Genomic DNA, 115,343 nt, shown 5'->3' with positions numbered 1-115,343 from the left:
GTTGCCGAATACTGATTACTTTGGGTGTCATCATTGTTTTTTACCGGGGATGTTGCAAAAGTGTAGGACTAAAATCCCCCTGAGTCCACTCGGAATTAGAAACTATTTATCGAAGCTACTGCGTGACTTTGGTATACTCCCGAAATCGAAGCCGGTTTCGCCACAAATTCTTTTGTCCTTCATATCATCATGTCGTCTTCTTCTACTCATTCACAATTTATTATGGTCGGTCTTTCCGGCGGCGTAGATTCGTCAGTTTCTGCCTTGCTATTAAAACAACAAGGCTACCAAGTGGCCGGTTTGTTCATGAAGAATTGGGTTGACCTTGAAGGAGACGGCCAGTGTCCTATTGAGGAGGATCTCAAAGACGCGGGACATATCGCAGAGCGCCTGGAAATTGACTTTTATACGGAAAATTTCGCACCGGAATACTGGGACAGGGTATTCGCGCACTTTCTCGATGAATATAAAGCGGGACGTACCCCGAATCCCGATGTCTTGTGCAATAAGGAAATAAAATTTGATCTCTTTCTTCACCGGGCAATGGAGCTTGGTGCCGACAAGATTGCAACAGGACATTATGCGCGACTGGAAGAACAGGACGGACTCCAGGTTTTAAAAAAAGCCGTTGATCTGAACAAAGATCAGACATACTTCCTTCACGCACTTAATCAATATCAGTTGTCGCGAAGTGTTTTTCCTCTGGGCGAGATGCATAAACCGGAAGTACGAGACATCGCAACACAATACCATTTCCAGAATTCCGGCAAAAAAGACAGCACCGGTATTTGTTTTATTGGTGAGAAAAACTTTGGCGAGTTTCTAAGTCAATATCTCCCGGCACAACCCGGATTAATGCAGACACCGGATGGTAAAACTGTCTCAGAACATATGGGGTTGATGTATTACACCCTCGGACAGCGCAAAGGAATTGGCATAGGTGGGCGACAGGACAGCGGTGAAGATCCCTGGTTCGTGGTTGGCAAACGTATACAGGACAATATTCTGGTAATTGCTCAGGGGCATGATCACCCCCTCCTCTACAGCCGGGAGTTAAAAGCAATCGATGTGAACTGGATATCCGGTGAAGAACTTCAGTTACCACTTCGTTGTAGTGCTAAAACCCGCTATCGTCAGGACGACCAGGCATGTACTATCGTGGAAAAACAAGGTGAACATTATATTGTTCAGTTTGACGAACCGCAGCGGGCAATGACGCCTGGTCAATCGGCGGTATTCTATCTGGACGATGTATGTCTTGGTGGTGGCGTAATCGATTTCGTAAAAGACATCATTTATCAATAGACGGAGAACATCAAAAAAAGATGGCTAGTCGTGACAGCTTGATCGCCCTCGCAGGCATGTTTCAGGCAGGATATTTAGTTAGACAAATCGCACGCACGGGGATGGCCGATGCATCTCAGTTTGAAACAGCGGTCAAAAGTGTTCTGAATTCAGATGCAAAGACAACTGAAGACGTTTATGGTGGTGTCCAAAGTATACGTCAAGGAATGATGGTTCTATCGACCTTGTTTGATTCGCTTAATAAAGAACGCGACATGGAAATTGCGAGATATGTCCTGGGCATCGCTCATCTTGAAAGAAAGCTAGCCAAGGATCGCAACTTACTCGATAAACTCTCGGCAGGGATAGAACGCGTGCAACGTCAGGCGGAAAGCTTCGGTCCTATGCACGAAAATATCGTATCCAACCTCGCCAGTGTTTATACGGAAACCATCAGTACTATGCAGCCACGCATCGTGGTTGCAGGTGAACAGGGTTATCTCACCAATCCCCATAATGCCGAAAAAGTTCGCACACTGCTCCTGGCGCTGATGCGCTCAGCAGTATTGTGGCGACAAAAAGGTGGACGCCGCTGGCAATTGATTTTTAGCCGTGGAAAAATCCTGAAACAGGCGAAGGGGTTTTTACAGACGATGTAGAAAACATCTTTCCCGCGCCACGATCTGACGCGGGAAACTGTTTCGTTCTAGGCCTGAGCGATCGGAATCACCTTATCGGCAATCGATTTATACTCGGCTATTTCATGAAAATTCATATAGCGATAGATATTGTCAGACATGGCGGCGATGCTACCAACATATTGCATATATTCCGCTGCTGTAGGTATCTTGCCCAGTCTCGCAGCAACTGCTGATAACTCTGCTGATGCAAGATAAACATCCGCATTCTTGCCCAGTCGGTTCGGGAAATTACGCGTCGATGTCGACACCACTTTAGCATTGTCTGCAACACGCGCCTGATTACCCATACACAAGGAACAACCCGGCATTTCCGTACGAGCACCTGCCTTGCCAAAGATAGCGTAATAGCCTTCCTCTGTCAGTTGGTGTTGATCCATACGTGTAGGTGGTGCAATCCACATGCGAGTCGGTACATTAGTAACGTCTTCCAGCACCTTGCCCGCTGCGCGATAATGGCCAATATTAGTCATACAAGAACCGATAAATACTTCGTCGATTTTTTCACCCGCCACATCGGACAATGTCTTCGCGTCATCGGGGTCATTTGGACAACACAGGATCGGTTCCTTGATCTCATCCATGTTGATTTCAATCACCGCCGCATATTCTGCATCTTTGTCTGCTTCGAGCAATGCCGGCTTTTCAAGCCAGGCCTGCATCGCTTCTATGCGACGTTCAAGAGTACGTACATCACCATATCCCTCGGCAATCATCCACTTCAATAAGGTAATGTTGGAATTCAGATATTCGATGATCGGTTCTTTGTCTAACTTAACTGTACAACCGTTGGCAGAACGTTCTGCCGACGCATCGGCCAGTTCGAAGGCCTGTTCTACTTTCAGTGTCTCAAGCCCTTCTATCTCCAATACACGACCGGAGAAGATGTTTTTCTTACCCGCTTTTTCCACCGTGAGTAAGCCTTGCTTGATGGCAAAATAGGGGATGGCGTGTACCAGGTCGCGCAAGGTAATACCCGCCTGCAATTTACCTGTGAAACGGACTAAAACCGACTCGGGCATATCCAGCGGCATTACGCCCAATGCGGCGGCGAAAGCAACCAGACCTGAACCTGCCGGAAAACTAATCCCCATTGGAAATCGTGTATGCGAATCTCCACCGGTACCAACCGTATCGGGCAATATCATGCGATTCAACCAGGAATGAATAATACCGTCGCCAGGGCGCAGAGCAACACCGCCACGGGTTTGGATAAAATCGGGTAAGGAATGCTGTAATTGTATGTCCACAGGCTTGGGATAAGCCGCCGTATGACAGAAACTCTGCATTACCAGATCGGCAGAGAAACCTAAACAAGCGAGTTCTTTGAGTTCGTCACGCGTCATCGCACCGGTGGTATCCTGAGAACCTACGGTAGTGATGCGTGGTTCGCAATATGTCCCGGGGCGTATGCCTTTCACGCCACAGGCGCGACCAACCATTTTCTGTGCGAGAGTAAAACCTTTTTTGCTTTCCACGGGAGCAACAGGACGACGAAAGATATCAGATGCAGGAAGCCCAAGTGCTTCACGGGTCTTATCCGTAAGTGAACGTCCAATGATTAACGGAATCCGACCACCTGCGCGCACCTCGTCAGGCAAAGTCGTCGGGCGAATTTCAAAAGTGGAAACGGTTTCGCCTTTTTCATTAGTGATCTTGCCATTGTATGGGTGAATCGTAATGACATCGCCCATGTTCAGTTTTGACACATCACATTCAATGGGCAAAGCGCCGGAATCTTCAGCCGTGTTGAAAAATATGGGTGCAATCTTGCCGCCTAATACCACGCCACCCTGCCGTTTATTGGGTACGTAAGGTATGTCGTCGCCCATATGCCACAAAACGGAATTGATGGCCGATTTACGTGAAGAGCCGGTACCGACCACGTCGCCTACGAAGGCCAATGGATGTCCCTTGGCTTTGAGTTTTTCAATCGTGGACAGACCATCCGGCATTTTGCTTACCAGCATCGCCTTGGCATGTAGCGGAATATCCGGACGACTCCAGGCCTCAGAGGCAGGAGAAAGGTCGTCAGTATTGGTTTCGCCGGGCACTTTGAACACGGTAACCGTGATGTCCTCAGGTAGCTCTGGACGATTGGTAAACCATTGCGCATTGGCCCAGGCATCAACCACTTCCTTGGCTACAGGGTTCGATTTGGCCTTCTCAAGGACATCGTGATAGGCATCGAACATTAACAGTGTTTTTGACAGACCTTTGGCGACTATAGGCGCCAGCGTTTTATCGTCAAGCAAATCGATCATCGGTTGGATGTTGTAACCACCGAGCATGGTACCGAGTAATTCCGCTGCCTTGGCTGGATCGATCAGAGGTGATTTGACCTCGCCCTTGGCGATGGCGGTAAGAAAGCCTGCTTTGACATAGGCTGCCTGGTCCACCCCCGGTGGAACCCGATGAATGAATAATTCCAGTAATGTGTCTTCTTCCCCTTTTGGCGGATTCTTCAATAATTCCACCAATGCAGCGGTTTGTTCCGCATCCAGGGGACGCGGTGGCAGTGCATCTACTGCTCTTTCTTCAACATGCTTGCGATAGGCTTCTAACACATCTACACCTCTTTCCGTATACTTTTAACGTTTATTCAATAGCTTGGATAACCGCGCATTGTACCTGTTTTAGCGGCGCTTGCCATGGCGATTTTAAGTGGCACCAGCTATGGAATATCGCTCAACATGTCTATATCGGTGGAATTCTGGTTAAATTCAGGCGCTATCTGCGATAGAATTCGCCCTTTTCCTGACCAAGCAACGACATAGCGAGCCCATGGAACTGTCCAGACTAACTGCAATATCACCGATTGATGGCCGTTACGGCAATAAAACCAACCAGTTACAGCCTATTTTTAGTGAATATGGTCTGATCTACCATCGAGTACTGGTTGAGGTACGCTGGCTACAGGCCTTGTCGGAAAACCCGGCTATCGCCGAAGTCCCGGACCTAAGCGAGTCTGCCCATGCCGCACTCGACAACATCGTTACGGCTTTCAGCGAAGCAGATGCACAACGCGTAAAAGACATCGAGAGAACGACCAACCACGACGTTAAGGCAGTGGAATATTTCCTCAAGGAAAAAATTAAAGGCAACGCTGAACTGGAAGCAATTAATGAATTTTTCCACTTCGCCTGTACCTCAGAGGACATCAATAATATTTCCTACGGTCTGATGCTCAAACGCGGAATGGATGAAGTCATCAAACCGCTGTGCAAAAAGGTGATCGATGCCATAAGCGATATGGCTGTGCAATATGCGGATATTCCGATGTTGTCTCGCACTCATGGCCAACCCGCCTCTCCGACAACAGTGGGCAAAGAGATGGCCAATGTTGCCTATCGCCTGATGCGTCAGCAGCGACAACTGGAAGATTTACAAATCCTGGGTAAGATCAACGGCGCTGTAGGTAACTACAACGCTCACCTTTCTGCCTATCCCGAAGTCGATTGGCAGGGTTTCGCGGAGGCTTTTGTTACCAATCTGGGACTGGACTGGAACCCCTACACGATACAAATCGAGCCACACGACTACGTTGCCGAGTATTTTCATGCATTAGCGCGTTTTAACACTATTGTCCTCGATTTCGATCGTGACATCTGGTCGTATATCTCCATGGGATTCTTCAAACAAAAAACCGTGAAAGGCGAAGTGGGTTCGTCAACGATGCCGCACAAAGTAAACCCCATCGATTTCGAAAACTCTGAGGGTAATCTGGGACTGGCCAATGCCATCTTCGAACACCTGGCGGCCAAACTGCCAGTTTCTCGCTGGCAGCGTGATCTGACCGATTCGACAGTGTTGCGCAACCTGGGCGTAGGTCTTGCCCACTCGGTAATTGCTTATGAGTCTACGCTCAAAGGCATAGGTAAGCTGGAGGTCAACGCGCAACGTATTGCCCAGGATCTGGATGAAAACTGGGAGGTACTCGCAGAACCGATTCAGACCGTTATGCGCCGTTACGGCATTGCCAACCCCTATGAGAAACTGAAGGAACTCACTCGCGGTCAGCGTTTAGATAAGGCGCAAATGCAGGCCTTTATCGCCACATTGGATATCCCGGAAGAAGCCAGGGCGCGCCTGATGGAGATGAGCCCTGCGAGCTATATCGGAAACGCGGTATACCAGGCCCAGTCGATTAAGGACTATGAAAGCTAAATCGCCAATACTGGCGGCGGTATTGTTATAAATAGCAGAAACTCGTCCGGTCCAGAACCCGAAAAACAGGGCCAGACCGCAGATCCGGCCCACGCACCAGGGAATAAACCTGAACTGTACGTGGCAAAGGGGGAGAAAGCACATGAAAAAGATGCTGTGGATATTTCTATTACAAAGTTTTCTTTTGTCCGGTACCGCAACCGCAGACAAGTTACTGCTGGAAGGCATAAACACTGAGCCACCCAATACTCTGGATGGTATTCCTCGCCCCAATGCCGGCATGACGGCTGAACGCGTCGAACAGGTTTTTGGTAAACCCCGCGCCAAGAGCGATCCTGTCGGCAAACCCGCTATCTCGCGCTGGGTCTATGACAGCTTTATCGTGGTATTCGAGAACGATCGCGTCATTCATTCGGTCGTGAAAAAAGCCGCCTATTCCGATCTCACTAATTAGGCTGGTTCAACCAGTCCAGACAGGTCGGTTTATACTTTTATCCGTCCGACTAGCCCTGCTATTATCGCGCTCCTAAATTCCTTTTGAGACGCACACATGCAGCAACGCTTTTTTCCCCCTGAGTGGCACCCCCAAAGCGGCGTACTTTTGACCTGGCCACATTCGCATTCTGACTGGGCAGACATCCTGGATCGCGTTGAACCGGTGTTTGTTGAGATCGGTCGTGAGATCGCCAAACGACAAAACCTGCTCATCGTCGCCTACAATGACGAACATCGTGCGCACATACAGCGATTGCTGGAAAAGGCTGACGTCAATCTTCAACAAGTAAGTCTGCACTGTGTTCCCTCGGATGATACCTGGGCGCGAGACTTTGGTCCTATAACCGTTTACGAAGGCGAACAGGCTCGTCTTCTTGATTTTGTTTTTAATGGTTGGGGAAACAAGTTCTCCGCCAAAAAAGACACCGCTATTACACAAGCGCTTTACAAACAGGATTGCTTTCCCCTGGCCACACATTGGCCACTTGATTTTGTACTTGAGGGCGGTTCAATTGAATCCGATGGTATGGGCACAGTATTGACCACTGCGCATTGTCTGATGTCGCCTCAACGTAATCCGCAATACAGTCGCGATGATGTAACCGAATACCTTAAAAAAGAACTTGGTCTGGAAAGACTGTTGTGGCTGGAGCACGGACATCTCGAAGGTGATGACACTGATAGCCATATCGACACACTGGCGCGTTACACTGATGCAAACACTATTTGTTATGTGCAATGTGACGATACACAGGACAGCCACTATCAGGATCTGAAGGCTATGGAAGATGAGCTAAAACAGCTTGTGGATTTTGCAGGCAAACCCTATCGTCTCATTCCCCTGCCCTGGCCCTCAGCCAAATACAGTCCCGATGACGGCCACCGCTTACCTGCAACCTACGCCAATTTTCTTATCATCAATGGCGCGGTATTGGTACCGACATACGATGATGCAAATGACGATCTCGCCTTGCAACAAGTACAAAAATGTTTTCCCGAATATGAAATCGTCGGTATCAACTGCTTGCCTATCATCGAACAACATGGCAGCCTGCACTGCCTGACCATGCAACTACCAGAAGGTGTACTCGCATGAGCAACAACACGCTCAAAGTCGCATTATTGCAGCACACTTGTGTTGCAGATAAATCTGCAAATCTCGATAAGACGCTCTCCTTGCTGACTGAGGCCGCCAGGCAAGGAGCACAGCTAGTCGTGTTCCAGGAACTGCACAGCAGCCTGTATTTTTGTCAGACAGAGGACGTCGATCATTTCGATTTGGCCGAGCCGATTCCAGGCCCGGGTAGTGAACGTATCGCGGCAGCGGCCAAGCAACACAATGTTGTGGTAGTAAGCTCACTATTTGAAAAACGCGCGGCAGGTTTGTATCACAATACGGCTGTGGTTTTTGAACGTGATGGCAGTATTGCTGGCACCTATCGCAAAATGCACATCCCAGACGATCCCGGGTTTTATGAAAAGTTTTATTTCACTCCCGGCGATCTTGGCTTCACGCCGATCAAGACCTCAGTAGGCAAACTCGGCGTGTTAGTGTGCTGGGATCAGTGGTATCCCGAGGCAGCACGCTTAATGGCCATGTCAGGGGCCGAGCTACTTATTTACCCCACCGCTATCGGCTGGGATCCACGTGATACCAATGATGAAAAACAACGCCAGCTCGAAGCGTGGGTGACTGTACAACGTGGACATGCGATTGCCAACGGCGTACCTGTACTATCTTGTAATCGTACAGGCCATGAGAATGACCCCAGTGGCCAGAGCAATGGTATTCAATTCTGGGGGAATAGTTTTATTGCCGGCCCACAGGGTGAGTTTGTTACCCATGCAAGTGAAGACAAGGAAGAGATTCTATACGCCGACATCGATATGCAGCGTACTGAGGATGTCAGACGAATCTGGCCTTTCTTACGTGATCGACGTATAGATAATTACTTCGATCTGGTTAGACGATACATCGACTAGCAAAAAATTTTGACAAAAAAAACGGCTGTATCAGCCGTTTTTTATCACAGATTCTCATCCTAGTTGACAGGAACAACACGTACCGTGCGTTCTCCATGTAGACAATCTACCGATTCATATCGAACAGTCTGTCCGAATTCGAGTGTTTGGTGTCCGTCTGTTTCGATGGTGGGATAAAACACAAATACGTCTTTACCACCATCTCTGGGACTGATCAGACCGTAACCTTTAGTCCGATTAAACCATTTTACAGTTCCAATGTTCATCTTCACCTCCATGGATAAAGGTCTTGGGTCTAGCGCATGGCTAATGGGCTTATTCAAGTGGCTTATGCCGCCGAGAAGGCACATACCCTACCGTAAAGCTCAATCTATCTCAAGTCTTGCCGATGCAATTTGACGGCGGAACTATTCGCTGCGATGATCATCTAGTAATATTTTACAAATCAAACAGTTGCGAAGGGATTAGGAATGATTCTCATTCTCCAGCCGAACACCGATCAAAATGGTAGCGAATTCAAAAGCCTGATGAGTTATTTGAAGGCAATACCTGATATAGACGCCCGCATTCATATGGTTAAAGGCGTCCAGCAGACCCTCACCGAAATCTATCTGGTGGGTAATACTTCGCCCTTGACGATTGAGGAAATGACCTCGCTGCCCACGGTAGAACGCGTTATTCGCGTGTCCGAAGAATATCGCGTGCTGGGTCGACATCGTGATGAACGCCGCGCCACCTCATTCGAATATAACGGGGTGACTTTTAGCCAGGATAATCTAAATATTTTTGCCGGGCTGTGTGCCGTGGATAATCGCGAAAATGTCGAAACCATGATGAAGGCCTTGCAGGAAAATGGACAGGTATGTACGCGTATGGGTGCGTATAAACCGCGTACCAATCCCTACTCGTTTCAGGGCCACGGTAAGGAATGCTTACCCTGGGTATTCGAGCTTGCCGGAAAATATGGTATCAAGGTCGTTGCCATGGAGATCACCTCCGACGAACACCTGGAAGAAATAAATCAGGCCCTGGCGAGAAGTGGGCGCCCCACTGGCGTCTTGCTGCAGATTGGCACCCGTAACACCCAGAATTTTGAATTATTGAAGGCGGTAGGCCGCCAGACTGAATATCCCGTGCTGTTGAAACGTGGCTTTGGCATCACCCTGGAGGAGTCACTCAACGCCGCCGAGTATCTTGCCAGTGAGGGAAATAGCAAAGTGATCTTTGCCCTGCGGGGAATGAAGACCAATATGGGCGACCCCCATCGGAATCTGGTCGATTTTAGCCATGTACCGGTCATAAAACGCCTTACACGCATGCCCGTGTGCATCGACCCATCCCATTCGGTTGGCACCAGAGCGTCTTCCCCGGATGGCATTCTGGATGTATTCCATGCCACCGCCCAAGGCATCATCGCTGGCGCCAATATGGTGTTGGTGGATTTCCACCCCCATCCTGACAAGGCACTGGTAGACGGCCCACAGGCCTTACATATGCGGGAGTTACCTTACTTTCTGGAAGATGTCGCGATCGTGCGCCAAGCTTATGAAAGGAGAGTCAGCCTGACCGAGCGTTTCCACAAGGAATGGGAAAATTAAATTTCACAAAAAAATATAAATATGCCCTAAAGAATTTTGAATACGGACCGAAACAGGTGGTTGAGCTTTTACTGGATGTGCCCTATGTCTATCAAGAATGTCTCCAAATCTTTCCTCCTGATACTTCTTTTTGCGAGCTTTGGTGTGAATGCCGCTGTAAAGAACGAATCTTCTTTTTTCATGGAAACGTCTTTTACTGATCAGGGCCAGAATCTACTGAATTACTCCACGCAACCGGAATTTGCCGAAAATGACTATTATTCCGATAGCGAGCTGGCGCCACAAAATTCTATTCAGCGTTCTATCCTGGGTGAAAGTGCCGATGAAGTGGTGTTGCACGTAATTGATGCCGTTAAAAATGCCAATATGGTGGAAATGAACGATGTATCCGCGCTGAAGCAAGATCCACGTTTGCAGCAGATGATAGACTCGCCGGAGTTTCAGGCGTTGATGCAACGGTTTAAATAAGCGCGCGAAAAAGATTTCAAAAAGAGCGGGGCAAGCAAGCCCCGCTTTTTTTTCCAATTTTCATCGCATCCTCTACTAGGATTTCAAGTCGGCCAGCAATTCTTCAACTTTTGCTAATTCCTCAGCAGTGGCCTTTGCGATACCTTCCAACACTTCGGCATTTTCCAGTTGCAACGCACGTTCTTCAGAATCGGCATCCAGACCAGAACGATAGTCCTGTTCTATTTTTTCCAGACGCTCACGTAATTCCTGGCGCTTACTTTCCAGTGCTTCGATACTCTGTTCAGTCATAAAACGACTCCTTTTTCAAATCACCAATGAAACACCAGTGGAAGATGCGGGCGAAAATCCATTTCTTTTCCCGCTTTGCCTTCGTCAAAAAACAATTCGAGCAAAGCCGTATCACCGCGATCCAGTTTCAGTAAATTCTCGCCCATGACGGTTTGCGCAGTTGACGAAAATGCGTCGTCTGACTCGGTTGTGATCCTTACCTGAGTGACTTCTTTAAAACCACATGCATGTTGCATGTTAGGTGGTGTCGCTGCCTGATCAGGGCGATGGGAAAACCCGAGATAAAACCACAAGGGTTCAACATACGGCATGTCTTTGGCGATTTCCACTGACAAATGCGCTGGCAGATAGCGGGGACGATATTGCCAGCTCGGAAATGAAACTGCCGTTTCCGTTGGCGACGGTCTGAAACAGACGCCAAACGGTGATGTCCCTGGATCGCGCAAACCTGCCCGATGGAACAGCTGCGTTGGCGCTGTCAGTGGGCTACTTGACTCCTCTTCGTCCTCAAGCCACAACAACTCCAACATCAGGTTGTGAAAATAAAAACGTCGACATGCCGTTCCCTGTCCGGGATGGGTGTTGGGTAGTCCTTCGGTGAGTCCAAAATCAACCAGATGTTTGGCCTCAGGCGCACCTTTGCTTGTGCAGATAAACAGGTGATCAATTTCCATGTGGTTCTTCCCGTCGCTTTTCCCAAATAAGGAAGGTGAGTTATTCCTTGGTAAAGGAACAGCAGTAGTCGGTGACGCAATTGACTTTGATGTCAAATGCAGACCTGGCAGGCACTTCAAATTCTTCGCCTGATGCATAAGCCACCCATTCGTCGCTATCACTTAGGCGAACCAACACATCACCACCCTGAATTTCCATCAATTCTTTGTCATCAGTATTAAATCGATATTCACCTGGCAACATAATACCCAGGGTTTTTACTTCACCGTTTGCAAAACGTATGGTTCTACTGGTTACACGGCCATCGAAATAAACGTTAGCCGCTCTATCGATACTGATATTTTCAAAACTGCTCATTCTGACTCCAGATAAGAATATAGAAACAAGTTTCCGATATTACCCGATATTGTACACGCGACATAATGAAAAACGGCGCCTGGTAGCGCCGCTTTCCCGGTGTAATCAATTCGTGGTCTTTAGCCGCGCTCTGCCGCAGCTTTGCCTTCTAACTCAGGCTTTTTCATCACGCTCAAAGTCAGATTGAAAAAGAAAGCGCCATAACCAACCGTCATTATCGTCGCACAAGTGGCGATGACCGGTGAGTAGTAGCTGTGTACGACTTCCTGCATCGGCGACCCTTCCAGCATCAACATCCCCTCGACTATCCCGAACGTCATTAAGGAAAGATAAAAGCTGACAATTCCGATGGTCACCCACCAGTAGGTGTGTTCAACCAGTCGATTGGAATAAAGCGGTTTTCCGCTCATACGCGGAAAGTGGTAATAAACCATACCAATAAGAAATAGCACCACGCCACCGATAAGATTGATATGGGCATGTGCGAGTGGATCGATTAAATGTCCGGGATTGGTATTTGGGGTTCCGATGGAAACCAGCCAGCTCCGGATAGGTTCCATAACTTGCACCGCGCCCTGAACAGTACCGACAAACAGACAGGCTGCCGAGGTTATCAGAAACTTTACCAGATTAGGTGCTAATAATTCGTTATTTTTCATCACGATCGACCCCACACTTGAAGTTAGACAGGATTTTGATACGACGAAACAGCGCCCTATTTATACGTGAAAACAACGACGAATCCAACCCACTAGAGAAAAATACTGCCATTCCATCTTCACAACTGAGTCTTCTAATAACGAAACCATTGACGTTCACCAGCTCGTCACCCAGTTCACCGACAATGATTGATTTGACTGCATTAATTACAGCATCTTTTTCATAGGATATCCGACGGTACCAAAGCAATTAGTCCTTGTGCCGGTAAACACCATGCCGTGGTTTTGGTAAAACTGCTTCGCTGTGGCTGTGCTTGTTAACGAGAGTTCGGAAATATTCTGAGCGACTGACCACGCTTCAAGGTGCTTGAATAATTGATGACCTATACCTTTGCCTATCCATTCGGGGGCGACGTAGCAAAGATGGATAAAGCCGGAGTTTTCGATAGAAGCAACGCCTGCCAATTGATTTTGCGTATAGGCGACCACTGTATGAATCTGGCGCTTAGCTATCCAGGCGACCATATTTTCCTTAGTCTTTCCCGCCAGCCAGGTGTTGAGAATTTCAGCATTATGGTGATGGTCCTCAGCACATAATTGTGTGATGGATCGTATCAATAGCTGGCACATGAACTCCGCATCTTCTATCCCGGCTGCACGAATACTAATCTCATTCATCACTCAATCCTTGCCTTCTCAAGTATATTACTCGCCACTCCGTCGATACTGGTCTGGTTTTTCTCCTCCCAGTACGTATGTATGCCCTGCTCGCCTTTTTTCTCGGCCCAATTCCAAAGTAAATCCCTGTCTTCAACATAGTCGAACAAAGGAACCGCCATTCCACATGAGGTCTGTACCAGTGAAATCTGTACATCAAATATCTGTCTCGCACCGGGTATGGATGGAAAATGTTGAGCTAGCTCTTTCCACCCCATTTCACCAACGTGGATTACCCTGGATTCTCCATACAGGCGCAATATCGATGGCGTCCCTTCAAAAGCGCAAAACATCAAGGTCATGCGCGGACTATGTTGCACATGAGTCGCCGTCTCATTACCACTACCGGTCACATTCAACCAAACCACGCGATTTGGACCCAGCACGCGCAAACTGTCCATACCTTTCGGTGACACATTGATGTGTCCCGTTTCCATTGCCGTGGCAACAAAAAATACTTTCTGCTTTTCGATAAATTGGCGTATTAGATCACTGATATAAGAATATTGTTGTGCCATGATTTATCTCGTTTCTTCGGCTAACGCATTTCTGGGAATGCGTTTAAATGAAGGGATATCGGTCGAAGGTTCATGCCAATTTGCTTTAGATCCCACAAAGGCATGCGCAACAGGTTTTCCGTGAAACTCACTGTCAATATTGGATAAGGCTAAGCTGAGATATTGTTTATCCGGCGTGTAATTCATCAAACGTGAGCCGCACTTGGAACAAAACACACGCACCCCACCGTGACCACTGTATTCCGAAATCAGCTCTTCCCCCTTTAAAAACTTGAGAGTTTCTCCCTTGGCAAAAGCCTGCGTGGCGAACGCTGCGCCATGAGACTTTCGACATTGAGAACAGTGGCAATTAAAGATTTTTTCGGGGATGATTTCCGCTTCAAAGACAATAGCGCCACACAAACAACTTCCGTTTACTTTGTTTTCTTCCAATTTTCTTCTCCGTTCATTGTTGGACTCGATGCGTCAATTCGAGCATCGTACAGATTCCTTTAACTAGATATATCTCAATCAGATTTGTATGGCTATACTAAAGCCTACTGCACAATATCAAATACCAAAACCTGCCAGACCGAATAATTACAGTGACATACATGCAGTCATCAATATACTAACGAAGCTGACGAATAGCGCGCTATTCAAACGATGCATACGGGCAACTCGTACGATACCAACAGTTGCAATGATAATCAGCAAAGTGGATATCAATTCCGCCTGGGTAAAGGCGAGATTAAACAGGCGATACTCAGTGTTTATGCGGATCTGTTCAATCAAAAGACGCTCAAATCCACTCAGTAATAGATAGAGGAAAAACATCATACCCAAAGGCATAAAACGCTTGCGCACGTTCCAGAGTATGGCAAAGATAAGCAAGCCCATCAGGACTTCATAAAGCGGTGTTGGATAGACACCGGGGCTCTGTATGACTACTCCAATGACATTATTTTCATAGGTCTGCGCCCAAAACCATTGAGGTAACCAATCCGGTTTCGAGCCGAGATCCGCTGCGATACCCCAATCGCCATCACCAGAAATCTGACAGCCTACACGCCCGATGGCATAACCCAAAATCAGCGACGGTGACAATGCATCGAGCATGGGCCACAAGGGTATTTCACGTTTGCGGAGAAAGACTATGCCGGCGACAAAGCCAAATACCAGGCCTCCATAAATGGAAAAACCACCCTGAGTGAATATCATACTCATAGGGTCACCGAGAAAGTCAGACGGATATTCAAGAATATGAAAAACTCTCGCGCCAACTATCCCGGCAATCGCGCATACCAGAGCAAGATCGCTTATGACGCCATGAACAGGAATCCATTGTGTTTCGCCCGTTTTCGAAACGATCACCCGAGCGCTGCCTAACAGCGAGAGCCCCTGGTAACGTTCTACTTCTTTACGGGCAACATAAGTAGCGAGAACTATCGCAGTTGCGACAAACAGACCAAACATCGGTATAGGAAGATTCCAGTCGAGACCGAAAAAATGATTGAACACATCACCTAGAAATGGAAATGCCATACACAACTCCCGTTAACAATAGCTATGCGCTAATTGCTGATCCGCTATAACGTCTGTAGGAACAGTTTCGTGGGAAAGCATGGGTATTGAGAAAATTCAACGGACGCATTCCCTCGCGAGGCTTATGCTTCTATCTTCCTTGGCGAGGATTATGATGTCAATTATTTGAAGCACGCTACTTGTGTTGCTTATGGATCCTTACGCAAGGCAGCGGAACCTGACACAGTGTTTGCGGCGCCATTTGATGTAGCGGTCATTTCATAACTAATCCCTGCACCGCTAGGCACCGTGCTACTATCACCGCCGACGAAGAAACCACTGATATGGCCGAGTCCTGGATTTCCCGCAGAGGTGTCCGAGGTAACATTGACTTGCATAAGACCCGAGAACGTCGCGGTATCAGCTTGTATCGGCATTGTGGACGCTTCACCCTTCCAGTTTTGGTTATCGATGGTGAGTTCAACTGTCGCATTGCTCACCATTGCAGGCGCATTGAAGTCTGCGGTTAAGGTCACGCTGCCCAGTTGGCCGACATTGCCCGCGCTGTCTGTGGGTGCCGTGCCACCATAGAGACTGTATGTCGCCGTTCCACTAATCGGTAGACTACGCATCATGCTGTTTTCGTCTCCGGCGACCCAATGCATCTGATCCTTGATACGAGTGTAATAAGGGTCGGCTGTTTCGCCTTCAAACGTAACGGTTCCACTTGCCCACCGCCCCCAGCGTAATCCAGTGGTGGCATCGTAACCCAGATCCAGTTGCGTGCCGTCAAACAGGTACTGCGTCTGTGTAAACAAATAGGCATCATTGGTGGTATTAGCCAATACGCCATCGACCTGATTGTCGCGATATCCTGTGACGCGAGCCTCGCTATGATTAATCACCTGCCTGCCTATCCGTCCACCGACAGAGCCGGTCGCCATAGAAAAAGCCTGGTTTTGATTGGTCGACACGCCTGGAATAGTGTTCAAAGGATCATCAAGATTGTTGGCGCTATCACTGGACATTGCCTGCTCTAACATTCCAAGAAGACCTTCCCCAACTGTCTCTCTCTCTGCGGTCGATGAAACTGTTTCATTTTCCGTAGACGGTAGCAGCACATTTCCATCAGAACCGAAGCGACTTTCCATCATGTCTCCAAACAGTGCATAACTACTGTCGGCGGCACCGAGTGATGGCGAAGTTAAGGCCGCTTGTTTGCGTACATCTTCGGCAATGGATTCGATGACTGCACTTGGTTCGGGTGAAAATGTTGTCGTCTGGGTTGACGATTCGTTTTTCCCTTCATTGGCTTCCTTACCGACGGGTGGATTTTCTCGGGTGCGCCGTGATTCTGGTTCCTGAATTTTTCTAACGTCTCGCTGAGTCCGATCAAACATTAAAAAGCTAGGTGCCTGTCGTAAGGTCTTGGGTAAATCACCCAGCGCATTTACAAAGCCGTATTCATTGGCGCCGATGTTAATGTTTCCCAGTTCATTCTGGAGCGTAACTCCACCACTGATTACGCCAACATACAATCCGTTTTGCGCGCTTGTATCACCTCGCTCACCTTCGCCACAATCGGATCGGCAATACATTACGGTAAAATCGGTACCGCGTATGCCGAGAGTAGCCACTGGAGTTTTTAGTTTAAAAGCCTGCTTATTCATCTTCCCGATTTGTCCAGTAATTGCGCGAAAACCTCCCTTGACCAGATTCAAGTGTTGTTTATTTTCTTCGGTATCATTAAAGCTATATGCGTCAATAGTAAAGCTGCTATTTGGGCGTACCGAAATGAAGGCGTTGTCCTTAAAGCGAATCTGCACCTGGCTCTTTTGATTGGTATGAATCGTGTCCAGTGCATAGACAGGTGCCTTGCGAGTAAGTTTTCTACCCGTACCCTCGATGCCACGAGCCAACGCATCACCGAGTACAAATACCACGGTACCAACAGGATGTTTTTCTTCGGCGGCGATGGCCACATTTAACACGAGAATAGACATAAGACCGATAGCAAACATCAGCTTGACAGACTTCATTAGAATTCCCTCCGCAAACCGATGTTGTAATCCAGTTTGTCATAGGCATAGATAGCTTGGGTGCTGCTGTTGTAAATGTACGAAACACCGGCTTTGATTAGAGTACGTTTCGTGGCTTTCCATTCGACGCCAACCATCGCGTCAAGCCTCCTTTCTTCGCGGGGCACTCCCTGGAACAGATTGAGATACCGGGTCCAGATAGCGCCACCCGCACCGACCAAACGCCACTTTGCAGTCAGGTGCTTTGTACCACTTGCGCGTAATCCTCGCGTTTCGTTGTCATACTCTGAAGAATCTCGATGGCGGGCGTATGACCGACCATAAATCCACATCAAATTGGTTTTTGGCAATATGCCGATATCCTGAACTGTCGACAAACCAACACCGGCCAGGCCATTAAAATTGTCCTGTGTGCTCAATTCTTCGAAAAATTCGGAACCTCCGGCTCGCCCCATAAACGTGGCTTTTAGTAGACGACTCAAGGAAAACTGTAACCGCCCCGTGGCCATGCCGGTATAGCTTTCGTATTCACCGATGCGTGAATAGAATCCCTTTGCCCCTACATTCATACTGAAATATCGATCGAAATAATTGACGCTCATATTGCCGCTGGCAATCGTGTTATTCACAAATGGCGCACTGACGTTGTATCGATAATGAATATCTGCGCCCATGTAAAAGGTCGAGCGCGCCCCGGCCTGAAAGGCGAGATTCGCGGTAAGTCCACCGAGTCCATATGCCGAAGGTGACTTACGCGCTTGTTCGGATAATGCGAAATCTTTATAAGTCGTAAGATCGGTAGCACTATTGGCATTGCTGTCACTACCGAACGCCGCGTCCAATGCATAAGACACTCGGTAGCGTGGGCCTTTCTGTCGCTGAAAGATCTCGTCCAGATAAAACACCACCAATTCTCTGACCTTATTTGGCGGGTTGTACTGCATGATGGCCTCGAACTCTTCCCTCGCTGTAGAAAACTCACCGAGATAATAATAAGAACGGGCGAGATCAACACGCGCGCCGACAAATGCAGGCTCCATTGCCAATACCCGCTGGAGTGCAATAACCGCATAATTTGGAACATCTGCGTCCAACGCAGAAATACCTAAAAGATAATCAAATTCAGGATTTCCGGCATACTCACTCTCAAGTGGAAGTAATAAACGATAGGCCCCCTTTGCCTGCCCGTTGTCTAACAATGCCTTGGCCTGAAAAATGGTCGCCTTATCATCCGCCTGGGCAATCGTCTCCCATGGCCCGATGAAAACCAGTCCGATTAGTATTGAAGCAAAAAGTGAGCTTCCCGCCTTAAAAATCGAATTTCCTGACATATTTCCCTATGCGCCTCTTGTCTAGCCTTGTGCAGAACCAGGCAAAAATGCCTTCTCTATCTGTATGTATCGGTATTCTCGAAAGAAAGTTCACCTTTGGCGACAGGTAATAGAAGGGGTATAAATCAGGCTTTTTATGGCTTAGTTACATTTGGCGAGTGGCTGGAAATTCAGCGGGCTGCAAATATGGAAAATAGGATTCGTAAAAAGGTTCGCAAGAATAGATACACAGTCCCCGATCCTTGTTCCTTGTTCCTTGTTCCTTGTTCCTTGTTCCTTGTTCCTTGTTCCTTGTTCCTTGTTCCTTGTTCCTTGTTCCTTGTTCCTTGTTCCTTGTTCCTTGTTCCTTGTTTTGCGAGGGTAGGCTCAGTTTTGACTTCTGTATATAGGGTTTCTCAGCGCTATACACGAAAATATATGCTCGGTATCAGATACCGTTTTGTCGAGTAGATTTAAGACTCAGTAGAGTTTCCATGACAGAGGGCGCAGTTATTTTGCTCGTAGGGCGAGTATGCCGCCGATGATTACCAGTAGACTACCGCCCCAGGTAAACACATCAAATAACTCACCCCAAAATACGGCCCCCATGACCGCAGCGAATACCACCGTGGTGTAGGTAAACGGGCCGGCTGTCGCGACGGGAGCCAGACTATATCCTCGGGTTATCGCCATTTGGCCAACAGTGGCGAGAATTCCGATAGCGATTAATAGCAGCAACTGCTCCAATAACGGTGTCTGCCAGCTAATGGCAGCCAAAACTGCCGACGCGAGTAAGCTGATGAAGGTATGGTAGAAAACAATACGAGTAGTGGCTTCTGTATCCGACATGCGCCGGATAGTGGTCAGGGCGACAGCAGCTAATAACCCGGACGACAAGGCAATCAAGCCCCCGACAGTCAGCAGTTCTGTACCTGATTTTGGATGCAGTAGAAACACCACGCCCAAAAATCCGGTCAGGATAGCGCCCCACACTTTAAGCCCCATGCCCTCTCGCAACCACAGCCAGGCTATCACTGGCGCAAACAAGGGGGTTGTGTAACTCAATAATACTGCCTGGGATAAAGGGATCAGGCTGATGGAATAGAAAAAGGTATACATGGCGCCGAAGCCGACCACACCGCGCAGTAAGTGTAGATGGGGAACGCCGGTACGCATGCTAACTTTTTGGCGCAATAGCAGCGGAACTACCACCACGATCCCAATCAGACTACGAAAAAAAACAATGACTTCACTCGGTAGCGATGGGGAAAGATACTTGATTAGTGCCCCCATGAAGGCGAATGCGAACCCGGACAAAACCACGAACCCCGGCCCTAACCATCGCTTATTTGTGTGAGGTAGCAGCTGCATGCCCGGTTTTTGCCCTTTTCCCTTAAACTGATGGCCTGTTTGTGGGACAATACGCGGCCGAATTTTTTGGCTGAAACAAGATTCCAGGTACAAATTGCGTACCAAATTCAAGACGTTCCAGGTTTCCCATGAATGATGCAACTACCCTATTGACAAACATCTTAGAACCTGTCTTGCGTGTTTCACGTGGCACAACCGCCCGTTTTGGACGCCTGTATGGGGCCTCACGTGGGTTGCTAATCGCAAGATTAGCCGAAAAACACTCTTCAGCACCGGTCGTCGTGGTAGTTGAGGACATGAGCGCGGCCCTTGAGCTTGACGCCGAGCTGCGTTTTTTCCTGGATAAAACAGCTGCTTCTGGCATCATGGCATTTCCCGACTGGGAAATCCTCCCGTACGATGTCTTTTCTCCTCATCAGGACATTATTTCTCAGCGCCTGGAAACCCTTTACCAGCTACCGAATACCCATAGCGGCATACTGATTGTGCCGGCCGCAATGCTCTGCCAGCAGCTCGCGCCTCGCCAGTTTGTGCAATCCAGCATCCTGTTGCTCAAACAGGGCCAGACCCTGGATATAGACCAATTCCGCCTCGATCTTGAAGCTGCCGGTTACAACTACGTTTCCCAAGTTCTCGAGCATGGCGATTTCACTGTAAGAGGTTCTCTCATCGACCTCTACGCGATGGGTAGCGAGCTGCCGATCCGCATAGACTTGTTCGACAACGAAGTCGAAAGCATACGTACCTTCGATCCTGAAACCCAGCGCACCGTAGACAAAGCCGATAACATCCGCATGCTGCCTGCACGGGAATTTCCTTTCACCGAACAGGCGCGCAAGCGCTTTCGCCAAAACTGGCGCGAACGTTTTGAAGGTGACCCGAATAAGGCCCAGGTATACCGAGATGTGACCAATGGCATTTTGCCCGGCGGTATCGAATATTACCTTCCCCTGTTCTTCGAGGAGACCGGGACGCTTTTCGATTATCTGCCCGATGACACCTTATTCCTGCTATCCGACTCCAGTGAAAGTGCAATTGCGAAATTTTGGGAAGAAGTCAGCAACCGATATGAGCAACGATGTCATGACGTAGAAAGACCCATCTTGCCGCCTGAGATGTTATTTCTCTCGCCACAACAGGCCTCGCAAGCCCTGGCCAGTTATTCCAAAGTCGTCTACCAGGTATACGAAATCGACACCGCACTTGACGATGCCAATCCACTACACCAAAACTTTTCCACCCATCGTCCGCCGGTTGTACAACTCAACGCTCGCGTTTCCGATCCTTCGCAAGCGCTGAAGCTCTTTTTAAATCAGCACAAAGGCAAGACCTTATTCACGGCGGAAACCGATGGACGCCGCGAAGCGCTGGTTAAATTATTACGCGACAATGGGCTCACGCCGAAAGTCGTGAAAAGCTGGCGCGCTTTTATCGAGGGCGAAGAAAGGCTCGCAATCGGTATTGCACCCCTTGATCAGGGACTGCTACTCAGTGACCCGGACATCGCGCTCATCACCGAGGCGCAGTTATTTGGCGAAAAGATTCAGCAACGCCGACGCCGCACCCGCGCCACGAAAGATAACGAGGCGATCGTCCAAAGCCTCTCCGAACTCACCATGGGTTCGCCCGTCGTACACGAAGACCATGGTGTCGGTCGCTACCTGGGTTTACAACGACTCAATATTGGCGGAAGTGAGAACGAGTTTCTTGCGCTGGAATATGCCGCCGGGGACAAACTGTATGTTCCGGTTTCGTCTCTGCATCTCATCAGCCGCTATACCGGCGCAAGCCCCGAGTCTGCTCCTTTGCATCGACTCGGTTCCGATCAATGGGATAAAGCGAAAAAACGCGCCGCAGAAAAAGTACGCGACGTGGCAGCGGAATTACTCGATATCTATGCTCGGCGTGAGGCGGCCAAAGGCCATCACTTTCGCGTCAACCAGCATGACTATGATAGCTTTGCCGCGGCCTTTCCTTTTGAGGAAACCCCGGACCAGCAACAAACCATCGACGCGATTATCGCAGACATGCGCTCCGACAAACCGATGGACAGACTGGTGTGCGGCGATGTGGGATTCGGTAAAACCGAAGTCGCCATGCGTGCCGCCTTTGTCGCTGCTAATGATGGTAAGCAGGTAGCGGTACTTGTCCCCACTACCCTGCTCGCGCAACAACACTTTGATAATTTCCGTGACCGTTTTGCGGATTGGCCGTTTCGCATCGAAGGCATGTCACGCTTCAAAACCAAAAAGGAACAGGATGACACGCTCAAGGCGTTGGCCGAGGGTAAAGTGGATATCGTAATCGGCACACACAAGCTGATCCAGGACAATGTGCGCTTCAAGAATCTTGGCTTGCTCATTGTCGATGAGGAGCATCGTTTTGGTGTGCGTCAAAAAGAAAAGGTCAAAGCGATCGCTGCCAATATCGACCTGTTATCTCTAACCGCCACGCCGATTCCGCGTACATTGAATATGGCCCTGGCGAGCCTGCGCGACCTGTCTATTATCGCGACACCGCCAACGACGCGCATCGCGGTGAAAACATTTGTTGGTGAGTGGAACAAGCAAAGCATACGGGAGGCCTGCCTACGTGAGATCAAACGCGGCGGCCAGGTCTATTTCCTACACAATGAAGTCGAGAGCATCCACCGCATAGCCCGCGATTTAGGTGAAATTGTTCCTGAAGCCAAGATTGAAGTGGCCCACGGACAAATGCGCGAACGCGAATTGGAACAGGTAATGTCGGACTTTTATCACCGACGCTTCAATATGCTGGTATGCACCACGATAATTGAGAGCGGCATTGATATCCCTACTGCCAACACCATCCTTATACATCGCGCCGACAAACTTGGGCTGGCGCAGTTGCATCAGCTTCGTGGACGTGTTGGTCGTTCTCATCATCGCGCCTACGCTTATCTGATCGTGCCACCTAGAAACGCCTTGACCAAGGACGCCGAGAAACGTCTTGAGGCGATAGAATCGCTTGAGGATTTGGGTGCCGGATTCATGCTTGCTTCTCATGATCTGGAGATTCGCGGCGCTGGAGAATTATTGGGTGAAGAACAAAGCGGGCAAATGCATGAGATCGGTTTCAGTCTCTATACCGAATTGCTTGAACGTGCGGTCAAGGCACTCAAGGAAGGTAAACAGCCAGAACTCGACCGTCCTTTGGAACACGGTGCCGAAGTGGAACTCGGTGCTCCCGCACTGATTCCAGACGATTATTTACCTGATGTACACACACGTCTGACCATGTATAAACGTATTGCCAGTGCAACTGACGCTGATTCCTTACGCGAATTGCAAGTCGAGATGATTGATCGTTTCGGTCTAATACCGGATCAGACCAAAAAACTGTTTGCGATTACCGAAATCAAACTCAAGCTCAATCCGCTCGGAGTCAAAAAGCTGGAACTACATGCCCGTGGTGGACGCATTATCTTCAATCAGCAACCCAATATTGATCCCATGAAAATTATCGCGCTGATTCAAAAACGGCCGATGATTTATAGTCTCGATGGGCAGGACAAGTTACGTATTAGCAAAGTGATGCAGAGCTTTGACGAACGTGCACAGTTTATAGATGAGCTGATTGATAAATTGCAGGCCTGAGTCTAGTTTTTCTGTTTTTTAGTAAAAAATAATATTTCGACTATTTCATTTGCACGGATGCGAACACAAACAACATGAGTCACGCCAATTTTATATACGAACTGAATAGTAATCAGACCGATACCCTGGTAGCGCTATACCAGAATGAATTCTGGTGTCATACGCGTACACGTCCTGACGTGGACAAAATGCTGAAGAATACCGATATCGTGATTGGCGCGATAGATGAGAATAGTAAATTAATCGGCTTCGTATGCATACTCACCGACTTTGTATACAAGGCGACGATTTATGATTTGATCGTGCATCCCCATTGGCGAAACCAGAAGCTGGGGCAACAGTTAATGGAAGCCGTGATGAACCATCCCAAACTGCATGGCGTAGAACATTTTGACTTGCACTGTCTGCCAGAAATGATTCCGTTTTACGAAAAATGGGGATTTACTGCCGAATTGGGAGAGCTCGGTTTTATGCGCAGATTTCAACCCGCTTAGCATCGTGTCTGCAATTTGTGTTGTTTATTTGAAGATATAGACCGCGCCACTATTACTTCTTAAGTCATTGTCTGTCGCCGGCTGCGGATTAGAGACCGATACATGATCCGCATCTTCCAGAGGGGCCGCAATACCAACCGTATCACCATCGATTGCGACCGCAGCGCCAAACTTATCTGTCTGTCCGGTGTTATATGCCTTGATATAGGCAGTTTGCGTCCATGTTGTGCCGCTGCGTATAAATATGTTTGCGGCACCGTGCTCCGCGGTTGAACTCGGGTTATTGATATCGTCATTAGTGTTTGGCATTCCACTAATTCCCATCGCATTGCTGTCTTCCATTGGCGCACCGACTACCAAGGTATCTCCTGCGAGACTGACATCTTTACCGAAGTGGTCACCGGCATCCGCAACACTGGATTTAATATTAGCCTGCCATGCCCAGGTTGTGCCCGTACGCAAATAAGCCATAACTGCACCGGAATCTGCCGCCGTAGTATCTTCCAGCGGAGCGCCAACGACGATGGTATTCGCATTGATATCGACAGACCAGCCAAACAAATCATTTGAGGATGGCGCGGGGGCCGTCAGTATACCGCCTTGTTGCGTCCAGGTCGCAGTAAGCGAATCACGCACAAATACTGCCACCGCACCGGTGCCTCCGTTATTCAAAATGCTGCTTACAGCAAGCGTATTTCCGTCCATCGCAATATCATGTCCCCAGCGATCACCACCAACACCGCTGGATACTTTTATGTGCGCCTCATAGGCCCAGGTCGTTCCAGTACGCAAGAACGCATAGACAGCGCCGGATTCAGCAGCGAGTTTGTCTATTGGCGCTGCGCTGACATTCATATCCGTTATGACGGTACTGCTACTCTCCTCCAGTGGCACGCCGACCGTGACTACATTGCCAGATACTGCCACTGAGGATCCAAATTCATTGAACTTGATATTGATGTTGCCGTCGGGTTCTTTCAATTTGGCCTGATGTATCCAGGTCGTTCCGCTACGCTGGAATACATAAACAGCGCCGGCCGCATAACTTGCAGGATTACTGTTATTGTCTGGCGCGTTTATACCGCCTATGCCGCCACGTTCTTTTGGTGCGCCGATAGCAATCGTATCGCCATCAATCGCAACGGCGGCGCCGAAATGATCGCCTGCCTCTGTGTTATTGCCAAGCAAGGTGGCCTGCTGACTCCAGTTATTGGTTGTCGGGTCACGATAATACACGTATGCAATACCCTGATCGCCATAGGCCGCGCGATTACCGACCACCATGTAGTTTCCTGAGATGGCTACCTTCATAGCGGCCAACGGCATGCTCGAACCTGCTGACAGCGCTTCATAGGTGGCCGAAGTGGCGCCAGGATTGGCCGATGCAGCATCATTCGCCTTGGCGTAGGCCTGCTGCGCAAACGTACTCACATCATCACGTGCGACGTCGATGGTATAGGTTTTCGTCGTACCATCCTGTGCAGTAACCATCAGGCTAACGGCGCCGGTATTCGCACCGACTGCGAGACTAACCAGATTCGAAGACACAACGCCGTCACTCAAGGCCACGCTATTCATCGTCATCGATGACACGCCGGTGTCTTCGACAGTTGCCGTCACCTGTAGAGAGTTGACGAGATAGCCAACAGTGACGGTATACGATGTTAACGCTGGATCAAAAGTCTGATCGATGGCCCCACCTGTAACACTAAGCGACGCCAGATTCGCATTATTGCTTAGACGCGTAACCGCAACCGTATAAGTCCTGGTGCTGGAATCCGATGCGGTCACTACAAAGTTGATATTGTTCACGCCAACATTTAGCGCAACCGCTAGAATTTCCCCTGATGCCTTGGCAATACTATTTATCGTCATGGTCGCGCCGCTATCGCTGATAGTTGCTGAGGCATTGAGACTCGTCGTTGCATTGGAAACGGTGGCTGTATAGCTGGTCGTCGCACTACTAAATGATGGACTCAATGTGCCCGCCGTTATTGTCAGGCTGCTTAGGTCTGCATTATTACTCGCATTACGTGTAATGATAACAGTATAAGTCTTGGTCGAATTATCAGCGGCAGTAACGATGACTGAAATGATATTATCACCTACCGCAAGACCGATATTGCCACTCGCCGTACCTGAAACCACGCCAACATCATTCACCTTGACAGTCGCATTTGCATCAGTGGTCGTTGGCGTAATCGTTGTACCGGTTACACCAAAGGTTACTGTCTTGGTGTACACCGTCACCGCCGGATCAAATGTCTGACCGAAGGCGCCAAGCGATGCAGTCAACCCAGACAAGGTAGCGTCACCACTTCCATTGCGGAAAATTATCACAACATAGGTTTTAACGCTTCCATCCTGAGCCGTGACAACCGTATTGATGATATTGGTCCCGATACTCAGATTAATAGATGGACTTGCCGTGCCCGAAATCACGCTCGTACCGTTCACAGCAACAGTTGCGTTGATATCGCTGACAGTAGGCGTCAAGCTTACATTCGTCGTTGTCTCAGCTACGGTCTGTGTATACGTTGTAGTACCTGAACTAAATGCCTGTAGGAACACGCCGGTAGAAGCGACAAGATTAGACAGCGTTGCGTTACTGCTGCCAGAACGGGTCATGATGACCGTATAAGTCTTTAAGGTTCCGTCCTGCGCGGTGACGGAAACACTAAAGATATTGTCCCCGAGACTCAGCGACATCGGCGCGCTTGCCGTGCCAGATGTTACTGACACGGCGTTTACTTTAACTGTTGCATTCAAATCATTAACCGTTGGTGTGACCGTCGCACTCGTCGTAGTGAACGGCACGGTAGTGGTATAAGTTGTTACTGCCGGATCGAACGTCTGATCGAAAGCACCGCTGGATGCAGTGAGACTTGCTAATGTCGCGTCATTGCTACCCAGGCGACGCACAACTAGCGAATAACTTTTGAGCGTATTGTCCTGAGCACGAACGGCAATAGTAATTACGTTTTCCCCAATATTCAGACCGATTGCGCCGCTTGCCGAGCCGGAGCTTACCGGTACGCCATTGACCTCAATTGTGGCATTTGAGTCAGTCGCCGTCGGTGTGACAGTAGTCGTTGTAATGCCATTGGCGACGGTTTGCGTATAGGCTAGCGTAACTGAACTAAAGACAGGACTGATTGCGCCACTTGAAGTACTAAGACCTGAAAGCGTTGCAACATTCGACGCCCGGGTAACGGTGATACTATATGTTTTGGTGTTGCCATCCTGTGCCGTTACCACAACAGTGATAACATTATCACCTAATCCCAGCCCGATCGCCCCGCTTGCTGTCCCAGAAGAGACGCCAATACTATTTACGGTGAGTGTAGCGTTTGTATCATCGACCGTTGGCGTCACTGTCAGGCTAGTCGTAGCAAAACCCACTGTGCGTGTGTAGGCTGTGGTATTCGCGTCAAATGCCTGATCCATGCCGCCTACTGACAATACCAGATTGCGTAGATCCGCATTCGTACTCTTACGCGTGATATTAACGGTATAGGTCTTGGTATTTCCTTGTTGCGCGGTAGCCACCACACTAAAGGCGGTCGTACCGATATTCAATGTCTGAGTGCTCGCTGTTCCCGATGTTACCGGCGCGCCATTTATGCTAACAAATGCATTGGCATCGTTAACTGTTGGCGTGATATCTGTCGATGTCGTCGCGTTGCTCACCAGTTGGGTATATGCTGTCGTAGCAGGATCAAAAACCGGTGTAAGAGCGCCCGTAGAGAAACTCATGCTCGCTAAATCTGCATCCAGACTACCCTGACGACTAATCTCGACAGTATAGACTTTGTTACTGCCATTCTGCGCGGTTACAGCAACTGGAATGACATTATCGCCTATTCCCAGCGCGATAGCCGTGCTGGCAGAGCCTGATGTCACCGTTATTCCGTTGACCGTCACTGTGGCATTGGCATCGTTTACTGTAGGCGTAATGGAAACGTTATTCACAGCATTAGAAACCGTTTGGGTATAGAGCAATGTTGCTGCATCAAACACTTGATCAAAAACACCGGTAGAAGCGCTCAGTGCGGACAAGGTATTGTCTGTACTTCCGGTGCGGGTGATAGTTGTACGATAGAGCTGTTTGCTTCCGTCCTGCGCACTCACCAAAACATAAATCGTATTTTCGCCGATTTTCAAATTTATTGGCGCGCTGGCAGTGCCCGATGTCACATCAACACCATTGACGCTGACCGTTGATGTTGGAGCGCTGACTGTCGGCGTAACAGTGACACTAGTCGTTGCGCTACTGACGGTTTGATCATAAACAAACGTTGTATTACTGAAGACGGGTGTATATGCGCCACTATCAAGTAAGAGATCCGACAGTTGCGCATTATTACTACCCAGCCTGTCGATGACAATGACATCTTTGTGTAACGAACCATCCTGCGCAATCATGTCGACATCGATTACATTGCTGCCGACACTCAGTGATATTGGATCGCTTGCGGTTCCGGAAAGTACTGGCAAGCTATTGACCGTGATTGACGCAGCACTATTCATTGCTGTGGGAGTAATCGTTACGTTCGTTACGGTATTGGCAACTGTTTGTGTAAACGTATGAACACTGAGATCGTAAGCCTGATCAAATGGACCGGTTGAGGCGGTCAAATTAGATAAATCACCAACATTACTCAACCGTGTAACAGTAAGCATATATGCTTTTGTAGTCGTACCATCTTGTGCTGTGACGTCAAACGTCACGACGTTGTCACCAACCACCAAACTAATGGATTTCGCCTGTCCTGACGCAACACTCACGCCGTTTATCTTTATCGAGGCCGAACCATCTTCCAAGATGGCTACTGCGGAAATCGTGCTCTGTATATTTGAAACGGTGTGAGTATATGTTGTTGTAGCGCTCGAAAACACCTGGTCCAATGCGCCGCTGGACAAGGTAATATTCGACAAGTTTGCATTATTACTTTGTGCGCGAGTAATCGTTACCTGGTATACCTTGACCGTAGAGCCATCCTCGGCGGTTACCGTTACGTCAATGATATTTGCGCCGACGAGCAAGGGGACGCTGACGGTTGTCCCGGAGCTTGGCGCGTAACTCTCCACCGTCATAGTTGCATTGGTATCCGCCAAGGTCGCTATAACATCAACATTAGTGACCGCGTTTGATACCGATTGCGTATAAGCCAAGGTTGCAGAATCAAATGCCGGACTAATAGCGCCAGTACTCAGGACTAATGCACTGAGGTCCGCATTGTTATTTCCTGCTCGGGTAATGGTCATGGTATACGTCTTTAACGTACCATCTTGAGCCTTGGCAATCACATTAATAACATTTACACCTACGGCAAGCACAACAGTCTTTGTGCCACCTGAGGTCACCGCAAATCCATTTACTGTCACCGACGCATTGGCATCCGCAAGCGTTGGCGTAATATCCACACTTGTTGTTGCAAACGCGACCGACTGCGTATATGAAGTTGTGGCAGAGTCAAACGACGGACTAAATCCGCCGGTTGACGCAAGCAATGAACTCAAATCCGCATTACTACTACCCTGGCGAGAAACGACAATTGTGTATGTACTGGTCGAGTTATCCTGTGCAATCACCAATACGGTTACGATGTTTTCTCCGACGTTCAAGGCGATTGGCGCACTGGTGCTGCCGGAAGTCAGCGAAATGTCATTCACTCTGACTTTGGCGTTCGCATCGTTGACTGTTGGTGTTACAGTCAGCGATGTTGTGGCATTGCTAACCACATGTGTATACGAGAGCGTCGAGCTGTTGAATATTGGCGTTAAGCCTCCAGTGCTGAACGTCAGCGTTGACAGGCTCGAGTCGCTACTGCCAAGACGATTTACCACAATAGTATATGTTTTGATATTTCCCGCCTGGGCTTTTACTGGCACGGAAATGACATTTGAACCGATACTTAAGGGAATGCTGGTACTCGAAGTCCCCGAAGTTACGCCACTGCCGTTAACCTCCACAACGGCATTGGAATCACTGGCTGTCGGCGTTACTGTTAATGATGATGTCGCATTGGTGACTGTCTGTGTATAGTTGAGACTCAGCGGCGCAAAGGAAGTATCCAGTGAACCGGAAGATAAGCTGAGATCCGCAAGCGTGGCATCGCTACTTTGAGATGCCAAATCTCGATTGATCACGATAAAGTAATTTTTTATTGATCCATTCTGCGCTACCACGGTGACATTAACGGTATTCTGTCCTTCTGCAAGGCTGATTGGCGTACTGGCAGCGCCAGAAGGAACGCTAACATTATTGACCTTCAATGCTGCTGCACTATCAGCGACGCTGGCGGTTACTGTTGTCGAATTGACCGCGTTCAATACCGTTTGGGTATAGGCTAGCGTGCCTGGATCAAACGCCTGATCGAATGCGCCAGAAGACAGACTCAGCGCGGAAAGATCGGCATTGCTACTTCCTTCTCTCGTGACAACAATACTATACGTTTTAACGGTTTTGTCCTGAGCCAATACTTGTACATTGAAAATGTTATCACCCACATTTAACGCCAGGGAAGTGCTTGCCACACCTGAGGAAATGCTGCTGCCATTTATTGATAGAGTCGCGTCCGCATGTGCAGAAATCGCTGTAATCGCTACACTTGCTTCGCTATTGCTAACAGTCTGTGTGTATGTCGTCGTGGCGGAACTGAAAATCGGTGAAATTGCCCCAGTAGAAAGGTTTAGGTCTGACAGATCCGCATTTGCGCTGGCCAATCGCTTAATAACTAATACATAGTTTAAGGTATCGTTACCACTTGCGCTGACGGATATTGTAAAAAGGTTGTCACCAACTGCCAGATTCTGTGCTGTACTGGCTACCCCAGATAATATCGTCGCACCATTAAGACTTATGAACGCATTGCTGTTCATCGCAGTTGCGGTAATGCTGGTACTGCTTACACTATTGGCCACAGTACTGGAGTAATACGTCAGGTTGGAGCTGAAAGTTTGATCTAAACTTCCGGCTGAATGCGACAGGCTCATCAGATAGGCCGAGTTGGCAGGATCCTTCGCTCGGACTACCACGATACGATAGATTTTTTGTTGCACCCTATCGCTAGCGGTCACCGCAACATTGATAATATTGCTGCCTTCTATCAATGATACCGGCGCGCTTTCAACTCCACTCTGAGACACTACCCCGTTGATGGTCAATGATGCTTCCGGGTCTTCCGTGTTTGCCGTCAACATCATCTCCATAACATCCGACGTAACGCTTGCGCTGTATTCGGTTGTTGCGGTGTTAAATGAGGGAGACAACTCTCCAGTGCTCAGTGACAGAGAGGTCAAATTGACATTGGCCACTGTTTCACGAGTTATCGTCAGGTTATAACTACGTAACACGGCATTTTTCTTTTTCAGCGTTATGCTGACTACATTATCGCCTTCAGCCAGCGATACCGTATTGCCGTTTTCCAAATCAGCAGCATTCCCGTTTATGTGCACATCAATAACGGCGCCCGACGGTAGAAAAGGTGTAATCGAAATACTGTCCGCGCTGTTTGGCAATGTGGATTTGTAGGAGAATACGAGTGAATTAAATTCCGGCGACAACTCACCACGAGATAGTTGTATTCCCGCCAGAGTGGGAATAACGTCAGGCTTTAGCTGAGGAATTTCAGTAGCAGTAAATGTGTCGCCGTCGCAACCGGCTATTACAACCGTCACAATCGACACAAACAAGAACTGTTTTAAAAACCTTATCAAAGTCATTTTCTCGGACGAATACTACTTATGTGCACTGACTATCCATCGTCCATTTCTTTGTGTGTTTTTAGACGTTAAGGGTCGTTTCCCGACAGCAATTTCGCCCTCTTTTCACACAACAATACAAATTTACATTTTGATTTACTTTTCATAGTTCGTTTGTAGTAACCAATACCACTTATGAGTTAGTTACTTTTTACAATGCGATACAAATACAAGACCCTCTTATTGAACTTTTTTTTTTCAACTGACGTTAAAAGTCTAGGAAAACTCTTATATGTTCTATGTGATCATCGAGAAGTGAAATGATCAGATATCGTGAAAGGCCGAATTAGTTATTTTAGGAAAAGCAATAATAGAATTGTGTTATGTATTGTATAGGTCGCACTAATAAAAATACGCGATGGAGATTGCTGTCATCAATCTGCCTGTGGATCGCGCTCGCGCCTTGTACCTTGGTTTTGGCGGCGGATGAAGACGTAACGCAAAACCCGACTGAAATCCAAACTAGTTCTAAATCTAATGCTGACACAGATAGTAAAACGTCGGAAACGACCGCAGTAAAAAAGAAAGAAATAGATCCATTCTTAAAAAAGGTAATGAAGAGTTGTCAGGGTGTAGCTATCGGTGAGCAGGTAGAGATTGACGGCATGGCGGTAACCTGCGAGAAGAAACATCAGTCCGTCGAATTTGTGGATTTTTCCAAGGCTGAACAGATGGACGGTAATGAGCTGGTCGGGTTTGCCTTGTTTAACGAGCGCTATCTACAGGGGCTGTACTTCTCACTCGCTGCCGGCTATAGCAATTATGCGTCTATGACCAGCTACGCTGATCAGGCTCGCCTTGAAGACAACTATTTGGCGAATGGGCTCAGTGGTGAAATTACACCCCATCCCCACGGCTATGGTCTGCATTTCAATTTGGGTTTGATGGCTCATCCACTATTTATGCTAGAGGCGGGTTACACATTGCTTGGTTCTGTGGGATTTAGCGCTGCACTGTCAGACGGAAATGTGAACTATAGCGATGAGATTATCGGCAACATGCATTCCCTGGATGTAAATTTTCTGGGGCGTTTCCCGCTGGCCAATTTCATGAACTTTCCCAGTGCGTCAAAAATGCACGCGTTGACAATACTTGGCGTACATCAGTGGTCTCGTACCATGACCAGCACCTTTACAACGCCTGCCGAAGTCACTTCCAAGGTAACAGCAAGTAGTGGCTTTGGAGCGTGTCTCGGTCTCGGTGTTCAATACAAACACAACGATCAATTCTCCGCACGTGGACTGTGGCAGTACAAGTTAATCGGCAATGAAGGGGTGGGATCACTGATGTTGACACTCATCATGCACAACCATAGCCGTTATGGCATGGCCATACAAAACAAAATCGTTGAACCTATTGCCGGCATGTTCAAGTAGGGACAGCAGAAACTTTCTTATTTTCCGCCTTTTTTCTCTTTTTTGTATTTTACCTGATCTCCTGGAAAGATCAGATTTGGGTTGCTTATTTTATTCCAATGCACAAGATCAGGGTAGCGATAAGGATTATTGAGATACCGACCAGCGAGTGCCCATAGGGTATCACCATCGCTTATCGTATGTATGCCCCATACAGGAGAAGGTTGTGGTTGCAAGGGCTCCAGAGGTGTTGGCGAACTGCTTAACACTGGTGTGCTCGCAACTTCTATTGCCTCATCCTGCATAGCGACTTCGACATCGGCTTCTATCGCTGGAGGTTCGCTTTCCTCGGTGGCTTCAATTGCGGCAACTTCTTCTACTTCAACAGAAGCAGTGCTTTCTTTCGCCTCAACAACGTCTTCTACAGGCGCCATTGAATCTCCGTCACCGGCATTCGCTAGCGTTTCCGATGATTCTTCTACTGGTGTAAGCGGTTGCAGATCTTCATCTATAGCTGGTTCTTCTACGCTTTCCTGAATTGCGACAGGCGCAACATGTGTAACATCTTCAGCACTTTCGTTACTAAAAATGACGTAACCGGCAATCGCTGCTACCAGCACCAGTGCTGAGGCACTGGCAACAAAACGTACCGGTGGGAATATTGACCTTGGTACAGCAACTCTGTCGTGAGCTTCACTATCAGTGGTCCTTACGGGATCTGGCGCGTATGCTGGCGCACGTATATGATCCTCATCGAGCACGGAATTCTTTGCCGAAACCGGCGATTTAAAATCGAAGGTTTCGCGTTCCAGTGAAAATGTGACATCGCTTTTTGCTTCAGTCCCAATATCGGTATCAAACTCAGCTTCGGTTTCGTTTTCAACTCGCGTTTCAACTGAGACAGGCGTCTGATTGAAATCCTTGCTCGCCGTTTGAGACTCAGAAAATGACGAAGACGCTAGCAGTGAGTCTTCATCAGCGACGTCTTCCTGCGTCGCAACAAATAACGCAGATTCACCAGAATCTTGCGCGGCGTATTCTTCTTCGTGTTCGAAGTCCTCATCTTGCGCGGCTTGAGATATCGCAGAAATAGAAAATTCAGACACTTCTTCTACAGATTCGTCGAACGACATGGGCTCTGTCTGACCGTCCAGGGCATCTAAAGCCTCATGGAACTGCGTGTCAGTAATGGCTGAGGTATTCAGGCCAGTTACTGGGGCATGCAAAGCCGTTGTGTGCGGAATCGCCGCATTGTTTTGATCAGTCTCGTCCGTGGCCACCTGGTCGACTACGGTAGTAGCAGCCTCGGTGACCGACGCTTGTGCCTCAACTGTTTCACTAAGGTTCTCACGCTCTGGATCTGGATGCGCGTTCTGTATGTCGTCAATCGGAATTGCTTGTACGGAAGGATCAACAGTAGCAGCCTCAGTAGTTGACACCATTTCAGCGACACTGCTATCCACGTGTACTTCTTCTGCATCGGTCTCAGTAAAGGTACGTTCCGACAATGCAACGATGTCAGCACTTTGATGGGCCTGTTCTTCCCCAGCGTTTTCGTCAAGCCAGGCAGATAATGGACGTGCATCTTTCATCGCATACAAGGCGTCAAAATCGGTATGCAAAACGATATGCTCGTTCCAGATCAGCGTTTTATCAAATACATTGCCATCACTATACATTGGCGGCGCAGCGAGATTGTCTTCATAACCTGAGGTAATCTCTTCAATTTCATCGGCCCAGAACCCGGTCAAACCGTGCCGGGTATATGCCATGATAATTCGGCCGCTTTCTTCATTATCATGGTCGGGCAAGCCAAACTTGGCCCGCAGCTTTACGACCGAGACGGTATGTGTACGGTATTTGAAAACGCCGGCGATATCCTCTGATTGACCAGGGAAATAAGTGAATTTTTGAGGGACAACGATAGAATCCACGTCGTGCACGCGTGCGCAACAAAGCACGGGGCCAACACGGAAAATTAGCAATGGTTCCTGTTCTGCAATAGCTCTCATCGTTTTACATAGTTATAGTTTTGGGTTTCTCAACACCACTATCGGCTATATCTGCCAATAATTAATGGAGAATAGATGGTTAGAATTGAATCTTAAGACGTAACTCACAGATTTTCGGCGTCTAGTTGCGAGGATTGTGATATTTGATGATGTCATGAGCCCATTCAAGCACTGTACGCACCCGGGGTGAGATCAACTGTTTGGCCTGTTCAAAGCTAACCCAGCGAAATTCTTCGTGTTCTGCGTGTCCAAGGGCCGGGTTAATGGGTAAATCCACTTTGTCAGTCAGTGTTTCAGCGATATAGTAGCGAGCGACCTTCCCCCTACCATAGGGGCCTGTTTCTTTGTACTGCTCCGTCCAATGAAATTGCAATTCCTGGAGTGTGGTTTCCTCCCACACCTCCCGTATTGCGGCCTCAATTGGAGACTCTCCTGCCTCGACCATACCCTTGGGAAAATCCCAGTGTTGAAAGGCGCGCAGCAACAGATAACGGTACTCACCGTCAACATTGTGAACCACAACAACGCCCGCCGATAAAATATGCATTACCTATACGCCTGTTTGCCCTTTAATTCACATCGGCGCCAGACAACACAACTTAATCAACGTCCTTCGCAAGGTTAAGTGCTGCCTGGCTGAATCCGATATCTGTTTGCTGATAGTCAACTGATATATATCCTTACAATGGCGAGAGAAAAAACTGAATTTAAATTGCATCGCGCGCTACTCATTGCCGCCTTGAGTATTGCTTTTACGCTCGCGAGCTACTATTCAGGCCTACTCAATCTGCCTGAAGGCTGGAGTTATGATTTGCGCATGACATATACGCAAAAAGGAACTCAACTTGATGACAGAGTCGCTGTTGTGCTCATAGACGATGCATCATTGAATGCGCTCGATGATGTCGCTGGTCGTTGGCCATGGCCACGATCGATACATGCCGATTTAATCGATTTCCTGTCATTGGGTAATCCACGTGCGGTCCTATTTGATATTACGTTTTTTGAAAAAGCCCTGTTCAACCCTAAAGTGGAAGATATCAATCCACACGATCAGCGTCTGGTACTGACGACGCATATTCTACCAAACGTCTACCACGCGATGCGTCTGGTTGTAGATAAGGAAGATGATGTCAACAAAGGTTTGCTCAACCAGGATATCCCTCCGTCATTTGCGCAACGTTTGTCCCTTGAAAATCGCTATCAAAGTCAGTTCGATGTGACCAATTTAAATATCGATATTAAAACACCCTCCAATAATGTTTTCTATTTGCCGTTTCCAGAACTCGCAGATGCCGCTAACGGTATCGGTGTCGTTGACATGAATAGCGAAAATGACGGTGTTTACCGTACCGCAAGACTGTTTCACCGTTATGGTGAACAAATCTATCCAGCGCTTTCTGTCACAAGTGTAGTCGATCAGATACTACCACCCAACATTGTACGTCGTGGTGGAAATATTCACTTTGGCGATCTAAAGATTCCAGTAGATGAAAGAGAACACATGTGGGTGAAATTTTATGAAAACTATCCTGCTTATTCCTACTCGGGTCTTATTGCATCGCAGTTTCAGATTCAGAATGGTGATCTCGAAAATTTAATGGTTGACCCTGCGCTCTTTGAAGACAAAATAGTATTCGTTGGTGCAAGCGCGGCGGGTCTGGAAGACTTAAAACACACCCCTATAGACGCACGTTTGCCCGGTGTGATGATACATGCGTCCATCGCCAGTAGTATTTTGAATCAGGATTTCCTGACGCCACCCAATCGCATTTTTACATTGCTACTGGTTATTCTTCTCGCCATTCTGACGAGCATAGGCTCGCTTATGCCGCGTAGTAGCTGGGCGAAGAATGCAAACCCTGCCTGGATATTGCTTGGATTTGGTTCAGCTGCCTATTTTGCGTTTCAACATGGATGGGTACTGGAGATGGCAGCGCCGTCAACTGCCATTGTTGCCGCATGGGTTTTGGCATTCTCTGTTCTGGTGTTTACTGAGGGCAAGGAAAAACGCCGGTTCAAACGCATGATGTCGCAATACCTTTCACCTGCGGTGCTACAAACTGTTGTCAGCAATCACGAGGAATTTGCCAAAGCCGAAGTCGGAACGCGGGAAAATATTTCGATTCTTTTTTCTGACATACGCAGTTTCACCAATATGTCGGAACAACTCGCGCCAGAAAAAGTAGTGGAGATGCTTAATCACTACTTTTCTTCTATGACAGACGCAATCTTTACCTATGAAGGCACAATAGACAAATTCATTGGCGATGCCATTATGGCTTTTTGGGGCGCGCCGATTAAAGTCGAAAATCATGCGGATCGTGCAACCCTGGCTGCTGTTGACATGCTGTATCGTCTGCAGGAGGTCAATAAATGGCTGCAGGCCAATCAGTATCCCTCCATCGCAATTGGTGTTGGAATTCATACCGGCGACGCCATACTTGGCAACATTGGCTCTGAGAACAAGCTCGACTACACCATCATCGGTGATAACGTTAACCTCGCCTCACGTATCGAAGGTCTAACCAAAACTTACCATAGTCAAATTCTCATTACCGAAGACACCTACCAACGACTGAGCGTCGACATGCCGTGTCAAATGTTAGACCTGGTAAAGGTAAAGGGAAAACAACATCCAATTCGCATCTATCGTCCGTTGGCTCACCCAGAGCGCAGCTCGACTGAACATCTCAAGCAGGCCAAACTCGCCGCAGAAGCCTCTGAAAACGCCTTCGCGGCCTACCTCAAACGCGATTGGGAGAAAGCCAAAGCCATCTGGTCGCAATTCTCAGATGATCCTGTGAGCGAAGAATTGGTAAAAAGATGTAATTGGCTGCGAAAAAATCCACCCGGAGATGATTGGGACGGCTCCCACACAATGACCACTAAATGATTGTCTTGTTGGAAGTTTTAGAATCGTACTAAAAATCGGTCCGGTTTATGCTCTTTAAGAGATAAAGATTTTGTCGTTTTATCCGATCACTTCTATCAGATGCAAAGACAATCTGTGGGGGAAGATACAATGAGGAAACAATTACTACTAGCAGCTGCACTCATGATGGCAGGTGGAATGGCTCAGGCAGAAGAGAGCTTTCTTTACATATTGAGTGCCAGAGCGAAGCTGTTTGCCGAACCTTCGTTTCAGTCTAAATCACTTGAAAAGATTTCAAAGGGACAGAAGGTTGTGTCACTTCAAAAAACCAATAACTGGTTTAAAGTGAAATATCGCGATCAAGTCGGCTGGTTATCACGTTTATCTGTGTCACCACACCCACCTATGAAGCGCGTGAGCCTGCTCGCTAAAGGTGACGACAATCTGATTCAACAATCCCGTATGCGCTCTTCAGCCGTTTCAACCACTGCGGCGGTTCGTGGATTACGTGATGATGGAAGCCGTGCTCGTGTGTCTGACAAGAATGTCGCCAATTTCACTGCACTTACTCGCGTCGAAACCAGTGACATTACAGACCATGACGTAGAGCTATTCCTGGCCGAGTTAAATTAAATTGATCATTTTGCGAAGGGACTCGCATGAACCATCCACGCCGCCTGAGTTTCTCGCTACTGATACTGCTTAGCACACTGTTGTGCTATGTATTTTCATTGAGCCGAGCCGAGGCCAGTGACTTTCGTTCACGCGCACACCACAAAGCATTTGATGAAAGCACGCAAAGCGACGTCGTCGCAGAAATTGAATTCGGACAAACCATTGCCGCTCGCTTGCTTGGCGGCATTTCCCTAAACGACAATTACAATCTTACGCACTACGTATCTCTGGTAGGCAAAAGCCTGGCACGTAACTGTGGACGCCCCGAATTAGAATTTCACTTCGGTGTTCTCGATATGGAAAAAGTCAATGCCTACTCTACACCCGGTGGATACATATTTGTCAGTCTTGGCGCAATTAAGCTAATGAAGGACGAGTCTGAGTTAGCGGCAGTTCTTGCGCACGAAATTGCGCATATTACACAGAAACACATTGTCAATGAATTCAACATAAAAGGGAAAGACGACTCCACTGTCAGTGGCGTTACACGCATTATAGGTGGCTCCAGTGACTCTGCCCGCGTGGCATTCTTTCAGGCAGTAGACAAGGCGATGGAGCTACTTCTGGAAAAAGGATTTAAACATAGCGATGAGCTTGAGTCAGACCAGGTAGCGACATTACTACTGGCACAGACCGGATACGATCCATCTGCATTAAAGCGATTTTTACAGCGTGAAATACAGGCTAGCGAACAAAACAGTGCATTGCGATCAAGCACACACCCTCCGACAACTGAACGCCTGGATGCACTAAACGCCGTACTTGAAAGCGAAGGTTTAAACGATATAGAACTCGCGCGTGGCGCGAAAAGGTTCCAACAATATGTTGCGCGGTAAATATTTTCGTCAGCTATTGATTGTTCTGTCCATACAGTTTTTAAGCCCGGGTATGACCTGGTCTAACGAATTCCACTACAACAATATGCTGATCGGAGATCGCGCCTCCGGTTTAGGTGGAGCCTATATCGCAATATCCGATGACCCGTCTGGTTTGTATTACAATCCATCTGGCATCGTCTATAGCAATAGCAGCAATCTATCTGCGAGCATGAACGCCTATCACATTACCCGCACCGCCTATCAAGGCGTATTGGGCGGCTCCGACTGGGTTCGTACTTCGACTATGTTAGTTCCTAATTTTTTTGGCGTTACACAACCGTTTGCGGGTGGAACCCTGGGTTTTTCCTACGCGGTAATAGACTCCGCATTGGAAGATCAGGACCAGACATTTTTAAACATTCCCGGTGTAAACGACAAATTCACGATAAATTTTAACAATCAGGATCAAACCTATGTGGTCGGCCCATCTTACGCCAGGTTTATCACCAAAAATCTTTCCTTAGGCATGACAATTTATGCCTATGCACGAGAACAGGAGCAAATTTTCAATCAGATATTCGAATTTACAGATGCAAACGAATTTCACTGGGAAAATGGTTATTTCGCCACGGAAGAATATGGTTATAAACCTATAATTGGAATCATGTATACGCCTCTAGACAAAGTCAGTCTGGGACTCACTTTTTCCGCGACATCCTTAGTCCATTCATCATTAAAAAGACAAGACTCCTGCGCGAGCACTTATCAAGGTCTCACTGATAGCGAAAGTTGTGCAAAGGGTGTCTTAATCCGTCAAAAAGGTGCCTACACATCGGATCGAATGTTTCCGTTCGAAGTTGGACTGGGAGGAACGTGGTTTGTCAATAGCGCACTATTACTCACGGGCAGCATCAACTACTATTCTCCCATCAATTACGCCAAACCCACGATAAATTTCGCCGGAGGTATGGAGCTCTATCTAAACGATACACTCGCTGTACGCCTCGGTACCTATACAAACTTCGCCAATACACCAGAAATGAACGTTCCAGGCGCATACTACTTTCAGGAACACATCGATATGTATGGGGGTAGTATGAGTGTAAGCAGCTTTACCCGCTCATCCTCACTTACTATCGGCCTAAACGGCTCTATAGGCAAAGGTATGGCTCAGATTATCGGCAGTAGTACGGATGTTCAGCCTGTAAGCAGTGTCAGTCTGACAGCGTTTATGTCTGCCGGATACTCTTACTAATCACCATATTTCATACGGCGAATTTGACGTCGCCCTTTTTTATCCGGTCGTCCCTCGCTCTGTAAACCCATACGCGTGTATTTTTGATGTTGCTGCAGCGCTTCGCGTTTAACACGACTTTCTTCTGTTTCCTCATACATGGTTAACGCGACGCTCGCCGGTCCACGTTTTTCCAGTAGGCGTTTCACCGTTACAATGGTGACAAATTCACCTTGCGTAATCTCCAGCTTGGCGCCCAGCCCGACTTTCTTGCTCGGTTTCACGCGATCGCCATCCACATGCACCTTACCGCCACTGATGGCTTCAGTCGCCAGAGAACGTGTCTTGTAGAAACGCGCCGCCCACAACCATTTATCCAGACGGACGGGTTCTGATGAGTCTTGAAATTGCATATCTTTTCTACTAGTCGAATTTTCGCCGCTCTAGGCCTGTGCTACCATACAGGCAGTTTGAATACCTCATGGTTGATCGCATGGCAAAAGAGATAGAACGTAAATTTACCGTAATCCATGATGGCTGGAAAGCACAGGCCACTGCTTCGTCCCGTTTCCGTCAGGGTTATATGGGAAACGATGACAAGGCCTCGATACGTGTGCGCCTCGAAAATGACCGCGCGTTTCTGAATATCAAGAGCGCCACGCTTGGAATTCAGCGACACGAATACGAATATGAAATTCCCGTATCGGATGCCGAGGAGATGTTAGATCAATTGTGTCGCAAACCCCTTATCGAGAAGGTCCGACACTTTGTCGAATTTGAAGGTAACACATGGGAAGTGGATGTATTTGAGGGTGACAATGCAGGATTGGTCGTTGCCGAGATAGAATTAGAAGATGAACAGGAAACGTTTTCTGTACCCGATTGGGCAGGTGAAGATGTCTCGCACGATACTCGTTACTACAATGTTTGTTTGGTCAAACATCCCTATAAGGACTGGTCGTGACTATACAATGCTTGAGAGAATTGTCGGTTGATTGTTTACACGATAAGCGCAAATTACCGAACCATCGCCACTACCCGTTTGACGTCAATAAACCCCAACCTGTGCAACGCCATCTCCGTCTTTCACGAAGACGTTTTGCGGGAAAGCAGTGGTGGAAGTGATGTATCGCATCGAAGTTGACGTTCCCAATCAAACACTCACACTTTTCTTGAACGAGTCGGTTCACAAAACATTTCGAATCGCTACAGGTAAAAAAGGCGTGGGCGAAAAATTCGGTAGTGAACAAACCCCTCGCGGCCGACATATCATACGCGCAAAAGTAGGCGCCGGGGCCGCGCCTAATACGGTATTCGTTGGACGTCGTCCGACCGGGGAAATATATACGCCATCCATGCGCGAACTCCATCCAAAACGCGACTGGATCTTAACGCGTATTATGTGGCTTAGCGGTCTGGAACCTGGATTTAATCGCCTGGGTGACGTTGATACCATGCGTCGCTATGTCTATATACACGGTTGTCCAGATGAGGATGAGATGGGTATTCCCTCCTCTCACGGTTGCGTCAAAATGCGTAATAAAGACGTGATCACATTGTTTGATACCGTTCCAGCGGGAACACCGGTCCTTATCAAAGACGGCGAATTGGTGAAATAAAAAAGGGTGGCGCGAGCCACCCTTTTCTCAATACTTTCTATTACTGCAATACACCTTCAGCTTCAAGACGAATGGAGACATGATCGCCAATCGCTGGTACACCGTACTTGATGCCGAAATCAGAACGCATAACGCTTGTTGTTGCGTTAAAGCCACAGGTTTCTTTCTTGTTGAACGGGTGTGGACCACAATGGATCGCATCGACGTCCAGAGTCACGTCTTTAGTTACACCCATGATGGTAAGTTTACCATTCACTGTTGCCTTGTCTTTTCCACTAAATTTTACTGAGGTTGATTTAAAAGTGATCTCAGGGAATTCACCAACATTGAAAAAATCCGGTGAGCGCAGGTGGTCATCACGCTTTTTGAAACCGGTAAAAATAGAATCTGCCTTGATAGTGACCTGTACGGAGCCAGTGCCCTTATCCTGGTCCATTTCGAAACTTCCTGCTGTTTCCAGAAACGTTCCATTCATGGTAGAAAATCCCAAGTGATTAATGGTGAAGTTCGGATAGGTATGGGTCGGATCTAACTGATAAGACGCCGCCATAGATGCTACGGGAAGTGTCGCCAACAAAAAGCCCAATATGGTTTTACGCATTACATTCTCCTTAGATATAGTTTCAACAAATAGAAAATACTTTTTAAAATGGCACCGACCCTGCCGCCTTCCAGCTAAGTCCAATTGCGACCAGCGCAGGGACCATACAAAAACCGAACCATATAACCGCTCTCAACCATGGCGCCTGATCATTCGCCAATCCTATGCGCGCAAGTATTGGTATTGTGGCCAACACAATTAAGACATACCAAGGCATACTGGCGTAGATCACCGCCGCGACACCAATCAGTGATATAACAACTCCGGCAAACAATAGTTCAATAAATCTGGCATTACTATTGTGATGACTTAACAGTAGAGTACTAATCACAGCCAAGCCGCCTACTCCGATAGAAATCCCCATTTGTCCTAAAAAAGCAGAGGCACCCAACAGTGCAGCTCCACCAACGCCAAATCCTGCGGCAGACAAAGCTGACATGCCCGCTAGTGAACTGACTTGTTTTAACGACACAAAACCTAGCGTCATCCATAAACTGAATACCACCATACCTCCCCCAATAGATATCATAGGCAAGGTTTCCTGGCGCATCAGGTATGGCCACAACAACCATAAGGGCGCGGCAACGCCAAAAACGACCGCCACTCCCCTATGTATGCGCTTAGCTGGATGCAAATATTCCAGGGCAATACCAACAAAAGGCGCGAAGATGGCGAGCAGTACAATTTTTCGAGTAGACGTCAGCGGGTCAAATTGAATACCGGTAGTTAAAGCAACCATAGACAGCAAGGCGATCAAGACGGCAAATCCATATAGCCGCCAAATGCGCACTAACAGTAAAGATGTCATAAAGGCGGCAATAAAGGGAATTATCCCCCCCTGCGCTGCCGGGTTATTGAGTATGTCTTCCATTTTGCGGTAATCCGCACGATGCTCCCGTCGTTATTAATGCCGTGAGGCATTTAAAGCGTGGTGGACACTGTGTAGTCAAAATTTCCGTAACGCATATTTGGTTAGTCATGCATTTTCCCACTATGTTATTATTTCTACAAGCCGAAATAATCCATACTTGAAGTCGTTTATGTCTAAAAAATTACTTGTAAGCAGTAGCGTTTTTTTTCTGACATTCCTGTCTTCCGCTCATGCCACAAACACTTCCTCCAGAGGATTGCTGGATATCTACCAACTCGCACTTAGTAATGACGCTACCTACGCTGCGGAAAGATTTGACGCGGATGCGCTACATGCTAGTGGGAGTCTTTATAACTCCCAATTACTCCCTGACGTCAGACTATCGGCAAATTACGCCTACAACCGCAACCAGGTGGATTATGCTCCGGGTTCCAGCCTGAGTGACTTTGAACGGGACTTCAAAAGCCGAGGCGCGACTCTGCAACTGCGCCAGCCCGTTTTACGAGTGGACCGATACTTTGGCTATCGCCGTGATGCTATCAACCAGCAGTTGAGTGAGCTAAACCTGAAGCTCGCGGAACAAAACCTTATACTGCGAATCGCCAGTATTTACTTCGAAAATTTGCGTGAAACTGAGAATCTGTCCGTAGCCGTTGCACGCAAGAATGCCTTTCTCAGGAGTCTCGATAAAGCGAATCTCAGCTTTCAGTTGGGAACGAATACGATTACAGACAAACTGGAAGCCCAGGCCAGATTTGATTTGGCCAGTTCGGACGAAATTGAAGCACGAAGTCGCTTGTCGTCTGCAAGGGAAAACATGCGTTTGATTACGGGTAGCGTCTATACTCCCTTTCCGCTTCGCGAAGACAATGTATTGCCCAAATTGGACAACGACAATATCAACGGCTGGAAGACGAAATCGGAAAGTAATAATGCCGATTTACGAAAATCCATGCTGTCTTTGCAACAGGCAAGTCAACACGTCAATGCGGTTCGGTCAGAGTTTCTGCCACAGCTCGAATTGGTCGGCGCGTTGTCATATTACGAAGGACTTTCATTTGGAAGTGATCAGACACGTAACGAGGCGTCCGCTACTCTTCAATTCGAGATGCCCATATTTTCCGGGGGTGCTACCTCCAGCAAGCTGCGTCAGGCTGTGGCCCAACGGGAACGCCAACGCTTTCTGCAAGAACAAATGGCGCGCGATGTCGAAATCAGGACTCAAACCACCTATCTCAGCGTTATAGATGGCTATGCGCGTCTGGATGCGCTGTCCCAGGCGGTGAAGTCATCCCAAAGCGCAATGGAAGCCACGCAAAAAGGCCTTGAGGTCGGCATCCGCACTAATCTGGATTTACTCAATGCTCAGCAGCAGTATTTTGAAACCAAACGCGACTATATTAATCAACGTTTCAAGTATCTGTATGCATTGTTAGAGCTGAAGGCAATTGCCGGAGAACTCGACCTGGAGGACTTGAAAAAACTGGATCGACTCTTCGGCCCGGCCGATACATAACCAGGTATCCACCATACCAAAACAAATATTGTCATCCGTCACAAGTGGGAAGAACACGATGCCAACAACAAAAGCAGGCAGATTACTGCCAGTCTTTGCCGCGGCAATTTATTGCGCCTCGTCTATGGCCGCTACCATTGGCGGTAGCCAAACGGATTATTCAACCATTGTCCTCACCGCCGAAAGCGGCAGCGTCTATTTCGTCGGCAGTACCTATTCAACGGATTTGATCGAGTCACGACCATCTAAAACAACGCAAGACAGCGATGTCTTCGTCATAAAATGGGATAACGATACACAGCAAGCGAAAAGCATTTTCTTCATTGCAGGAAGTGGGCAGGATATCGCTCGCGGCGCAGTGGTGGACGCTAGTGGCGATATTTATATCGCAATTGAAACGAATTCCAGCGACTTACCTGTCACAGAAGACGCCTATCCCTATCAGGGGGACTGGGACGGCTACATAACCAAAATCACTCCCACTGGAAACATTCTTACAGCCGCCTATCTAGGCGGCAGTGGTACAGATTACGCGCACGCCATTGCTGTTGACAGCCTGTCCAATATCTATGTTGTAGGAGAAACCCGCTCAACGGATTTCCCAACCACCTCTAACGCACTAACCGCATCTTGCTCAGAGGTTGGCATCTGTAATAATGCGAATGGCTTTTTGAGTAAAATCGATAACAAGCTCGGGCAGTTTTCACTGGTATACAGCAGCTATTTTGGCGGCCAATCATACGACAGCATCCACACCATCGCCTTAGACTATTTAGGTCGCGTACACCTCGGAGGAGAAACTGATTCCAATGATCTCCCTTTAAGTTTTCCCAGCTACGACCGGCTTCAGGGTGAGTATGATGGGTTTATCGCCTTATTCGATCTTGGCGGAGAAGACAACGGCCTGGTTTACAGTAGTTATCTGGGCGGCAGCGGTTACGACAGCGTGCGCCGTATTAGTGTAAGTGATATCGGCCAAACCATTGCTACCGGCGAAACCGGTTCTGCAGATTTTCCTGTTTCAGGATCTCCTATTGCTAAGTTTTGCGCGATGGAGAAATTGGCCTGCAATACGCCCGATCGCAGCCACACTGACATCTTCATTACGATGATAGACCATGTCGACCACCAACAACCTTACTACTCTACGCTTTACGGGGGCAGTTCAGACGAAGCCCCAACACATATTGCGTGGTTTAAAGACCAAATTTATGTCTCTGGAATTACCTTTTCTGATGACTTTGCTACCTCGCTCAAGGCAACACTGAGTAAACGTGAATGTGGTGATCAATGCGCTCAGAAGTCGAGTGGCTTCATCATGCGACTTGATCCAAACAAATCAGGCCGGGGTGCGCTGACGTATTCTTCCTATCTTAGTGGATACACAAACACCAGCAAGATTACGTTCGGCGTCAGAAATGAACAGCTTATATTGCTTGGTGAAGCTCTCTCAGGATCAAATAACACCGAAGTGCTTTACTCAACTACTACCGATGATTTCCCCGCTGACCAGCTAGCCAGCCCTAAACCCAAACGCTGGTGGTGTTGCAGCATAGAGTTTCCTAGCATGCTACTCGGTATTTTTCTCATGACCCTATTGCGTTTTATTGGTCGTCATAAGTTATTTTTAGTTGCCAAGCGCTAAGTACCCGTCTATTTTCATATACATAATAGTAATAATCATTGGCGTGGGAAGGGTGCCAGGACATGATAACGTGCTTAATAACATCAATACTCCGCCCCCTTCAGAATCAGAAATATCCAATTTAGGGCCAGGTTGCTACGTAAAAATCGTAGACGGCGACAGGACATATTGGACTGAAATTATCAAACTGGAAGAAAACCGTATTACTGCTGTAGTACACAATGAACTGAGTGAAACACCAAAATGCCAGTCATGTGTCTCATCACACGCTGCGGTAGTTTATGGCAAGCAGAATATCGTTGAGCTTGGTTGCGATAATTACTGCTGGTGTTAAATCCTTTTCGGTTCAGGCGACATCGTCGCCTGGGCTGGGTCGGTAACGCTCGCGTAGAAATTCGCCGAATGTTCGACATGCATCATTGGTGGTAAATACCCCGGCCAATCTGCCGTTTCTTGTCACCAATACTGAGCCGATATGTGAATGCGCCATGTGCATCAGCACATTATCGAGCGGCTCATTGATATCGACGATATATGGATTCTTGATATACAAATCGGTTACGGTCTGCTGCTTCGCCGCTTCGATTTCGTTTTCCTGGTAATGCAAAAACTTTTCTATGTCTTTTCTGGTAATCACACCAACGAGTTCATTTTCATTTTTAATCGGCAGGTGATGAATCCCCTTTTCCTTCATTAGCAGTAGCGCCTGCTGTACGGTGGTATCGTTTGATATCCAGTACGGAAAAGATGTCATTACCTGTTTTATGCTGGGAATTCCGTTTCGCATGGTTCTCCGAATCTACTCGTGACCTTCAGAAGGCCTAACTATGCCATTTTCTAGCCAGGAAATTTGCCCTTTATATCAGGGTTATGAGGTAAAGCTCCAAAACCGCCCAGCCGATAAAGAAGTGTAAATAGCGAGGGGAAAAATTTCCATGCCATTTGATTCTGTCAGAAACTATTATGAAACACTGGTTTTTGAAGAGGTAAAACGCCAGTCTGGGAAACTGCGTGACGACAGTGTGCTTTCGGACATCGCCTGTGTCGCACTCAATCACCTGCCGCCTCGCTATTTTCGACACGAAGTGGACTTCTTTTTTTATCTATCCCCAGAAGAACGAAATGAAACATTGCACAAAGTTCAAACTGCGGTTGCAAACGCGATAGAGTTCATCAAAAACGCCAGAAAATAAGAATATTGGAAGATCAGGGGCTCGCCAAACCACTCTCAATCTGCGCTATCAACTGTCGATTTAACTCTCTTTGCTGCATATCGCTGCCGGCAAAACTGTCTGAACGCCGAGCCAGTTGAATGGCTTTGGTATAATTCCCTTTTTCATACTGCAACTGCGCCAGTTGATACCATAAATAGGCATTTTGAGGCTGTATGCGAATCGCTCGCTCGACTATTGAGATAGCCTTGTCTATGTCACCTTGACGCTCCGCAGTTTGCGCGTCTCGAACTAGCTTACGTATGCTGTCGTCCGGCCGACCTTGAGACGAGTCTCTATCCGATTCCCGTTTGAATTGCGTAAAGGCATCCTTTTGCGTGGGTGCGTGCTGTGGTGTAACTTCTTCCGTGGACTTTTCCGGTAATCCGGCACAAGACGTCAGTAAAACAAATAACACAACGACTATTAAAAAAGCTTTTGTATCCAACTTCTGGTCCTATCAATTATATTGCCTTTTAAACAGGCTGATTCCTCAAGATTTACACTACCCTTCACTACTGGAATATCCACCCCGTAATAACAACTGGATTTTAGTCGTTTGCCGTCTTCGGGATCAAACGTAACAAACTCAATATTGAGTGGGGCTTCCAATTGTAGTGGTGTTTTTTCCAACTGACTCATGATACCACCCCACAGCCTCATTGCGCCTGTGGAGCCACTAAATGGGGTCGATTGAAAATCGTCCCGCCCGAGCCACACAACACCAACAAACTCATTGCCATATCCAGCAAACCAGCTATCCCTTTTATCATTCGTTGTACCGGTTTTCCCTGCGACATTCAGATCACTGCTGACAATCTTATTCAGCGCCGAAGCGGTACCTGTCTTTACGACGTTTTGCAGCGCAACATGCATCATAAATGCTTGCTCGTCTGCAACCACCTTTTTGGTTTCTATATCGTAACGACTTAGCGGTCTGCCGTCGCCGGTAGTCACCGAACGAATAGCTCGCAGAGGCGTTAGATACCCGCTATCAGCCAAAGTTTGAAACAATTGCGCCACCTGCATAGGTGACAAGTCTATTGCTCCCAATAAATTCGCTGGATAGGAATCCAGTGGCTGACTGATACCCATTCGATGCAAGGTCTCATTAATCGAATCCACTCCCAATTCCAATCCGAGTTTTACTGCAGCGAGATTGTATGATTGGGCTAATGCCGCATACATTGGTATTGATCCGTGCGACACATTGTCATAGTTTTTTGGCGCCCAGATGGTTTCCCTGTCCATCTGTACTTCTACCGGTGCATCTTCCAGCATGCTTGCAAGATGGTATTTCTCCGGGGTCTCAAGCGCATGCAAATAGATCACTGGCTTAACAAGCGAGCCAATTGAGCGATCAATCGCGACCGCTCTATTTAATCCCGCAAAACCGGAACGACTGCCGCCAATAACTGCCTGTATTTCAGCGGAATGTCGACGACTAATTACCGCCGCAGTTTCCAGTTCACCGCTCTTTAACTGATAGATGCGCTCTAGTGCCGTCACATCGCGATTAAAGCTGGCCTCTGCACGTCGCTGAACAAGCGGGTCCAGAGTCGTAAAAATTCTTAGACCTTCAGAATGCAAATCTTTCTCGTCATAATCTCTTACCAATTGACGTTTCACTACATCGATAAACGCAGGAAACGGTGTAACGCCGCTTGGTTTTTCCTCGGTCACGCCCAGTGGCAAAGACTGCAAGAGTTTTAGTCGATTTTTTTCCAGCGGTTTGTTAGCGTACAGCGTTTGCAATATGAGATTGCGGCGTTCCAGAGCGCGTTGGGAATGACGTCGAGGATCGTAAAAAGAGGCACCTTTTACCAAGGCGACGAGCAAGGCTATCTCTTGTTCGCCAAGATCCGTAAGAGATTTTGAAAAATAGAACTGACTGGCCAGTCCAAAACCATGTATCGATCGACTTCCCTCTTGCCCGAGATATATCTCGTTAATATAGGCTTCTAGAATTTCATCTTTTTCATAATGCAGCTCCAGTAGCAATGACATAAAAGCTTCATTGATCTTTCGAAAATACGATTTGGTGCTCGAAAGATAGAAGTTCTTCACCAATTGTTGTGTGATAGTGCTTCCACCCTGGACCTTCTCCCCAGCTTGTATGTTTACCCACAATGCCCGCAAGATAGATTTGATCGAGATTCCATTGTGTTCATAGAATGACTTGTCCTCCACCAACAACAATGTCTGCTTTAGCGACTCCGGTACTTCCTTGAGTGACACCAATACGCGATCTTCTTTTTGACGGGGATAAATAGCGCCGATAAACATCGGCTCAAGTCGCAAAATATCGATATTCTCATCGGTTTGCAGATCGACAATATGACTTATCTGTTCGTCATTGAGTACTACGCGAACTTTACGCTTCGGTTCATCACCATCCCAGAAACTGAATTTGCGCAAATAGATATCCAAAAAATTTTGAGATACTGCAAATTCCCCCGGATTTCGCATATAGGAAACGCGTTTGTAGCTCAGCAGCGACAATTCCGAAACAATGTCAGCAGCGTCTATCTTCTGTTGTGAATAGAGCTCTAGCGGGCGCGCATATACGCGAGACGGCACTTGCCAGCGTGATCCCTCAAAATGGGACGTAATCAGAAAATCGAGAACAGCGAAGTAAATTACCGTGAGTATCGCGGACGCCAGCAAAGCAATTCGAATGATTCTACGTCGACGCTGTTGGCGGGTTCGTGCTGAATAAGCGGCCAATTCTGTTACAATCTCTTTCGGACAATTTGAAAAAACATTATATTAAACATCGCAATCCTTTTACGATATCCTTTTTCACCGACTTTGGAGAGTGAATAAATACCATGAACCGACGACTATTACTCGTTTTCATCGCCCTTATTAGTTTCAGCATGCCTTTATTCGCCGAAGACAAGGTGCCTCGCGTTAAACTCAAGACCAATGTGGGGGATATTCTACTCGAACTCAATCCCGCTAAAGCCCCAGTCAGCGTTGAAAACTTTCTCGAATACGTCCGTAGCGGTTTCTACGACGGGACTATTTTTCATCGCGTCATATCAAATTTCATGATCCAGGGTGGTGGCTTTACCGAAAAATTTGTCCAAAAAGACGTGCGCGCCCCTATAAAAAATGAGGCTAATAACGGGCTGCGTAATAATCGCGGCACGATTGCAATGGCGCGTACTGCAGACCCCCAATCGGCCACAGCGCAATTTTTCATCAACGTGGTCAATAACAACTTTCTCGACTTTCGTGCCCAGACATCCCGTGGCTGGGGATATGCGGTATTTGGCAAAGTCGTCGAAGGCATGGACGTTGTGGACAAGATACGCCGCAGCCGCACTGGGCCGGGCGGACAATTTGGCAAGGACGTTCCTGTAGAGGCCGTCATTATTGAAAAAGCGACCATAGTCGACTAACCGTATCGTGGCTACCTATATCATTGCTGATCTACATTTGTCGGTGGACACGCCTGAACGCGTGTCCGCTTTTGTCAAATTTCTCTCCGATATCGCCGACGACGCAGAAGCACTCTATATTCTCGGGGATTTTTTCGAGGTATGGCTGGGAGACGACGCTATTCCACCGCAAATCTCTCCCCTTCTTGGTCAGATTAAGAATCTTTCAGCGTGTATTCCCGTTTATTTTCAGGCGGGAAATCGAGATTTTCTCGTCGGTGAAAGGTTCCTGGATATGATAGGCGCAAAAGCCTTATCAGAAACGGAAGTCATCATGTTGTATGGGAAAGAAGTCTTATTGCTTCATGGTGACTTGTTGTGCACAGATGATCTGGACTATATGGCATTTCGCCAGCAAGTCCGCAATCCGCAATGGATAGCGGAATTTTTGCAACGCGAGATTGCTGAACGCATCGCCATGGCAACACAGGCCCGCGCCCAAAGTCGCATGCAAAATGCTGAAAAATCTACAGAAATCATGGACGCCAATACCACTACGGTGCTTTCTTACTTGAAACAATCTGGGGTTCAACGCATGATACACGGCCATACCCATCGTCCTGCCATACACGAATTCAAGCTGGACGAAGGTTTGGGAATGCGCGCCGTTGTTGGCGATTGGCTGGACAAACCCAGTTACATACGCCTTACCCAAGAGGCGATCGAACTTCATGATCCCCGTCTCGACACCCTGCAATGCGCTGTGGCATGGTAATCCCGAGAAAAATGCAGTAAATTCCCGGTGAGCTTAACCAGAGAAAACGTTTAACAATGAAGACACATGTGGTGGCCCTTAGCGACGTCGGACGACTTCGAGATGATAACGAAGATGAGTTCCTGGTTCGAAGCGACCTTAAACTTTTTGCCGTTGCTGACGGCGTTGGCGGAGCGGCAGCCGGAGAGGTCGCCAGTCATATTTTCGTAAAATGCTGCGAGACCGAGTTTCTCAAAGTACAGGATTGCGAAGTAGACTACCGGCAAACCGTTAGTGATTGTTTCGAGAACGCCAATCGACATATTGCAAAATACGGAACAATTAACCCCGATGCCGCAGGCATGGGCTGTACCGCCGAAGTACTCACCTTTGACAAGGGAAATTTTGTCATAGGACATGTAGGCGATAGTCGCAGCTACCTGTTTCGCGACGTTCAGCTCAGGCGTGTTACCCGAGATCATTCGGTCATGCAGGAGCGAATTGATATGGGATTACCGACGGATGAGCAGACACCACTGCCAAGCAATGCAATCTATCTCGCCGTCGGCCATATGAATGACACCCCGGCTGATATCTATGTCGAACCTGTGTATGCGGGTGATCTGTTTCTGATGTGTTCTGACGGACTGACCGATATGGTTAGCGAAGCAGATATTGCCTCAATTCTGCTCCATGGTGAGTCTGACCTGCAGCAAACCCTGCAAAACCTGGTCGCTGCGGCAAATAATGGCGGTGGTAGAGACAATATTACCGTGGTATTGGTAAAGGTGATCTCGGTCTAATAAAACAAACTTAGAAGTTAACCCTAAGCCCGATATTGTAGTTGTTAGTGATATATCCTAGCTCCATCACCATAGTCGATGTCTGAAAAAACCGACGATAGCGAGCAGGCAACATCGCACTCGCCCCTACATGTAATAATGCTGTCGCCAAAAAGTAGCCGTTGACCCTGGCCATACGCGGACAACTGCCTATTAGCGGATTCATCTCAACATAGCTACCATCGCCACAGTTCATGGCTATATCTCTGGTCTGTCCCCAGTCGGCAATATGCGTGACCAAATAGGCCGCTTCCCAAAGCGAATCCTGTAACTTCCAATGCGATGTCTGTTTTGTGGCTAGGATTTCAGCCGCCTGCCCTACTGACGTCGCTAAGGCAATAGACGCAATAATTGCTATACTTTTTCCCGTATGTTTGGCCACTTTTGACGCCCCGTTTCATTGTGCTTACGGGAAGGGTGTCGACAGGAAAAAATGGATAGCTAACGCCGAAAAATGCCAACCGGATCACATAATGACAAGTTGTTATCCAATGATTTCAAGGCCAAACCAAGGGAAAAGTCGCATTCTGTGGTATTTCGCCGGTGTAAAACGGAATACATCTTGAATTGATATTTCCACTTTAAAACTGTGTGGGTTAGGACGTACGGGACATATGCGCTACCTTCTGGCAATTCTGCTTTTGTCGAATCCTTTCATCGCCTTGTCATATGCCGATGAAAACTTTGCGGCAACGATACTTCGTGCAGAGATCCCCAAGATATTGAATACTGGTCAAGGCATAGTCGCCGATCTAAGAATCAGGAACGACGGAACAGAAACTCTGTCCAGCCAAAATGGGGTTGAAATGCTGTTCAATACAAATCAACGTGCCTGGCCCGATCAGGCAATAAGTCTTGGTAACTTCAAAATCAAACCGGGGCAAACGGAAAATATCAAATTACGTGTAAATGGCCCCTCAAGAAGTGGCATCTACCTGATTGACTGGCGACTTAAGCAGGAACAGAAAGAAATCTCCCCAGCAACGGCCTCAGAACAAATCGTCGTTGAAAGTGCATCAAATCAGGTCAGATTTATTTCGCAGGTCGTACCTGAAAATATGAATGCGGGTGAAAAATACATGATCATCGTGCAATTCCGCAACGATGGAAAATATGTCTGGAACAATGATGATGGTTATCGTCTAGGCATAACCGGTAGTGATGAAAAGGCTTGGGGTAATAAATTGGTTTCCATGCGCGACAATGAGGTCGTCCCTCCTGGAGAGATTGCGTCATTTCGATTCGAAATTGCTGCCCCCACAGATCCTGGTAACTATGCCTTACAATGGCGCTTAAAAAAGAATCGAAAAGACTGGATTGGTGAACCGACTCCGGTAAGCGTCGTAACGGTAACCCAAGGGACCAGAGAGCTGGACGCAGAATTTATGCACCAGGTTCTACCTAATCTGCAACACTCAACAGCACCCTTCACCATTTTTAATAGTGGCGAGATTTATCCAATCACTATCACGTTTAAAAATACCGGTAGCCAACCCTGGTTACCCGATATCTATCATCTCGAAGCACTAGACACTAAGGCGGATATTGTATGGTCAGTTTCACGTGTTGAATTGCACGACAACGAGGTGGTTCATAGTGGCCAATTGAAATCTTTTACTTTCAAAGTAATCGCTCCGTTAGATCCTGGTATCTATAACTTCCAATGGCGTTTAAAAAAGGGGAACGAAACCTGGGTTGGCCAGGCTACCGAGAATGTTGTGGTAACCGTACAACGATAAAAAAAGGCGCCTTAGGCGCCTTTTTCTTATTTGATGTCGATGAGTTCTATATCAAATACGAGAGTCTCATTTGGACCGATATTAGGTCCGGCTCCTCGCTCACCGTAACCCATACTGGCCGGAATAAAGACTTTCCATTTCGCGCCAACCTGCATGAGTTGCAATATTTCCTGCCAACCTTTGATAACGCCACTGACGGGGAATGTCGCTGGACGTCCACGTGAATATGAACTGTCGAACTCGGAACCATCTATTAATGTTCCGCGGTAATGTGCAACAACGCTATTATCTAAACCAGGTCGCTTACCGTCACCTTTCTTCTCGACGCTATATTGAACGCCGCTGGGTAACACTATTACACCATCTTTCTTTTTGTTGTCTGCGAGAAACTTTTCACCTTTCTTGAGGTTTTCATCGGCAACCTTCTTCATGTGGTTGGCCTGTTCCTGCTGAAGTTTCTGTATCGCCTGTATCATCTCATCGCGGGTCATTTTTGGTTGTTTGTCACCTAAGATATCTTTCACCGCGCCAACAAAAACACCGGGGTCGATGTCAATTCCATTTGCCTTGTATTGCTCTGCAACCTGAACACCCAAGGTGTAACTCAATCGTTCTTTATCTGTTTTGAGCCCGGCAGCAAACGCTACGGATGAAATGCCAAATAAGCACACCAGGCAAAAAATTCTCAAACCCATCATTATTTCCTTTGTGATTGTGTATCAATCTAAAATTGGTCAGCCATTAGATCATGGATAAGTAAAAAAATCCATGCCATGTGTAGGAGACAGCCCAAGCTTGCAAAGGTGCCCGAAAAGTTATTATGGACCTCTTTTGGTTGTGGGAGGAGCTAGCATTCGTCAATAATCAGGCAGTTTTCCGTTGCATAAATACCGGTAGTAATTCGAAGTAATCATTTCTAGCCAACTCGATAGCATCATCCATTAAACGTTCGGTAACGCCACAGAACTGCATTGCACGCGCAAGTTCTTCTGTTTGCCCGTCTTCTCCTATGCCAGGCAAACCCGCAATGGCGCTGGCATGATCGGCCAATAACAACAAAGACGCTTCCAATCGCTGGTCACCCGCTCGCACAGGATGGTGTTGATACCGGATAACGGTAGACAATCGCGCGGGGTACAGCCAACGATTCATAATTTCTAAGGAAATCTCCGTATGATCAATACCGAAAACCAAACGCTCTATTTCATAAAATGGTTCTTGCTGATTCATCGCGCGGTTTAACATGACCTTGAAAAGTTCTGGAATCTTTTGCGCGAAAACGATGCGGCCGAATTCATGTAAAACGCCGGCGACAAAAAGACGGTCACGCCCCAACACTGGCGTGCTAATCATACCCGCAAGTCGCTTTGCCATCAGACCTACAAACAATGAGTGTTTCCAATAGTTATCGAGGTCTATGAGCGTTGGCTGGCTTTGTTCCGTGGCAGCGCGTAAGGCGACCATTAACAACATATCCTGCAAATCCTGCGTTCCAATAATAGTGATGGCGCGAGTTAAATTATCCACTTTTGCGGGGAAATGATAATAAGGACTATTGGCCATGCGCATCACTCTCGCCATCGTCATAGGGTCTTTGGCGATTTCGTTGGCCATGTCGATTGCAGAGAAACGTGGATTGTTTGCCATTTCATTAATCCGCAGACACACGGATGGTATATGAACAAAATCCTCAATATCTGCAGTAAATTCCCGCGCAGTAATGGGCATATTCAAATCCTTGAAGCTGTAATTTTCTTCCCGAGTCATCGACATCCCGTACACGCGTCTTTAGGTTCACTTTCGGCAGAATTCCTTTGCGAAAGGATATGTTATAGATATAGTCAAAAAATTTATTAAGATACAGTTCGCACATAAAATGAGATTGATTTGCTAAAACTTTGGCTTCATTGGACGAATAAGGTTGTGAGACACCCGGAAAAGTGTGAAATGAACATAGCGAACGTCAGTTCTAGTTATTTGCAGACCACCCATCAGGGGCATTCAGCTCCGGGGCTGCAACCCAATGCGACGCCTGTAGCGCAGGCGGAGTCGCTGACGCGCATTAATTCCACGCAAAATACCGCCAATAGCGAAAACAAACCCAACACACAACAACAGGATCAGCAGAACGCCGGGATTGGCGAACTACTTAGCCAGAAAGCCCAACTCGGACGAAATACAAAGGACTACAAGCAAAGAGACGAACAGCGCAAGGATGAAAACAAGGGCACGCTCGCACAGGAACAAAGTGAAAAACCCGTAGACAACCCCGCCGGACTTGATGAAGACGATCTTGAAGAAGTAAAGGAACTCGCAAGTCGAGACCGTGAAGTCCGTGCGCATGAAGCCGCGCATCTGGCTGCTGCAGGGCAATATGCCAAAGGCGGTATCAACCTTGAAACTAAGCGCGGCCCTGATGGTAAAAGTTATGCCGTCGGCGGTCATGTAAGCATTGATACCAGCCCAGTACCCAATGACCCTGAAGCTACTCTACGTAAAGCACAGAAAATCCGCGCCGCAGCTATTGCCCCTGCTGAACCTTCCGGTCAGGACCGGTCTGTGGCCATCGAAGCCGCACGTATGGCTTCTGAAGCGCGTATGGAGATCACTAAGGAAAAGCAAGAAGAAATCAAGCAGACACTGGAATCAAAAGACAAAACTACTGAAGAAGCCTCAACACCTACTGGCTCTGAACAAGCACGTTCACGATTTGCCCAGGCCTATGAAAACGTCGCAGGCATTGGGCAGTTTGATACCGAGGAAACGCGCTTCAGAGCAACCGCCTAGGACTGAAGCGGTAACGACATATCCCTATTCCGCATAAAATCCGCTGTTCTGAAAAAGGCATCTTTCAGATGCGCTTTTAAATCTTCGTTCTCAATCTGTTCGTCGATGGCCTGATTCATACACATCAACCACTGATCACGCTCCTCCTTTCCAATGGAAAAAGGCAAATGTCTCGCACGCAAACGCGGATGCCCATATTTCTTTACGAACAGCGGTGGCCCACCCAACCAGCCCGATAGAAATTCAAACAACTTCTCTCTGGCAGAGGCCAAATCTTCAGCATGCATTTTACGTATGCCAAAGGTTTCCGGCTGCTCATCCATTAACTGATAAAAGCGATCCACCAGGCGACGTACGGCTGGTTCACCGCCCAGGAGTTCATAGGGATTGGAATCTGGTGTTAACATGGTCATGTATTGTAACACCCACACTGCTTATACGGCATTAAATTCATTTTTCCTTGTCATTAATGCATTATGAGTCAATTCAGATGCAAAAGACGGTTAAAGCTAGTGATGAACTGTAGCCGGTGGAGCTGCGTTGATTGTGATTGTCTGACGACTCACCGATCCAATAAAGTCGGTAACGATTACTGCCACCGTTCCTGCAGCGTTCGCGGTCAATAAACCAGTTCCATTTATACTTGCCAGTGCCACATTGCCAACACCCCAGGAATAGGGCCTAACTCCACCGCTAGCACTAAATTGCAGCGTCGCCCCAACATTGACCGTATTTGCCGGGGAATTGATAACCAGCGGAGTGGTATTTGCTGCCACAGTAATCTGTGCCGACTGTGGCGTACCTAAAGCATCTGTGGCAGTAATTGTCACCGAGCCCGCGGCGATTCCAGTAACTATCCCGCCACCATCTACTGTAGCGACAGATGTATTCGAACTTGTCCATGAATACGGGGAAGTACCACCACTAACATTGAGTTGTAGCGAACCTCCAACGCGTATGCTGCTGGTAACCGGGTCCAAAGCCATCGGGCTGACGACCACGGTAAGACGGTTGGCAACACTATTACCGGATGCATCGCTTGCTGTGAGACTAAAACTGCCCTGTGCCGCTGGTGTTACGGTTACTGTCTCATTTTGTGCGCCAGTGATGGAAATCTCGGCGACGCCAGTATTACTGGTGCTCCAGTTGTACGGACCTACTCCACCGTTTACGGTAAACGTCGCCACTTCAGTCAGCTGTAAACTGGTTTTATTAACCGGCCTAATCAATAAATTTGTAACCGTAACATTCACTGGCGCGCTGGTACTACCTGACGAATCTGTAGCCGTTATGCTAGTGCTGCCTACAGCTAATCCCTGGAACTGGCCACTAAGCGCATCTATGGTTCCGACAATGGAATTCCCTACCGACCACGTATAAGGCGCCTGTCCACCGGAAACCGTAAATCGGAAACTCCCTCCAATCGGTACTTCCGCATTTTGTGGAGAAACTCTGACCACGCTCGGATTGACTGGTGCTGGATTAGGCGTTGGTGCGGGCACAGGATTGATCGGTATAGGACCGGATTGAGGCACACTGTTTACCGCATTGAATACATTCAGACGCCCACCACTGCCCACGACGTTGCTCAGCGCAGGTTTAGTGTCGACTGTGTTTAATATTGCGCTGCGTACCTGGGCGATAGAAAGCGTAGGATTCTGTGAATATAGGAGTGAGATCGCACCTGTAACATAGGGCGCAGACATGGAAGTCCCTGTCATAAACTGATAGCCGTTATTATTGGTGCGTATAACCGTACTGACGATGCCCATTCCGGGGGCGACCAGGTCGACAGTGCGTGTACCAAAATTTGAAAAAGTGGTGATCTGATCATTCTGATCGGAGGCGCCAACCGAAATGATATTAGGCAAATTATACGTACTAGGATAATAGCCACTGGTATCGCTGTTTACGCCATCGTTGCCGGCAGCGGCTACGAACACATGCCCCGCACTATTGGCCGCTTGAATTGCATCATACAAGGCCTGACTGAAATTCGTCCCACCCCAGCTATTGTTCGATACCTTGGCACCGTTGGCCACAGCGTACTCAATAGCACGTATTGCTGACGCAGTAGTGCCTATGCCCTGGTTATCCATAAACTTTAGTGGCATTATGCGCGCGCGCCAATTGACCCCGGCGACACCAATACCATTATTGCCTCTCGCAGCGATGATACCCGCGACATGTGTTCCATGATTATGGTTATCCATAGGATTATTATTATTTAGCGCGAAATCCCAGCCGCGTACATCGTCGACAAAACCGTTGCCATCGTCATCCCGGTTGTTACCCGGAATCTCTCCTGGATTGGTCCAGATATTATTAACCAGATCGGGATGGTTATAGTCCACTCCAGTGTCGATAACCGCGACAACGACATCATTACCGGTCTGGATATCCCAGGCCTCCGGCGCGTCGATGTCTGCGTCAGCAACTCCCCCATTTTGACCGGTATTGTGCAGACCGTATTGCCGTGCAAAGCGCGGATCGTTGGGAAGCACGTTTATCGAATAAATATAATTCGGTTCTGCGAATGCCACAGTTGGGTCTTTAGCCAATTCACTCAGCGTTTCATTGAGTGTATATCCCGGTTGCACGCTTGCCAGCGTTAAACCCGGTACAAGCGAAAAACGAGAGCGTTCCGTCAAACCGGCCGCCTGCACTGAGCGTGCGCGGCTGCTTGTTCCCGTGGAATGGGTAAATTTGATGAGTATACCGTCGGCGGCAGGAGTTTCAGCTTGATCACTATGGTGATATACCGGCAAGGGTTCCGAACACGCGCCGACCACGGCAAGCAATGCCACGACGCATAAGCGTTTAAGCCTTACCATTGCCTGGCAAGCCATTGTTGAATGCGTTTGTCCCATCCCCATCTGCCTGTAACTTGTTTTTTTTCGTGATGACAGACTGCGACATCACGAATGGACTCAGTTTCTGTTGAAAAAGTTTTTATTGTGAGAGATTTCCAGATATTGACAATCAGTGTCGAATGACGCCGGATATCGATATGGCTATAAAACGAATACAGGGATTGCTATCAGATTCGCTTCCGTGCGTTGCAACGACTTTATTATGCGCGAGAGCTTACCATGTCTTTTTTACTCAGTCACACACAAACGCCAGGAATTCGGAATGGCGCAAAGAATTTTGCCCATAACCCCAATCTTTTTCACTATTTAGCGACTCGGTTCTACCCGCATCGGGTTAAAATTGCTACTATTGCGGCTTCATTCGTGCATACCCGTAAGCTGGACTTTGGCAGTTCGAATGGGCAATATTGCTAATAGATTATATTTCTTCTTTATCAGCAAGTTGTCACTTTTATATAGAGTGAGTCTCAAGCATTCTTCAGATTTTGAGTACTCTACCGTTATTATTAGTTGGACAAACCGAAAAAGTCATTACTGTTAATGGGCGTTTATTCAACCGACAAACTGATAACTGAGGCGCGCCGCCTGGCTGCGGAGTATCGCCGTGCCACTGGAAAGCCTTTGGGTATTAGCAGTGAAATTGCCGAGTTCGATGCCGCCAAACTACTCGACCTGGAAATCTGCGACCAGAAAACGGGTGGTTACGACGCGATTGGTCGGGGAAAGCGCCAGGGAAAGAAAGTTCAGATCAAGGGACGCGCAGTTTTTGATGAAAAGAAGTCTGGACAGCGCGTAGGACAATTAAAACTGGATCAGGACTGGGACAGTATCGTACTGGTCATCATGGACGAAGAATATGAGCCGGTAGAAATTTTCGAATGTGCTCGTAGCGTTGTCGAAAAATCTCTTGATGAAAGCAAGAGTAGCAAGCGCAATAAGCGTGGCGCGATGTCGCTCGCCAAGTTCAAGATTGTTTCCGACCTTGTATGGACTAAAGAAGAAGGCTTGATAGAGGGTGGGAACTGGGAAAAAGAAGCCTCTGTATAATCCGCCCTGTCTGTTGCTAACCCTGATAACCATACTGCTGGACGAAAAACATTATTCATGACGGAACTGAGTGACATTTTAGGGCCAGAGGGTAAACTCTCACACAATATTTCCGGATTTAGTTTTCGGCCACAGCAAATGGAAATGGCGCAGAAGATCCAGGATGCCCTCGCCGACCGCAGTACTCTCATCGTCGAAGCGGGTACGGGAACCGGAAAAACCTTTGCTTATCTTACGCCCGCGCTTTTATCTGGTAATAGAATTCTGATATCCACCGGTACCAAAACACTTCAAGACCAGTTATTCAACCGCGACATACCTAAACTTTGCGAGGCGCTTGGCGTTAGCCCACGCGTCGCTTTGCTCAAAGGTCGACAAAATTATCTCTGTCTGCACAGAATGGACAAAACGCTTGCTCAAGGACGATTGAGTTTTCGAGAACACATTAATCAATTACATGAAGTCCGTGAATGGTCGTATCAAACTCGGCACGGCGATATTAGCGAACTACATCAAGTACCAGAAACATCATCACTGTGGCAACAACTGACGTCTACCAGCGATAACTGTCTAGGCAGCGATTGTCTCTACGCCGAAAAGTGCTATGTCAATCTTGCGCGCGCCAACGCGCATAAAGCCGATGTCATTGTCTGCAATCATCACCTGTTCTTTTCTGATATGGCCTTATTGCGTGAAGGCATAGACGATTTACTACCTACCGTGGATGCCTATATTTTCGATGAAGCTCATCAATTAGCGGAGATAGCCCATCAGTTCCTGGGGTTCAATTTCAGCAGCGCTCAAATACGCAATTTGATCAGCGATGTGACCACCGCTATTAGCGAACATGCCAGTGATATGTTAACCGAGTTCAATGAATTTCATCAGGACTTGACCAGGCAAATGCTGGACATGCAAAAGGCTTTTGAAGCCCTGCCCTCACGTGGCGCCTGGACCGAATTCTATCATCTACCATCCGTCAGCCAGGCGATCACCAATCTGGTCAATCGACTTGCGGTATATTGCGGACATCTCGAGGAAACCTCAGTACGCAGTACGGAGTTGAATAATTGCTTTGAACGCTGTGAAAAACTTTGCATCGCCCTGGCGGAGATGACAACAATTAATCCGGCGTTTATCCAATGGTACGAAGTAAGAAAACAGAGCATCAGTTTCCACAATACGCCGCTTGAGATTGCGACCCCGTTTCATGAACGCATGAGCAACTCTCGTCAAGCCTGGATATTTACCTCGGCGACGATTAGCGTCAACGACGATTTTTCCTACTTCCGTAAGCGGCTGGGAATCAAGGAATCAGAAAATGCCTGTTGGGACAGTCCTTTTGATTATCCGAATAACAGTTTGCTCTATTTGCCCGAGAATTTACCGGAACCTAGTCACCCCTATTTTGGCGAAGCCGTCATTAATGCTGTGATTCCTGTTCTGGAGGAAACACAAGGAAAGGCATTCATTCTGTTCACCAGTCTGGCAGCGTTAAATGCTGCCGCGGAACAGTTGAAGGAAACCGATTACGAATTGTTTGTTCAAGGTACGCTCCCCAAATCTCATCTCCTCGAAGCATTCATTCGTAGCAAAAAAGGCGTGTTATTAGGTAGTGCGAGTTTTTGGGAAGGTGTTGACGTCAAAGGGGAAGCATTGTCACTGGTGGTAATAGATAAATTGCCCTTTGCCTCCCCCGCAGACCCCATTATCAAAGCAAAAATCGCTAACATCCGTGAAAAAGGTGGAGAACCCTTTTGGCAGTATCAACTCCCCCATGCGGTAATCAGTTTAAAGCAAGGTATTGGCCGATTAATACGCGACGAAAGTGATCGCGGTATACTCATGGTTTGCGATCCAAGGCTCAGTAGCAAGGGGTATGGCAAAATGTTTCTCGACAGCCTGCCAAAAATGCCCGTTACACGACGTCTCAGTGAGGTAAAACAATTTTGGAGCAAAATACGCGAACATGAAGACGCTGTGTATTGATACCAGTAGCGCGAGTTGTTCTGTCGCTCTAGCCATAGATAAAGACGTGTTTGCGCTTTTCGATGACAAACCACAGGCCCATTCGGAAAATGTACTTTCCATGTGCGAGTCTGTTATCGCTCAGGCTGGAATATCCCGTACCGAACTCGATCTTCTTGCCGTTACACGCGGGCCAGGTTCTTTCACAGGCGTACGTATAGGCGTCAGTGTTGCACAAGGCATTGCCTACGCGCTGGATATACCCGTTGCGCCTTTGTCTTCGCTCGCAGTGTTGGCTCAACATACGTGGCTAATGCATCAATCCGAAAATATCTTCTGCCTTCAGGATGCGCGCATGAATGAAATCTATTATGGCGCGTACGAAATCGTTAACGGTATCGCACAGGCTGTGATCGAAGAAGGAATTGACGCGCCCGCCGACATTTGTCCCTCTGAAAATAGGGATTGGGTTTCGGTAGGAACGGCTTGGGCGGAATATACGCAAGAACTTGCGAAATTACACGGAAAATTCTCCCATATATTTACCGACGTAGTCGTAGACGCACGTGCAATGCCTGCACTCGCGTTAGACTACCACCTTAAGGGTCATACTGTTTCTGCTACGTCGCTTGAGCCTGTATATCTACGTAATAAGGTTGCTGAAAAACAGCATGAACGTGGCTAAACGAAATACATATTTAGTGATTACGCTCCTATTTTTGCTCTTCTTCCAGGCATGTACCTATATACCAAAACCGAAGGACTTTCGCGTAGGCAAGCGTCTGGACTTGAAAACTGTTACCGCGATACTTGAGTCACCTCGTCGGGAAAAACGATTGCGATTCGCCAATCTCTCCGGACTCGATCTATCCGGCCTTGATTTTAGTCGGATGGATTTGAGCGGCGCCTATCTCTATGCCACTAATTTCGAAAACACAAACTTATCTCACTGTATTTTGAATGCAGTAGATCTATCCTATGCAACATTTCGCAATGCGAATTTGAGCGAGGCCACTTTGCGTAGCGCAAATATGACCCAAACTCGCTTCATAGACACCAATGCCCACTTAGCCGACATGAAAAATGCGACATTGCGTTACGCCTTCATCATTAATTCAAACTTTGAAAGCGTCAATCTCGATAGTGCAAAACTGGAAATGATCACCATATCCGATTCAAATCTGGTAGGAGCTCATATGTTGGCTACCAGTTTTGACGGGGCCTTAATTGAAAAATCCAATTTCCGTTTTTCCAGCATACACCGGTCAGACTTAACTCGAATTCAATTTCACGAGTCCGTCTTTCAAGGAGCCAGTCTTTCGGGGAGTAATTTATCCCGTAGTGATTTCCGTAACTCCGATCTAGCCGACGTTGATCTTTCACACGCGGTGGCAAAAGAGGCCAATTTTACCCACTCGAATCTTACCGGTGCGATCATGGAAAACACCAATTTCACGGCATCTGTTTTTTCCAGTGCACAGCTTATACAAGCAAATCTAAGAAACGCCATATTTACTGAAGGTGTTTTTGAACAAACCAATCTCAACTTCGCCGACTTGACTGGGGCGCGAATGGCAAAAATTAGAGCGCCTAGAACCAATTTCGAAAACGCGATACTATCGCAAACCGATTTAAGTCGCGCAATACTCGACGAATCACGATTTGACAATGCCATTTTATTTGCATCCAGCTTCAAGAAAGCCTATTTGGAAGGGGCAAGTTTCAAAAAGGCCGACCTCCGGCAGTCTGACTTTACCGGAGCAGATCTCGATGATGCTGATTTTACAGATGCGCAGAACCTGGATTTAGCCACGGGTTTGCAAAAATGAAATTTTTTCATGTCTTAATACTTTTTATTACCCTGACAGGCTTTCAGGCTTGCAGCCACACGAACACTATTTATGAAAGTAGACGATATTCAGCCGTATCCAATGATGAACTCAATTTACGCATAAAACAGACTGAAACATCGCGTGAATTTCATGGCATTAGAGTCGAACAGGCAAAGCTTCAAAATCTACAGATCCAGAACATAAATTTCGAACATTGTAGTTTAGTCGAAGCCGACTTCTCCAACACTTATATCGAAGAAGTCAGCTTCAAAGCATGTGATCTAAGAAATGCCGACTTTAGTGGGGCACGTTTATACAACGTGGACTTTAGTAAGGCCATCATGCAAGGGGCGCGTTTTACAGATTCTTCTATAGAGAAAACGAATTTCCAGGACTCTGATAGTAGAGAAACTGTTTTCGCAAATAGCCAAATAAAAAAAACGGACTTTTCCGGTAGCATTCTGGCAGACTCAAACTTAAGCGGCGCTACGATCAGCAATTCAAAACTGGACAATGTCAATCTTTCCTATGCAATCCTTGACCAGGCCAGATTCAGTGAAAATGACATTCGGTTTTCTAATTTGCTAGGAACATCTGCTGTCGGCAGCACACACTACAAAAGCATTTTATTTAAAAGCAATGCGAGTTGGTCAAAATTCACCAATAGTCTCTGGCAAGAAAGCAATCTCCAAGTTTCAGACTTTAGTGATTCGAATTTTGATAACGCAAGTTTCTTGGAAACAAATGCGATTGCCGCACGATTTTCAAAGAGTTCACTAAAAAACGTGTCCGTCGTTAAAAGCGTGTTTCGTGAAGTGCGCATGGATGAAACCAGACTCGAACACGCCCGTTTCAGTGATACGGACCTCGAACTGAGTAACTTTGAGTGGAGTAATGCGGATGATTCGCAGTTTGAGCACTGCAACCTAACCAAAGCCATACTCGTCCGCGCCAGTTTTCGTCGATCAAATTTTAATCAGTGCAAATTCCACTGGGCAAGAGCAATAATGGTCAACTTTTCCGACGCCACGATTCAAGAGAGTGATATACATAAAGCCGATTTTAGAGGGGGAAAAATATCGGCGGGCACTTTCACCAAAACAACAAACCTAGACACTGCGTTATTCTAAAAGGCTTTTCATCAGCCATATAAAATAATTGACATGGTTACCGCCTATTTTCTGGACTTTGGCTATTGATGATCTATATTTTATTTTGAGAGCTATCTGTCAAGGAGGCCATTCGCTCTCAAGGGTTACATAGTCGTTTCTACTGGAGGATACGAGCCACGCCCGACAATGCCCGGTTTATATGACCGAATTCCACAAAAGAGTGATTGTATTGGGCGGGCTCGCATTCTCCGTTAAATGCTGAGAAAACATATTCAACTATGTCGATATCTTCCATCAATGCGCATGGACAGGTTGGTTTACGCGCAGTAAACCGACGCGTCGACTCACATCCTCAGACTCATAATAGACAAACTCGTGTTTCATCTGAACAGACGAAAGCTCACGCAGATCGTGAGAAAAATGCGTTACTCCAGGCCTCGTCGGTAAAACAAAGCAGAAGTGATAACACGTTTAACTTGGATTTTTTTGTTGCCGATGTTGAGCGACTGAAACAAGGCAACAACCGTGCAATGCATACCTATTCACAAATCGACAATTATGAAAAACAGCAACAGCTTAGGCGCACATTCGGGGTCGATGTTTACGTGTAAACACCTTTGACACTTCTATCTGAATTGTTTTAGTGTATGGGTTTATCCAGAATCACGAAACGATAGGAAAAGGCATGATCTTTATCAACATCATGATATTCTGAAAAGCTTTCTTGCCACTCGCGCTGATCAAAATCTGGAAAATATGCATCAGCGTCAAATAGACCATCGACATAGGTTAGATAGAGCCGATTACAAACGGGAAGGAGTTGCTTGTAAAATTCCGCGCCACCAATAACCATCACTTCCTCCGCCGACTGCGCAGCGGCAAGCGCGGCATCAATAGAATGAACCACTTCAGCTCCCTCAGCCGCATAGTGCTGATCACGCGTAACCACTATATTTAGGCGATTCGGTAAGGGTTTTGCGCCAAAGGACTCAAAGGTTTTGCGCCCCATAATAATTGGTTTACCTCTTGTCTTACCGACAAACCAACGCATGTCATTGGGAAGTCGCCACAACAAGGCATTGTCCTTACCAATCTCGCGGTTTCGCCCCATTGCCGCTATAAGAGAAATAATCATTAGATTGCTACCGGTGCTTTTATTGGCGCGTCGCACTGATAGTTCGACAACTCAATATCATCGAATGTAAAGGAAAAAATATCCTTCACTTGCGGATTGAGACGAAGTGTTGGCAGTGCATGTGGCGTTCTAGACAATTGCTCATGAACCTGTTCGAAATGGTTAGAATAGATATGCGCATCACCCAGGGTGTGAATAAAATCTCCCACTTCCAGATCGCAAACCTGCGCCAACATGTGTGTAAGCAACGCGTATGACGCAATATTAAAAGGAACACCGAGAAACAAATCCGCACTACGCTGATAAAGCTGACAGGAAAGTCGACCTTCCGCAACATAGAACTGGAAAAAGGCATGACATGGGGCGAGCGCCATACGACCTTCTGCGACATTGGCCTGGGGGCTTATCGTTTCGTCCGGCAAGCCGCTGACGTTCCACGCCGAAACAATAATACGTCGACTATCGGGATTGGCTTTCAACTGATCGACGACTTGTGATATCTGATCGATAGAACTACCGTCGGGTCTCGGCCAGGAACGCCATTGATATCCATATAATGGCCCCAAATCACCGTTCGCATCGGCCCACTCATCCCAGATGCTGACCTTGTTCTCATGCAAATATGCGATATTCGTTTCACCTTTTAAAAACCACAATAATTCGTGAATTATGGAGCGTAAATGCAGTTTTTTCGTGGTAACAAGAGGAAAGCCGTCGCGCAAATCGTAACGTGACTGGTGGCCAAATACGCTAATGGTACCCGTTCCGGTTCTGTCCTCTTTTCTGACACCCTCATCCAATACGTGTCTGAGTAATTCCAGATATTGTTTCATCTACTACCTTTCAAAAATTATCGCCTTTGTAAAAACACAGTCACCCAGAATTGCTGTCTGCGATATCAGCGAACAGCAGATTTCGCCGGGCGATAGGCCAGCCAGAACAGTATAACGCCAATGACCCACATCGGCACAGATAACAACTGCCCCATGGTAAACCAATCAAACGCAATATAACCAATATGTGCATCAGGCTCTCGAAATCCCTCATTAAAAATGCGAAAGCCACCCATACCGATCAAAAACACGCCGGACACCGCCATACTCGGGCGCCGCTGTAGCGTAAACCACCACAACAGGGCAAACAAAACCAGCCCCTCCAATAGCGCCTGGTATAGCATGGATGGGTGACGGGGCAATTGGTCAACATGGGGAAAAACCATCGCCCAGGGCAATTCAGCCGGTGCCACCCTGCCCCACAATTCTCCGTTGATAAAATTACCTATTCGCCCTGCGAAATAACCTAAGGGCACCAAGGGAGCGACAAAGTCGGCAACTGTGAAAAACGATTTATTGTTGCGTCGCGCGAACAACAACATGGCGATAATTACGCCAAGCAATCCCCCGTGAAATGACATCCCACCCTGCCAAACTTGGAGCATCGTGACAGGATTGCTAATGAATGAGGACAGATCAAAGAACAAAATATAACCAATACGTCCACCCAGGATGACACCAAGCATGCCGTAAAAGATTAAATCATTAACCTGTTGTCCTGTCCAAACGGAATACGGGCGCCGAGCATAAAACAATCCTAATCGCCAGGCGGCTAAAAAACCCAACACATACATAATTCCATACCAGTGTATAGCCACTGGGCCCAGTTCCAGAGCAACAGGATTTATATTGGGAAAGACCAGCATAGTAAATTCAATTTACCTTGGCTTGTTCGAATGATTATTTAAATAACACGACAGAAAATAGTTTTGATATAGCGTGTTTCGGCGATTGCTGGATGCACAGGATGATCTGGCGCCTGGTCTCCGCGTGAAAGAATTTGCAGGCGTCGGCGTTGGCGACGCGCCGCACGCAGAATAATCCGCTGTAACGACTCTTCTTCAAGATGATGGGAACAGGATGCGCTAATTAACATACCCCCTGGCACGATTAAATCCATAGCCAAATTATTGAGCTGCTGGTAAGCCTTTTCTCCTGCCTCTTTATCTTTTTTCCGTTTAATAAATGCCGGTGGATCCACTACAACAATGTCAAAGCGCCTATTTTCCGCCTTGAGTTTTTTTAACGCATCGAAGGCATCATCGCAAACGGTTTCGACTCTGTCTTGAACATTATTCAATTCGGCGTTCTTATGAACATAGGCAATAGCAGTGGTTGAAGAATCAACACAACATACACTTTTGGCGCCTGCCTGGGCCGCAGCGATGCCCCAACCTCCCATATAGGAAAACACATCGAGAACATGTTTATCTCTGGCAATTCGTTGTAAAGAACGACGATTTTCCCGGTGATCGTAAAACCAGCCAGTTTTTTGCCCTTCACCGAGAGGAATTTCGAAACGCGTTTCATTTTCGATGATAATAGTGGACTCACCTTGTCCTAACAGCCATTCACTTTCTGCCTCCAGGCCTTCGTGTATGCGTGCGGAATTATCATTACGCAATAATATGCCCTTAGGTTGAAATACTTTCTGCAATACTTCTACTAGTGTATCTCGAAATGCCATCATGCCCTGGGTATTGATTTGCAATACCAGATAGTCACCATAGCGGTCAATAATTACCCCTGGTAGATAGTCACCTTCGGAATGTATTAGGCGATAACAGTTCTGTTGGTAATATTGGCTCCTCAAAGCAAGCGCATCGAGGATGCGCCTTTCAAACCAGGCCGCATCAGGCGTTACATTCGGCTCATCATCTATAATACGCGCCGAAATCAACGTATTCGGATTTATATAGGCAGTACCCATCGATTTTCCATCAACGCGTACCACATTAACGAGTTCGCCTGGTTCAAATGATTTTAGTGGCGATTTAGCAACATCGACTTCATTGCTATAAACCCACAAGTGTCCAACCTGTAGGCGACGCTCCTGACTTTTCTTCAGCTGCAAATTTTTTAGCGCCACGTGCGATACACCTGTTCGTTATGATCTTCAGTTTGTTTGGAAAAATTGCTTTCTACAGTGTGCGAAACTATCCGAGCTAGGCCGCGCTACTAAAAAGCCGAAAGAAATTATCACTGCTGCACTGCGCGATAGCGTCAGAAGATTCACCGCGCAACTGCGCAATAAAATCCACCACATGTTTCACGTAAGCCGGTTCATTTTGTTTTCCACGATGCGGTACTGGAGCAAGATACGGGCTATCGGTTTCAACTAACATGCGATCGATCGGCACGCGACGCGCCACCTCTTGTAGCTCTGTGGCAGATTTAAACGTCACGATTCCGGAAAAGGAAATATAGAAACCCATGTCCATCGCCGCCTTTGCGGTATCCCAATCTTCAGCGAAACAATGCATTACACCACCGGCATCAATAGCCTGCTCGGATTGCATCATCGAGATAGTGTCCTGTTTCGCTTCGCGTGTGTGTATGATCAGGGGTTTGCCCGATTGCTTAGATGCTTCAATATGACGTGCAAAGCGTTCGCGCTGCCAATCGAGATCACCCTGGCTACGAAAGTAATCCAGCCCGGTCTCACCGATAGCGACTATTTCATCCGCTTTGGCTTCGTTTACCAGTTCCTCTACCGTAGGCTCTTTGCCATCTTTATGATTCGGGTGCACGCCGACGGAAGCATAAACTTGCGGAAAGTGTTGTGCCAACGATTTCACCATTGGGAAGTTCTCCCAATCAATACACACGCAAAGAAAACGGGAGACTCCGGACGCCTGCGCCCGTTGAAGATACTCTTCAACTCCAGAGAGGTTTTGTCCCCCTTCCAGACAATCCAGATGACAATGAGAATCGACAATCATATTGACTCAGTTCCAATAATTTACATGGTATCGGTTTGGCGATCGGATTCGATCGTTCCTGCGAGAATGGTTTCTATGCGCGTGCGTGCCGTTCCATTATCGAGAAATTGCACACCGATACCGGGTTTGCGCTTGTTCTGCGCGCCGACGGGTGTAATCCACACCACTTTGCACGGGATGGGTAATTCATCCTGAACATCCCATAACGTCAAGACCACAAAGACTTCATCACCCAACTCGAAAGATTTACTCGACGGTATAAATAGTCCACCGTTTTTCACGAATGGCATATATGCGGTATAGAGACCGGACTTTTCCTTGTAACTCAGGTTGACTATGCTGCCGGAACGGGGTGGTTTAGTAGATGAACTCATTGTGTATTCACCAAATGTTTTTTGTTTCTGCCCAAGTCAACCCAGTTGAACAACAATTCTTCGAATAACAACTCGCGATTCATATTTCCCTGTGCGAAGCGGGAAGCGTTTTGCACCTGCGCGAGATAAGACAACAGACTCTGCAATGACATCGAAGCACATAGCTGGCGAAAGGCCTGTGCGAAATCAGGATTATTAACAGCCGGGGGGTATTCCGCAACTTTGAGGCGTGCCATATCGAATACAAAACTCCGCATCCATGCCAGTGGAATTTGCGTATCCAGTTTTGTCCAACGCTTTACGACTGCGAGCACATCGGCTTTCTTTGCCAGTAATGCCTGTAAATCATCATATATCATCGTCCGCTGAGACATTGTTTCTACATCGGCCAATTCCACTGCTCTTAGCGGTGCCCCCTGCGCTAACTGTAAAAATAACTCGGCCTGCGCCTCTTTTTCGAGGCGCGCTGCCAGCCACGGGCGGCTAATGTCAGCATCCGGAACGCTAAACGTTATTTGCTGACAACGGCTTTTTATCGTTGGCAGTAAACGGCTGCCATGACAGGTAGACAGAATCAACATAGACGCCGGGGGTGGCTCTTCAAGAGACTTCAACAGACTATTTGCAGCATTAGCATTCATCCGATCGGCCGCCTTGATAATGGCTATCTTGCGCGCTGCCTGATGAGGTTTGAGGCTAAGGTATTCGATCAGAGACCGAATCTGATCTACCTGTATCGTCTGGCTGGCGCCAATCGGCTCCACAATTAAGATATCGGGATGCGTTTTCGCATCGAACAACTGGCAGGACGGACAATGTCCGCAACCGGGATATTCGATAGCCTCGTTCTGTTGGCACAACAGGAATCGCGCACTGGCCTGTGCGAAATCCTCTTTACCAATTCCGGCCGGGCCAGAAAAAAGATAGGCATGGGCCAACCCACCCATACGTTGGGTCTGTACTAATTGTTGCCATTGGGTTTGCAACCAGGGATAGATCATTACTCGGCCAACTCCTTTGTGAGTACCTGAGCAAGCTGGGATTGCACCTCTTCAAGTGGTCGACTGGCATCGATGATGCGATATCGCTCAGGCGCCTGTCTGGCGCGTTCAAGATATGCCTCGCGCACACGTTGAAAAAAGGCCTGCTCCTCGCGCTCGAAACGATCCAGCTCGCCCCGCTCACCCGCTCGCGCCATCCCTGTTTCTACAGGCAGATCCAAAAGCAAGGTGAGATCTGGCGCAAGCCCTTGTTGTACCCAGGCCTCTAATGCGGCAATGCGCCCATAGTCCATCCCCCGACCACCACCTTGATAGGCATAGGTCGCGTCAGTAAAGCGGTCACACAAAACCCATTGGCCAGCAGCTACCGCTGGACGTATCAATTCTTCGAGATGTTGGGCACGGGCGGCAAACATGAGCAATAGCTCGGTATTGTCAGTCATTTCCTGATTGGCTTTATCAAGCAATAACTCGCGTATCTTTTCAGATAAACGGGTACCGCCAGGTTCACGCGTGACAAGCAGATCAATGCCTTTATCTTCAAGGAATTGCTGAACAAATGCCATATTTGTAGACTTGCCGGCGCCCTCGCCGCCTTCCATTGTTATAAACTTACCACTCACTTTTTAATTCTCTGTTGGTGTACTGCGATAGTCGCGTTTGCGGTTGCGTATCTGGTAACGAACGACAGCTTTATTGTGTTCCTCAATGGTACTGGAAAAGAAATGGCTACCGTCGCCCTTGGCTACAAAATACAAGGCATCCCCTTCTTCTGGATTCAGCGCTGCCACTATTGCATCACGACCTGGCATGGCAATAGGCGTCGGCGGCAATCCACTACGGGTGTAGGTATTATACGGAGTATCGCGCTTCAGGTCGCTGCGCCTTATGTTTCCTTCGTAGCTATCCCCCATGCCGTATATAACCGTAGGGTCGGTTTGCAGGCGCATACGTTTCTGTAGACGTCGAACAAATACACCGGCGATAGCGGCTCGCTCGGTCTCTACCGAAGTCTCCTTCTCCACGATAGAGGCCATCGTCAGTGCATCATAGGCCGATTGGTATGGCAAACCAAGTTGGCGTTGTTCCCAGGCCTGCGACAAAACCTCCTCCATTGCCTTATGCGCACGTTTGAGGAAATCTACATCCATGGTACCAACAGGGAAATGATAGGTATCGGGTAAGAACCGCCCTTCTGGGTGCTCACCGGTAAAACCTACTTGGGACATGATTTGTTCTGGAGACAATCCCGACAGCGTCTGGCGAATCTTTGGATGCGCTGAAATTTCAGACATCATTTGCTTAAATGTCCAACCCTCAACCAGCGTCAAGGCATATTGCTTGACCTTGCCGGCGACAAACATATCCAGCATCCCACCAATCGTCATACCTACTTCTAATTGGTATTCTCCAGCTTTTACTTCACGCGATTTGCCTTGAATACGCGCCAACCAGCGCAACTTTCTGGCGCTTTCGATTATGCCCTGCTTTTTTAAATCGTTTGCGACACTGATGAGCCCGCTACCCGCAGGAATGACAAACATCACCGTGGATTCACTCAACTCTAACGCGTCCGAGCTATAGCTGTTGACGCTATACCACATGCCGCCCCCCAGCAGACTGAGAAACAACGCGAATCCGCCGAGTAACTTGGCGATCAGATCTTTTCTTTGAAGTAGTTGCATATCAAACGATTGATTTTTTGATATTCCCTACCCGGTGCAGAATAATCTCGCAGGCCAATAATTCGACTCACCGGGCGCATACCCATCAGGCTATTGGTCAGAAATACGGCATCCGCAGAAATGAGAGCTTCCTTGTTCACGGTACTGATTTCACACCTCAAACCCTGTTGCTGAGCAATCTCCATAAGCAATTGCCGCATAATACCGGTAACCCCGCTTCTATCCAATTTAGGAGTAAGCAGAAGTCCCTGATGTAAGAGAAAAATATTGCTGCTTATCCCTTCAATGACCATGCCATCCACGTCCAGCATAATGCCCTCATGGATTTCGGGATCATCCCACTCGCGTCTCGCAAGGACCTGCTCAAGTCGGTTGAGGTGTTTGATCCCTGCGAGGGTCTTATTCTGGGACAAAGGCATTCGACAAATACGCGCTGTGAATTCTCGGGGGTAGACTGGTAATTCAGAATAATACATCACGCGTTTCGAATGACTGTCTTGCGGACAGCGATACCCACGCCGACTGTCCCCCCGGTTGACGATAAGCTTTAATACGCCATTTGTATGTAAGGAGGCGACACAGTTAACTTCACGTCTCAGTATGTCTTCGTCTGGCATCGCAATGCCCAACCGCTCACAACCAGCCGATAGCCGTTGGATATGTCGATCCAGCAGCGGCACGTCGGCATCGACGATACGCATGGTTTCAAACAGACCATCACCAAACTGTAATCCCCGGTCAAACACTGAGACTTGTTCACAGGGTATACCGTCAACCCAGGTGTTCATCGAGCACCTTTATCATTCCTTTGGCCTTGGCTCGCGTTTCTTCCAACTCCCTTTCAAGATTAGAGTCCACCACTATCCCCCCCCCGGCACGAAAGTTAAGAACGCCACTTGCAGATAGCGTCATCGTACGAATGAGGATATTAAGATCCATATCACCGTTGCGATTGATGTAGCCAACCGAACCGGTGTACGCTCCACGTCGAGTCTGTTCAAGTTCTGCAATAATTTCCATACATCGCACCTTGGGACAACCAGTGATAGTGCCGCCAGGAAAAACGGCTGCAATGACCTCACCCGGTGAAGTGTTCGGCTTCAAACGACCACGCACATTGGACACAATGTGATGAACATGGGCGTAACTTTCCAGTGTCATGAGTTCATTGACCTCGACGCTTCCAGGCACACAAACACGCCCAAGGTCGTTTCTTTCCAGATCGATTAACATGACGTGCTCAGCCCTTTCCTTGGGATGTGATATCAATTCAGCAAGTCTTTGCGCTTCATCGTCGCCTTCCCGGCGCGGCCGCGTACCGGCAATAGGGCGTGTTTCGACCATGCCGTCATTTACGCTCAACAAACGCTCCGGGGAAGAACTGATTATGTAATGATTCTTCCAGTTCAGTAACGCGGCGAAAGGCGACGGATTACTTTTGCGTAGTCGTCTATACACCTGCGTCGCAGCGTCACGCTCAGCTAGTTCAACCTGCCACAGCCGTGACAAATTCACTTGAAACACGTCGCCATCGACGATGTATTGATGAATCTTTGCTAGCTGCTCCTGATATCGCTGCGAGTCTTCCTCCACCAGCGACCCAAAATTCAGCAACATACATGGAAAGTCTGGTGTATCTACGGCTGATTGTAAATCTGCGAGAATTTCTGCGAGGAGTTCACTATGACCACCCTCCAATACCACAACTGCCCTGTCATGCAGATGATCCTTTATCACTGCTGCCGGTACGCGTGTCATTGCCGCAATGGGTAAATCACTACCCTTTAGCGGAAGATCGAGAACCGGTTCTATTTGTTGCGCGAGTTCGTAAGAAAGAAAAACAAACCACCCACCACGAAAAGGCAGCCCACTTTCATCTTTGTCATAAATCCGTTCAAACGAAAATACATTATCGAGTTTTTGCAGAAAATCATCTTGATTGATTTGATTAACATCAATTTGAAAACTCTCTTGCGGACAAGCGAACAAAATATCGTAACGACCTTGTGGGCCATGCGCTACGCTCTCGAGTAGACAAGGGTATTTGTGCGGATGCCGTTCATGCAAAGCGAGCAAGTCGACATCGTAAGAAATGCTATGTTGTATGATCGAAGACAACGGCAGGCCTTCAGAAAAAAAACGACAGACAGCTTAAACTGCCTGTCGTCAGTCGTCTTAGATTTTACTTAGAACAATCGTACCGTTGGTGCCGCCAAAACCAAAGGAATTGGAAAGCGCAACGTTGATTGTCATTTCGCGAGCGGTACCTGCTACAAAATCCAGATCACACTCAGGGTCCTGATTAAATATATTGATCGTCGGTGGAGCTACCTGGTCACGTATTGCCAGCGCGGTGAAGATCGCCTCTATACCACCGGCAGCACCAAGCATGTGTCCGGTCATCGACTTAGTCGAGCTCACAGCGAGCTTATAAGCATAATCACCAAACTGTGATTTGACCGCCATAGTTTCTGCCCTATCTCCAGCTGGAGTTGAGGTACCGTGGGCATTGATATATTGCACATCTACGCCATTGATACGTGCATCGTTTAATGCGTTTTCCATACAACGACGTGCACCGTCACCGCCTTCTGATGGCGACGTCATGTGATAAGCATCACCACTGCGACCATATCCGATGACTTCCGCATAAATATTCGCACCACGTTTTTTCGCGTGCTCGTATTCTTCAAGAACGACGACACCTGCACCATCACTCAATACGAAGCCATCACGGTCGACGTCCCACGGACGACTGGCCGTTTGCGGATCATCGTTACGTGAAGATAAAGCTCGTGCTGCAGCAAAACCACCGAGACCAGTAATACTGGTCGCCATTTCGGCGCCACCAGCAACCATCACATCGGCATCGCCATAAGCAATAATTCGTGCGGCCTCACCGATACTGTGCGTACCTGTAGTACAGGCAGTTACGATCGCAATATTAGGACCCTTCAATCCGTACATAATGGATAGATTGCCAGAAATCATATTGATAATATTGCTGGGTACAAAGAAAGGCGAAATTTTGCGAGGTCCACCTTTCAACCAGGCAGCGTAACCGTTTTCGATGCCACCAAGTCCACCGATACCTGAACCAATTGCAACACCTATGCGTTCAGCATTTGCATCGGTAACTTCCAGTCCCGAATCCTTGATTGCCTCTGATGCCGCTGCGATACCGTAATGAATAAATGGATCCATCTTTTTGGCGTCTTTTTTCGGTATATAGTCTTCGACATTGAAGCCCCAAACCGAACCACCAAAGCGGGTAGCAAAATCAGATACATCAAAGTGTTCGAGAGGCCTGATACCACTTTTACCTGCAAGCACCGCATCCCAGTTGTCTTTTACGTTTAGACCCAAAGGGGAAACCGTACCTAAACCTGTAATGACGATTCTTCTATCTCCGCGCAAAACATTTTCCTCAACTAATGAATGTTCATTGAATAGAAAAGGCCGTATCCTGCAAAGGAACGGCCTTTATATCAAACATTGGTTAGCAGAATAAAAGGTTGTTAACCGATATTTGCATTGATGTAGTCGACAGCCTGTTGAACTGTGCCAATCTTTTCGGCTTCTTCATCAGGAATTTCGCATTCAAATTCTTCTTCCAGAGCCATTACCAATTCTACAGTGTCCAGAGAGTCGGCACCGAGATCGTCAACGAAAGATGCTTCATTAGTGACTTCCTCTTCCTTAACACCAAGCTGCTCAACGACGATCTTTTTAACTCGTTCTTCGACGCTGCTCATGATAAACAATTCCTCCAGTAGGTTATTTGCAACAAAGTTGGGCGTATTGTAGTGAAATCTATCTGGCAGTACCAGTAAATTTTGCCCTACTACGCCTCTCCTAAAATCCATTTTGTGTCACTCTATGACAACATTCCAATTTTGCAAAGTCTTTTATCAAATTCCAACTTGCAAAACTTCAAAATCTGGCCGCCATTTTTACAGTGATAACAAATTTTTGGCGGTAAATTTTAAAGTATCGGTTTATGCCATATACATGCCACCATTTACGTGTATGGTTTCACCAGTGATATATCCCGCACCAGCTGATGCTAAAAAGGCAACAGTTGCAGCAATGTCTTCAACTTGACCCAATCGCTTCATGGGTATCTGTGTCATTAATGTGTCGCGTTGATCTTCAGGCAAAGCCTTGGTCATATCGGTTTCGATAAAACCCGGCGCAATCACGTTCACACTAATGTTACGCGCAGCCACTTCACGTGCCAAAGACTTACTAAATCCCATAATGCCCGCTTTGGCAGCCGCATAATTTGTTTGGCCTGCGTTACCCATTGCACCAACAACAGAAGCGATGCTGATTATGCGTCCGGTACGCGCCTTCATCATGCCTTTCAGACATGCCTTAGACATACGAAACACAGAAGTCAGATTTGTATTAATTACCGAATTCCATTCATCCATCGACATGCGCATGCTGAGATTGTCTTTTGTTATCCCAGCATTATTAACTAAAATTGTTGGCGCCCCTTTTTCCGCGGTAATATCTTTTATAAATTGGTTAACTGCATCGTCATCCGATACATCCAATTTTTTTCCAACGCCATTAATTCCTGCTTCGTTCATATAAGCACTAATAGCTTCAGCGCCGCTGTCGCTGGTCGCTGTACCAATAACAAACGCGCCTTGCTGTCCCAGTGTCAGCGCAATGGCTTTACCAATTCCCCGACTTGCGCCTGTTACTACTGCAATCTGATTATCGAGTGACATTCGCGTCTCCTTTTAGTTTCCCAAGCATTTATCTAACGAGCCTTGATCAATCAAGGGAATTGCCGCCATTTGACGATCTATCCGTTTATTTAATCCCGCAAGTACTTTACCAGGACCACATTCTACTATTTCAGTCACGCCTTGTTTTGCGAGTAATTGTATGGTTTCCACCCAACGAACGGGAGAATATAACTGTCTACGCAAGGCATCTTTGATTTTTTCCACATCCGAATACGATGCCACGTCAGCATTATGAATTACGCTAATTGCGGGACTATTGATATCTATTTTGCCTAGCTCTGCAAACAGGCGATCTGCTGCAGGTGCCATAAGATCGCAATGCGACGGAACGCTGACAGGTAAAATAATAGCGCGTTTCGCGCCTTTCTCCGTCGCTGCAGTAACTGCACGCTCGACCGCGCCGCGCGTTCCAGCGACAACGACTTGTCCTGGACTATTGTAATTGACCGGCTGTAAAACTTCGCCTTGTGACACTGCATCACAAACCGTTTGTACAATTTCGTCGTCCAGACCCAAGATAGCTGCCATCGCGCCGGTTCCAGCGGGCACTGCTTCCTGCATAAATTGGCCACGTTTTACGACCAATGGTAACGCTTGTGCGAAGGACATAGCGCCTGCGCAAACCAGGGCCGTATATTCGCCGAGACTGTGGCCGGCCATAAATACAGGGTCTGCCCCCCCGGCCTGTTTGAAAGCACGCCAGCTCGCAACCCCTGCCGTCAGCATGGCAGGCTGTGTATTATCGGTTTGATTAAGCTTTTCTTCGGGACCGTTTTGCGTGAGGCTCCAGAGATCGAAGCCCAGAATATCTGACGCCTCTTCAAACGTTTCCTTGATGACAGGCTGCTCGTCTGCGAAAGCCTTCATCATGCCCACAGATTGCGAACCCTGGCCTGGAAATACAAAAGCCTGAGACATAGGAATTTCCTCTTAGTACTTAGCTAAAACAGAACCCCAGGTAAAACCGCCACCAAAAGCTTCCATGAGTAGCATTTCACCCTTCTTGATACGACCGTCTCTAATGGCGCAGTCCAAAGCCAGAGGAATAGAAGCGGCTGAGGTATTACCATGCTTGTCAACAGTCGTCACCACGCGCTCCATAGGCATGCGCAGCTTTTTTGCAGTCGCCGTTATGATTCGTATATTGGCCTGGTGCGGCACCAGCCAATCTATATCGGACTTTTTGAGATTGTTATATTCGAGAGTTTCATCAACAATAGCACCCAATGTATTGACTGCCATCTTAAAAACCTCATTTCCTTTCATAGTCACTAATGCCTGTTCTGCACCCAGTGATTTTGGACTTTCGGAAATGCCGCCAGTTGTAGTCAACAACTCTTTATACTGGCCATCCGCATGGAGATGTGTAGACAAAATCCCTGGTTCACTGCTCGCACTCAAAACCACCGCGCCTGCGCCATCACCAAACAAAACACAGGTGCCGCGATCGGTCCAGTCCACGATCTTAGACAGAGTTTCCGCACCAATAACCAATGCGCAACGTGCTGAGCCCGTTTTAATAAACTTGTCCGCCACGCTCAGTGCATACACAAACCCTGTACACACGGCTTGCACATCGAACGCGGCGCAACCGTGAATATCGAGCCGCTCCTGAATCAGGCAAGCGGTACTTGGGAAAATTCTATCTGGTGTAGTAGTGGCAACGATAATGAGATCAATATCGTTATTACTAACCCCGGCCGATTGCAAGGCCAGTTGCGCAGCCTTGGTCCCGAGATCAGCGGTTGTTTCGTTTGCTTCGGCAATATGTCTTTCTACTATACCGGTTCGCTCAACAATCCAATCATGGTTGGTATCAACCAGTTTTTCTAGATCGTAATTTGTTAAGGTTTTTTCCGGTAAATAACTGCCACTGCCTATGATTCGTGAATAGATCAAACTGCTTGCCTTTCAACAACCATGGATTCCAGTTCCTTTGCAATACGTTGAGGCACATCTTTATCTACTTCTTTTATTGCTACGTCGATTGCGTTAGCAAAGGCCTTTGCATCAGTATTGCCGTGACTCTTCACAACAATGCCTTGTAGACCTACCAGGCTCGCGCCATTATAACGACCCGGGTCAATTCTGTTTCCGAAAGCCCTCAAAACCGGCTTTGCTACAACGGCAGATAGTTTGCCACGTAGGCTACTGGTGAAGGCTTCTTTCAAAAACTGCTTAACCATTCTCGCGATGCCTTCGCTTGTTTTAAGCGCCACATTTCCAACGAAACCATCACTTACGACGACATCAACAGTACCTTTATAGATGTCATCGCCTTCAACAAAACCATAATAGTTGATATCGCTTTGTTCCAAAAGCTTTGCAGCTTCTTTTATGTATTCGCTGCCCTTTATTTCCTCTTCACCGATGTTCAACAGACCGACTGTCGGCCTATCGATACCATCAACAGCAGAGGCAAGAATAGAACCCATCAATCCAAACTGAAACAGCGCTTCTGGACCGGAATCGATATTGGCCCCCAAATCCAGCATATGACAATGACCACGCATGGTGGGTAAAGCCGTACAAATTGCCGGCCGGTCTATCCCGGGCAGCATTTTTAGCACAAATCGAGCCGTCGCCATCAATGCGCCAGTATTTCCTGCACTCACGCACGCCTGCGCCTCGCCCTTCTTTACAAGGTCGATAGCAACACGCATAGAGGAGTCTTTTTTAGACCGCAGCGCAACAGATGGTAATTCATCCATTGCGACTACTTGGGTACAGTGGTGAATAGATAAGCTGTCAGACTCTTTGGCACCCAAATTACTCAATTCTTTTCTGATCGTGCTTTGATCACCAACGAGAATCAAGTGAACGTTTCGATGCCTTTTCAGCAATTCTACAGCAGCCGCAACTACAACGGGGGCGCCGTGGTCACCCCCCATTGCATCAAGTGCTATACGTAGACTCAAGGAATTATCCTTTAATTTTCGTCTACAAATACTTCTTGCTTAGGCTTGACGATCTGGCGACCACGATAGAAGCCGTCGGCAGACATATGGTGACGCAAATGAGATTCGCCAGTTTTGGAGTCAATAGAGTACGCCGCCGGCTTTAGACCATCATGCGCACGACGCATACCACGCTTAGAGCGGGTTTTACGATTTTGCTGTACAGCCATGTTTTTTACCTCAAGTTAATTTCGAAAATCTAATGTGTCTTTAACTTCTCAAGCTCAGCGAAGGGATTAACACTTCGAACCGGCTTATTCTCTACGAACACTGCCTGCTCTACTGCCAAAGCAGGTTCGCATTGTGTTTGTTCGTGCATGGGTATCATCGGTATCATCAACAACAATTCGTCCTCAATGATATCCTTCACCTTCATCGGCTCTGGTTCAACAACCAACGGCTCAAAACCCGACAATAACCCGTCGATCTCGGCTTCGTCGCGAATTAGCCCTAGCCGTAAATCCCCGTTTACCTCAAATTCCATGGCTTGCATACAACGCTGGCAGATTAAAACCAGTTTTCCGCTGACCTTGCCTTCCACGACCGGTTTGCCCTGAATACGGTCGAAAGACAACTCAACCGCGAGCTCGCCTTCCCGATTGGCCAGCTTGTCAGTGATACGATCAAATTCCGCAACGCGCAATAATCCACTGATACGCATAGCATTTTGCGCATACTTCAGTGGATCAATCATTATAGGCAAACGTCGCGACATTTGGGCGGCAATAATAGTCTGCAAGTTGGCTTCTGTCAAAAAAACTGTTTGATTTTTAGCATTTTTTTGCTGAATCGTCTCAAATCACATGCAAATCTTGACATCAAAGACATGATTCTATAGAAATCCCAATAACTTAGCACCTCTCAAGGCCAAGAGTTACAAAATGTAAACGGCCTCAGATTTGCTAGTATGGAGCCCATATCCACTTGTAAGGACAACACTTTGATCAAGAAGATCCTTATCGCCAATCGTGGCGAAATTGCCGTACGAATCGTGCGCGCTTGCGCTGAGATGGGTATCAAGTCTGTTGCTATATACGCAGAGCCCGACCGCCACGCTTTGCACGTTAAAAAGGCCGATGAAGCCTATAACATCGGACCGGACTCTATCTCCGGATACTTAAATGTTCACCGTATTGTCAATCTAGCCGTCGCCACTGGCTGTGACGCACTCCACCCGGGATATGGATTTCTATCAGAAAACCCAGATTTATCAGCCGCCTGCAAGAAAAGAGGCATTAAATTCATCGGCCCTAGCGCCGAAGTCATACACCGCATGGGGGACAAAACCGAGGCGCGTAAAGCCATGATCGCTGCTGGTGTTCCGGTAACGCCTGGCTCAGAAGACAATCTGGACAATCTGGATCAGGCAATCAAGCTGGCCAAAAAAATCGGTTACCCGGTGATGCTTAAAGCGACCTCTGGTGGCGGTGGCAGAGGTATTCGTCGCTGCGAAAATGAAAGCGAATTGAAAAAGAACTATGACAGGGTCATTTCCGAAGCAACCAAGGCTTTCGGCAGTGCCAATGTATTTATGGAAAAGTGTATTGTGAACCCCAAGCACATTGAAGTGCAGGTGCTGGCCGATTCTCATGGCAATGCTATCCACTTATTCGAGCGGGACTGTTCTGTACAGCGTCGTCATCAGAAGTTGGTCGAGATCGCTCCTTCCCCACAGTTGAGCGATGAACAACGGGAAATGCTCGGCAATTATGCAGTCACCGCTGCGAAGACAGTCGGTTACGAGAATGCTGGTACAGTCGAATTTCTGTTAGACAAAAACGAAAATTTCTACTTCATGGAAATGAACACTCGACTGCAAGTCGAGCATTGTGTCACCGAAGAAATCACCGGCGTTGATATCGTCCAACAACAAATACGCATCGCCAATGGCGAGAAACTTGGCTACACCCAGGAGCAAATAACCCGTCGCGGATTTGCGATTGAGTTTCGCATCAATGCGGAAGACCCAAAAAATGATTTTCTCCCCAGTTTCGGACGCGTAACGCGTTACTTCGCTCCGGGTGGACCCGGTATACGCACGGATAGCGCTATTTATAGCGGCTATACCATACCGCCCTATTACGATTCCATGTGCGTAAAACTCACGGTTTGGGCACTCACATGGGAGGAAGTATTGCGCCGTGCAGAACGTGCTTTGCAAGATATTAGTGTACACGGAATCAAAACAACGATTCCCTACCAGTTACAGATACTCAAAACCGAGGAATTCAAAAAAGGCGTGATCGATACCGGTTTCGTGGAGTCTCATCCCGAATTAAATGATTACTCGACGCGTCGACCACCTCGCGAATTGGCAGCTGTGATTGCGGCAGCAATCGCTGCACACCACCGGCTTTAGTCAGGAGACGATCCCACATGTCAAAAGTACAAATTACGGAAACCATATTACGTGATGCCCATCAGTCGTTACTTGCCACACGCATGCGTACGGAAGATATGATTCCAATCTGCAAGAAGCTTGATCAAGTGGGGTTCTGGTCATTGGAAGCGTGGGGTGGTGCCACTTTCGATGCCTGCGTAAGATTCCTCAGAGAGGACCCCTGGGATCGTTTGCGTGATTTGCGTAAGGCTTTACCTAATACACGCATACAGATGTTATTGCGAGGACAAAACCTGCTTGGCTATCGTCACTATGCCGATGATGTCGTTGAAAACTTTGTCAAGAAATCTGCCGATAATGGCGTGGATGTGTTTCGCATATTCGATGCGCTCAATGATATACGCAATCTTTCCACTGCCATAAAGGCGGTTAAAGCTGCTGGCAAACATGCGCAAGGGGCAATCTCATACACGACCAGCCCTGTGCACACTAATGAGGCCTTCGTCTCATTAGCAAAAGAAATGGTCAATCTGGGTTGTGACAGTATCGCTATTAAAGATATGGCAGGATTGTTAACGCCACATGCGACAGAAGAACTGGTTACAGCATTAAAGAAAACGGTGAACGTACCATTGCAGATACACTCGCATGCGACTTCTGGTTTGGCTTCAATCTGCCAATACAAAGCCGTTGAATGTGGCGCAACTCACATCGACACGGCGATTTCGTCTTTCTCTGGAGGCGCCAGCCATCCCGCCACGGAAAGCCAGGTAGCCGCATTTCGCGATACACCATACGATACCGGTCTTAACCTCGAACTACTTCAGGAGATTGGTTTTTATTTCCGAGAAGTGCGCAAAAAATACCATCAGTTTGAAAGCGAGTTCACCGGACTAGATACCCGTGTGCAAGTCAATCAAGTGCCTGGTGGAATGATTTCCAATCTGACTAATCAATTAAAGGAACAAGGCGAACTCAGACTCATCAATGACGTATTGGAAGAAATTCCGCGCGTACGGGAAGATCTCGGTTATCCGCCTTTGGTAACGCCGACTTCACAAATAGTAGGCACGCAAGCGGTCATGAATGTGTTGACCGGTGAGCGTTACAAAAACATCACAAACGAAGTGAAATTATATTTATTGGGCAAGTACGGTAAGGCCCCTGCGCCGGTCAATAAGCTGATCCAGGAACAGGCTGTTGGCAAGGAAAAAGTCGTTGACTGTAGGCCTGCAGATTTAATTCCTGCTGAGATGGACAAATTGCGCCAAGATATTGGAGCACTTGCAAAGACCGAGGAAGACGTTCTTACCTATGCCATGTTTCCAGACCTCGCGCGTGACTATTTAGAACAACGGAAAGCAGGCACTTTAAAGCCTGAGGCGCTAGAACCACCTGAGTCTGAAAACGTCGCCGTTTGCGGCCTCGCACCGACAGAATTTAATGTCACCATGCATGGAGAAACATATAACATCAAGATGACTGGTGCCGGTCATAAGTACCAGGCACAGCGCCCATTTTACATGCGGGTTGATGGCGTGCCCGAGGAAATCCTGGTGGAAACCCTGTCTGAGATTCAGACCGGCGGTATCGCTGGCGCAGCTACTGGTATAACCACAACATTGAATGCTCCGGGCAGTTCCCGTCGCCGCGCCAGCTCACCTGGTGACGTCACAACTTCCATGCCGGGCACTATTGTAGATGTCATGGTAGCGGTCGGTGATTCAGTCAAAGCGGGAGACCCGCTGTTTATTACCGAAGCTATGAAAATGGAAACCGAAGTCCAGGCGCCGATAAATGGAAAGGTCAAAGCCATCCATATAGCAAAGGGCGATGCAGTAAATCCTGACGAAACATTGATTGAGATCGAATAGAATGGCGCGAAGATTGGTCCTGGGTTCTTCTTCTCCTTATCGGCGAGAATTACTCCAGCGACTACATCTTGAATTCGAATGCTGTTCGCCAGATATCGATGAAACACCGAAAGAAGATGAAACACCACAACAACTGGTGGAACGCCTGTCCATTGCAAAGGCCAGGGCCGTCGCCAACCAGTTTCCGGGTGCGCTGATTATTGCAGGAGACCAGGTCGCGGTGTGCAATGGTCAGATTTTGGGTAAGCCGGGAAGTATCGAAAATGCCAGGCGCCAATTGACGCTCATTTCCGGACAAGACGTCGTGTTTGAAACTGGGTTATGTGTTTTCGATGACGAAACCAAACATTTTGAATTTGGACTCTTTCCCACACGGGTGTCTTTTAGGACATTGACTTCGTCACAGATCGATAATTACCTAAACAGAGAACCCGCTCTAAATTGTGCAGGATCTTTCAAATCCGAAGCCTATGGCATAGCTCTCACCAGCGCCATTCATAGCGATGATCCTACTGCGCTGATTGGTCTGCCTTTAATACACTTGACGCGAATTTTAGGAAATTTCAATGTAGCCGTTTTGTAAACGCCGCTCTAAAAGCTGTTCCCCCCCTCCCTTTTTTTATCTGGCATTTTTCGCACACGAACCTGAATCACTGATAAACTTAATTGTCAAAAAGAACACAATAAGCGCATGGCGATTAAACTCAGAGAGCAACTACCATGAAACTGTCCTGTCGCACCTACTTTACAGCATTTCTAATCCTGCTAACTATAACGTTAAGCCTACCCGTAACTGCTCAATCTATTACCGGGTTTGGCTATAGCGAGACCAAAGGTGGTACCGCTATCAACCGTGAACTTGCCACGGCAGCTGCTAATGCAATGCTTAGCGACCAGGCCAAGGTGGCTCAATTTGTTTATCAGAGAAAGTCTAACGAATTAAACTTTACCCAACAGCTGCGAGCTGAAATCAGCCAGGTAAAGAAGCTTAGAACTGAAACTATCGGTCAACACGGCGTGGCCATATGGTTACAGGCAAGCGTCTCCTTACCAAAATATCCAGAGGAGCGTTGCCAATTTATAAAAAGAAATCTGACCCAGACACAAAGTAGCCAAGATATATTTGCCTCATTGTGGCGCGAGACGATTCCAAAACTCATAAAACGTGAAACGCGTACGCACCAGAAAGTCCAGGGCATCAGTTATGCTCGCGAACTCGAAGTAAACAAATCCATGTTTGGCGGTTTTCAGCTTAAAACACAATTGTGCGTCGCAAAAATCAGTTCTGAATAGAATATCGGGTTTGCATTTCCCCCGTCACACTCGCCGTTTAGTGTCTCTTTTTAGGAAACCCAGCCGCCAACGTCGCTGTACTAATTCGGAACTGATTGCCTCACCAGGATAGTTCATCAATTCATAGCATGGTCGGCTTTAGAGTTCTGTACTGAAACAAATTTAATCATTGCGACAGTATGTATGATTAGGTATAAAAACTACGATCACAATCCTGCAGGAATCACTCAGTGTTCATCAGCGTATTGGAATTATTCAAACCGGGAATAGGCCCTTCAAGCTCACATACTATGGGCCCCATGAATGCCGCTGCCGCATTCATTACACAATGTAAGCTTGCCGTCGATCACTTACCACAGACGGAATCATTATCACTGCGCTGTACCCTAAAAGGATCGCTTGCCTATACAGGCAAAGGCCATGGCAGTGATAAAGCGATAATATTCGGCGTACATGGTTACTTGCCTGAGACGCTGGCAGGACAAAACATTCAGGATATATACGATACACTTGCTCAACATACCTCTGTTTCGCTTTCAAAAACACATTCAATACATTTTGAGCCCCAAAGCCAAATTATATTTGATACTGGGCCGACACTCCCCCAACATCCTAATGGTTTGATATTTGAATTATTGTCTGCAGAGGAGAAAACGCTGATTAGCCAGACCTATTTTTCCATTGGTGGCGGTTTCATTAAAACCCTGGAGGAAATTGACAATATCCAGGCACCGCTTAGCTATCATACCGAACCGCTCTCTCCATTTGGCTTTGATTCAGCGAACAGCATGTTGAAAATGGCAAAAGACAGCGGAAAAACCATTGCCCAAATGAAATGGGAAAATGAACTCGCCCGATTAAATTCGGACACGGTTTCGCGTGGGCTTGATCGCATTTGGAATACCATGCACACCTGCATGTTAAATGGTTTACGCCATCGAGAGAACTTACCAGGTGGCCTCAATTTAGAACGACGCGCCGCGCGACTTCATGAACAGTTGCTATCCTCACCTAAACAAGCGGAAAACGCTGACTGGCTATGCGCCTATGCCATGGCAGTAAATGAAGAAAATGCCGCAGGCAATACTGTGGTAACCGCACCGACAAATGGTGCAGCTGGGGTAATTCCTGCAATTTTGTATTACGAACTCAAACACCATCATATCCAACAAAGACAAATTCACGAATTTCTTCTTACTGCCGCTGCAATCGGTGGCATTATCAAACACCGAAGCTCTATATCTGGAGCCGAAGTTGGATGTCAGGGAGAGATTGGCTCTGCAGCAGCAATGGCCGCCGCAGGCTTGTGCGCTATTCGAGGTGGCAACCCAGAGCAAATAGAAAACGCGGCAGAAATTGCGCTTGAACATCATCTTGGAATGACTTGCGACCCCGTACAGGGATTAGTGCAGATCCCCTGTATTGAGCGCAATGGTTTTGGTGCAGTAAAGGCTTATACTGCAGCTTCCCTGGCATTGCATAGTGATGGACGTCACTTTGTGTCACTCGACAATTGCATAGCAGCCATGAAACAAACCGGTTTGGAAATGTCTCACAAATTCAAAGAGACCTCTCTTGGCGGCCTAGCGGTTAGCATAACCGAATGTTGAAACATTCCTGTCTTTAACGCACCGTTCCGTACGCCTTGTCCACATTGCCCAAAGGCGCGGTAAGCCCGGCAATTTGGCAACCTTGATTCAACGGACCGCCAGGGAACATTTGCAGCAAATAACGAGCGCCTCCCTTGAAATGAAAACGCTCATCCAGAGCATCTAGTAGCTCTCTAACCCGAATTCGCTCATGACTAGCGTAGAATTCCTGCAGTGCACGCACAATTTCCCAATGCCCCTCGCTCATCTCCAATGCAAGATTCCTCGCCACTTCTATCGCTTGATCGCGATCCCAATCGGGTGGCGCATGAGGGAAGTCGGGATTAGTATTAAAAATAAACCCTGGCTTTACAACTTCATAATCTCTGTTTTGCATAAAGGTTTCCTTTGTCACTACAAAACATCATTGATTAAAAATATGATTTGTTCAAATCCAATATTATTCGTTTAACTGCCTACTAAATTTAAGTGTAGCAGTTATTTTCTAAAGCATAGTCGAAACACATGCCTGATTTGTGGCCTGGGCCACACGATCGTTGCTTATCTCGATAAGAATTTTCAATTGATGAAAACGACTATATTTCGCCAGCCCAAATACGGAAAGGAATTAATAGAATTCAAGCAAGCGTTGAAAGACAAAAGCAGTGAACTTGTCAGTTCACAATTGACATGCAGTGAATTGCGTGTGGGCGATCTGTCGCCAACACATTATGACATTTTGCGCAGAGGATGCTTAGGTCTCCTCTGCGCGACCTGTTTAGTTAAGCTCAAAACCCTTGTTCAAAACAGAGTAAAGCATTTGTGATACCGTCACGCCGATACGCTCAGCAAAACGATCGATATAACTGGGTCTTACCGTATAATCCACGATTTTTTCTTCCCCAATAATTTCTCTCGCGACCTGACTGGTACTTCCCAAACCGTCGATCAAACCCAAATCAATTGATTGTTCGCCAGACCAGATGAGCCCACTGAATATTCTTGAGTCATCCTTGATGCGTTCGCCTCTCCCTTTTTTGACCGCGGTGATGAATTGCTCATGGACATTGGCAAGCATTTTTTCCATATGGTCTTTATGACTTTTTTGCAATGGTGAGAACGGATCGAGGAATGCCTTGTTTTCTCCCGCAGTGAGCACACGTCTCTCAATGCCGAGCTTTTTCATGGCCTCTACGAAACCGTATCCACCGGTAATCACGCCAATAGACCCCACCATGCTGGCTTTGTCTGCATAGATTTCATCGGCGGCCGCCGCGATGTAATAAGCTCCCGATGCCGCCATATCCGTAACGACCGCATAGAGCGGCTTATTCGGATATTCTTTGCGCAGTCTGACAATTTCGTCATACACGTAGCCGGATTGGACCGGACTACCACCAGGACTATTTATGCGCAAAATCACGCCATGTGAATTTTTGTTTTTAAATGCCGCGCGAAGACCGCTAACAATATTGTCCGCACTGGCAAATTGATCGTCGCTGATCACCCCTTTAATCTCTATCACTGCAGTATGCGGGGCCAGGTTAATTTCACCGGTCTCTGACGGAGAAAAGAGAAATAACAAACTAAACAGATATACAAACAACAACGACTTGAAAAAAACGCCCCAGCGACGATTCCGTCTTTGCTCGTTTAACGAGGCAAATGCCAGTCTATTGATCAAATCTTGTTGCCAGTTGTTTGATCTCTCGCCTTCCGCCGAGAGTTCATCAACGTTAGATGATGTTGTTGCCTTTACCTCAGGTGAGGACTCCCGCGTCCAGGGATCCGCTGATTCAAGGCTATCGCTGGCAACAGGGGTATCTTCCTGTTTCATCGAATTTTTATCCACATTGGAATCGTCGCCATCAATTTGCGTTTGATCATCTTTTTTATCATTCATACTCTATCCTTTACGCAGCAACCAATCCGATACTTCACGGGTATGCTCCAGTATATCAACAGGCTTACAATCACGCAGTCGTTCCTCCGGATGTGCGCCGCATTTTACACCTAAACCATGCACACCGGCATTGTTTGCCATTTGCAAATCAAATTCCGTATCGCCTATCATCAACGCTTCGTCACGCTCTACACCAAGCATATCGATAGCATCCAGCAACATTTGCGGATGCGGTTTCGACTGTGCCTCATCGATACATCGCGTAACATGAAAAACCTTGTTTAGTCTCGTTCGTTCAAGCGACTCATCCAGTCCCCGCCTGCCTTTACTGGTTGCCACCCCCAACAGATATCCCTGGCTCTCTAGGTCAATCAGCATGTCGTAAATACCCTCAAACAGTTCCGACTGAACCTTTTCCGGATGAAAGTAGTAATGTCGATAGCGTTCGATGATAGCGTTTATCCCCTCGTCACTTTGAACGCCTGGAAAAATGGCTCTTACAGCGAATTGCATACCGATCCCGATGATTTTATGTATCTCCTCGGTTGGCGGAACCGCGAGTTTCAAATCCTTTGCTGCAGACTGGAAGCAGTAGACAATTTCCGCCTGGGAATCCATCAAGGTACCATCCCAATCAAACACCAACATTTTGTAAGGCAAATTCACTCTTTCTCCAGTGTGGCAATAGCCGCTTGAAAAGCATTGTCCAATGGGGCGACGATGTCGATAACCTTATCTTTTCCCGGAATTGAAAATTGAAGCCGTCGCGCGTGAAGACAAAGTCTTTTGATTCCTTTCGTGCGACTTTGCTGATTGTACTGCTCGTCTCCGTATTTTTCGTCACCAATGATGGGGTGACCAATATGGGCACAGTGTACCCTTATTTGGTGGGTCCGTCCGGTTAGCAATTCAAGTGAAAGCAGGCTTGCATGGTGAAATAGCCTTTCCACTTTCACCAGCGTCGTCGCCGATTTTCCTTCACGATCCACTTTGACAAAGCGCTCACCGTTTTTCGCGACAAATTTCTTTAACGGCACGTCGACTTTGTCGATAGCTCTTTCCAAACGACCTACCACCAAGGCCTGATAGTGTTTTTTCATGGCCCCACTTCGAATTTGCTCATGAAGTGACTTCAAAATACTGGCCTTTTTCGCCAATAGCAGACACCCTGATGTATCACGGTCTAATCTGTGTACAAGCTCCAGTCGCTTGGCTTTAGGAAAAAGAACACGCATACCCTCGATCACCCCGAAATCCACACCACTGCCACCATGTACCGCAATTCCAGCAGGCTTATTCAAGACAATAACATCGCCATCTTCATATAAAATACTGTTCTCAAGTCGACGCAATACCGGATTGTCTGGAGACGGGCCAGTATTTGCAGCGCTGGTCCTGACCGGGGGAATTCTTACCTGATCACCAGTATTGAGTCGATACTCAGGCTTTACCCGCCCTTTGTTGACACGCACTTCACCCTTACGGAGTATGCGGTATATATAAGTTTTGGGAACGCCTTTTAACAGGGTAGTCAGAAAATTATCAATTCTCTGTCCCTGATGCTGGTCGTCGATAGATACTATTCGAACACTGAATGTGTCTGGTTTGGTGGATTTATTCATCGGCTATTCAATATGTTAGTAAACGATAGAGTGGTATTTTTGCGATTACGCTAAAATTTTCGAGTCTATGCTTGTGTATTGGCTGAAAAAAACGTATATAGGGGGACTGACGCCAAGTCTGCCAATGCGTAAACCTCGCGCAGGCGAAGGCCGTAAAGGCCCACATTGTAACAGAAAAATTTGGAATACGATTTCACACCTCTACGAAAGAGGGCGTAAAAATATTTACGGTGTTCCCCTTAAGGGGAAGGCCAACCGGTTGAAACGTTACTTAACCGCAGCAAACGAAAAAACATAACACCCCCCTCCAAGCGGGTGACAATGGGGATGCAGAACAACACAGTGTTGGTACTCCGAAGTGGAGACCAGTGGCGAAGTAAAAAAGGTATAACATCGCTACCAAAACACCGGTTGTCGTAGCATCTCTCGCTCTGCGTTTAAGTACTAGAGCAATGAGAAAGTTATATGAAGAGAATGCTGTTTAACGCAACTCAAAAAGAAGAGTTGCGCGTGGCCCTTGTAGATGGCCAAAAACTCTACGACCTGGATATCGAAACTACCACTCGCGAACAAAAAAAGTCGAATATATACAAAGGACGGATTACTCGCATTGAGCCCAGTCTTGAAGCGGCTTTCGTCGACTACGGTGCTGAACGTCACGGTTTTTTGCCACTCAAAGAAGTCTCCAGACACTATTTCAAAACTCCCTTAGAAGGCGGCTCACGCCCAAATATTAAGGAAGTGCTTGAAGAAGGTCAGGAGCTTGTCATTCAAGTTGATAAGGAAGAGCGTGGCAATAAAGGCGCTGCACTCACCACATTTATCAGTCTGGCGGGTCGCTACCTGGTACTAATGCCAAATAATCCTCGTGCCGGTGGCGTTTCAAGACGTATTGAAGGTGCTGACCGCAATGAGATTCGTGAATCCATGTCGCAGCTTGAAATACCCGAGAACATGGGGCTTATCGTACGTACGGCCGGCGTTGGCAAAAGTCCGGAAGAGTTGCAATGGGATTTAGATTATCTGCTACAACTTTGGTCTGCAATTGAAAAAGCCGCGCAAGAACGTTCCGCTCCTTTTCTGATTTATCAGGAAAGCAATATCATAATTCGCGCGATTCGCGACTATCTGCGCAAAGACATCAGCGAAATTCTGATCGATCATAAACCTACATTTGAACAAGCCAAAGAGTTTATGGCTCAGGTAATGCCTCATAATCTCTCGAAGATTCAGCTTTATGATGATCCTATACCGCTTTTTACCCGTTATCAGATCGAAAGCCAGATAGAAACAGCTTTTAGGCGAGAAGTGCAACTGCCCTCTGGTGGTTCACTGGTCATCGATCATACCGAGGCCTTACTCTCTATCGATATCAACTCCGCCAGGGCCACCAAAGGTGGAGACATCGAAGAAACTGCCTTGAACACCAACCTGGAAGCGGCTGATGAAATTGCTCGCCAGCTTCGTTTACGTGATCTCGGTGGGCTTATCGTTATCGACTTTATCGATATGACACCGGTCAAAAATCAACGTGAGGTCGAAAATCGACTACGTGAAGCGCTCAGCATGGACCGTGCACGTGTACAGGTAGGACGAATCTCTCGCTTTGGTTTATTGGAAATGTCTCGACAAAGAGTTCGTCCGTCTTTGGGCGAGCACAGTCAGATCACCTGCCCAAGATGCACTGGACAAGGCAAAATACGCAGCGTGGAATCGCTGGCCTTGTCGATTTTGCGCATCATTGAAGAAGATGCCATGAAGGAAAACACCGCGAAAATCCTGGCCAAGTTACCTCTGGATATCGCTACGTATCTTCTCAATGAAAAACGGCCTCACATCAGTGACATCGAAGCAAGACAGCAGGTATCAGTACTCTTAGTGCCAACACCTGCGCTAGAGTCTCCTCACTACGATATTGAACGCATTCGCATCTCTGAGGTGGATTCAAATCAGGAGATTAAGAGCGCGTCTTACGAGTTGATCAAGGAAAAAGAAACACCCTTGATGGAAAGCAAACAAGCTGAACGTACACAGACTCGAAGTGAACCAGTCGTCAAGAGCATTCAACCTGCAACACCAAAGCCGCCAGCAGCGGAAGCCAAGAGCAAGGGCCTGATTGGACGTTTCATTAGTGCTCTTTTTGGTGGTGAAAAAGATAGCGCAGACTCTCGAGACAACAAATCTGATAGCAAACAAGGAAAACGTCGCAACAACCGTGGTAATAGACCGCAGGGTGGACAACCTGCAGAACGAGGTGGCAATAGTCAGCGTCGTGGCGGAAACAACAGCAGTGGTGGTCGTCGCAACAGACGCCGTCATAGTGGCAATCGCAACAAACGTGATACTCAAGGACAGAAACCTACACCAGATGACGAGAAAACCCGTCAAAACAGAACCCAGGAAACGGATCAAAAAAAAACTAAGCCCAATGGCAGTCCGGGAAATGTAGTGGAAATGTCCAAAGGTTCGAGCAATAACAATGAAAAGCCAAGTTCGGTAGCAGAAAAAAGCTCACCAGCTGAAATCACTACCATAGAAAATCAATAGCATTATTCCGCAACAGGCTCAGTTTGGGCTTGTTGCGGCTTCAGTTTTTCAGAAATGCCTCGATACCAGATTTTAATTCTTCGAAATTCTCAGCGGCCAATTTAAATTCTTGGCTTTTTATCGACGTTTCCAAATCACGTGCCTGCTGGAGCAACTCCGCTAAACCGAAGTATCCGATGGAGCCCAACAAACGGTGGGCAGATTCAAAGGCCTTTTCCGAATCCTCTAATTTCAGAAGCTGTGCGATTTCTTCAAGGTTAGAGCGAAGTTCCTGCGCAAGCCTATCTTGCAACTCTGGGGGAACCTTGACGATATCGCCGACTGGAATTGCTGTTTGCTCTGATTTGTGTTCCTGCGCGCTCTCCTTGCGCTCATTATGCAGTAACCAGCTGTCCAACACGTCTAATAGCTTTGCTTCGGAGATAGGTTTGAGCAAGTATCCGTCCAAACCAGCAAATTTCAAATTTTTTCGATCTTTTATAAACACATCAGCGGTCAAGGCGATAATAGGAATTGAAGCGCCGCTTCCACCCAAACTTCGGATCTGTCGTGTTGCCTCCAAACCATCCATTAGTGGCATATGGATATCCATAAGAATCATGTCGACATCATTCTGTAGAAAGCTCTCAATCGCCTCTCGTCCATTTGTCGATTCAAGCGTCTGTATTCCCATCTGGTTAAGCAACTTGCATATGAGCAATTTGTTAAAGCTATTATCCTCTGCTACCAGAATGCGCTTGCCCTTAAATACACCGCGACGACTGGCTAAAGATTCGGGATTTTCCTCAAACGAACTAACAGGATGATGTCCGGCGCCAAATAACTGCAAGATAGAACTCACCATTACGGCAGTACGCGCTGGTTTCGAAATCACATCAATCAACTTGTCTTTACTGATAACTTTACCGACATCTATATCGTCACGCCCAAATAACAGTAAGGTTGGCCCGACATAACTCTGTCGTAATTCCGATACCTCTTGGTTTACATAGTCCTCATTCGTCTTATTGTATGAGAAAGCCATTATTATCAGATCAAGCGCCTGAGAACTGGTAAGCACCGTTGATGCAGCGTCAAGACCGCCAAAAGCAAAAACTTCCGCGCGTGCTCTAACAAATATATTCCTAAGCGCACGGCGCGAAATCGGATTCTCTTCGATGATTAAAACGCGCTTATCTCTAACAAAATCACCCATCAGATCTTTGATGTTCTGTGCCTGTCTTTGTAACGGTAAGGTAAACCAAAACGATGCACCTTTCCCTTTTTCGCTTTCTATTCCTATTTCGCCATTCATTTGCTCGACCAGACGTTTGGCAATAGCGAGCCCAAGCCCCGTACCACCAAACCGACGAGTGATACTGGTATCCACTTGCGCAAAGGTCTTAAACAGTCGCTCCTGTTCAATCTGGCTGATTCCTATTCCTGTATCAGTCACTGAGAAACGGAAAATTCTCTCATTTTCACTTTGCTCAACATCTTCGACCCTGACCGAGACAGTCCCTTCCTCCGTAAATTTAATTGCATTACTGATAAGGTTAGACAAAACCTGACTAACTCTTGTTGAATCACCAAAAACGCCGAGTTCCACCGCAGAATGTATATCCAGTACAAGCTCTAGCCCTTTCTCATATGCGGTACGACTATGCATTAACACGACATCTTCAACCAAACCTCTCAGATTGAAAGGCTTGTCTTCCAACACCAATGTTCCATACTCAATTTTTGAAATATTGAGAATATCATCAATAATGCTTAACAATTGCTTGCTCGCTTGTCTCGCCATACGAATATATTCTTTTCTTTCTTCCTCATCCTTAGACTGTTCAAGCAATCGCGTAAATCCAATTACTGCGTTAACAGGTGTACGAATTTCATGACTCATTTTTGCAAGAAACTCTAGCTTTGCCTGGCCAGCGGAAACTGCCTGCCTTCTAGCCTCGTCCAACTCGGAGTTCTTCTCCTCAAGCTCGGAAACTATCGTGCGCAGTTCTGACGTCGCGGTGGCAACCTCAGACTGTAGACCAACCTGAGAGTCCTGTAGGGTCTGAGCCATTTCATTGAATCCGGCCGCCAAGGTACCAAGCTCTCCTCCATAGTGGCCCTCTACACGTATATCGAAAACACCTTTTTGAAGATTCTTAACTGCGCGAGTAAGCTTAATGATCGGATTTGCTACAGTACCACCGATGCGTAGTGCAAAAATTGCACTCATTAACATTCCTGAAAACATTATCAACAACGAGTTCAACAACACAGTGCGTTCCCTTTGTCGAGTTGATTCCATACTTATTTCTACGTGTACACTACCTACGATCTTTGGTCGCCGACTATCGCCACTTCCACCAATCATAGGCATATCAACGTCAGACGCCTCCAACACACTTTCAATAACCGTTTTTTTAAAAACCAATATATTTTCCTCTTCAATTGCATTTGAGTTGGATTTTTCATTGGAAACGTCAACTACGGTTTCTGAAGCTGCGTTATTGATGACGATACGAGTAACATCCGGCTCCTGGAGCCAATGTCTGGCAATATTGTCCAGCATCGCTCTATTGTCTACAAACAAACCAAATTCAACAGAGGAAGAAAGATGTTGTGCAAGCGCCTTTCCGCGGTCATGCAAAACATTATTCATATCGTCAATCCGACTGGAGGTGATGTAATAGCCTAATATAAAGGTTATAGTTACAATTGGCGTGATTGCCAAAATCAGCAATCGGTTTTGTATTCCTAAATCCCTAGCCCACCCGAACATCACTTTTTGCCCCTCATTATATCTAATAAGGAGCCTTCGTCTGGCTTTCTAATTTTCAAACTCTTGTAAATAGCGTCATTGTATTCAACTGAGAATTCTTTTGGATCATAGCTTTGCCCTTGTTTATCCGAAGATAAGCGAATATTGTTCGTAAAAATATCAGCGGCTTGCAGCAATATCTGCTCTGGAGTCGAATAGATTGCCGATATTGCCCCTGCACGAATGAACGCAGGTGAAAACCCCACCACTGGGACACGTTGTTGATATGCCATATACAAAAGCCATTTTGCATTTCTTGGAGAATATGCTACTGAATCGGGAATCGCTACGACGGGGACTTTTTGCACAAGGAATTTTTTAAGTTCCTGAGCCGAGTTGGACTCATCCTTTATTACGCTAAAGTACGCTTTTACATTTTTCTGTTCGAGGACAGCCTCTATTGCTTGACGCAAATGAATGGATGATGGACCAAGCAAGAATCCCAGTTCGCCAGGTGAATTCAGACTACGTATCGCAAAATCGACAACACGCTCGATAGGTTGATCAAGTGTTATTGCGTCTAAATATAAGTTTGGGTATTTTTTCTTAACAAAGCCATATGTTGAACGAGTAACAAACAGCGCCAATATGTTGCTATCCGCGGAAGACAAAGAAGCGACTTTTAATGTCGCATCGGTACCAATTGTCAGTATTCGCGTTTCAGAATCTAACTTATACAACGAAGGCGAGAAATTATCATAATAGATTTTGTATACCTCAAATCCCTTGAATGTTCCATTCTGTTCAAAAAACTCGAGACTCTTTGCATATAAAGCGTTATTGTCGTAAACGAGAAGCAGACGTTTATTTTTATCTGAAGCGATGCAAGGTAACGTAAAGATAGCAAACAATGTGCAGAACAACAGGGAGTGACGATAGTAAGTTATCGTGAATTCAATGAATGAGGAAAAGTAGGCGCCTATTCTCATTTTAATATTCAACTTTAGGCACTGTCAGGATACCATCCGATGAATTGACACACTGATAGCGTGTGCGTTAAACCTTGTTCATCTGTATCTACCCGCCTCAGGCAAAACCTGTATTTAATCTTCTCTTATACCCATCTTTTTTGCTTCGATTACTGCCTGAGTACGATTCGACACATTTAGTGCTTTAAATATAGCTGTCACATGAATTTTGACAGTGTATTCCGACAAGCCCAAGGTCTTGGCTATTTCTTTGTTGGTTAAACCGGTTATTAGCAATTTGAGAACATCATACTGTCGACCAGTCAAGTTAGGCATTTCCTTGCTGACTTCGGAATTGAGTCCAGGAAAACCGGGCGATGGCTTGTCGTTTGCCAACAAACTCGCCGGTGGAATGTACACTCCCCCTGACAACACAAGTTGAAGTGCACTTATCATGATATCTTTGGACAAAGATTTTGGGACGTATCCGCTGGCGCCAATATCAATTGCGCGACGCATATGATTTGAACTTTCAGACGCCGACAGGACAACAACAGGCACCTCTGGCAATATCCTGCTGATGTTTTCTAAAAGCTGAAATCCATCTGTGTCAGGCATAAATAAGTCCATAAGAATAATATCCATATCCTTATGTTTGCTGAGCAATTCCATCAGTTGAACACCATCATCCGCCTCGAGTACCTCGACGCCCTGCCAAACCGTTTTTAGGGTATGAGTGATCCCGTCTCGAACCAGCACATGATCATCTGCGACTGCAACTTTCATCTATATCCCCGAATCCTGCGGACATTGGCAAGCTATCTGAGAACCCAGACAAAACTCAGATGCCAATCAAATTCCTATACAAATAGTCAACTAATAACCTGCAATTTTTCAATACTATACACTAGTCCTGCCATTTATAAACAGTGGTTATTTCGTTTCCTTCCTCATTTACCAAAACCTCTGCAGCCAATGATTTCAGTAGTGTTAAGCCGCGGCCGCGAACTTCAATCCCTGATTCATTTCCTGCACTTATTTCATGTTTTATATAGCCTTTCCCGGAGTCAGTCACAGTAATTAGCAGGCTTCCTGACTTGCCCGTATATTCAACCTGAACCCTGACTTTTATCCATCCTTCAGTCAGTGCCTGCAGTCTTTCTTTGCGGTCATTGTAGTACTGACTAAAGCTTTCTTCGTCAGTTTTTGTATCGGAAGACAGCTGCAAAATACCATGCTCCAAGGCATTGTTATACATTTCCGAAAAAAGTACGAATAAATATTCGGACCCAGATATCTTTCCCGTTACTGCAGTCACTGTATCAAGCAACATGGGAATAGGATCGAAAAAACGTAAAGTTTCATCTTTGAATAGAAATTCCAGTTCACAATTCTTATTGTCTACACTTTCTTCTTTCTGCTTTGGTTGTTTATCCTGTCCATGAAAAAGTTTTCCGATATCACAGTCAACCTCTACTAGAGTGACATCGTCTGTATGACTTTCACCATTTCTAAATTTTTCGTGTTCGTCTACTATATTTTGAATTATAAATCCTTCACCATCTGCATTTTCAATTGCCTGGTAAAGCCGATCAATACCAAACATAATGCCATTTCTATTTTCTGACTCTGTCACGCCATCACTATAGACCAGCAATCTGTCACTATTCTTCACTGAAGCGTACTCGACCGAGCTGTCAAAATTTGCCGGCGTTAATACCCCGAGAGGCAAATGTTTTGATGGATATGTTTGTTTTATTTTGTGATTCTTATTGTCGATAACCAGTATGTCAGGCATTCCTCCGTTCCAAATGGTTATTCGTTTGGCAGAAGAATCTATTTGCAAAATAGCCGCAGCCAGGAAACGCCCTTTTGGTAAAAATGTTGTGATTTTACGGTTGATCTCGCTGACAATCTGCGAAGCTTCCCACCCTTTTGCACTCATAGTATAGAAAATTTCTGCTACAGGTATAGCACCAATCGCCGCAGCCAATCCATGTCCAGTAAAGTCGCCTACGAGAATATTTACCCCTTGCCCCGGATTTCTAGATGTCAATACGATATCACCATTAAAGGATTCGGCTGATTTTCGATATGTATTAATAATCGATACATCATCATCTCCCCTACCCATGATGTTGGCAAAAATTCTCTCTGCAACCTCCTGTTCACGGATGATCCGTTCCTTATATAAGGCAAGCTCATGACGTTGTTGATGAACGGTTTCGTTAAGCAGCCGTATTCGGTTCATCGCCTTTATCTTTGCGACTAACACGGTACGGTTTATGGGTTTCGCAAGATAGTCATCACCGCCATGTTCGAGACAGTTGACCAATGCGTCGTCTCCACCCATGGCGGTTAGAAAAATTATAGGGACAAAATGCTCTTTGGACTCTTCCTTTATTTTTCGAGTAGCGATATACCCATCCATGATCGGCATCATAACATCCATGAGAATCAAATCCGGCCGTTCATAACGAAAAGCCTCTATCGCTTCCATGCCGTTTTCAGCCATTACTATTTCATGCTGCTCCTTCTGAAGAATACCTTTCAGAACGAGACGGTTAGTAGCGTCATCGTCGACTACCAGTATTTTCATCCCTTAGCTCGCAACGGCCTTTTAGCGAATTTCGAACAATTTCTGAAAATTGGCAATACTGAGAATTTTATGAATCTCTGGCTTGCACCCGCTAATCGTTATTGAAGCGCTATCACCACCGGCATGCTCTCTTAATAGCAACAGCATACCGAGCGCGGAACTGTCCATGTATTCAGTTCCGCTCATGTCGATATTATATCGTGCACTAGGTGCGAAATTTCTATATGACTCTCTAAAATTAGAGTGATCATTAAAGTCAAATCTCCCGGTAACTACTATGTTGACGCTACCGCCGTTTTCCTTGCTACTTACTGGCATTTCATTCTCCTGTTCTATGTTTCTGTTATACACCCGTATACAACTTAGAATTGCTTCTATCTACATACAACTGCTAAATCTAATATATGTTGAGATTATTGGGTCGAAATAGTAATTTTTTTTCTTTCATCCCAATTCATTTTCCCTAAAATAAGTCGACGTCTCCCTGCCCCATTGACTTCTGCATTACTGGATTAAATTTGTCGCTATCTCTGGACAAGCTAAACTTGTCTATTTCTCCCAATAGGGCTTTTGCTCTTAATTGCAACTCGTCGAACAGCTCGGTTTTGTCTCCCAAAATTTCGGAGGCCTCAATTGTCAGCTCCTTCATCCGCAGTAGTCGACCGGAACTATGCTCGGTTAACTGCCTAACAATGTCTTCAAACTGCAGTGCCCTAACTGCAACATTAACTTGTTCTCCAATGCTATTTGAGATACCAGAAACTTCTTGCAGGTTTTTTTCTATCGATCCATTCAGAGCTACCATATCTTCAATCATTACATCAATGTGCTGTTTGGATTCTATTGCGAATGTAACATCTTTCGAAGCGATTTTGCTGACGACACTTTGCGCTTTTTCCAGATTGTGCGTCGCTGTTTTCATTACCTCACCTATTTGTTCACTAAAATCATTGGAATTCGTTGAGAGATTTCTAACTTCATCGGCCACAACTGCAAATCCTCGCCCAGCTTCACCAGCACGAGCTGCTTCTATTGCCGCATTTAATGCCAATAGATTCGTCTGCTCAGCAATTTTTTGAATATCCTTTAACAACTCTTTTACATTGTTCATTTGCGTCGCTAGATCGCTAACGACACTCATGATTTCCATGCTGTCTCGACTCGTGCCTACTAGTTCGGACACAAAATTATCCAGTGTCGACTGTATTACCCTTGAAAACTTATGGAACTTTAATTCCGATGAAGATGATTCATCGCTTTCCTTCATGGAATGCAACAAGGAGCGCAACATATTTACCTGTTGGTGAGATTCACTATTAAGACCGGTAAAACTCGTTTGCAAATCACGAATTGCTTCATTCATTAGCTCCCTTATTCGCGACAGATCAGACGAAATACTATTGGTCTCCTTAGCCACCAGTGTTTCTAATTCGCGGTGAACGTTATCCAAGTCTGTAGAAAGTGAATTCTCGTCACTTGATACCTGTTCTCCATCATTTTCAGCAAGACTTTGCAACAAAAGACTAAAAAGCCCGGTGATCAACCAGACTCCACCCATACCCATCACTATAAACATAGAAACCATATGGTTAGAAAAGCTGGACACACCATAGGCTGCAACCAAAGTCGCAATAATTGGGAGTGCGATGTATATAGTTTTTGATTTTCCGCTCATTCTGTGCCGTAACGAAATCAGGATTTCCGTTCATGAAACTATCGACGCACTGCTTCTTTATCTTGAGCTAATCGGTAACAAAACATTAACTTAGCGTGATATTCATAAAGTGTTTACACTGAATAGACAGGTTTCCATGCCTCGCGTCTGTACGTTTAAGAACTACTTCCGTGTTTTGTGACCAATTGCGCAGCAATGATGCCTTTGTTTTCTTAAACTTACTGTCGATATAGGAGTACCTGAAAGCATAGCAAAGGCTGCCTAAGCTACTCTAATGTCAAATAGTTTTAAAAATATGATGATTTTCTTCCTGAGCTTGAGCATAGGAATTGACGTCTATGCTAGTTCAGAACCTCCATCAGACGTACACGAGGCCGTGCTTCAGGAAGCGGAGACCTTGCTACGCGGAGGACAGTCTGAAAATGCTTTCACTCTTTTGGACGAATACGCTGGACAGTTGGAAGGTATCGTGGAATATGACTATCTATACGGGTTATCTGCACTTCAGACAGGAAATCCCAGTATCGCGATATTTGCCCTGGAACGCGCATCTGCGCTTTCTCCTCGTTCAGGCACCATAATTCTAGACTTGGCACGCGCCTACTTTGATGGAAATGATCTCCCCCAAGCTCAAGCAATGTTTGAACGTGCGCGGGCATTGAATCCGCCGGCAGCCATTATGCAAATAATCGATCAATACCAGGCAGAAATAGCGATCAAATTAAGCCCTTTTTCCTTCGAATTCGATCTATTGGCAGGCTTAACTGTCGGAAACGATTCAAATGCCAACAGCGGCACGGCTGAACGGGAAGTTAAATTTCATGATGGTTTCTATACTCTAAACCCGCAATCGAGACAGTCTCCTTCTGATTTCTTTGTATATAACGGTCAGTCGTATTTTGCTATTGATTGGAAAAAACAAGTAAAGCTATTCAGCAGTGCCAGCCTGGCCTACAGCCAATTTTCGAGCGCAAAGTTTGCTGACAATGCGTCTGGAGCGCTTAAAGGAGGGCTATCCTATTCAGGATCAAGATTTTTTTCAAATAATTTAGCCACAGTCCAAATTGTACAAATGCGCAAGAGTGCGAACCAGAACACAAACAATAGTGCTAATGACGCCGAAAACAAAAACATCAAAGTCGCAACGGCATTACTAGTGAGTGATCAACAGATAAATTTTTCAGAAACCTTTGCAGCAGCTATATTTGGCTATGCGGGTCTGTCTATGTATCCCAAACTGTATGAAGTACAGGAAGGCTACTTCGGCGTTGCAGGCGCACGAAGCACATTTAGAAATGGACTCAATACGCTAAGCGTGAGTCTATCTGGTGGTCGACACGTTCCAACCAACAACGACTCACTTTTTGGCAACGTTTTTGTCAACATGGATGCAAATGTGAACAGTTATGTCGCCAAGAACGCAAAAATGTATTTAAACGGCTCTATCAAATACAGCAACTATCAAAATGACGTCGGAAACGCTTTGAGCTTTGGTGCAGAAAGAGTAGACGCACTAGCGCGAGTTTCCGCCGGTTTCACAATAAATTACTCTAAAAAATGGACTATCAGCCCTGAACTATCTCTAATAAAAACAAAATCCACTGTGGACCTTTATGAGTATGAAAAACTCAAGGTCTCCGTTTCCATTCAAACCCAAGTGTTATAGGGGGTAGTTATGGCTACCAATAAGCGTTACAAGAGAGAAAAGCCAGGACTGATGCCTCGCATCATACTGGTGTTGATGTTTGTGTTGGCTCCTATGATTGCCTATGCCGAGGCAGGAAAAATAATTTTCCTCATTGGCGACGCAACCGTATTGTCGGCGGCGCATGGCGAACAAAAAGCCAAATCTGGAATGGATCTCGAACCCGGAGATATTTTACGTACTGGCGCCAAAGGTCAGCTTCAAGTGAGAATGGCTGATGGCGGTTTGATCGCTGTACGTCCGGACTCAGAATTCAAAATCGAAGAATTTGTTTACAACCAGGATGTAGGCACAGATAAAAGCTTTTTTACTTTGCTAAAAGGCGGTTTCCGTTCTGTAACTGGCGCCATCGGCGAAGCAAACAAGCCTGCGTACAGGGTCGAAACACCTATCGCCACTATCGGGATACGTGGGACCGATTACTCAGCTCGTTTATGTGATACCAACTGCAGCCAGGCTGATGGTTTATATATAAGTGTATTAACTGGCGGCGTTGCATTATCAAACGACACCGGAGTGGTAGAGATAAATCCTGGTGATTTTGGCTATGTGCAGGACAATTTCTCTACGCCTGTTCTTCTGGATGCCGCTCCTGGCGACATACTGTTCGCCAACCAAGGTGCCACCGACAGTGCAGCACCTCTCGCTTCAACTAGCGAAACGCTGATTAGTAATGCCCAGACAGTTTCCTCGACAACAACGGACACTACTGTGGCGTCTACTAGTGTTGAAAATACCGTCACGTCTCTACAAGCTAATCTACTGAGTGTAGATATGAGCGCTGACTCAAACTCCGAGACAACGACTGATACAGTTAACTCTGTTAACTCTGTTAACGCTGTTGACTCTGTTAACTCATCAACTGTCACTGAATCACCAATTGTGTTGAATCGCACTATTGCAATGGCCGGATTTGGACAAAGTCCGAATGTGAGTCATGAATTGGCCGATAACGTGACCAGCACCACAAATGGCGAGTTGGATTCTTTTCAGATAACTAGCACTTCTGGTAGTGTTAGCCAATTCGTGCGAGATGCCAATATCGTTTCAGTGGAACGAGGCAGCACAAGTGGCGGTGAAATTAGCTGGGGACGCTGGACTGCAATGAATGTCGCTGTAAACAACACTACATCATCAACGCTAGAAGACAAGAATAGCATTCACTGGATTGCCAGTAATGTATTCGAGGACAGCATCGTGTTTGATAAGACGGCTAGTGGCAGCTACAAGATAGTCGGTGGAACTAACCCAACTGACAACATGGGCAACATCGGCACCTTAAACACTGTTAATTCAACGTTTGCGGTAAACTTTTCTAGCTCGACAGCAGACTTCGTTGCGAATGTCAGCATGGCTGATCTTGAACCTGAGAACCCAAACACAAACACTTGGGAACTTGCTTATCGCAACATGGCTATCACGAGTGATGGAAAATTTGGTGGTGAATTAAGCGATATACGATCACTAAACCATCCAGTGTATTCAAACCCCATTAACAGTGGAAGCGCCACAGGCTCGTTTGCTGGGGGATTGTCTACATCGCGTGCACCAATGGCGGCACTGGTAAGTTACTTTGCAAGAACCGACTATGAAGGTTTTGGCCCAAATAGAGTAACTCAAGAGTTCAATGGCGTCGCCGCAGCGGAGTTGGTTACACCTTAATTTTCTTAGTCAAAAACGAACAATAGAAGGCAGGGACGCCTCACACCCCTAAAATAATAAATTAATTTGTCTGTTTCTGTGAGGTAAGAATGAAACGACTGGCGCTTGCGCTTTTTCTGTTTTCAATTGGGTCTGTGGCCTACGCCGACGAGCCGCTATTGTTAAACCATCGTATCGTCGGTGTTGATTCCATCGGCGGGAAAACTCAGGTTTACGTTGAATTTACCATTCGAAATAACAGTGCTCACAACCTAAGGGAGATACAATTCTTTCCCGAAGGAATAGAGTTTTCAAACAGCAAGTCCAGGTCAACATTCTATATTAGCCACTTACAGGTAAAAGGATTCACCACAATACTTTGGACGGGCATTTCCAACCTGTCCCCCCAGTATTTCCTCCAGGACACTCCGCTGTTCTTCTTTATGGAAGCTATACATCAAAACGACCAACCGTTCCAAACCCCTGTCATCAGCAATAGTGAAGGGGTGTAAAAATGTGTCATCTATTTAGAAAAACAGGGACACTGCTCATATTAAGTATTGCAAGCTCTTCTGCATTTTCAGCAACTACCAGTGCGGTAAGCACGACATTGGCGGGAACACCTGCAACAAACGTTAGCAACTCACCTCGCTCAAACTTTGACGGAAGATACATAGTTTTTGAATCTGTTGCGAATGACATAGTGGGATCATTAAGCAGTTTCCAGCAAATTATTCGTAAAGATTTGAACACAGGCACAAGTACGCTAGTCAGTTCTACAAACGCTGGAAGCATTGCAACCGGATACAATTATCAAGCCGATATTTCAAATTCAGGACAGCGCGTCGTTTTTACATCTTATGCAAAAAATCTTACTTCCGACAACGTAGGTAGCTATACCAGTGTTTTCTTGAAAGACCTGAATACCAATCAAACTATCTGGATAAGTCGACCTGCTGGTGGCGCAAGTCCTGAAGGCTATAGTGATCAACCTGCGATATCGGGAGATGGTAATTGGGTAGCTTTTGTATCTGCCTCTGGAAATATGACTAGTGATTCGGCATATAGTGGCGCAAACGTCTATCTGCATCAGATAAGCACTCAAAAAACTTTTCTAGTCTCAAAGGGAATTAGCGGGCCTGCAAATGGTGAATCGTTAACCCCAGCCATAAGCGCCGATGGCCGATACGTCGCTTTTTCATCCAGAGCAAACAATCTCGTCACAACACCCGACACGAACGATCAATACGATATATTTCTGTATGACCATGTAACAGGTAAAACAGAACTCGTTTCAATAAACAATTATGGACAACTGGGTGACAAAAAGAGTTCATCACCTAGTATAAGTGCAGACGGTCGTTTTGTGGCATTTCACTCATTAGCAGAAAACCTTGACGTAAGTTATAACAGCTCAGGATTCCATATTTTTCTACGCGATAGAAATCAGAACAAAACCCAGCTAATAACCCAAAAAAATGGCACTATAGCCGACAGTTTAAGTTTGAACGCAAGAATTAGTGATAATGGCCGATTCATCAGCTTTATCAGTCGTGCCAGCAATTTAACGACTGACGCCAACTCTGGCTATGATCTATTGGTCTACGACAGGATTACCAAGAACTTCGAAATTCTCACTCGTAATAGTGCTGGTACACAAATCGATAGTACGGTGTCATTTTCCACTGATATTAGCGGTAATGGTCAGATCGGGGTTTTTGCCTCTGGTGCTCCGAATCTAGGCGCAAACAACATTGTCAATGTTTTTGCCCGACTTCGAGACCCAATTCCAAATATTGCACCAGTTGCCATTGCTGGAAATGACTACGCTACCGCTTGTACCGGGGAAATGACCAACCTTACGTTCAACGGATCAGCGTCTTATGATCTGGACGGCTATATTGTCGATCATCGCTGGTCTATAGATGGGCTTAATTATCAGGGTGCATCTGTTAACACTGATTTATCGGTAGGGCAATATAGTGTTGAACTATTAGTGACTGATGATGGAAACGCTACGGCGACAGATCAGATTCAAATAGACATATTTGATAACACGGCACCTTTCATTAGTGCGCAAGATATTGTGCTCGAAGCAAACAGTTCCGCGGGTGCGTTGTATACCTATTCGGCAAGTTCGTCAGACAACTGTGGAGGCTCTACCGTAAGTATCTCTCCAAATCTCAATATTTTCCCACTGGGAACAACCGAATTAACAATCTCAGCAACTGACAGCGCAAGTAATACCAGCACAGCGGTCAAAACCGTGACTGTGCTCGATCGAATTGCTCCAGTTTTTGGTCAACTCAATGAATTAGTATTCGAGGCAAAAGGTACACTTACCAGCGTATCAATACCTACGCCAGTAGTTGATGATTTCTTTCTCGATTATGTTGAAAGTGATGCGGTAGGCAGCTATGCCCTTGGAGACCACGCTATCACTTGGAGGGCACAGGATACTAGTAACAACCAGAGTACTGCTACGCAAACTTTACGTATTGTAGACACAACAGCACCAACGTTGGAACTTGGCTCGGATCTCGTGCTTGAAGCAACGTCTAGAGACGGAACAGCACATATAATTACACCCGTGTCAGTCGCCGATAGTTGCCAATGTGGCCAATTGACACTGAGTTACGCGCCAGCTCTATCTACATATCCGCTTGGTACAACATCAGTAATCGCAACGGTAAGCGACCAAAGTGGGAACACTGCCACGGACAGTATTAAGATAACCGTAGTGGACCGCGTACCGCCCACTTTTGTGGCAACACCGATGGATGTCGTGACTGAAGCCACAGCCAAGGAATCCGTTGTGGACCTTGGTACAGCGCACGCCACGGATATATTTGAAACGACGGTCAGCAATGACGCGCCTATAGCATTTCCGCTGGGTAAAACTCTCGTTACCTGGACAGCTAAAGACAGTAATGGAAATATCGCGACTCATGTGCAAACTGTTACGGTTGTGGACACTAAGCCACCTCAACTTGTCATTCCAGCAAATATCGTCGTTGAAGCTACCGGTATACTGACTACTGTCGAATTGGGCAGTGCTAATGCCGTCGACGTATTTAGTACCACGATATCGAACAATGCACCGGTTTCTTTTCCTATAGGCGAAACGCTGGTGACCTGGCAGGCAGTTGATGCAAATGGAAATAGCATCTCACTCGTACAAAAGGTTACTGTCGTCGACACGACGGCACCACAATTTGACATTATCCAGCACGATGATGTGTTATGGCCTCCTCGACATCGCCTAGTGCACGTTGCCGACGTTACCAATCTCAACGACCTTGTTGATGCTACCCCACACATGGAAATCAATATTACTAGTGAAGATACCCATCGTCATCGACACAAATTCGAAATCGAAGATTGGAAAATTGTTGAATCTAATGGCAAATGGGAAGTTTGGGTACGCGCCGAAAAGCTACGCCATGGCCATGAAAAACGTATTTACACTATCGAAGCCACGGCTACAGACAAATTCGGCAATCAATCCTCTAAGTCAGCTGATATTGTAGTTGAGCATGACAAAAAGCATGAAGGAAAAAAGAAGAATAAGAAAAAACATCATGAAAACGAGCACTCGAAACGAGACCACAGATAAATTCTTGGTCTCCTAATTTTGATTAGTTGAAATACTATAGACGAGCTAAAAACCAGCATTGAGATTTAAAAACAATTTTTTGTAATGTACTTCCTTCTAACTTGAGTGAAGTGTTCGTTTCCTCTATCATGTGGCCGGTATTTCAATCTGTATCCCTTTAATAAAACCGATGTCAAATAAATTCTGGGAAAACAAGTCTCTCGAGTCGTTTACTTCTGAGGAATGGGAGTCGCTTTGCGATCGCTGCGGCAAGTGTTGTACCTTGCGCCTGGAAGATATTGACGATGGAGCACTGTACAGTACGAATATTGTTTGCAAATATTTCGCGTTGGAACATAGTCAATGTCAGTGCTATACCCGACGCTCAGAGCTTGTTCCTGATTGTCTTACATTGACGCCAAAACTCGTGAGAGAAATAAACTGGCTACCTAGTACTTGCGCCTATTTACTCATTCGGGACGGTGTTCCGCTGCCTGACTGGCACCCCCTTATTAGTGGATCACCATTGAGTGTAGAAACCAACGGGCACAGTATCCGCGAAAAAGTAATCTCAGAATACGACGTGCACCCGGATGATATCGAAAACTTTATTCTCGACCAGAACTGGTAACCGCAGAAACAGGCTCAGCACTACTTGACTTGTCAGCCCCCGAATACGCTCGTTCCAAGCGGTAACCATGGTTATATATTCCACTAAGCTTCCAACCGTTTTCCGCGCTCAATTCCAGTTTCTTTCGCAGACGTGATATGTGGATATCCACTGTTCTCGTATTAATCTCTGGATTCCTTCCCCATACGGAATCTAGAATATGTGCTCGGGAAAGAATGCGACCGACGTTTTGGAACATAAACAAGGCCAAATCAAACTCCTTCTGGGTGAGAGGAATAACCTCACCCCTGCAGGAAAATGTGTGCGTGTTGAGATCGAGCTGATAGGGAGAACGGTCTATAACCGTTTCTTCCTGCACTTCCTGCTTCACACGCCGCCCTAACGCCGTCAACCTAGCAAGCATCTCCATCGGCTGAACCGGCTTGACCATATAGTCGTCAGCGCCTTTTTCTAGCGCCTTCACGATATCTTCCTGGGAATCATTCTGGGTAACAAAAAGGACAGGGACTTGCCAACCGATATGCTCACGTATCCATTCTAGGACTTTATCACCGGAGGTATCAGGTAGCATCCAGTCAAGCATAAACAGGTCGTATGTGTCTCGCTTTACCGCCCCCATAAATTCTTGGCCGGTCGTAAACAGGTGGGCATTGTGTCCAGCTGCTTCCATCCAAAGTTGCATCAATTGACCCAGATGTTCATCGTCTTCCAAAACGGCAATTCGCACAGTCTATCCTCTTGACCTCAGTTCATCCTTTGTAACGGCATATCTTATTCCGTCCTAGTCACAATGTTTACACATTTTACAAATGTTTACCTGGTGAGCATAGAATAGAATCTTTTAAATGCAACCCTCCAAACCACCTCAGACAATAATTTATACACCGCCAGAAACTTAGCATATTTTCCAGTAGAAAAAGAACCCTCACTTAACCCTAGACTCAAGAATTGTTGTCGATGAGAAAACATGTTGTGAAACAAAATTACATAACAGTTTTTTGCCTGATTTTTGATCAATATTCATACTACCCCAACGACACTCGATACAAACATCCAATATCCTATTGTTTTACTTATCTATTTAGTTTTCGTATAAAAAAAGCTTGCATTAAATATTAGTGATTTGGTATGGTTTTATCCGCCGAAAGGCAGCATCACGTAAGTAACGAAATTCTAGAGGGGGAATTCCGATGAATAAAGATGATCACATCATGAAGCACGACGGTCTGTATCTGGCTTATCTTGCTGTCGTAGTATTTTTGCTTGGCATGCTTGGCGTGAGCATGGGCGGCTAACAAGTCTTGGTATACCTTTGGAAGGGGGCTAACGCCCTCTTTCATTCTTCCAATCTCTGCTCTTCTATTTATTTCCATTTTAATAACGACATTTCACTCAGTAATTCTTATTAAGAATCTGCTTTTATTTCCCGCTTTAACCCATTTAATTAGTTGGGACTTTTTGGGCCATAAATTCCGCTTTATTTATACATATATATTTTTCATGGCCTTCTCTCTGTTGTTCATGTTTTTTTGCTGCTATGGTTAATGAGTCCCTGATTTTGGACGACATAATTTATGCAGCTTTGAACAGTAAAGGAGAGGTATACCACCATGGCAAAACAAAGAAGCGATATCATGTCTGATGATCCAATCGTAGTTTTATATCTCGTTGTAGTTATAACTGCGCTTACGATGATAGGCATGGCAATGGCCTAAGCCAGTACAAGTTACGTGATGCAAAAAAGCCGGGATCCCTCTCCCGGCTTTTTTCTTGTCAGCTTTACAATTCCCATCTATAAATCCTTTTTGCTTTACTCAGGTAATATAGTCCTACCTAGAAAACAAATCCTCATGGACAAACACGAAAACTCCGAATTATTACTTGATGTTAGACAAAACATTAGTTATGGTATTGAACCGTTGGATCAGACACTATATGTATGGTTCGAGAGGAGGAGAGTGTCGCCGTGTTTGTTTACAAACATAGGTTGAGATTCTCTAAACGCAGACGTCTGGGAGTCAGGCGTTGCACATTACCAGAGGAGGAGTTAACAGTGGGTAATGCAGGTGTTCCTATCATCTTTTTGGCTTTGACACTGTTACTTTTCGTTATACTGCCATTGTCGACAGTTTAACGACCGGAAATAGCTAGCTAGCTAAAACCGAGCGGGCGCATTGATCATTTGATTCATGCGCCCGTTTTTCGTGTCCTACCTATGAAGCGAGTTACAAGCCAGGTTTGTAATAAATAGCGCTTTGATTACTTCCCGCCCCTTGCGTCAAACGCTGTAAAGAACCGTCCTTTGTAGCATCAAAATAGAAAAGATCTTTAATACCACTATTGTTAAATATGCCCAACAACACGTGGGTATGGCCTAAGGTTTCAATAAAATCAAAACTTCTATCCAGGTTCGTATCTTGCGGTAACGCTCCAATTACTTTCATGGCTCCGGTGTTAGCTTCTATCACATGTAGATTTTTCGTGCCGGTATCAATATCATTTTGTACGACAACGAAATACTGTGGATCCAGAAAGAAACGCGCGGGATTCAATTCGTTACTAAAAACCACCCCAACGAGACGATGATGGTTGATAGCCGATGATTGGGTTTCCCTCTCCTCAATACGATAAAGGGTGAAATGTCTATCATTGCTAACGTAGTTGACGTAAAAATAATCCCCATGGGCATACATATCGTAAATGGCATTTGCGTTTTCGGGCCTAACTACCTCTACCGCTACACCACCTGTTTTGACAATTTTCTTCAATCTGAGTCCGTAATACCAAGATGGCGAAACCTCATAACCAAAAATCAGATAATTCTTGGCTACCAGGATCTTTCCAATACCTGCATTCTCAGAATGTAGCTTTGTTACATTACCATCCGTCATATCTAGCGCATACAAATCTGATTGAGTGGCCTGATTTTGATCATCAAAGGCTAGATCGACCGTAAAAAATAGTTGTTCACCATCGGATGTTACAAATCGACCGATGCGTCCGCCTGCTGGCGCTTTAAATGCGGTTTTGCTTCCGACGATAGTGTTAGTAATGGCATCGTATATTAAAATTTGTTCATCCACGTTGAGGATGAAATGTTTCGCATGAGTTCTTGTCAGCAACCGGACACGCGAGCCTACAGTAACGGGACTACCACTCAACACGACTTGTGAGGAAGACGAAAAGTCGATGTCATATCGACTCAGGGCGCCATTCTCGACCACTAGCCATCCACTCAGGCTTCCGCTGGCCGGGTCATGAATTGCGGTAACGATAAAATCTAGACTGTTTGGCAAACTCTTGGGCGTGACGCTATCATTATCGCTGATGTTAACCATAAACCACGCGCCCGATTTCGACGCACAATTGATGCGATCTTCACTAGTGAATACTTTTTTATACACCATTCGCGAATTATCTGGATCTGCATAGTCATTAGCTCTACGGTTATCTTCCAGACATATATTGTATCCATCGTTCTCAGAGGATAGTTGGCGTGCAACAGGTTGAGTCACCTGGTGAACCGGGAGCAAATAGAGCTTCCCCTCATTGGTGTAAACAATTTTATGAGTATGATAGTTGCTGATGCGATAATTTTCGCTACTGTACTGTCCGACTTGAAACCCATTGGGGAACACCCGTATGCTACCATCTGCGCTGGTTTCAACGTCTACTGACTTTTCGATGTTATCCAGACTTCGTGCCTTCAATTCTACCGTCGCAGTATTGTCAGCGCTGAGTCGTCTGGTGATTTTGTATGCTAGGAAATTGCTGGGATTGAGGTTCGGCTCCTCATCAGGCTTATCTACTTTGCCAGGTTGATCATCACAAGCCGATAACAGACTGACGACGACCACCAGACAGCTCATCATGTGCTTTATATTCATTAATAAATCACCCCAAATCCTCGGAACAGGCGTTTGCCGAGCTACTCCGATTTGTACCGAATACTTATATTCTTCGGCTTTCCACATCTACCCACACAAGAACCAGAAGGGTAATCCATTATTATTGTTACTGTATTAACCCCGCCCGCTTACAACACGGGCGGGGATATCTATCAGGACATCTGAACGAGTATATTGTTCAGTCGACTCACGAAACTGGCAGGATCATCAAGTTGTCCGCCCTCAGCAAGCGTGGCTTGTTC

The 115,343-nt window shown here is 46.8% G+C and carries 101 protein-coding genes and 1 pseudogene (2 of these 102 running past the window's edge); 42 read left to right on the top strand and 60 right to left on the bottom strand.

Annotation, left to right across the window (positions count from 1 at the left end):
* Window positions 1-34, bottom strand: partial view of an EAL domain-containing protein gene (locus OEZ43_10770; protein ID MDH5546068.1) — the start only. 2,837 nt of this gene lie to the left of the window's left edge; the window shows 34 of its 2,871 coding nt (coding positions 1-34); the start codon lies at window positions 32-34; its stop codon lies off the left edge, out of view.
* A gap of 155 nt (window positions 35-189) precedes the next feature.
* Between OEZ43_10770 and mnmA the strand changes: the two genes are divergently transcribed.
* Complete coding sequence (gene mnmA / locus OEZ43_10765) at window positions 190-1,305, top strand: tRNA 2-thiouridine(34) synthase MnmA (protein MDH5546067.1); 1,116 nt, start codon at window positions 190-192, stop codon at window positions 1,303-1,305.
* Between the two features lie 20 nt (window positions 1,306-1,325).
* Window positions 1,326-1,943: a high frequency lysogenization protein HflD gene (hflD, locus tag OEZ43_10760; protein MDH5546066.1), complete on the top strand. Its 618-nt coding sequence runs from the start codon at window positions 1,326-1,328 to the stop codon at window positions 1,941-1,943.
* Window positions 1,944-1,990: 47 nt separating this feature from the next.
* Here the strand turns inward: hflD and acnB are convergent, their stop codons facing one another.
* On the bottom strand, window positions 1,991-4,549 hold the full coding sequence (gene acnB, locus OEZ43_10755) for a bifunctional aconitate hydratase 2/2-methylisocitrate dehydratase (GenBank protein ID MDH5546065.1): 2,559 nt from the start codon (window positions 4,547-4,549) through the stop codon (window positions 1,991-1,993).
* 217 nt (window positions 4,550-4,766) lie between these two features.
* Here acnB and purB point away from each other — a divergent pair, with 217 nt between their 5' ends.
* The 4 genes from purB to OEZ43_10735 all read left to right on the top strand — a co-directional run bounded on the left by purB (window position 4,767) and on the right by OEZ43_10735 (window position 8,627).
* Window positions 4,767-6,149: an adenylosuccinate lyase gene (purB, locus tag OEZ43_10750; protein MDH5546064.1), complete on the top strand. Its 1,383-nt coding sequence runs from the start codon at window positions 4,767-4,769 to the stop codon at window positions 6,147-6,149.
* A gap of 142 nt (window positions 6,150-6,291) precedes the next feature.
* Window positions 6,292-6,603: a hypothetical protein gene (locus OEZ43_10745; protein ID MDH5546063.1), complete on the top strand. Its 312-nt coding sequence runs from the start codon at window positions 6,292-6,294 to the stop codon at window positions 6,601-6,603.
* Window positions 6,604-6,699: 96 nt separating this feature from the next.
* Entirely contained in the window at window positions 6,700-7,740 is a 1,041-nt protein-coding gene (locus OEZ43_10740; protein ID MDH5546062.1) for an agmatine deiminase family protein, read from the top strand.
* Window positions 7,737-8,627, top strand: a complete 891-nt coding sequence (locus OEZ43_10735; GenBank protein ID MDH5546061.1) for a carbon-nitrogen hydrolase — start codon at window positions 7,737-7,739, stop codon at window positions 8,625-8,627. Before OEZ43_10740 ends, OEZ43_10735 begins: the two co-directional genes overlap by 4 nt.
* Before the next feature lie 59 nt (window positions 8,628-8,686).
* Here OEZ43_10735 and OEZ43_10730 read toward each other — a convergent pair whose 3' ends face one another.
* Window positions 8,687-8,893 carry a cold-shock protein gene (locus tag OEZ43_10730; GenBank protein MDH5546060.1) on the bottom strand — a complete coding sequence of 69 codons (207 nt, stop codon included), beginning with the start codon at window positions 8,891-8,893 and terminating at the stop codon, window positions 8,687-8,689.
* A 204-nt stretch (window positions 8,894-9,097) separates the two neighbouring features.
* On the opposite strand from OEZ43_10730, the gene OEZ43_10725 reads away from it, so the two are divergent.
* Window positions 9,098-10,225, top strand: coding sequence for a 3-deoxy-7-phosphoheptulonate synthase (locus OEZ43_10725; GenBank protein MDH5546059.1), 1,128 nt, complete (start codon window positions 9,098-9,100; stop codon window positions 10,223-10,225).
* 84 nt (window positions 10,226-10,309) lie between these two features.
* Entirely contained in the window at window positions 10,310-10,693 is a 384-nt protein-coding gene (locus OEZ43_10720) for a hypothetical protein (GenBank protein MDH5546058.1), read from the top strand.
* A gap of 75 nt (window positions 10,694-10,768) precedes the next feature.
* Here OEZ43_10720 and OEZ43_10715 read toward each other — a convergent pair whose 3' ends face one another.
* From OEZ43_10715 to OEZ43_10665, 11 genes are all read right to left on the bottom strand, one after another.
* Window positions 10,769-10,984, bottom strand: a complete 216-nt coding sequence (locus tag OEZ43_10715; protein ID MDH5546057.1) for a hypothetical protein — start codon at window positions 10,982-10,984, stop codon at window positions 10,769-10,771.
* A gap of 20 nt (window positions 10,985-11,004) precedes the next feature.
* Entirely contained in the window at window positions 11,005-11,658 is a 654-nt protein-coding gene (locus OEZ43_10710; protein MDH5546056.1) for a glyoxalase-like domain protein, read from the bottom strand.
* Window positions 11,659-11,698: 40 nt separating this feature from the next.
* Entirely contained in the window at window positions 11,699-12,016 is a 318-nt protein-coding gene (locus OEZ43_10705; protein ID MDH5546055.1) for a pyrimidine/purine nucleoside phosphorylase, read from the bottom strand.
* Between the two features lie 119 nt (window positions 12,017-12,135).
* Window positions 12,136-12,675, bottom strand: a complete 540-nt coding sequence (locus OEZ43_10700; protein MDH5546054.1) for a cbb3-type cytochrome c oxidase subunit I — start codon at window positions 12,673-12,675, stop codon at window positions 12,136-12,138.
* Between the two features lie 207 nt (window positions 12,676-12,882).
* Window positions 12,883-13,353: a GNAT family N-acetyltransferase gene (locus OEZ43_10695; GenBank protein MDH5546053.1), complete on the bottom strand. Its 471-nt coding sequence runs from the start codon at window positions 13,351-13,353 to the stop codon at window positions 12,883-12,885.
* Entirely contained in the window at window positions 13,353-13,910 is a 558-nt protein-coding gene (locus tag OEZ43_10690; GenBank protein MDH5546052.1) for a pyridoxamine 5'-phosphate oxidase family protein, read from the bottom strand. Before OEZ43_10690 ends, OEZ43_10695 begins: the two co-directional genes overlap by 1 nt.
* Before the next feature lie 3 nt (window positions 13,911-13,913).
* Window positions 13,914-14,342, bottom strand: coding sequence for a GFA family protein (locus OEZ43_10685; GenBank protein ID MDH5546051.1), 429 nt, complete (start codon window positions 14,340-14,342; stop codon window positions 13,914-13,916).
* 147 nt (window positions 14,343-14,489) lie between these two features.
* The gene (locus tag OEZ43_10680; protein ID MDH5546050.1) at window positions 14,490-15,434 is read right to left on the bottom strand and encodes a prolipoprotein diacylglyceryl transferase; all 945 of its coding nucleotides are present in this window, start codon (window positions 15,432-15,434) and stop codon (window positions 14,490-14,492) included.
* A 188-nt stretch (window positions 15,435-15,622) separates the two neighbouring features.
* The gene (locus OEZ43_10675) at window positions 15,623-17,452 is read right to left on the bottom strand and encodes a FecR family protein (GenBank protein ID MDH5546049.1); all 1,830 of its coding nucleotides are present in this window, start codon (window positions 17,450-17,452) and stop codon (window positions 15,623-15,625) included.
* Window positions 17,452-18,783 carry a hypothetical protein gene (locus OEZ43_10670; protein ID MDH5546048.1) on the bottom strand — a complete coding sequence of 444 codons (1,332 nt, stop codon included), beginning with the start codon at window positions 18,781-18,783 and terminating at the stop codon, window positions 17,452-17,454. Before OEZ43_10670 ends, OEZ43_10675 begins: the two co-directional genes overlap by 1 nt.
* 489 nt (window positions 18,784-19,272) lie before the next feature.
* Entirely contained in the window at window positions 19,273-20,133 is an 861-nt protein-coding gene (locus OEZ43_10665) for a DMT family transporter (GenBank protein MDH5546047.1), read from the bottom strand.
* A gap of 128 nt (window positions 20,134-20,261) precedes the next feature.
* On the opposite strand from OEZ43_10665, the gene mfd reads away from it, so the two are divergent.
* On the top strand, window positions 20,262-23,750 hold the full coding sequence (gene mfd, locus OEZ43_10660; protein ID MDH5546046.1) for a transcription-repair coupling factor: 3,489 nt from the start codon (window positions 20,262-20,264) through the stop codon (window positions 23,748-23,750).
* 74 nt (window positions 23,751-23,824) lie between these two features.
* A complete protein-coding gene (locus tag OEZ43_10655; GenBank protein MDH5546045.1) occupies window positions 23,825-24,244 on the top strand; it encodes a GNAT family N-acetyltransferase in 420 nt (139 codons plus the stop codon).
* 24 nt (window positions 24,245-24,268) lie between these two features.
* Here the strand turns inward: OEZ43_10655 and OEZ43_10650 are convergent, their stop codons facing one another.
* Window positions 24,269-31,927 (bottom strand): cadherin-like beta sandwich domain-containing protein, encoded by a 7,659-nt coding sequence (locus tag OEZ43_10650; GenBank protein ID MDH5546044.1) that lies wholly within the window; start codon window positions 31,925-31,927, stop codon window positions 24,269-24,271.
* Between the two features lie 449 nt (window positions 31,928-32,376).
* Here OEZ43_10650 and OEZ43_10645 point away from each other — a divergent pair, with 449 nt between their 5' ends.
* Entirely contained in the window at window positions 32,377-33,387 is a 1,011-nt protein-coding gene (locus OEZ43_10645; protein ID MDH5546043.1) for a hypothetical protein, read from the top strand.
* A gap of 17 nt (window positions 33,388-33,404) precedes the next feature.
* Here the strand turns inward: OEZ43_10645 and OEZ43_10640 are convergent, their stop codons facing one another.
* Window positions 33,405-35,378, bottom strand: coding sequence for a chemotaxis protein CheW (locus OEZ43_10640; GenBank protein MDH5546042.1), 1,974 nt, complete (start codon window positions 35,376-35,378; stop codon window positions 33,405-33,407).
* 121 nt (window positions 35,379-35,499) lie between these two features.
* On the bottom strand, window positions 35,500-35,925 hold the full coding sequence (locus OEZ43_10635) for an NUDIX domain-containing protein (protein MDH5546041.1): 426 nt from the start codon (window positions 35,923-35,925) through the stop codon (window positions 35,500-35,502).
* A 138-nt stretch (window positions 35,926-36,063) separates the two neighbouring features.
* Between OEZ43_10635 and OEZ43_10630 the strand changes: the two genes are divergently transcribed.
* From OEZ43_10630 to OEZ43_10615, 4 genes are all read left to right on the top strand, one after another.
* Window positions 36,064-38,274, top strand: coding sequence for an adenylate/guanylate cyclase domain-containing protein (locus tag OEZ43_10630; GenBank protein ID MDH5546040.1), 2,211 nt, complete (start codon window positions 36,064-36,066; stop codon window positions 38,272-38,274).
* A gap of 129 nt (window positions 38,275-38,403) precedes the next feature.
* Window positions 38,404-38,886, top strand: a complete 483-nt coding sequence (locus OEZ43_10625) for an SH3 domain-containing protein (GenBank protein ID MDH5546039.1) — start codon at window positions 38,404-38,406, stop codon at window positions 38,884-38,886.
* A gap of 26 nt (window positions 38,887-38,912) precedes the next feature.
* Window positions 38,913-39,764, top strand: coding sequence for a M48 family metalloprotease (locus OEZ43_10620; GenBank protein MDH5546038.1), 852 nt, complete (start codon window positions 38,913-38,915; stop codon window positions 39,762-39,764).
* Window positions 39,727-41,001: a hypothetical protein gene (locus OEZ43_10615; protein MDH5546037.1), complete on the top strand. Its 1,275-nt coding sequence runs from the start codon at window positions 39,727-39,729 to the stop codon at window positions 40,999-41,001. Before OEZ43_10620 ends, OEZ43_10615 begins: the two co-directional genes overlap by 38 nt.
* Here OEZ43_10615 and OEZ43_10610 read toward each other — a convergent pair.
* A complete protein-coding gene (locus tag OEZ43_10610) occupies window positions 40,998-41,393 on the bottom strand; it encodes a S4 domain-containing protein (protein ID MDH5546036.1) in 396 nt (131 codons plus the stop codon). The genes OEZ43_10615 and OEZ43_10610 overlap by 4 nt on opposite strands.
* Window positions 41,394-41,473: 80 nt before the next feature.
* Between OEZ43_10610 and OEZ43_10605 the strand changes: the two genes are divergently transcribed.
* Entirely contained in the window at window positions 41,474-41,944 is a 471-nt protein-coding gene (locus OEZ43_10605; protein MDH5546035.1) for a CYTH domain-containing protein, read from the top strand.
* Window positions 41,945-42,101: 157 nt separating this feature from the next.
* Complete coding sequence (locus OEZ43_10600; GenBank protein ID MDH5546034.1) at window positions 42,102-42,599, top strand: L,D-transpeptidase; 498 nt, start codon at window positions 42,102-42,104, stop codon at window positions 42,597-42,599.
* Between the two features lie 40 nt (window positions 42,600-42,639).
* Here OEZ43_10600 and OEZ43_10595 read toward each other — a convergent pair whose 3' ends face one another.
* Together OEZ43_10595 and OEZ43_10590 are read right to left on the bottom strand one after the other, a co-directional pair.
* Window positions 42,640-43,200 (bottom strand): YceI family protein, encoded by a 561-nt coding sequence (locus OEZ43_10595; GenBank protein ID MDH5546033.1) that lies wholly within the window; start codon window positions 43,198-43,200, stop codon window positions 42,640-42,642.
* Window positions 43,201-43,243: 43 nt separating this feature from the next.
* Window positions 43,244-44,071 carry a hypothetical protein gene (locus tag OEZ43_10590; GenBank protein ID MDH5546032.1) on the bottom strand — a complete coding sequence of 276 codons (828 nt, stop codon included), beginning with the start codon at window positions 44,069-44,071 and terminating at the stop codon, window positions 43,244-43,246.
* A gap of 169 nt (window positions 44,072-44,240) precedes the next feature.
* Here OEZ43_10590 and OEZ43_10585 point away from each other — a divergent pair, with 169 nt between their 5' ends.
* Both OEZ43_10585 and OEZ43_10580 read left to right on the top strand, forming a co-directional pair.
* Window positions 44,241-45,587 (top strand): TolC family outer membrane protein, encoded by a 1,347-nt coding sequence (locus OEZ43_10585; GenBank protein ID MDH5546031.1) that lies wholly within the window; start codon window positions 44,241-44,243, stop codon window positions 45,585-45,587.
* 58 nt (window positions 45,588-45,645) lie between these two features.
* A complete protein-coding gene (locus tag OEZ43_10580) occupies window positions 45,646-47,232 on the top strand; it encodes an SBBP repeat-containing protein (protein ID MDH5546030.1) in 1,587 nt (528 codons plus the stop codon).
* 346 nt (window positions 47,233-47,578) lie between these two features.
* On the opposite strand, the gene OEZ43_10575 is transcribed toward OEZ43_10580, so the two are convergent.
* A complete protein-coding gene (locus tag OEZ43_10575) occupies window positions 47,579-48,019 on the bottom strand; it encodes a CBS domain-containing protein (protein MDH5546029.1) in 441 nt (146 codons plus the stop codon).
* 148 nt (window positions 48,020-48,167) lie between these two features.
* Here OEZ43_10575 and OEZ43_10570 point away from each other — a divergent pair, with 148 nt between their 5' ends.
* Entirely contained in the window at window positions 48,168-48,425 is a 258-nt protein-coding gene (locus OEZ43_10570; GenBank protein MDH5546028.1) for a late competence development ComFB family protein, read from the top strand.
* A 13-nt stretch (window positions 48,426-48,438) separates the two neighbouring features.
* Here OEZ43_10570 and OEZ43_10565 read toward each other — a convergent pair whose 3' ends face one another.
* Together OEZ43_10565 and mrcB are read right to left on the bottom strand one after the other, a co-directional pair.
* Window positions 48,439-48,891 (bottom strand): tetratricopeptide repeat protein, encoded by a 453-nt coding sequence (locus tag OEZ43_10565; GenBank protein ID MDH5546027.1) that lies wholly within the window; start codon window positions 48,889-48,891, stop codon window positions 48,439-48,441.
* Window positions 48,870-51,170: a penicillin-binding protein 1B gene (mrcB, locus tag OEZ43_10560; protein MDH5546026.1), complete on the bottom strand. Its 2,301-nt coding sequence runs from the start codon at window positions 51,168-51,170 to the stop codon at window positions 48,870-48,872. The genes OEZ43_10565 and mrcB overlap by 22 nt, the downstream gene beginning before the upstream one ends.
* Before the next feature lie 152 nt (window positions 51,171-51,322).
* Between mrcB and OEZ43_10555 the strand changes: the two genes are divergently transcribed.
* The 3 genes from OEZ43_10555 to OEZ43_10545 are packed head-to-tail and all read left to right on the top strand — an operon-like array spanning window position 51,323 to window position 53,386.
* Entirely contained in the window at window positions 51,323-51,850 is a 528-nt protein-coding gene (locus OEZ43_10555; GenBank protein ID MDH5546025.1) for a peptidylprolyl isomerase, read from the top strand.
* Window positions 51,851-51,857: 7 nt separating this feature from the next.
* Window positions 51,858-52,604, top strand: a complete 747-nt coding sequence (locus OEZ43_10550; protein MDH5546024.1) for a UDP-2,3-diacylglucosamine diphosphatase — start codon at window positions 51,858-51,860, stop codon at window positions 52,602-52,604.
* Between the two features lie 56 nt (window positions 52,605-52,660).
* The gene (locus OEZ43_10545; GenBank protein ID MDH5546023.1) at window positions 52,661-53,386 is read left to right on the top strand and encodes a protein phosphatase 2C domain-containing protein; all 726 of its coding nucleotides are present in this window, start codon (window positions 52,661-52,663) and stop codon (window positions 53,384-53,386) included.
* A gap of 10 nt (window positions 53,387-53,396) precedes the next feature.
* Here the strand turns inward: OEZ43_10545 and OEZ43_10540 are convergent, their stop codons facing one another.
* Window positions 53,397-53,807 (bottom strand): hypothetical protein, encoded by a 411-nt coding sequence (locus tag OEZ43_10540; protein ID MDH5546022.1) that lies wholly within the window; start codon window positions 53,805-53,807, stop codon window positions 53,397-53,399.
* Between the two features lie 232 nt (window positions 53,808-54,039).
* On the opposite strand from OEZ43_10540, the gene OEZ43_10535 reads away from it, so the two are divergent.
* A complete protein-coding gene (locus tag OEZ43_10535) occupies window positions 54,040-55,164 on the top strand; it encodes an NBR1-Ig-like domain-containing protein (protein ID MDH5546021.1) in 1,125 nt (374 codons plus the stop codon).
* Between the two features lie 26 nt (window positions 55,165-55,190).
* On the opposite strand, the gene OEZ43_10530 is transcribed toward OEZ43_10535, so the two are convergent.
* Window positions 55,191-55,862, bottom strand: coding sequence for an FKBP-type peptidyl-prolyl cis-trans isomerase (locus OEZ43_10530; GenBank protein MDH5546020.1), 672 nt, complete (start codon window positions 55,860-55,862; stop codon window positions 55,191-55,193).
* Window positions 55,863-56,028: 166 nt separating this feature from the next.
* On the bottom strand, window positions 56,029-56,931 hold the full coding sequence (locus OEZ43_10525; GenBank protein MDH5546019.1) for an HDOD domain-containing protein: 903 nt from the start codon (window positions 56,929-56,931) through the stop codon (window positions 56,029-56,031).
* Window positions 56,932-57,111: 180 nt separating this feature from the next.
* On the opposite strand from OEZ43_10525, the gene OEZ43_10520 reads away from it, so the two are divergent.
* Window positions 57,112-57,951 (top strand): putative metalloprotease CJM1_0395 family protein, encoded by an 840-nt coding sequence (locus OEZ43_10520; protein MDH5546018.1) that lies wholly within the window; start codon window positions 57,112-57,114, stop codon window positions 57,949-57,951.
* Here OEZ43_10520 and OEZ43_10515 read toward each other — a convergent pair.
* A complete protein-coding gene (locus OEZ43_10515; GenBank protein MDH5546017.1) occupies window positions 57,948-58,358 on the bottom strand; it encodes a group II truncated hemoglobin in 411 nt (136 codons plus the stop codon). The two genes, OEZ43_10520 and OEZ43_10515, sit on opposite strands and share 4 nt — an antisense overlap.
* 102 nt (window positions 58,359-58,460) lie before the next feature.
* Window positions 58,461-60,821, bottom strand: coding sequence for a S8 family serine peptidase (locus OEZ43_10510; protein MDH5546016.1), 2,361 nt, complete (start codon window positions 60,819-60,821; stop codon window positions 58,461-58,463).
* Between the two features lie 543 nt (window positions 60,822-61,364).
* On the opposite strand from OEZ43_10510, the gene OEZ43_10505 reads away from it, so the two are divergent.
* The 6 genes from OEZ43_10505 (at window position 61,365) to OEZ43_10480 (ending at window position 67,394) form a co-directional block, all read left to right on the top strand.
* Window positions 61,365-61,871, top strand: coding sequence for a hypothetical protein (locus OEZ43_10505; protein MDH5546015.1), 507 nt, complete (start codon window positions 61,365-61,367; stop codon window positions 61,869-61,871).
* A gap of 57 nt (window positions 61,872-61,928) precedes the next feature.
* Window positions 61,929-63,860 carry an ATP-dependent DNA helicase gene (locus tag OEZ43_10500; GenBank protein MDH5546014.1) on the top strand — a complete coding sequence of 644 codons (1,932 nt, stop codon included), beginning with the start codon at window positions 61,929-61,931 and terminating at the stop codon, window positions 63,858-63,860.
* On the top strand, window positions 63,841-64,524 hold the full coding sequence (gene tsaB, locus OEZ43_10495; protein ID MDH5546013.1) for a tRNA (adenosine(37)-N6)-threonylcarbamoyltransferase complex dimerization subunit type 1 TsaB: 684 nt from the start codon (window positions 63,841-63,843) through the stop codon (window positions 64,522-64,524). Before OEZ43_10500 ends, tsaB begins: the two co-directional genes overlap by 20 nt.
* A 16-nt stretch (window positions 64,525-64,540) precedes the next feature.
* Window positions 64,541-65,668, top strand: a complete 1,128-nt coding sequence (locus tag OEZ43_10490) for a pentapeptide repeat-containing protein (GenBank protein ID MDH5546012.1) — start codon at window positions 64,541-64,543, stop codon at window positions 65,666-65,668.
* On the top strand, window positions 65,665-66,801 hold the full coding sequence (locus OEZ43_10485) for a pentapeptide repeat-containing protein (GenBank protein ID MDH5546011.1): 1,137 nt from the start codon (window positions 65,665-65,667) through the stop codon (window positions 66,799-66,801). Before OEZ43_10490 ends, OEZ43_10485 begins: the two co-directional genes overlap by 4 nt.
* Window positions 66,802-67,061: 260 nt before the next feature.
* Window positions 67,062-67,394: a hypothetical protein gene (locus OEZ43_10480; GenBank protein ID MDH5546010.1), complete on the top strand. Its 333-nt coding sequence runs from the start codon at window positions 67,062-67,064 to the stop codon at window positions 67,392-67,394.
* Between the two features lie 29 nt (window positions 67,395-67,423).
* Here OEZ43_10480 and folA read toward each other — a convergent pair whose 3' ends face one another.
* The 19 genes from folA to OEZ43_10385 form a co-directional block, all read right to left on the bottom strand.
* The gene (gene folA / locus OEZ43_10475) at window positions 67,424-67,918 is read right to left on the bottom strand and encodes a type 3 dihydrofolate reductase (GenBank protein MDH5546009.1); all 495 of its coding nucleotides are present in this window, start codon (window positions 67,916-67,918) and stop codon (window positions 67,424-67,426) included.
* The gene (locus OEZ43_10470) at window positions 67,918-68,751 is read right to left on the bottom strand and encodes a thymidylate synthase (GenBank protein ID MDH5546008.1); all 834 of its coding nucleotides are present in this window, start codon (window positions 68,749-68,751) and stop codon (window positions 67,918-67,920) included. The genes folA and OEZ43_10470 overlap by 1 nt, the downstream gene beginning before the upstream one ends.
* 65 nt (window positions 68,752-68,816) lie before the next feature.
* On the bottom strand, window positions 68,817-69,617 hold the full coding sequence (gene lgt / locus OEZ43_10465) for a prolipoprotein diacylglyceryl transferase (protein ID MDH5546007.1): 801 nt from the start codon (window positions 69,615-69,617) through the stop codon (window positions 68,817-68,819).
* Between the two features lie 38 nt (window positions 69,618-69,655).
* Window positions 69,656-70,840, bottom strand: coding sequence for a class I SAM-dependent rRNA methyltransferase (locus tag OEZ43_10460; protein ID MDH5546006.1), 1,185 nt, complete (start codon window positions 70,838-70,840; stop codon window positions 69,656-69,658).
* 76 nt (window positions 70,841-70,916) lie between these two features.
* On the bottom strand, window positions 70,917-71,693 hold the full coding sequence (locus OEZ43_10455; protein ID MDH5546005.1) for a TatD family hydrolase: 777 nt from the start codon (window positions 71,691-71,693) through the stop codon (window positions 70,917-70,919).
* Window positions 71,694-71,713: 20 nt separating this feature from the next.
* Window positions 71,714-72,067, bottom strand: coding sequence for a PilZ domain-containing protein (locus tag OEZ43_10450; protein ID MDH5546004.1), 354 nt, complete (start codon window positions 72,065-72,067; stop codon window positions 71,714-71,716).
* Entirely contained in the window at window positions 72,064-73,068 is a 1,005-nt protein-coding gene (locus OEZ43_10445; GenBank protein MDH5546003.1) for a DNA polymerase III subunit delta', read from the bottom strand. Before OEZ43_10445 ends, OEZ43_10450 begins: the two co-directional genes overlap by 4 nt.
* Window positions 73,068-73,691: a dTMP kinase gene (tmk, locus tag OEZ43_10440; protein MDH5546002.1), complete on the bottom strand. Its 624-nt coding sequence runs from the start codon at window positions 73,689-73,691 to the stop codon at window positions 73,068-73,070. The genes OEZ43_10445 and tmk overlap by 1 nt, the downstream gene beginning before the upstream one ends.
* 3 nt (window positions 73,692-73,694) lie before the next feature.
* Entirely contained in the window at window positions 73,695-74,753 is a 1,059-nt protein-coding gene (gene mltG / locus OEZ43_10435) for an endolytic transglycosylase MltG (GenBank protein MDH5546001.1), read from the bottom strand.
* The gene (gene pabC, locus OEZ43_10430) at window positions 74,726-75,541 is read right to left on the bottom strand and encodes an aminodeoxychorismate lyase (protein MDH5546000.1); all 816 of its coding nucleotides are present in this window, start codon (window positions 75,539-75,541) and stop codon (window positions 74,726-74,728) included. The genes mltG and pabC overlap by 28 nt, the downstream gene beginning before the upstream one ends.
* The gene (locus OEZ43_10425) at window positions 75,525-76,862 is read right to left on the bottom strand and encodes an aminodeoxychorismate synthase component I (protein MDH5545999.1); all 1,338 of its coding nucleotides are present in this window, start codon (window positions 76,860-76,862) and stop codon (window positions 75,525-75,527) included. The genes pabC and OEZ43_10425 overlap by 17 nt, the downstream gene beginning before the upstream one ends.
* Window positions 76,863-76,928: 66 nt before the next feature.
* On the bottom strand, window positions 76,929-78,170 hold the full coding sequence (fabF, locus tag OEZ43_10420) for a beta-ketoacyl-ACP synthase II (GenBank protein MDH5545998.1): 1,242 nt from the start codon (window positions 78,168-78,170) through the stop codon (window positions 76,929-76,931).
* 101 nt (window positions 78,171-78,271) lie between these two features.
* Complete coding sequence (gene acpP, locus OEZ43_10415) at window positions 78,272-78,508, bottom strand: acyl carrier protein (GenBank protein ID MDH5545997.1); 237 nt, start codon at window positions 78,506-78,508, stop codon at window positions 78,272-78,274.
* Window positions 78,509-78,751: 243 nt separating this feature from the next.
* The gene (gene fabG / locus OEZ43_10410; GenBank protein MDH5545996.1) at window positions 78,752-79,495 is read right to left on the bottom strand and encodes a 3-oxoacyl-ACP reductase FabG; all 744 of its coding nucleotides are present in this window, start codon (window positions 79,493-79,495) and stop codon (window positions 78,752-78,754) included.
* 12 nt (window positions 79,496-79,507) lie between these two features.
* Window positions 79,508-80,434, bottom strand: a complete 927-nt coding sequence (gene fabD / locus OEZ43_10405; protein MDH5545995.1) for an ACP S-malonyltransferase — start codon at window positions 80,432-80,434, stop codon at window positions 79,508-79,510.
* A gap of 12 nt (window positions 80,435-80,446) precedes the next feature.
* Window positions 80,447-81,415, bottom strand: coding sequence for a ketoacyl-ACP synthase III (locus OEZ43_10400; GenBank protein ID MDH5545994.1), 969 nt, complete (start codon window positions 81,413-81,415; stop codon window positions 80,447-80,449).
* Window positions 81,412-82,434 carry a phosphate acyltransferase PlsX gene (plsX, locus tag OEZ43_10395; protein ID MDH5545993.1) on the bottom strand — a complete coding sequence of 341 codons (1,023 nt, stop codon included), beginning with the start codon at window positions 82,432-82,434 and terminating at the stop codon, window positions 81,412-81,414. Before plsX ends, OEZ43_10400 begins: the two co-directional genes overlap by 4 nt.
* 11 nt (window positions 82,435-82,445) lie before the next feature.
* Window positions 82,446-82,643, bottom strand: a complete 198-nt coding sequence (rpmF, locus tag OEZ43_10390; protein MDH5545992.1) for a 50S ribosomal protein L32 — start codon at window positions 82,641-82,643, stop codon at window positions 82,446-82,448.
* Window positions 82,644-82,672: 29 nt separating this feature from the next.
* Window positions 82,673-83,227 carry a YceD family protein gene (locus tag OEZ43_10385; GenBank protein ID MDH5545991.1) on the bottom strand — a complete coding sequence of 185 codons (555 nt, stop codon included), beginning with the start codon at window positions 83,225-83,227 and terminating at the stop codon, window positions 82,673-82,675.
* 186 nt (window positions 83,228-83,413) lie between these two features.
* Here OEZ43_10385 and OEZ43_10380 point away from each other — a divergent pair, with 186 nt between their 5' ends.
* The 5 genes from OEZ43_10380 to OEZ43_10360 all read left to right on the top strand — a co-directional run bounded on the left by OEZ43_10380 (window position 83,414) and on the right by OEZ43_10360 (window position 89,591).
* Window positions 83,414-84,832 carry an acetyl-CoA carboxylase biotin carboxylase subunit gene (locus tag OEZ43_10380; protein MDH5545990.1) on the top strand — a complete coding sequence of 473 codons (1,419 nt, stop codon included), beginning with the start codon at window positions 83,414-83,416 and terminating at the stop codon, window positions 84,830-84,832.
* A 17-nt stretch (window positions 84,833-84,849) separates the two neighbouring features.
* The gene (oadA, locus tag OEZ43_10375) at window positions 84,850-86,688 is read left to right on the top strand and encodes a sodium-extruding oxaloacetate decarboxylase subunit alpha (GenBank protein ID MDH5545989.1); all 1,839 of its coding nucleotides are present in this window, start codon (window positions 84,850-84,852) and stop codon (window positions 86,686-86,688) included.
* 1 nt (window position 86,689) lies between these two features.
* A complete protein-coding gene (locus tag OEZ43_10370; protein MDH5545988.1) occupies window positions 86,690-87,271 on the top strand; it encodes a Maf family nucleotide pyrophosphatase in 582 nt (193 codons plus the stop codon).
* Between the two features lie 137 nt (window positions 87,272-87,408).
* The gene (locus OEZ43_10365) at window positions 87,409-87,981 is read left to right on the top strand and encodes a hypothetical protein (GenBank protein MDH5545987.1); all 573 of its coding nucleotides are present in this window, start codon (window positions 87,409-87,411) and stop codon (window positions 87,979-87,981) included.
* Between the two features lie 230 nt (window positions 87,982-88,211).
* A complete protein-coding gene (locus OEZ43_10360; GenBank protein MDH5545986.1) occupies window positions 88,212-89,591 on the top strand; it encodes an L-serine ammonia-lyase in 1,380 nt (459 codons plus the stop codon).
* 13 nt (window positions 89,592-89,604) lie between these two features.
* Here the strand turns inward: OEZ43_10360 and OEZ43_10355 are convergent, their stop codons facing one another.
* The 4 genes from OEZ43_10355 to rluC all read right to left on the bottom strand — a co-directional run bounded on the left by OEZ43_10355 (window position 89,605) and on the right by rluC (window position 93,095).
* Window positions 89,605-89,967, bottom strand: a complete 363-nt coding sequence (locus OEZ43_10355; GenBank protein MDH5545985.1) for a TusE/DsrC/DsvC family sulfur relay protein — start codon at window positions 89,965-89,967, stop codon at window positions 89,605-89,607.
* Between the two features lie 381 nt (window positions 89,968-90,348).
* Window positions 90,349-91,473 carry a S49 family peptidase gene (locus OEZ43_10350; protein ID MDH5545984.1) on the bottom strand — a complete coding sequence of 375 codons (1,125 nt, stop codon included), beginning with the start codon at window positions 91,471-91,473 and terminating at the stop codon, window positions 90,349-90,351.
* A gap of 3 nt (window positions 91,474-91,476) precedes the next feature.
* Window positions 91,477-92,139 carry an HAD-IA family hydrolase gene (locus tag OEZ43_10345; protein ID MDH5545983.1) on the bottom strand — a complete coding sequence of 221 codons (663 nt, stop codon included), beginning with the start codon at window positions 92,137-92,139 and terminating at the stop codon, window positions 91,477-91,479.
* Complete coding sequence (gene rluC, locus OEZ43_10340) at window positions 92,136-93,095, bottom strand: 23S rRNA pseudouridine(955/2504/2580) synthase RluC (protein ID MDH5545982.1); 960 nt, start codon at window positions 93,093-93,095, stop codon at window positions 92,136-92,138. The genes OEZ43_10345 and rluC overlap by 4 nt, the downstream gene beginning before the upstream one ends.
* Before the next feature lie 465 nt (window positions 93,096-93,560).
* Here rluC and rne point away from each other — a divergent pair.
* A pseudogene (gene rne, locus OEZ43_10335) lies at window positions 93,561-95,519 on the top strand (ribonuclease E).
* A 163-nt stretch (window positions 95,520-95,682) separates the two neighbouring features.
* Here the strand turns inward: rne and OEZ43_10330 are convergent.
* The 6 genes from OEZ43_10330 to OEZ43_10305 all read right to left on the bottom strand — a co-directional run bounded on the left by OEZ43_10330 (window position 95,683) and on the right by OEZ43_10305 (window position 103,621).
* The gene (locus tag OEZ43_10330; GenBank protein MDH5545981.1) at window positions 95,683-98,280 is read right to left on the bottom strand and encodes an ATP-binding protein; all 2,598 of its coding nucleotides are present in this window, start codon (window positions 98,278-98,280) and stop codon (window positions 95,683-95,685) included.
* A 119-nt stretch (window positions 98,281-98,399) separates the two neighbouring features.
* Entirely contained in the window at window positions 98,400-99,368 is a 969-nt protein-coding gene (locus OEZ43_10325) for a hypothetical protein (protein ID MDH5545980.1), read from the bottom strand.
* A 114-nt stretch (window positions 99,369-99,482) separates the two neighbouring features.
* Window positions 99,483-100,133, bottom strand: coding sequence for a response regulator transcription factor (locus OEZ43_10320; GenBank protein ID MDH5545979.1), 651 nt, complete (start codon window positions 100,131-100,133; stop codon window positions 99,483-99,485).
* Between the two features lie 121 nt (window positions 100,134-100,254).
* A complete protein-coding gene (locus OEZ43_10315) occupies window positions 100,255-101,946 on the bottom strand; it encodes a fused response regulator/phosphatase (protein ID MDH5545978.1) in 1,692 nt (563 codons plus the stop codon).
* Between the two features lie 21 nt (window positions 101,947-101,967).
* Window positions 101,968-102,264: an STAS domain-containing protein gene (locus OEZ43_10310; protein MDH5545977.1), complete on the bottom strand. Its 297-nt coding sequence runs from the start codon at window positions 102,262-102,264 to the stop codon at window positions 101,968-101,970.
* A 145-nt stretch (window positions 102,265-102,409) separates the two neighbouring features.
* Window positions 102,410-103,621: a methyl-accepting chemotaxis protein gene (locus tag OEZ43_10305; GenBank protein MDH5545976.1), complete on the bottom strand. Its 1,212-nt coding sequence runs from the start codon at window positions 103,619-103,621 to the stop codon at window positions 102,410-102,412.
* 274 nt (window positions 103,622-103,895) lie between these two features.
* Here OEZ43_10305 and OEZ43_10300 point away from each other — a divergent pair, with 274 nt between their 5' ends.
* The 5 genes from OEZ43_10300 (at window position 103,896) to OEZ43_10280 (ending at window position 111,193) form a co-directional block, all read left to right on the top strand.
* Window positions 103,896-105,287, top strand: a complete 1,392-nt coding sequence (locus OEZ43_10300; protein ID MDH5545975.1) for a tetratricopeptide repeat protein — start codon at window positions 103,896-103,898, stop codon at window positions 105,285-105,287.
* A gap of 9 nt (window positions 105,288-105,296) precedes the next feature.
* Entirely contained in the window at window positions 105,297-106,988 is a 1,692-nt protein-coding gene (locus OEZ43_10295; GenBank protein ID MDH5545974.1) for a FecR family protein, read from the top strand.
* A gap of 89 nt (window positions 106,989-107,077) precedes the next feature.
* Window positions 107,078-107,479 (top strand): hypothetical protein, encoded by a 402-nt coding sequence (locus OEZ43_10290; GenBank protein ID MDH5545973.1) that lies wholly within the window; start codon window positions 107,078-107,080, stop codon window positions 107,477-107,479.
* Between the two features lie 2 nt (window positions 107,480-107,481).
* A complete protein-coding gene (locus OEZ43_10285; GenBank protein ID MDH5545972.1) occupies window positions 107,482-110,583 on the top strand; it encodes an HYR domain-containing protein in 3,102 nt (1,033 codons plus the stop codon).
* A gap of 169 nt (window positions 110,584-110,752) precedes the next feature.
* A complete protein-coding gene (locus OEZ43_10280; protein MDH5545971.1) occupies window positions 110,753-111,193 on the top strand; it encodes a YcgN family cysteine cluster protein in 441 nt (146 codons plus the stop codon).
* On the opposite strand, the gene OEZ43_10275 is transcribed toward OEZ43_10280, so the two are convergent.
* The 3 genes from OEZ43_10275 to htpG form a co-directional block, all read right to left on the bottom strand.
* Window positions 111,171-111,920, bottom strand: coding sequence for a response regulator transcription factor (locus tag OEZ43_10275; protein MDH5545970.1), 750 nt, complete (start codon window positions 111,918-111,920; stop codon window positions 111,171-111,173). The two genes, OEZ43_10280 and OEZ43_10275, sit on opposite strands and share 23 nt — an antisense overlap.
* A gap of 1,498 nt (window positions 111,921-113,418) precedes the next feature.
* Window positions 113,419-115,080 carry a hypothetical protein gene (locus OEZ43_10270; protein MDH5545969.1) on the bottom strand — a complete coding sequence of 554 codons (1,662 nt, stop codon included), beginning with the start codon at window positions 115,078-115,080 and terminating at the stop codon, window positions 113,419-113,421.
* 173 nt (window positions 115,081-115,253) lie between these two features.
* On the bottom strand, window positions 115,254-115,343 hold the end of the coding sequence (gene htpG, locus OEZ43_10265) for a molecular chaperone HtpG (GenBank protein MDH5545968.1). Its footprint extends 1,785 nt past the window's final position; only the last 90 of its 1,875 coding nucleotides appear in the window; its start codon lies beyond the right edge, outside the window; its stop codon occupies window positions 115,254-115,256.

It is taken from the genome of Gammaproteobacteria bacterium, from assembly GCA_029881255.1.
Classification (GTDB): Bacteria; Pseudomonadota; Gammaproteobacteria; order S012-40; family S012-40; genus JAOUMY01.
This window is presented reverse-complemented; position numbering and strand designations above follow the sequence as displayed.

Coding starts and splice junctions, on each gene's coding strand:
- oadA (MDH5545989.1), top strand. CDS start 84,850: ATGTCAAAAGTACAAATTACGGAAACCATATTACGTGATGCCCATCAG.
- OEZ43_10305 (MDH5545976.1), bottom strand. CDS start 103,621: ATGAGCGGAAAATCAAAAACTATATACATCGCACTCCCAATTATTGCG.
- OEZ43_10525 (MDH5546019.1), bottom strand. CDS start 56,931: ATGACTCGGGAAGAAAATTACAGCTTCAAGGATTTGAATATGCCCATT.
- OEZ43_10365 (MDH5545987.1), top strand. CDS start 87,409: ATGAAACTGTCCTGTCGCACCTACTTTACAGCATTTCTAATCCTGCTA.
- mfd (MDH5546046.1), top strand. CDS start 20,262: ATGAATGATGCAACTACCCTATTGACAAACATCTTAGAACCTGTCTTG.
- OEZ43_10505 (MDH5546015.1), top strand. CDS start 61,365: ATGGGCGTTTATTCAACCGACAAACTGATAACTGAGGCGCGCCGCCTG.
- OEZ43_10710 (MDH5546056.1), bottom strand. CDS start 11,658: ATGGAAATTGATCACCTGTTTATCTGCACAAGCAAAGGTGCGCCTGAG.
- OEZ43_10530 (MDH5546020.1), bottom strand. CDS start 55,862: ATGATGGGTTTGAGAATTTTTTGCCTGGTGTGCTTATTTGGCATTTCA.
- OEZ43_10500 (MDH5546014.1), top strand. CDS start 61,929: ATGACGGAACTGAGTGACATTTTAGGGCCAGAGGGTAAACTCTCACAC.
- OEZ43_10580 (MDH5546030.1), top strand. CDS start 45,646: ATGCCAACAACAAAAGCAGGCAGATTACTGCCAGTCTTTGCCGCGGCA.
- OEZ43_10695 (MDH5546053.1), bottom strand. CDS start 13,353: ATGAATGAGATTAGTATTCGTGCAGCCGGGATAGAAGATGCGGAGTTC.
- OEZ43_10520 (MDH5546018.1), top strand. CDS start 57,112: ATGAACATAGCGAACGTCAGTTCTAGTTATTTGCAGACCACCCATCAG.
- mnmA (MDH5546067.1), top strand. CDS start 190: ATGTCGTCTTCTTCTACTCATTCACAATTTATTATGGTCGGTCTTTCC.
- OEZ43_10510 (MDH5546016.1), bottom strand. CDS start 60,821: ATGGGACAAACGCATTCAACAATGGCTTGCCAGGCAATGGTAAGGCTT.
- OEZ43_10605 (MDH5546035.1), top strand. CDS start 41,474: ATGGCAAAAGAGATAGAACGTAAATTTACCGTAATCCATGATGGCTGG.
- fabG (MDH5545996.1), bottom strand. CDS start 79,495: ATGTCACTCGATAATCAGATTGCAGTAGTAACAGGCGCAAGTCGGGGA.
- OEZ43_10740 (MDH5546062.1), top strand. CDS start 6,700: ATGCAGCAACGCTTTTTTCCCCCTGAGTGGCACCCCCAAAGCGGCGTA.
- OEZ43_10655 (MDH5546045.1), top strand. CDS start 23,825: ATGAGTCACGCCAATTTTATATACGAACTGAATAGTAATCAGACCGAT.
- OEZ43_10595 (MDH5546033.1), bottom strand. CDS start 43,200: ATGCGTAAAACCATATTGGGCTTTTTGTTGGCGACACTTCCCGTAGCA.
- OEZ43_10290 (MDH5545973.1), top strand. CDS start 107,078: ATGAAACGACTGGCGCTTGCGCTTTTTCTGTTTTCAATTGGGTCTGTG.
- OEZ43_10665 (MDH5546047.1), bottom strand. CDS start 20,133: ATGCAGCTGCTACCTCACACAAATAAGCGATGGTTAGGGCCGGGGTTC.
- OEZ43_10575 (MDH5546029.1), bottom strand. CDS start 48,019: ATGCGAAACGGAATTCCCAGCATAAAACAGGTAATGACATCTTTTCCG.
- OEZ43_10295 (MDH5545974.1), top strand. CDS start 105,297: ATGGCTACCAATAAGCGTTACAAGAGAGAAAAGCCAGGACTGATGCCT.
- OEZ43_10590 (MDH5546032.1), bottom strand. CDS start 44,071: ATGGAAGACATACTCAATAACCCGGCAGCGCAGGGGGGGATAATTCCC.
- OEZ43_10630 (MDH5546040.1), top strand. CDS start 36,064: ATGGCGAGAGAAAAAACTGAATTTAAATTGCATCGCGCGCTACTCATT.
- OEZ43_10450 (MDH5546004.1), bottom strand. CDS start 72,067: ATGAGTTCATCTACTAAACCACCCCGTTCCGGCAGCATAGTCAACCTG.
- folA (MDH5546009.1), bottom strand. CDS start 67,918: ATGATTATTTCTCTTATAGCGGCAATGGGGCGAAACCGCGAGATTGGT.
- lgt (MDH5546007.1), bottom strand. CDS start 69,617: ATGCTGGTCTTTCCCAATATAAATCCTGTTGCTCTGGAACTGGGCCCA.
- OEZ43_10280 (MDH5545971.1), top strand. CDS start 110,753: ATGTCAAATAAATTCTGGGAAAACAAGTCTCTCGAGTCGTTTACTTCT.
- OEZ43_10370 (MDH5545988.1), top strand. CDS start 86,690: ATGGCGCGAAGATTGGTCCTGGGTTCTTCTTCTCCTTATCGGCGAGAA.
- OEZ43_10480 (MDH5546010.1), top strand. CDS start 67,062: ATGTCGATATCTTCCATCAATGCGCATGGACAGGTTGGTTTACGCGCA.
- OEZ43_10715 (MDH5546057.1), bottom strand. CDS start 10,984: ATGACTGAACAGAGTATCGAAGCACTGGAAAGTAAGCGCCAGGAATTA.
- OEZ43_10485 (MDH5546011.1), top strand. CDS start 65,665: ATGAAATTTTTTCATGTCTTAATACTTTTTATTACCCTGACAGGCTTT.
- OEZ43_10555 (MDH5546025.1), top strand. CDS start 51,323: ATGCCTTTATTCGCCGAAGACAAGGTGCCTCGCGTTAAACTCAAGACC.
- OEZ43_10720 (MDH5546058.1), top strand. CDS start 10,310: ATGTCTATCAAGAATGTCTCCAAATCTTTCCTCCTGATACTTCTTTTT.
- OEZ43_10585 (MDH5546031.1), top strand. CDS start 44,241: ATGTCTAAAAAATTACTTGTAAGCAGTAGCGTTTTTTTTCTGACATTC.
- OEZ43_10325 (MDH5545980.1), bottom strand. CDS start 99,368: ATGAGAATAGGCGCCTACTTTTCCTCATTCATTGAATTCACGATAACT.
- OEZ43_10285 (MDH5545972.1), top strand. CDS start 107,482: ATGTGTCATCTATTTAGAAAAACAGGGACACTGCTCATATTAAGTATT.
- OEZ43_10700 (MDH5546054.1), bottom strand. CDS start 12,675: ATGAAAAATAACGAATTATTAGCACCTAATCTGGTAAAGTTTCTGATA.
- rluC (MDH5545982.1), bottom strand. CDS start 93,095: ATGAATAAATCCACCAAACCAGACACATTCAGTGTTCGAATAGTATCT.
- OEZ43_10675 (MDH5546049.1), bottom strand. CDS start 17,452: ATGAAGTCTGTCAAGCTGATGTTTGCTATCGGTCTTATGTCTATTCTC.
- mltG (MDH5546001.1), bottom strand. CDS start 74,753: ATGCAACTACTTCAAAGAAAAGATCTGATCGCCAAGTTACTCGGCGGA.
- OEZ43_10745 (MDH5546063.1), top strand. CDS start 6,292: ATGAAAAAGATGCTGTGGATATTTCTATTACAAAGTTTTCTTTTGTCC.
- pabC (MDH5546000.1), bottom strand. CDS start 75,541: ATGAACACCTGGGTTGACGGTATACCCTGTGAACAAGTCTCAGTGTTT.
- OEZ43_10620 (MDH5546038.1), top strand. CDS start 38,913: ATGAACCATCCACGCCGCCTGAGTTTCTCGCTACTGATACTGCTTAGC.
- fabD (MDH5545995.1), bottom strand. CDS start 80,434: ATGTCTCAGGCTTTTGTATTTCCAGGCCAGGGTTCGCAATCTGTGGGC.
- rpmF (MDH5545992.1), bottom strand. CDS start 82,643: ATGGCTGTACAGCAAAATCGTAAAACCCGCTCTAAGCGTGGTATGCGT.
- OEZ43_10730 (MDH5546060.1), bottom strand. CDS start 8,893: ATGAACATTGGAACTGTAAAATGGTTTAATCGGACTAAAGGTTACGGT.
- OEZ43_10470 (MDH5546008.1), bottom strand. CDS start 68,751: ATGAAACAATATCTGGAATTACTCAGACACGTATTGGATGAGGGTGTC.
- OEZ43_10635 (MDH5546041.1), bottom strand. CDS start 35,925: ATGCATATTTTATCGGCGGGCGTTGTTGTGGTTCACAATGTTGACGGT.
- OEZ43_10300 (MDH5545975.1), top strand. CDS start 103,896: ATGTCAAATAGTTTTAAAAATATGATGATTTTCTTCCTGAGCTTGAGC.
- OEZ43_10330 (MDH5545981.1), bottom strand. CDS start 98,280: ATGAATAATGTTTTGCATGACCGCGGAAAGGCGCTTGCACAACATCTT.
- OEZ43_10310 (MDH5545977.1), bottom strand. CDS start 102,264: ATGCCAGTAAGTAGCAAGGAAAACGGCGGTAGCGTCAACATAGTAGTT.
- OEZ43_10320 (MDH5545979.1), bottom strand. CDS start 100,133: ATGAAAGTTGCAGTCGCAGATGATCATGTGCTGGTTCGAGACGGGATC.
- OEZ43_10315 (MDH5545978.1), bottom strand. CDS start 101,946: ATGAAAATACTGGTAGTCGACGATGACGCTACTAACCGTCTCGTTCTG.
- OEZ43_10735 (MDH5546061.1), top strand. CDS start 7,737: ATGAGCAACAACACGCTCAAAGTCGCATTATTGCAGCACACTTGTGTT.
- OEZ43_10350 (MDH5545984.1), bottom strand. CDS start 91,473: ATGAATGATAAAAAAGATGATCAAACGCAAATTGATGGCGACGATTCC.
- OEZ43_10705 (MDH5546055.1), bottom strand. CDS start 12,016: ATGAGCAGTTTTGAAAATATCAGTATCGATAGAGCGGCTAACGTTTAT.
- OEZ43_10515 (MDH5546017.1), bottom strand. CDS start 58,358: ATGTTAACACCAGATTCCAATCCCTATGAACTCCTGGGCGGTGAACCA.
- OEZ43_10270 (MDH5545969.1), bottom strand. CDS start 115,080: ATGAATATAAAGCACATGATGAGCTGTCTGGTGGTCGTCGTCAGTCTG.
- OEZ43_10355 (MDH5545985.1), bottom strand. CDS start 89,967: ATGCAAAACAGAGATTATGAAGTTGTAAAGCCAGGGTTTATTTTTAAT.
- hflD (MDH5546066.1), top strand. CDS start 1,326: ATGGCTAGTCGTGACAGCTTGATCGCCCTCGCAGGCATGTTTCAGGCA.
- OEZ43_10570 (MDH5546028.1), top strand. CDS start 48,168: ATGCCATTTGATTCTGTCAGAAACTATTATGAAACACTGGTTTTTGAA.
- OEZ43_10455 (MDH5546005.1), bottom strand. CDS start 71,693: ATGATTGTCGATTCTCATTGTCATCTGGATTGTCTGGAAGGGGGACAA.
- OEZ43_10545 (MDH5546023.1), top strand. CDS start 52,661: ATGAAGACACATGTGGTGGCCCTTAGCGACGTCGGACGACTTCGAGAT.
- OEZ43_10445 (MDH5546003.1), bottom strand. CDS start 73,068: ATGATCTATCCCTGGTTGCAAACCCAATGGCAACAATTAGTACAGACC.
- OEZ43_10640 (MDH5546042.1), bottom strand. CDS start 35,378: ATGAGAGCTATTGCAGAACAGGAACCATTGCTAATTTTCCGTGTTGGC.
- OEZ43_10690 (MDH5546052.1), bottom strand. CDS start 13,910: ATGGCACAACAATATTCTTATATCAGTGATCTAATACGCCAATTTATC.
- OEZ43_10535 (MDH5546021.1), top strand. CDS start 54,040: ATGCGCTACCTTCTGGCAATTCTGCTTTTGTCGAATCCTTTCATCGCC.
- OEZ43_10725 (MDH5546059.1), top strand. CDS start 9,098: ATGATTCTCATTCTCCAGCCGAACACCGATCAAAATGGTAGCGAATTC.
- OEZ43_10610 (MDH5546036.1), bottom strand. CDS start 41,393: ATGCAATTTCAAGACTCATCAGAACCCGTCCGTCTGGATAAATGGTTG.
- OEZ43_10670 (MDH5546048.1), bottom strand. CDS start 18,783: ATGTCAGGAAATTCGATTTTTAAGGCGGGAAGCTCACTTTTTGCTTCA.
- tsaB (MDH5546013.1), top strand. CDS start 63,841: ATGAAGACGCTGTGTATTGATACCAGTAGCGCGAGTTGTTCTGTCGCT.
- purB (MDH5546064.1), top strand. CDS start 4,767: ATGGAACTGTCCAGACTAACTGCAATATCACCGATTGATGGCCGTTAC.
- acpP (MDH5545997.1), bottom strand. CDS start 78,508: ATGAGCAGCGTCGAAGAACGAGTTAAAAAGATCGTCGTTGAGCAGCTT.
- OEZ43_10680 (MDH5546050.1), bottom strand. CDS start 15,434: ATGGCATTTCCATTTCTAGGTGATGTGTTCAATCATTTTTTCGGTCTC.
- OEZ43_10625 (MDH5546039.1), top strand. CDS start 38,404: ATGAGGAAACAATTACTACTAGCAGCTGCACTCATGATGGCAGGTGGA.